This window comes from Terrabacter sp. Root85, from assembly GCF_001429185.1.
Taxonomy (GTDB): domain Bacteria; phylum Actinomycetota; class Actinomycetes; order Actinomycetales; family Dermatophilaceae; genus Terrabacter.
This window is the reverse complement of sequence record NZ_LMIW01000012.1, coordinates 57,504-171,429: the sequence shown is the minus strand read 5'-3', so window position 1 is coordinate 171,429 and position 113,926 is coordinate 57,504. Positions and strand designations below refer to the sequence as shown.

Sequence of the window (113,926 nt, the reverse complement as noted above, 5' to 3'; positions counted from 1 at the left end):
GATGCTCGAGCAGTCCCTTGACGGTGCCGGAGTGCACGACGTGGCCGCCGTGCTCACCGGCACCCGGGCCGATGTCGACGACCCAGTCGGCCGTGGCGATGGTGTCCTCGTCGTGCTCGACGACGATGAGCGTGTTGCCGAGGTCACGCAGGCGCGTCAGCGTCTCGATGAGGCGGTGGTTGTCGCGCTGGTGCAGGCCGATCGAGGGCTCGTCGAGGACGTAGAGCACCCCGACGAGGCCGGAGCCGATCTGGGTCGCGAGCCGGATGCGCTGGGCCTCGCCACCGGACAGGGTGCCGGCGGGGCGGTCGAGCGAGAGGTAGTCGAGGCCGACGTCGAGCAGGAAGCCGAGCCGCGCGTCGATCTCCTTGATGACGCGCTCGGCGATCTGCTTCTCGCGCGCCGTGAAGTCGACGGTGTCGAGGAAGCCGGCCGCCTCGTTGATGGCGAGCCCGCAGACCTCGGAGATGTTCTTGCCACCGACGAGCACGGCCAAGGACTCGGGCTTGAGGCGCGCGCCCTTGCAGACCGGGCACGGGACCTCGCGCATGAAGCCCTCGTAGCGGTCGCGGCTCCACTCGGAGTCGGTCTCGGAGTGGCGGCGCTTGATGAAGGGCACGACGCCCTCGAAGCCGGTCGTGTAGGAGCGGTCGCGGCCGTAGCGGTTCTTGTACTTGACGTGGACCTTGTAGTTCTGGCCGTGCAGCAGCGCCTCCTTGGCGCGGGCCGGCAGCGCCCGGAACGGCGCGTCCATCGAGAACTTCATGTCCTCGCCGAGCGCGCCCATGACGCGCTGGAAGTACTCGGCCGAGCCCGACCCCTGCGCCCAGGGGGCGATGGCGCCCTCGGCGAGCGACAGGTCGTCGTCGGGCACGACGAGCTCGGGGTCGACCTCGAGCTCGGTGCCGATGCCGGTGCACTCGGTGCAGGCGCCGAACGGCGAGTTGAAGGAGAACGAGCGCGGCTGGATCTCGTCCATGCCGAGCGGGTGGTTGTTGGGGCAGGCCATCTTCTCGGAGAAGCGGCGCTCGCGGTCCTTGTCCTTGGCGTCGCGGTCGACGAAGTCGATGATGACCACGCCGCCGGCGAGGCCGAGGGCCGTCTCGACGGAGTCGGTGAGGCGACGCTTCGAGCCGGCGTCGTCGCCCTTGGCGACGAGGCGGTCGACGACGACCTCGATCGTGTGCTTCTTCTGCTTCTCGAGGGCGGGGGGCTCGGCGAGGGACACGACCTCGCCGTCGACCCGGGCGCGCGAGAAGCCCTTCGTCTGGAGCTCGGCGAAGAGGTCGACGAACTCGCCCTTGCGGCCCTGCACGACGGGCGCGAGCACCTGGAAGCGGGTGCGGTCCTCGAGGGTCAGGAGCTGGTCGACGATCTGCTGCGGCGACTGCCGGGTGACGGGCTCACCGCAGACGGGGCAGTGCGGCCGGCCCGCGCGGGCGAAGAGCAGGCGCAGGTAGTCGTAGACCTCGGTGATGGTGCCCACGGTCGAGCGAGGGTTGCGGTTGGTCGACTTCTGGTCGATGGAGACCGCGGGCGAGAGCCCCTCGATGAAGTCGACGTCGGGCTTGTCCATCTGCCCGAGGAACTGCCGGGCGTACGCCGACAGCGACTCGACGTAGCGACGCTGCCCCTCCGCGAAGATCGTGTCGAACGCGAGGCTCGACTTGCCCGACCCCGAGAGCCCGGTGAAGACGATGAGGCTGTCGCGTGGGAGGTCGACGGACACGTCGCGCAGGTTGTGCTCGCGCGCGCCGCGGACGACGAGGGAATGGGCGTTGCCGGTGGGCGTAGCAGTCACGCGCAACATGCTAGGTGGGGTGACCGACAGTCCCCCCATCGGCGGCTCAAGGCTGGACATGACTCGGACGTACCCACCCCGCCACACGCCCGGGCGACGGGAGCGCCGGACCCGGCAGGACGGCATACTCGCAGTCATGAGTGAGCCCGTGCCCACCCCGATCGAGGACTACGCCGTGCTCGGCGACCTCGGCACCGCCGCCCTCGTGAGCCGCAAGGGCTCCGTCGACTGGCTGTGCCTCCCCCGTTTCGACTCGCGCGCCTGCTTCTCGGCGCTGCTCGGCACGCCGGACCACGGTCGCTGGCTCATCACGCCGGTCGACCCGGACGCGGTCACGACCCGCCGCTACGTCGGCAACTCGTTCGTCCTCGAGACGATCCACGAGACACCCACCGGCCGGGTCCGCGTCACCGACGTCATGCCGCTCGGCGACGGTCGCTCCGACCTCCTGCGCCGCATCGAGGGCGTCGAGGGCACGGTCCGGATGGTCCACGAGTGGACGGTGCGCTTCAACTACGGCCGCACCCGCCCGTGGGTGATGCGCCACACCGAGGACCGCGAGGACCACACCGACGAGATCATCACGGCCATCGCCGGCCCCGACATGCTCGTCCTGCGCGGCGCGCGGCTCCCCCACGCCCAGGACGGCCACCACGTCGACGAGTTCGACGTCGTAGCCGGGCAGACGTTCACCTTCTCGACGACGTGGTTCCGCAGCCACGAGGAGATTCCGCCGCCGCTGCGGGTCCGCGCCCGGATCGACGAGACGATCGCGCTGAGCGAGGAGTACGCCTCCCGCAGCGACTACGCCGGCCCCTACGAGGACGCGGTCACGCGCTCGCTGCTCGTGCTGCGCGGCCTGACCCACCAGTCGACCGGTGGGATCGTCGCCGCCGCCACGACGTCGCTGCCGGAGGAGTTCGGGGGCGAGCGCAACTGGGACTACCGCTTCTGCTGGCTGCGCGACGCCGCGCTGACGCTCGAGGCCCTCCTCGGCTGCGGCTACGTCGAGGAGACCGAGCTGTGGCGGGCGTGGTTGCTGCGCGCCGTCGCCGGTGACCCCGAGGACATGCAGATCATGTACCGCGTCGACGGCGGCCGTGACCTCCCCGAGCGGGTGCTCGAGCACCTGCCCGGGTATGCCGGGTCGCGCCCCGTGCGCGTCGGCAACGCGGCCGTCGAGCAGCGCCAGACCGACGTGCTCGGCGAGGTGATGATCTCGCTCGACCACGCGCGGTCGAAGGGACTCGAGGAGAACGACGACTCCTGGCACCTGCAGCGGGCGCTCGTCAACCACCTCGCCCAGCACTGGGAGGAGGCCGACAACGGCCTCTGGGAGATCCGGGGCCCGCTGCGGCACTTCACCCACTCGCGCGTCATGGTGTGGGCCGCCTTCGACCGTGCGATCCGCGCCGTCGAGCAGCACGGCGTCGAGGGGCCCGTCGAGCACTGGCGCGAGCTGCGCGACCAGGTGCGCGAGGAGGTCATGACGAAGGGCTTCGACACCGAGCGCAACACCTTCGTCCAGCACTACGACACCACCGAGGTCGACGCGTCCCTGCTCACGCTCTCGTCGATCGGCTTCGTCGACGGTGACGACCCGCGGATGCTCGGCACCATCGCTGCCGTCGAGTCCGACCTGCTGCGCGAGGGACTCGTCATGCGCTACCGCACCGACACGGGGGTCGACGGTCTCGCGGGCGACGAGCACCCCTTCCTGGCGTGCTCCTTCTGGCTCGTGACCGCCTACGCGAAGGCGGGTATGACGACGGAGGCCACCGAGCTGATGGACCGGCTCGTGGGCCTGACCAACGACGTCGGACTGCTCTCCGAGGAGTACGACCCGATCGCGAAGCGCATGGTGGGCAACTTCCCGCAGGCGTTCTCGCACCTGACGCTCGTCGGCGCCGCCCTCGCCCTCGCCAGGGCCTCGGGCGCGGCGTCCGACTCGGAGACGGAGAAGCAACCCGGGAGGGCCACGGCATGAGGCACGCCGACGTGACACCCGCGCTCGTCGCGGCCGAGACCGACAGGGTCGCCTCGACGGCGGCCTCCTTCCGCAACGACGCGGTGCTCGCGCCGTCGCTCTGCGCGGGCTGGTCGCGCGGCCACGTGCTCGCGCACCTCGCTCGCAACGCCGACGCCCTCGCGCGCGTGTGCGACGTCGCGCTGACCGGCACCGCCGACACGATGTACGACGACGTCGAGTCGCGTGACACCGACATCGAGCGCGGCGCCCGACGGTCGGCGCACGACCACGCGACGGACATCCGCGACACGGCGGCCCGCCTCGCCGAGCGGCTCGAGGCCCTCCGCCCCGAGCACGCCGGGGTCCGCGTCGAGCGCACCCCGGGCGGCTTCCCGATCCCGGTCGGGATGGTCCCGTTCATGCGGCTGCGCGAGGTCGTCTACCACCACGTCGACCTCGACGCCGGCTACACCTTCGCGAGCGCCCCGCCAGAGGTCGTGTCGCTCTTCCTGCGCGACGCCGCCAACCGCCTCGCGCACGACGACGCTCCCCCGTCGCTGCACGTCGTGACGGCCGCGGGCGACGAGCACGTCGTCGGTGACGGTGCGACGCGGGTGACCGGGTCAGCCGCCGACGTGCTGCTGTGGCTCGCCCGCGGACACACCGACGGCGTGACCTTCGACGGCCCCGTCCCGACCCTGCCCTTCGGAGGCTGACGATGACGCACACGCCCCATGACGCCTACTCCGGTCACGTCACCGCGGGCGGGCCGGCCGGCGTCCGGGAGCTGCCCGACCTCACGATCCGCAAGCTCGAGGTCGGCGGCTTCGGCAACAACGCCTACCTGCTGACCTGTCGCGCCACCGGGGCGCAGCTGCTCGTCGACGCGGCGGCGGAGCCCGAGCGACTGCTCGAGCTCGTGTCCACCGGAGGCGGTGGCCTCGACACCGTCGTCACGACGCACCAGCACCACGACCACGTCGGTGCGCTCGCCGAGGTCGTCGCGGCGACGGGCGCCCGCACCGTCGCCGGCGCCGAGGACGCCGACGCGCTGCCCGTGCCGGTCGACGAGCGCGTCGGCCAGGCCGACAGCGTGTCCGTCGGCGACGTGACCCTCGACGTCGTCCACCTGCGGGGACACACGCCGGGGTCGATCGCGCTCGCCTACGCCGACCCCGCGCCGGGCGGGCACACCCACCTCTTCACCGGCGACAGCCTCTTCCCCGGCGGCATCGGCAACACGAAGAACCCCGGGCAGAGCTTCGACTCGCTCATCGAGGACGTCACGACCCGCGTCTTCGACGTCTACGACGACGACACGTGGTTCTACCCCGGCCACGGCGACGACTCCACCCTCGGCGCGGAGCGGCCGCACCTGGGCGAGTGGCGCGCCCGCGGCTGGTGACCGCCTGACGTGGCGGGACGGCATACGCCATCGGTGACCACACGCTGACGACGCGATGGCGTATGCCGTCCCGCCGGCCCGGTGGTCAGGGCGCGGGAGCGTGGGCGGCGTGGACCGGGAGGCGCACGCGCATGCGGGTGTCGCCCGGCCGTGACTCGATCTCGATCGCCCCGCCGTGGCGATCGACGACGATGCGGTGGGCGATGTCGAGGCCGAGGCCGGTCCCGCGGCCGACGTCCTTGGTCGTGTAGAACGCCTCGAACGCGCGCTGCTGCACCTCCGGGCTCATCCCCGCGCCGGTGTCCGCGACCTCGACGACGACGGACTCCGCGTCGAGGCGCGTCGTGACGGTGAGGGTGCCGACGCCGTCCATGGCGTCGACGGCGTTGTCGACGAGGTTGGTCCAGACCTGGTTGAGCTCGCCCGGCATCCCGTCGACGAGCGGCACGTCAGCGCCCCAGTCGCGCACCACCGTGATGCCCGGACGGAGCCGAGGACCCATGACGAGCAGGGTGCTCTCGAGCCCCTCTCGGACGTCGACCCGCTGGTGCGAGGCGCGGTCCATCTGCGAGTAGGACTTGATGCCGGCGACGAGCTCGGACACGCGGCGGGTCGACTCGCGCACCTCGCCGAGGAGCGATGAGACGTCGATGGTGCGGGCCACCCAGCCGAGACAGGCGCCGAGCCCGTGGGACGGTGCCGCGGCGGCGGCCCGCTCGACCCAGCCGACGTCGGCGCCGGCGGAGACGAGGGACGCGGCGAGCTCCCACGGCCGCTCGACCCCGGCCCGGTCGAGCCACTCCCCCAGGTCCTCCTCGCGGTCGGCCGTCTCGAGCGGGTCGGGCAACGTCGTCGGCGGCACGAGCTCGCGGCGCAGCGCGTCGAGCTCACCGAACTGGGTCGCGGTCAGGCCGGCCGTCGCCATCTGGCGCAGGGCATCGAGCAGACCGTCGCAGGCGTGCTCCAGCTCGGCGGACGACCGGGCCGCGGCAGCCGCGGGGTTGTTGATCTCGTGGGCCAGCCCGGCCGCGAGCGTCCCGAGCGTGACGAGCCCGCTGCGCTGGCGGGCCGTCGCCTCGATCGACCGCGCCGTGCCGTAGAGGCCGGCGACGAGGTGCGCGGCGAAGGGGAACCACACGTTCGCGAGCTCGTGGAGGCGCTCGGCCGGGACCCGCAACAGCCGCCCGGGCGCGACGCCACGGGCCGTCGCGAGGTAGACCCCGTGCTCGTCCCAGGCCCGGAACCCACCGGCCCAGCGACCCGGTACGTCCATGCGGCCGACGACGACGTCCTCTCGCCCGATGTGACGCGAGAGGTCGAGCGTCCCGTCCACGACGACCCACCAGAAGTCGGCCCGGTCACCCTCCAGCCAGACCACCTCGCCGGGGACGATCGGCACCTCGGCGCCGCCGTCGAGCAGCTGCAGCAGCTGGTCGTCGTCCAGTCCGTCGAAGAGCGGCACCGTGCGGAGGTCGGAGAGCTCGAGCATCGCGGGTCCCGTCTGCCGGTCAGATCGTGGCGAGGTAGCGGTGGACGAAGTAGACCGACATCGAGCCCTCGCCGACGGCGGACGCGACGCGCTTCATCGAGTCCGAGCGCACGTCGCCCGCCGCGAAGACCCCAGGCAGGCTCGTCTCCAGGGCGAACGGTGGGCGGGACAACGGCCAGCCGTGCGCCTGCTGCCCGGTGACGAGGTCGTGGCCGGTGACGACGAAGCCGTGCTCGTCACGTGCGACGTCGGCGCCGAGCCAGTCGGTGCGCGGCGAAGCGCCGATGTAGACGAAGAGCCAGGCGGCCTCGACCTCCGTCGTGGCGCCGGTGTGCCGGTCCGAGAGGGTCAGCCGCTCCAGGTGGCCGTCGCCGTCCGCGCCGACGACCTCGGTGCGACACAGGACGCGGATGCGCTCGTCGGCGCGGATCCGCGTGACGAGGTACTGCGACATGCTCGCCTCGAGCGACTCGCCGCGGACGACGAGTGTGACGCGCCTGGCGTGGCGGGCGAGGTTGAGCACCGCCTGGCCGGCCGAGTTGGCGGCGCCGACGACGTAGACCTCGTCCCCCGCACACGCCGCCGCCTGGCCGGCGTTGGACCCGTAGTGCACGCCACGTCCCGAGAGGGCGTCGATGCCACGGGCGTCGAGGCGTCGGTAGGACACGCCGGTCGCGAGGACGACGCTGCGCGCCTCGATGTCGTCGGCTCCGTCGAGGCGGACGGCACGGACCGGTCCGCGCTGCTCGAGCGCCATGACGTCCCGGGCGAGCACCATCTCGGCGCCGAAGCGGCGGGCCTGGGTGATCGCCCGCTGCGCGAGGTCGGCACCGGAGAGGCCACGCGGGAAGCCGAGGTAGTTCTCGATCGCCGCGCTCTGCCCGGCCTGCCCGCCGGGGGCGTCGTGCTCGACGACCACGGTGCTCAGGCCCTCGGACGCGGCGTAGACCGCGGCGGCGAGCCCTGCCGGTCCGCCGCCGACGATGCAGAGGTCGTAGAGGGCGCGCTCGGCCTGGGTGCGCAGCCCCAGGGCCGACGCGACGGCGACCGTTGTCGGGGCGCGGAGGGTGTCGCCGTCGGGGACGAGGACGAGCGGGAGGTCCTCCGGCCCGGCGCCCGCGAGGTCGCGCAGGTGAGCCCCCTCCTCGTCGCGCTCCACGTCGAGCCAGACGTACGGCACGTGGTTGTTGGCGAGGAACGTCTTGACGAGGTGGCTCGCCTCGGACCACCGGTGGCCCACGACGCGGACGTCGAACCCGCGCTCCGGGTGGGCGTTGTGCCAGTCGGAGAGCAGGTCGTCGACGACGGGGTAGAGCCGGTCCTCGGGCGGGTCCCACGGCTTGAGGAGGTAGTGGTCGAGCCCGATGTCGTTGATGGCCGAGATCGCGACGTCCGTGTCGGCGTACGCCGTGAGCAGCAGGAGCTTGGCGTCCGGGACGTCGACCCGCACCCGGGCCAGCAGCTCGATGCCCGTCATCCCGGGCATCCGCTGGTCGGACGCGACGAGCGCGAGGGGCTGGCCGCGCAGGACGAGGCGGGCCACGAGGTCGAGCGCCTCGGCCCCGGAGGAGGCGCGCAGGATGCGGTGCTCGGCGCCGTAGCGGGCCCGCAGGTCCCTGGCGATCGCGGCCGAGACCGGCGCGTCGTCGTCCACGGTGATGATCGCGGGTCTCGCCACGCGCTCAGCGTACGAGCGGGATCCGGCGCGCGGGGGCGAGTTGGGGCGGTTCACCCCGTCGAGGTGAGCGGGACGAGACGGGCGGACCGGCGCAGGGTGTCACGAACGGGGCACACGCGAACCGGTGTCCAGTGGCCTCGGGCGGCACCCGGGTCGCGGCCACGGGCCGTCCGGCTACTGGGCGTCCTCGAGGTCCGACGTCGCGTCGGGGTCGAACTCCGCGATGAGCGACTCGAGCTCGGACCGGAGGAAGTCGAGGTCCGGCGGGACGTTGGTCAGCAGAAGGTGGCGCCGCGGGTTGCCCGCGACGGAGAGGCCGACGCCGAGGCGCGAGCGGCCGTGGCGTTCGCGCCAGGCTCGCTCCAGGCGGGGGCCACCGATCCAGTCGACGGGGGCGTGGAGCCAGCCCTGGACGTCGACGAGGTCGCCGTCGGGGCCGTGACGGCGGTTCTTCGGGGGATCGAATCCCTCCAGGGTGATTCGCTCTTCCATACTCCTGACGGTACGGCTCCGGGAGCCCGCGGACCAGTACCTCACCGAGGTCCACACCGATTCGTGAGGGAAGAGACAGGGAGGTATCAGGCAGCGGACCGCCGGCCACTGACCGGCAACCGTGCGAAGGAGTCACCCATGTCCGTCACCACCCCTGTCGTCAGCCAGGAGTCCGAGCGCTACGTCGCGCTCGCCGCCACCCACGCCAGCCTGCTGCTCAGCGTCGACGCGCTCCCGCGCTCGATCTCGGGCGCGGAGGTCGAGTCGGCAGCGACCCCGGTGCACGACCTGTCGGGAGACGTTCTCTTCTGGCGGGCCCGTCTCGGGGGCAGGAAGGCTCGTGGCTACCTCGACGTCGCGGCGAGCCCCGCGATGGGCGCCGTCCTCGTCGCCGCCTCGCCCGATGCCGTCTGGGAGCCCGAGCGCCTCGTCGAACAGGCCCTCGAGGTGCTCGCCAAGCAGAACGACGGCACGCAGGTGGAGGTCGACGAGGTGCGCTTCGTGGACTACAGCCACCCGAAGCTCGCCCTCCAGCTCCGGCGCGAGGGGCGCGAGGTCGCGATGCTCGAGCTGCACACGTGGGAGGTCGTGCCGTCGGCGAGCAAGCGCGAGCGCGGCGCGCCGCCGGCCGACTTCGAGCGCTGGTCCTTCCTCGGCAGCCTCACCGCGAAGGCTCGCGAGTCCCGGGCCGCGCGCTACGACACCGCGGTCGGCGAGCTGTCGCGGCTCGTCGAGCGCCTCGACCGGGACCGCTTCACGATCTCCGTCGTCGACACCGTCGACATCCTGCTGCGCACGCGGCGCCGGGACCTGCACTACACCACGCGCAACAGCGACCACCAGGTCTGCTACGAGCTGCGGGGCCAGCAGACCAACGTGTGGTGCGTCGCCGCGAGCGTGCAGATGCTGCTCGACTTCTACCGCTACGAGTACGACCAGGTGCGGGTCGCCGCCGAGCTCGGTCTCGGCACGCCGTCGAGCCCGACGGGTCTGCCCTACGCGAACGACGCACTCGTCGTCACGGTCCTCGAGCGGCTCAGCAGCAACGCCCTCGACGCGACGATGTTCACGACGAACCCGTTCTCGCGTTTCGTCAACGAGATCAACGCCAACCGGCCGCTCGTCAGCTTCGTGCCGGGCCACTCGCGCACCGTCGTCGGCTACTCCGAGACGGGGTGGCTGCTGCTGACGGCCACGGACCGTGGGCTCACCGTCTTCGACCCGTGGCCGCCGAGCTCCGGCGTCGTCACGCGGTGGGAGAACTTCGACGTGACGACCTACCGCCGCACCTTCACCGCGCAGGTCACACTGGCCTGATGGAGCGCGACGCCGACCGGCCGGGCGAGACACCCGACGACGGGTCGAGTCTCGCCGAGCGCGCCCGGGGGGCGACCCAGCAGCTCGTCGCGGACGCGAGCCGGGTCGGTCCACTCGTGCACCGTCGGGGCGTCATCGGCCGCCCGGTGCCGGTCCGGGCACCGGCTCCGCCAGGCGCGTCGGCCGACCCCGTGGCCGAGGTCGGGCGCTGGTTCGTGCCCGTCACCACCGGCGAGCGCCTCGTCGGTTTCGCGCTCGTCGACGTCGCGACGTCTCCGCCACGCACGGACGGCGCCGACGTCCGCGAGCCCGCTGCACGCGTACGCCGGTGGTCGACGTTCCAGCGTCACGAGGGCGACCTCGAGTCGTGCCCGCCGGCGCTCCTCTGGACCGACCCGACGACCATCACAGCCACGGCGATGGCTGCCACCGGTGCCGGCGAGGGCGCCCGCACGGCCGAGCCGGTCCTCACGTGGGAGCGGACACCGGAGCACCTCGTGTGGGAGGTGACCGTCGACGGTCGGCCCGTTCACGTCGCGGGGTCCAGCGCCTGGCCGGCGTGAGCGAGGCCGGGAGCCGGGTGCGAGGATGACGGGCGTGAGCTCGTCCGTCGCCGTCCACGCCGTCACCGCCACCCATCTCGTCCGCGTCCCCGTGACGACGGTCTGGTCCAGCCCGGGGAGCCCGCGCCCCGTCGACGCGCCCGTCGTCGCCGACGAGCCCGATGCCGCGGCGTGGCTCGCCGCGCTCGACGCACGCCCCGCCGACGACGAGTCCGGCGACGGAAGGCTCGGCCTGCACGGCCGGGTCGAGTCGCAGCTGCTGGCCGGGGAGCCCGTCGTCGTGACCGAGACCACCGAGTCGGGCACGTGGTCCCACGTCGTGGCACCGTGGCAGCTCTCCCCCAAGGACGACCGCGGCTACCCGGGGTGGGTGCCCTCGGCGCACCTGACGCCGGCGGCCGAGACCCTCGTGGAGGGGCCGACGCCCGTCATCGACGCCTCCGCCGGGGCGGACCGTGACGACACGCACCCGTCCGTCGCCGAGGCCCGCCGCCACCTCGGGCTGCCCTACCTGTGGTCCGGTGTGTCCCCCCTCGGCTTCGACTGCTCTGGACTCGTGCTGCACACGTGGCGCCTCCTCGGGGTCGTCGTGGCCCGCGACGCGTACGCCCAGGCGGAGCTCGCGACGCCGGTCGAGGTCGACGCCGTGCAGGCGGGCGACCTCTACTTCTTCGCCCGGCCGGGCAGGCGGATCCACCACGTGGGCATCGTCGTGCGACCCGGGCGGATGGTCCACGCCTCGGAGACCGGAGGCGTGCTCGTCGAGGAGGACCTGCCCGCCGACCGCCTCGCCACCCTCGTCGCCGCCGGGCGCCTGCCGATGCCGTGAGCGTCGACCACCGCAGCGCTCCCCTGCTCGTCCTCGGCGGTGTCGTCTCCGTCCAGTTCGGTGGCGCCTTCGCCGCCACGCTCGTCCCCCGCATCGGGGCACCCGGCTCGGTGCTGCTTCGCCTCTTCTTCGCGATGGTCATCCTGTATGCCGTCGCGCGGCCTGCGTGGCGCGGTCGCAGCCGGTCCGACTGGGGCACCGTCGTGCTCTTCGGGCTGGCGCTCGCGGCGATGAACACCTCGTTCTACGCCTCCCTGGCCCACCTTCCCATCGGCGTGGCCGTGACGATCGAGTTCCTCGGCCCGCTGGGCCTCGCGGCCGCGCTGAGCCGTCGGCCGCGGGACGTCCTGGCGGTCGCCGCGGCAGCCCTCGGCGTCGTGCTCGTCTCCGGCGTGCTGCACACGTCGTGGGACCGGCTCGACCTCGTGGGCGTCGGTTTCGCGGCGCTCGCGGGCGTCTTCTGGGCGGCCTACATCGTCCTCAGCCAGCGCACCGGGAAGGCCTTCGGGGGGCTCGACGGGCTCGCCCTCGCCCTCATCGTGTCGACGGTCGCGGTCGCGCCGCTCGGGCTGACGTCGGTCGACCGCTGGACGCCGCGGGACGTCGCCCTCGGTCTCTGCATCGCCGTCCTGTCCTCCGTGCTGCCCTACTCCCTCGAGCTCGTCGCCCTGCGCCATCTCGCGCAACGGGTGTTCGGCATCCTGCTCAGCCTCGAGCCCGTCGTCGCAGCCCTCGCGGGGTTCGTCGTCCTCGACCAGGTGCTCGACCGAGGGCAGGTGGCCGGTATGGCGCTCGTCGTCCTCGCCAGCGTCATCGTCCTCGGCGCCCAGTCGCGTCCCGAGTCACCGGACGCCGCGATGGGCCCGGGCTGATGCGCCACGGCGCCTTCCGCTTGACCTCAAGTCCACGTGAGGTCCTACCGTCGCCGGATGACCTCGAGCACGATGCGCCCTGACACCGACGCGGCCGTCCCCGACGCAGGCGGCGGCATCCTGGCCCCCGCGCTGCGGGCCACGACCATCGGCGTCATCGCCCTCGTCTCCCTGCACGCCTTCGAGGCACTCGCCCTGACGACCGTCATGCCGACGATCGCCCGCGAGCTCGACGGCGCGTCCCTGTATGCCATGGCCTTCACGGCCACGCTCGCATCGGGGATCGTCAGCATCGTGTGGTCCGGCAACCTCGCCGACCGTCGCGGACCCCGGCCGCCCCTGCTCATCGGGCTGGTGCTCTTCGCCGCCGGTCTCGTCGTCGCGGGTCTGGCTCCGTCGATGGGACTGCTCGTGGCCGCCCGTGTCGTGCAGGGCCTCGGGGCAGGCATGACGAGCACCGCGCTCTACGTCCTCGTGACCCGGGTCTACCCGCAGCGGCTGCACACGGCGATCCTCGCCGGCTTCTCGGCCGCCTGGGTCGTGCCGTCGATCGCCGGCCCCTTCGTGGCCGGCCTCATCACCCAGACGATCGGCTGGCGCTGGGTCTTCGGGCTGGCCCTCGTCGTCCTCGTCGTGGCAGCCGTGCTGCTCGGCCGCATCATCACGGGACTGCGGCAGGACGTCGTCGACGTGCCGTGGCGGTGGCGGTCGATCGCCGCGTCGGTCGTGCTCGCCGTCGCCGTGCTCGGTCTCAACGCGGTCGCCGACCGGATCGACCCGTGGGGCATCACCCTGGCCGTGATCGCCCTCGTCGTCGTGGGCCTCACCCTGCTGCCGCTCACGCCGCGCGGGACGTTGCGGGCCGCCCGGGGGCTGCCGACCGATGTCGCGCTGCGTGCCCTCGCCTTCGCCGCGTTCAGCGGCGCCGAGGTCTACCTGCCGCGCCTGCTGACCGAACGCGACGGCCTCAGCCCCAGCCTCGCCGGCGTCGCCCTCACCGTCACGGGTGTCACGTGGTTCGCCGGGTCGTGGGTCCAGGGCCGGTGGGACCGCCATTTCGAGATCGGTCGCACGGCAGCCGTCTCCCTCGCCGCGATCGCCCTCGCCCTCCTCGCCCTCGCTGGTGCCGTGGCGCTCGACGCGCCGACGTGGGTCGTCATCGCGCTCTTCCCCGTCGTCGGCCTCGGGATCGGGACCCTCTACCCACGCGTGACGGCCCAGGCTCTCTCGCGCGCCGGGTCCACCGAGCAGGGTTTCGTCAGCTCGGCCCTGCAGATCGGCGACTCGTCGGGGGCCGCGACGGCGATCGCCCTCTCGGCCATCGTCTTCGCCGGGGCCGGCTCGGCCGTCCCCGGGGCGTATGCCGCCGTCTTCGCCGTCATGGCCGTCCCCGCCCTGCTCGGCTGGGTCGTCGCCCACCGCGTCCGCTGACGACTCCGGGCTGTCGGGGCTGTCGGAGCGGTCGGAGCGGTCGGACGGCTGTCGTCCTTGGCGGCCTCGGCCGACTCTGGAACCGGCGCCTCCCCCCTGTCACACGTGCGGACGGCGACAGGGGGGACGCGCCGCAGGTCAGAGGATGTAGCCGCTGGAGGCACTCCAGATGGCGTGGGTGCGGCAGTTGGAGTCGGCGTACTCCTTGGACGTCGACTCGAAGACGGAGTAGAGACGGTTGACCGAGGAGCCCGCCGACTGCGGCGCCCAGACGATCCCTTCCATCATCGGCAGCGTGTTGTGGCTCGTGCGCGCACCCGTCGACCGCACCTGCGTCGTGACCTTGCTCAGGTTGTCCCGACCCCACGAGCGGCTGAAGACGAATCGGCTGCTCGTGACCTGCACGCCCTGGACGATGGTCGGGGTGGAGTAGGACGCGTTGGGGGTCAGCGTCACGACGCCCGCGGCGGACGTCGGGTAGCGACGCATGACGTTGTTGTAGAAGTCGCCGACGAAGAGAGAGCCACCGTCGTAGTCGACGTACGACGCCCGCGTCAGGCTGTTCAAGGTGTATCGCGCGGCGTAGCCGACGGCCTTGCGCGTGCCGGCGGGCACGGCACGGATGCGGTCGATCGGGATGCGGTAGATCCGCGCACCGCCGACGCTGTCGGCGACGTAGAGGTTGCCGCGCCCGATCGTGAGACCGCCTGCATGTCCCGTCTTGGGAACGCCGCTCAGCTCGATGGTCTTGGCCCACGCGGACGTCGAGCGCTTGTAGACGACGACGCGCGGCACCTCGGCGGCGTCACGGTGGTACATCGAGACGTACAGGTAGTCGCCGGCGGAGTCGTACGTCATCCCCTGCGGCACCCAGTTGGTGTCCTTGTAGGCGCCGAGCGTGTGGCCCGACCAGTTGTCGAACGCGTTGAGCTGCGGGTCGGCGCAGCTGCTGACCTTGGCGAAGCCGACCGGGTCGGCAGCCGTGGCCGGCGATGCGGCGACGACGCCGAGCGTCGATGCGAGCGTCAGCGCGAGCCCAGCGGCGGCGGTGCGCAGTCGTGTCCTCATGAGGTTCCCCTGTCGTCGTCGGAGGACCTCTTCCCCCGATGCTCGGACCCTACCCGCGGCCAACGCCCACGGGCGGGAACGTCAGGAGGCAATCCCGGGAGCGGTGGTCACGGACGGTGGTCCGCGTGCTGGACCTCCTCCGGCGGCAGGCTGCGTCCGGCCCGCTCGGCTGCCGAGGAACGCAGGAGCCGCGTCGATCTCGACATCGTCGGGCTCGGCGCGACGATCGCGACAGCGCGCCTCGGTACCGTCGCATCATGCCCATCAAGCTCGAGAACGTCGGCATCGCGGTGGACGACCTGGAGGCGGCGATCGCCTTCTTCACCGACCTCGGACTGACGGTGGTCGGTCGGGACACGGTCAGCGGCGAGTGGACCGACACCGCCGTGGGACTCGATGGCAACCACGCCAGGATCGCCATGCTCCAGACGCCGGACGGGCATGGTCGCCTCGAGCTCTTCGAGTACATCCACCCCATCGCCATCGCGACGACGCCCACCCTGCCCAACGAGATCGGGATGCACCGGGTCGCCTTCTCGGTCGACGACATCGACGAGGCTCTCGCGATTGCTGCACGGCACGGGTGCCATCCGCTGCGCGGCGTGGCGACCTACGAGGACGTCTACACGCTGACCTACGTCCGCGGACCCAGCGGCATCATCGTCATGCTGGCCCAGGAGCTCAAGGGCACGTGATGCCAGCGTCCTTCCCGTCGACGCAGGGGCGCTGCCAATGCCCGACGGAGGAGGCGTCCGGGCGCCCCGACGTGACGCGCCCGCCGGCCGGGTGGTCGACGGCGCGTCGTGACGGCATACGTCAGCGCTGGTCGTGCCTGGCGCGGGGAGTGGTCATGCCTTCCTCGGCCGGGCGCCCGGCGGAGGCGTCCCGGGCCACGTCGGGAGCCTCGGTGTCGCCCTCCGCGACCCCGTCGACGGCGGCAGTGCCGTTCGCGGCCTCGAGCTTCGCGTCCCGGCTGGACTTCCAGAGGCTCGCGACGGTGGTGACGCCGAGGATCAGGACGATCGCACCGAGCGAGACGATGATCGGGATGTCGGGGACGCTCTCGATCGGCTGGCCGCCGTTGATGAACGGCAAATTGTTCTCGTGCATCGCGTGCATGACGAGCTTGACGCCGATGAAGGCGAGCAGGACCGCGAGGCCGATGCTGAGGTAGACGAGCTTCTTGAGCAGGCCGCCGATGAGGAAGTAGAGCTGACGCAGTCCCATCAGGGCGAAGATGTTGGCCGTCAGGACGAGGTACGGCTCGTTGGTCAGGCCGTAGATCGCCGGGATCGAGTCGAGTGCGAAGAGCAGGTCGGTCGTACCCAGGGCCAGGATGACGATGAGCATCGGGGTGATGAGGCGCTTGCCGTTCTCGATCACCGTCAGGCTCGTGCCGTGCCACTCCTTGGTCGCCGGGAAGCGCTTCTCGACCCAGAGCAGGAAGCGGTTCTCGTGGTACTCGTCGTCGTCGCTCTCCCCGCCGGTCGCGAGCTTGATCGCCGTGTAGACGAGGAAGGCGCCGAAGATGTAGAAGACCCACGCGTACGCGTTGATGACGACGGCGCCGAGCCCGATGAAGATGCCGCGCAGGATGATCGCGATGACGATTCCGACCATGAGCGCCGACTGCTGGAGCTTCTTCGGCACCTTGAAGCTGCCCATGATGAGCAGGAAGACGAAGAGGTTGTCGACGGACAACGAGTACTCGGTGAGCCAACCGGCGTAGAACTCCCCGGCGTACTGCCCGCCCCACTCGAACCAGATGAAGAGTCCGAAGAGCACGGCGAGGGCGACGAAGAAGGCCAGGTGCCTGCCGGCCTCGGCCATCGACGGGACGTGGGGTCGTCGTGCGATGACGAAGACGTCGACGGCGAGGAACACGGTCATCAGACCGATGGTGAGGAACCAACCCCACACGGGAACGTTCATGGGCACAACCTTCCGGTCACCAGAGCAGTAACCGGAGGTCTCTCCCGCCCGGCGTGGTGCCGGACCGACGGGACCGGGAGCGGCGGTGAGACCCACTCCGTGATGACGAGCCCGTCGTGTCGGGGATACTCCCCTCCGTGAACGCCTGAGTCTTTCACTCCGAGCGGCGCTCCTCAAATCGGTCCGCCCCGTGAGCACGACGGGTGGCGGGTCGCATGGCGCTCAGCCGACCGTCCCGGGGCGCCTGCCGCGCGGCAGGCCCGAGACGACGATCTCGTAGGAGGTCTCGATCGCCTCGAGGAGCTCGTCGGGGTCGATCGCCCCCGTCGTGCGCAGGGTGTTCCATCCGTGCCGGCCGATGTAGGCCATGACCGAGGCGTCGTCGGGGTAGCGGAGCAGCCACTCGTCGGCCTCGGTGCGGCTGCGGGCGCTCTTGACCCCGATCGAGTCGTCGCCGAGGAAGACGAAGATCTTGTCGCCGACCTTGGCGACGGTGTCGCCGTCCCACGGCGAGTCCTCCCACGCCCCGGGCAGCGCGAGGGCGGCCGCGCGGAGCCGTGCCGCCACGCCGGGACCCTGGGTCACCACGGGGCCGTCACCGAGCCGTCACCGAGCCATCACGGGACATCACCGCGTCGCGGCACTCATCTGCCGCAGCTCCTTCTTGAGGTCGCCGATCTCGTCGCGCAGGCGCGCGGCGAGCTCGAAGTGCAGCTCGGTCGCCGCCTGGTGCATCTGGGTCGTGAGCTCCTGGATGAGCCCGGCGAGGTCGGCCGCCGCCATGTCGGCCGGGCGGTTGGTCGTGCCACCGGCGGACACCCCGACGTCGGCGGCCATGGCGCCACGACCGGCGCCGCTCTTGCCGCGGGACTGCATGCGCCCGGAGCCGAGCAGCTCCTGCGTGTCGGCGTCCTCACGCTCGAGCAGGTCGGTGATGTCGGCGATCTTCTTGCGCAGCGGCGTCGGGTCGATGCCGTGCTCGGTGTTGTAGGCGATCTGCTTCTCGCGGCGCCGGTTGGTCTCGTCGAGGGCCTGCTCCATCGACGGAGTGATCTTGTCGGCATACATGTGCACCTGGCCGGACACGTTTCGGGCCGCGCGTCCGATCGTCTGGATGAGGGACCGGGCCGAGCGGAGGAAGCCCTCCTTGTCCGCGTCGAGGATCGAGACGAGCGAGACCTCGGGCAGGTCGAGGCCCTCGCGGAGCAGGTTGATGCCGACGAGGACGTCGAAGACGCCGCTGCGCAGCTCGCGGAGCAGCTCGACCCGCCGCAGCGTGTCGATGTCGCTGTGGAGGTAGCGGACCCGGATGCCCTTGTCGAGGAGGTAGTCGGTGAGGTCCTCGGCCATCTTCTTCGTCAGGGTCGTGACGAGGACGCGCTCGTTGCGCTTGGTGCGCTCCTGGATCTCGTGCATGAGGTCGTCGATCTGGCCCTTGGTCGGCTTGAGCACGACCTGGGGGTCGATGAGACCGGTGGGTCGGATGATCTGCTCGACCGGCGGTCCGGACTTGGCCAGCTCGTACTCCCCCGGTGTCGCCGAGAGGTAGACCGTCTGCCCGATGCGCTCGAGGAACTCCTCCCACTTCAGCGGCCGGTTGTCCATGGCGCTCGGGAGACGGAAGCCGTGCTCGACGAGCATCCGCTTGCGGGACATGTCGCCTTCGTACATCGCGCCGATCTGCGGCACCGTCTGGTGCGACTCGTCGAGGACGAGGAGGAAGTCCTCCGGGAAGTAGTCGATGAGGCAGTTCGGGGCCGAGCCGGACGTGCGGCCGTCGATGTGGCGGCTGTAGTTCTCGATGCCGTTGCAGAAGCCGACCTGCCGCATCATCTCGAGGTCGTAGGTCGTGCGCATGCGCAGGCGCTGGGCCTCGAGGAGCTTGCCCTGCTTCTCGAAGAGGGCCAGCTGGTCCTCGAGCTCGAGCTCGATGCCGCGGATCGCCCGCTCCATCCGCTCGGGGCCGGCGACGTAGTGCGACGCCGGGAAGACGTACATCTCCTGCTCCTCGTTGACGACCTCGCCGGTCACGGGGTGCAGGGTGTAGATGCGCTCGATCTCGTCGCCGAAGAACTCGATGCGGATCGCGAGCTCCTCGTAGACGGGGATGATCTCGACGGTGTCGCCCCTGACGCGGAAGGTGCCGCGGGTGAAGGCGAGGTCGTTGCGGGTGTACTGCATCTCGACGAAGCGCCGGAGCAGGTCGTCGCGCACGACCTCCTGGCCGACCTTGAGCCGGGCCATCCGGTCGACGTACTCCTGGGGCGTGCCGAGGCCGTAGATGCACGACACCGAGGCGACGACGATGACGTCACGCCGGGTCAGCAGCGAGTTGGTCGCCGAGTGCCGCAGCCGCTCGACCTCGTCGTTGACCGAGCTGTCCTTCTCGATGTAGGTGTCCGTCTGCGGGATGTACGCCTCGGGCTGGTAGTAGTCGTAATAGCTGACGAAGTACTCGACGGCGTTGTTGGGCAGCAGCTCGCGGAACTCGTTGGCCAGCTGCGCGGCGAGCGTCTTGTTGGGCGCCATGACGAGGGTCGGCCGCTGGACCTGCTCGATGAGCCAGGCCGTCGTCGCCGACTTGCCGGTGCCGGTGGCACCGAGCAGCACGGTGTCGGTGTCGCCGGCCCGGACGCGCTTCGCGAGCTCGGCGATCGCCGTGGGCTGGTCACCGCTCGGGGTGTACTCGGAGATCACCTCGAAGGGTGCCACCGTGCGCTGGAGGTCGGTCGTGGGACGCATGGCTCAACCGTACGTCGCACGACCGACAGCGCCCACTCGCCTACTCCTCCCAGACGTAGGCGGGGCGGAGCTCGACGGTGTCGCCCGGCCCCGCGAAGTTCACGGCGAGCTCCTCCGCGCGCTCCCGGGACGCCACGTCGAGCAGGAAGAAGCCCGCGAGGTGCTCCTTGCTCTCGGCGTACGGCCCGTCCGTCGAGACGGTCCCACTCTCCGACCAGCGGTAGATCCGTGCCGAGGCGGGGGCGCCGAGCGCCTCACCGCCCTTGAGCTCTCCGCTCTTCGACAGCTCCTCGAGCATCGCGTCGAAGGCCGCACCACCGGCGTCGCGCTCCTCCTGCGGGCGGGCGAGCGCCTCGGGCATGAAGGCACCCGTCGGGTGGCCCCAGGGCTGCGGGTTGGAGTGGATGAGGATGACGTACTTCATGGGATGTCCCTTCGGTTCGCGGGCGGCCAGTCTGCCGCCTCGGGAGGGACGTCGGAGCGGACACGCCGGTCTCGACATCACGGGACGCGGTGGGTCCACCCCGGGGTCGCGAACTTCTCGTCGACGAGACGCTGGGCCTCGGCGAGCTCGGCGTCGGTGTAGTCGGAGACCGTCGTCCGGTAGCGCCGGGCGAACGACGCCGCGAACGACTCGAGGATCGCGTCCCGCGTCATCCCGGTCTGCGAGCGCATCGGGTCGACGCGCTTGTTGGCCGACTTCGTGCCCTTGTCGCTCATCTTCTCGCGGCCGATCCGCAGCACCTCGAGCATCTTGTCCGCGTCGATGTCGTAGGCCATCGTCACGTGGTGCAGGACCGCGCCCGACGCGAAGCGCTTCTGCGCGGCGCCGCCGATCTTGCCGTGGTCGCTCGCGATGTCGTTGAGCGGCACGAAGTGGGCCGTCACGCCGACGTCGGCGAGTGCCTCGATGACCCACTCGTCGAGGAAGGAGTAGGACCGCTCGAAGCTCAGTCCCTCGACGAGGGAGGTGGGCACGACGAGCGAGTACGTGATGGTGTTGCCGGGCTCCATGAACATGGCGCCGCCCCCGGAGACGCGCCGCACGACGTCGATGCCGTGGCGTTCGGCCCCGTCGGGGTCGACCTCGTTGCGGACCGACTGGAACGAGCCGATGACGACGAGTGGGCTGTCCCAGTCCCAGAAGCGCAGCGTCGGCGGCCGCTCCCCCGCCGCGACCTCGCGGGCGATGACCTCGTCGAGCGCGACGTGCAGCGCTGGGTCGAGCACGCGCGCCGGGATGACGTCGAAGGCGTGGTCGTCCCACCCCGTCGCCTTGCCGAGGGCACGGCGGATCGCGATGCCGATCGACTCGGCCGTGAAGCCGATGAGCGACACGTCGGCGGCGAGGGCGCCCGTGACGGCGCCGGCCAGCTGCTCGACACCGGCGTCCACGGACATGCCCGTCAGCGCTGCGTTGATGTCGCCGAGCGCCTCGTCGGGCTCGAGGAAGAAGTCGCCGGACACGCTCACCCGGGCGAGTCTGCCGTCCACCTCCTCGAGGTCGACCGCCACGAGCTTTCCACCGGGGACCTTGTACTCACCACGCATGTCACGCTCAACACCGAGCGCCCCCTGCGTATGCCGGGTGCTCCCTACCGCGGCTGCCAGCCGGTGCGCTCGGCCCAGTCCGTCGCGCGCTGCCACGCGCCCTCGAACCACGCCTCCTTGGCCACGACGTAGTCCGAGGTGGCCTCGTGCAGGCCGAGCAGCCGGTGCTTCTCCGTGGCATACGCGTCCCGCTCGGCGGGCTCGTGGCGCAGCCAGTCGCGGAACAGGAGCGCGAATCGCCAGCCCACGGAGCCGTGCTCGCGCACGTGGACGTGGACGTGGCTGCCCGGGTCGCAGCCGCCGAGGAAACGCTTGGTCCATGCGGCCGGGTCGGACCCGACCGGGTGGGGCGTGTCGCTGTGGATGCCGTGGGAGAAGACGTAGCCGGCGTCCCGGAGCGCCCGCAGCACATCGTCCCGGTCGGCGTCGGAGAGGTGGCGTAGCCCGACCTGGACGTCGATGACGTCCTTGGCGAGGAGTCCCTGCACGGACGTGGAGCCGATGTGCGACACCTCGGTGGCGACGCCGGTGGGCGCGAGCGCCGCGGCGAGACGGGCGACGACCCGCTCGGCGCGTGGCTCCCAGTCCGCGCGGGGGTCGACGACGCACTCGCGCGCGAGGTCCGGCCGGCGTGACCGGGTGCCGGTCACGAGGTTGCCCTCGTAGGGCACGAGCCGCTCGTGCCAGAGGGCGTCCACGGCGCGCGCGAGGTCGTCGGGCGTGCCGGAGTTGTCGAGCACGACGTCGGCGACCGCACGGCGCTGGGCGTCGGTCGCCTGGGCGGCGATGCGGTGCCGGGCGTCCGTCTCGTCCAGGCCACGCTCTCCGACGAGCCGGCGCACCCGCGTCTCGACGTCGGTCTCGACGACGACGGTGAGGTGCTCGTGCACCCAGAGCCCGCGCTCGACGAGGAGGGGCATGTCGTAGACGGAGACGGTGTCGTCAGGAGCGGCGGCCCGACGTTCTGCGACGCGGGCCGCGATCGCGGGTCCGGTGATGGCGTCGAGCGCGTCGAGGGCCTCGCGGTCGGGGAAGACGATCGCGGCCAGGGCAGCCCGGTCGAGGCTCCCGTCGTCACGGACGACCGCGTCCCCGAAGCGCGCCCAGATCCGTTGCAGGGTGGGCTCCCCCGGCTCGACGACCTCGCGGGCGACCGCGTCCGCGTCGATGACGTGGGCGCCCAGCTCGGCCAGCCGTCGCGACACCGTGGACTTGCCCGACCCGATCCCTCCGGTGACTCCGACGCGCAGCACGGGCGACCTCAGGCGAGGCGGGCGGGGAAGCCGCCCTTGGCGACCGGACCCCATCGGGTGGGCGTGACACGAAGCAGGGACTTGCCCTGGTCGCGCATCGCCTGGCGGTACTCGTCCCAGTCGGGGTGCTCGCCCGAGATGGCGCGGAAGTAGTCGACGAGGGGCTCGACGGAGTCCGGCAGGTCGATGACCTCGCAGTCGCCGTCGACCTGCACCCACTCGCCGCCGAAGTCGTCGGACAGGACGAGGACGCTGACCTGCGGTCGGCGTCGGGCGTTCGTCGTCTTGGCGCGCTCGGGGTAGGTCGAGATGACGATGCGTCCCTGCTCGTCGACGCCGCCCGTGACCGGCGAGGCCTGCGGTCGCCCGTCGGCGCGTTGCGTCATGAGCACCATCGAGTGGCGCGGACGGACGAAGTCGAGCATCGCGTCGCGGTCGACCTCGGTGTTGCTCGCGATCTGGCGGGGCATCGTCAGTCCTCCTGCTCGGCGCTGCTGGCGCGGTCGAAGATCGCGACGACCGCCTCGGCCAGCCAGGCGGCATACATCGCGTGGGTCCACCCGCAGCGTCGCACGAAACGGTCGTAGATCTCCGGCGAGGTCACGGTCCAGACGATGTCGATGAAACGCTCGCGGTCGAGCTGCGGCGGCAGCCCGTGGGCCGCCTCGAGGGCGTTGAGGGCGTTCGTGTTGCCGGCCCGACGCTCGCGGTCGATCGTCGCGACGAAGTCCTGCAAGCCCGTGTCGCCGCCGGCGCCCTGGGCCAGGAGCACGCCGAGAAGCGGTCCGACCCGCTCGTAGATCGTCGCGCACAACGCGGCGTAGGCCCGGACGAAGCCCTCGCGGTCGGGGGCCGTCGACATGGCGCGGAACTCCGGCCGGTCCTGCATCGCGACGGGCGCGTCGTCACCGACGAGGAGCACGTCGTAGACCGCCTTGACGACGGCCGCCTTGCCGCCGATGGCGTTGTAGACGGTCTGCGCGCTGACCCCGGCGTTCGCGGCGAGCGCGCTCACCGACATGGCGTGGTAGCCGTCGCGCAGGAGCATCTCGCCCGCGGCCTCGATGATCCGGCGCCGGGTGGCCAGGGCTGCTTCCGCACGCGAGCTGTTGTCGTACGCCCGGTCTGTTGACATCGGAGCCCTTCGAACGCATCATGAGTTCGCTGGAACGGCGTTCTAGCGAATGGGTGGGGTCCAGGGGTCCCCACCCAGCTGCTGCACCGGACGGTGACAGCGTCGACATCGGCGCCTGTCGACCGCACGAGTGTGCCACGGGCGCCACGGCTCCCGCCCCGGAGGGGCACCGGAGGGGGAGCGAGGGGCCGGACCACGGGGTCCGGCCCCTCGCTACGGCACGTGGCCGGGCCGCGTCGGCCCACCCGGTCAGGCAGGCGTCGGCGCCAGCACGGAGACGGCGCGGTCGGGGTAGTCCGACACGAGGCCGTCGACTCCCGCCTCGACGAGCTCGACCATCCGCGCCGGCTCGTTGACCGTCCACGGCAGCACGGCGAGTCCGGCGGCGTGCGCGCGCTGGACGAAGTCCGCGTCGACGAGCACGTGCTCGGGCGAGATGACGCCCGCCCCGACGGCGGCGGCACCGGCACACACGTCGTCGTGCGACTCCCCCACGCTGACGCTGCCCGTCCACGGGCTGCCCGGGACCCACGTCACCGAGGCCTCGACGAGGGCTGAGCGGATGACGTCGGGCGCGAGCTCTGCCGAGAGCTCGAGCACGGCCCAGTCGAACGAGTGCATGAAGCACTGCCGTTCGAGGCCGGCCTCGTGGACGCTCGCCAGGACCCCCTCGAGGAGTCGACGCCGTCCGGCGGACTCCCCCGGGTCGAGCGGGTTGACCTTGAGCTCGATGGTCCACCACACGTCGGGCGCGCGCTCGATCCCGTGGGCGAGCACCTCGTCCAACGTCGAGATGCGGGCGCCCGGCGACGGTCGCTGCTCCGGGAAGCCGGCGAGCGTCTGGCTGCCGACGTCCACCGTGCGCAGCTGCTCGAGGGTCAGCTCGGCGACCCGGGCGCCGACGAGGTCCGGACCGGTCGGCCGGCACTTGGGCGGCAGCAGCACCGGGTCGTGCCAGACGACGACCTCGCCGTCGGCGGTGAGCCGGACATCGAGCTCGACGCCGGTCACCCCGGCGTCGTAGGCAGCGGCGAAGCTGGCCAGCGTGTTCTCGACGACGAGCCCCTTGGCGCCGCGATGCCCCTCGACGTCGAAGCGGCCCGAGGCCCAGGGACCGGGGCCAGACGCCATGCTCAGGCCTCGATCCGCTCGCCGGAGGCAGCATCGAAGAGGTGGACCTCGCCACGGTTGGGCTCGACGTGCACGGTGTCACCGACCGTCAGGTGGGTGCGCTTGTCGAGGCGGACGGTGACGCGGTCGGCGCCCTCGTCGGCGCCGACCGGGCGGCCGTAGACGAACGACTCCGAGCCCAGCGACTCGACGAGCTCGACGGTGAGCCCGAGGGCGGACGGGTCGGCCCCGTCCCGGCTTCCGCCGGCGGGCGTCTCCACGACGTGCCACGACTCCGGGCGCAGCCCGACGACGACCTTCTCCCCCGCGCGACCGGCGACCGCACGGTCCAGGGGCACCGGGACGCCGTGGACCCGCGCCACGCCCTCGCGCACCTCGGACTCGACGAGCGTGATGGCCGGCGAGCCGATGAAGGCCGCGACGAAGGTGTTGACCGGGTGGTCGTAGAGCCGCTCCGGCGTGTCGACCTGCTGGAGCTTCCCGTCGCGCAGCACCGCGACCCGATGGCCCATCGTCATCGCCTCGACCTGGTCGTGGGTGACGTAGACCGTCGTGATGCCGAGCCTTCGCTGCAGACCCGCGATCTGCGAGCGGGTGGAGACGCGCAGCTTGGCGTCGAGGTTGGACAGCGGCTCGTCCATGCAGAAGACCTTGGGGTTGCGCACGATCGCGCGTCCCATGGCGACGCGCTGGCGCTGACCGCCCGACATCTGGCCGGGCTTGCGGTCGAGGAGCGGCTCGAGCTCGAGGATCTTCGCGGCCTCGGCGACCCGCTGCCTCGTCTCGGCCTTGCTCACCTTCGCGTTGTCGAGGGCGAAGGCCATGTTCTGCGCGGCCGACATGTTCGGGTAGAGCGCGTAGCTCTGGAAGACCATGGCGATGTCCCGGTCACGCGGGCGCACCCCCTTCTGGTCGTGACCGTCGACGAGGATGCGCCCGCCGTCGACCGGCTCGAGACCCGCGAGCATCCGCAGGGTCGTCGACTTGCCGCAGCCCGAGGGGCCGACGAGGACGAGGAACTCACCGTCGGCGATGTCGAGCGTGATGCCGTCGACCGCCGGGGCGGCGTCGTCCTTGGAGAACCGACGAGTCGCCTCGTCGAAGTACACGGTTGCCATCGGTGGCCTCTCGGGTCGTTCTGGTTCGGGGTCCGGAGCCGGGGACGTGGGAGGGCGCGAGCGTGCTCGCCACCTCCCACGTCACTCCGGATCCGTCCGGCAGGTCCGTGCGGGGCCTGCCGGACGGCATACGACCGGGGTGGTGCGGCAGCGCGTCAGGCGCCGAGCTTGCTCTTGATCTGCGAGTCGAAGACCTGCTGGCTCTCGGCGTCGAGGCCCTTGAAGACCGTCGCGACGTCCTGGCCCTGGACGATCTGGTCGAGGCCCTTGCCGATCCGGGCGCCACCGCCGGGCAGCAGCACGCGGACGTTGTCCTGCGACCGCGTCTTGGGCAGCTGCTCGATCGCCGTCTTGGCGTTGGGGTTCTTCTCGAGGAACGCCTTCTCCTCCGGCAGGTCCACGGCCGACTTGCGCACGGGCATGTAGCCGGTGGCCTGCGTGAAGGTGACGGTGTTCTGGGCGTTGGTGAGGAACTCGATGAACTTCAGCGCGTTCTTCTTGCGGTCGTCGGAGATGTTGGCCGGGATGCCGACGCCTGCACCGCCCGTCGGGCAGTTGCCGTCACCGGGCAGGAACGCCGTGCCCACCGAGAACTTCGCGTCCTTGGACACGCCGCCGAGCGAACCGGTCGACATCATGCTGCAGCCGACGATGCCGGCCGTGAAGTCGGGAGCGGGGTCCTTGGACAGCTTGAGGTAGCCGTCCTTGGCGAGGTTCTGCAGGTAGGTGCCGGCCTTGACCGTGTTGGGGTCCGAGAAGGTCGGCGTCCACTCCTTCGAGTAGGCACCGCCGTAGCCCCACACGATGTTCTGGAAGACCCAGTCGAGGTAGTTCGAGCCGTCGGGCAGCTCCATGACGATCTTGTCCGAGCCGGCGGCCGCCTTGAGCTTCGGTGCCCACGTGAGGAACTCGTCCCAGTCCTTCGGGCCGCGGTCCTCGAGACCGGCCGCCTTCCAGAGGTCCTTGTTGTAGTAGAAGAGCGGGGTCGACCGGGAGAACGGCAGCGCGTAGTGCTTGTCGTCGAGGTTGTAGTCGTTGTAGAGCGCGTCGACGTAGTCGCTCGTCTCGATCTTGGCCGTCGAGAGCAGCTCGTCGAGCGGGCTCAGCTGCTTGTTGAGCGCGAAGTTGAACCACGTGACGTCCGAGACGACGACGACGTCGGGCAGCGAGCCGCCGGCGAGCGAGGCGTTGAACTTCTGCGCGACCTCCTCGTAGTTCTTGCCGGCGTCGACGAGCTTGACCTTGAGGCCCGAGTTGGCCGCCTCGAAGGCCTTGATGATCTCCTGCTCGACCGGCTTGCTGTTGCCCGGGTGGTTGCTCCAGAACTCGATGGTGTTGCTCGAGCCGCCACCGCCGCCCGTCGTCGGGGACGTGCCGGTGCCCGCGCAGGCCGCGAGACCGGCGACGCCGGCCGCGCCGGCGAGGCCGAGGAAGCCTCGACGTGAGAACTCGTTCATGGATGGTGCCTTTCCCTGTGGTGGTGGGTGGGGTCGTGGGGATGGATCGGTATGCGGCAGAGCCGGGTTCAGCTCTTCACGGCCCCCGCCGTGAGGCCCTTGATCATCTGTCGCTGGAGGAAGAGGAAGAGGACGAGGATCGGCAGCATGGCCAGGACGGTGCCCGCCATGACCGGCCCCCAGTTCGTGACGCCGTCGTTGTTCTGGAGGAACGTCAGGCCGACCGGCAACGGCGCCGTCGTCTCGTCGTCGGACATGAGGAACGGCCAGAGGTACTCGTTCCACTCGTTGACCACGGTGATGAGCGCGAAGGCCACGAGGGTCGGCCACGACATCGGCATGACGACGCGCCACAGCAGCTTCATCGGTCCCGCGCCGTCGAGGCGCGCGGCCTCGATGATCTCGCCGGGCAGGCTGAGGAACTGGTTGCGCATGAGGAAGGTGCCGAAGGCGACGCCCGCGAGCGGGATGATGATGCCCTGGAAGGTGTTGCGCCAGCCGAGCTGCGCCACGAGGGCGTAGTTGCTGATCACGGTGATCTGGTTGGGCACCATGAGTGCTGCGATGACGACGAGGAAGACGACCGAGCGTCCCGGGAAGCGCAGCAGCGACAGGGCGTACGCGCTGATGACGCCGAGCACGATCTTGGCGACCGAGGTCGCCGACGTGATGATGACCGAGTTGCGGACGTAGTCGAAGAACGGGATGCGGGTCGTCAGCTCGCTGTAGTTCTGGCCCGTCACCGGGTCCGGCCACCACTGGGCCGGCCGGACGTAGATGTCACCGCGCTCCTTGAACGAGGTGAGCAGGATCCAGAAGAGCGGGACGGCGATGACGAGGACGACGAGGACCATGCCGGCGTAGCCCGCTGCGGTCCACATCGGTCCGCGGTGGTGCGCCGAGGCCTCGACCTGGTGCGACGTGCGTCGCCGCCGTCGCTGCCCGCCGGTCGGCGGGACCTGCTCGTCGTCGCGGGTCCCGACGATGGTGGACGTGCTCATGCCTGCTTCCCCCTGTCCATGAAGCGCACCTGGACCACCGTGACGGCGAGCAGGATGACGAACATGACGGTGGCGACGGTGGCGCCGTAGCCGGCGCGCTGGTTGACGAACGTCTCCTGGTAGACCTGGTAGACGAGGGTGGTCGTGCCGTTGCCCTGCGGGCCGCCCCGGGTCATGACGTTGATGATGTCGAAGACCTGGACCGAGCTGAGCAGCACCGTGATCGACAGGAAGAACGTCGTCGGGCGCAGCTGGGGCATGAGGACGCGTCGGAAACGGGTCCACGCAGTGGCGCCGTCGATCTCGGCCGCCTCGTCGAGGTCGGCGCGCCGCCCCTGCAGGGCGGCGAGGTAGATGACGAAGGTGTAGCCGAGGTTCTTCCAGATGTAGGTGACGGTCACCATGAAGAGCGCCCAGCCGGGCTGCTGGTAGAAGTCGGGCGAGGCGACACCGATCCGCGCGAGCAGGTCGCGGACGAGGCCGAACTGCGGGTCGAAGACGAACTGGAAGGCGATGCCGATCGCGGCGCCCGAGATGACGAACGGCGCGAAGACGACCGAGCGGACGATGTTGCGCCCCTTGAGCTTCTGGTCGAGCAGCAGGGCGAGGCCGAGCCCGACCGCCATGGAGATGCCGACGGTGGCGACGGTGAAGACGAGGGTGTTGCGCAGGATGATCTTCGTGTCGTCACGCCCGAACCACTCGATGTAGTTCGACAGGCCCACGGGGTTGGCGATGGGCGAGGAGATGTTCCAGTCGGTGAACGACAGCCTGATGTTGTCGAGCAGCGGGCGGTACGTGAAGACGATGAGCAGCACGAGGTTGGGCAGCAGCAGGAGCGCCGCGAGCGACCACTCCCAGGCCCGCCCGCTCGACCGTCGCGGGGGTGGACCCACCTCGGGCGGGGGTCCCCCGGACCCGGGCGTGGCGCTCTGGGGTTGGGTCACCGATGACTGCACCCGGCAAACCTAGCCGCGCAGGTGCACCGATTGCGGCTTTGGTGCGTCAGGCATTCAACGCGTGTCTGAACTCCTGTCGCGACGGGTGCTCGCGTCGCACGACCGGGGCCACGTCCGCGAAGAACCGCTCGACGCTGCGCCGGGTCACGCTCTCCGGCAGGCCCGGCACGTCGAGCGAGACACCGGAGAGCTCATGGCCGAAGGCCTCCCGGTAGCGCCCGATCTTGTCGACGACCTCGGCCGGCGAGCCGATCAACGCGGAGCTGTCGCGGGCGTACTCCTCCAGCGTCGAGAAGGGCAGGCGGTTGTGCACGGCACCCGGCGAGCGCCGGAACGCCTCGAACGCCGGCTCGTAGAGGCGCAGCGCCTCCTGTGTCGTGTCGGCGACGAGGAGCCCGAGGAATCCGGCACCGACGACCGCGTCGGCCGGGTCGTGGCCGTGCACCTCCCACCGCTCGCGGTAGTGCCGCACGAGGGCGGCGTAGGTCTCCAAGGGGTGGAAGCCGTTGGCGGAGAAGAGCGGGTCGCCCCAGCGCGCGGCGAGCTCGGTCGACTCGGTCGAGCTCGCCGAGCCGTGCCAGACGGGGATGGGCTGCTGGAGCGGCCGCGGCTGGGTCGTCGCGTCGACGAGTGGGGGACGGAAGCGTCCCGACCACGTGACCCGGTCCTCGCGCCACAGCCGTCGCAACAGCTCGTACTTCTCGGCGTTGCGCTCCCACTGGCCGTCGAGGTCGTAGCCGAAGAGGGCGTTCTGGTCGGGGTCGTTGCCCTTGCCGATGACGACGTCGAGCCGCCCACCGCTCAGGTGGTCGAGCGTCGCGTAGTCCTCGGCGACGCGGACGGGGTCGAGGAGCGAGAGCACCGTCACGGTCGTCATGAGTCGGATGCGGGACGTCCGCGCCGCGACGTGCGCGAGGACGACGGGCGGCGAGGACGAGACGAAGCGCTGGGCGTGCCGCTCCCCCACCCCGAACGCGTCGAAGCCGAGCTCCTCGGCCCACTCGGCCTGGCGCGCGACGTGCTCGAAGGCCTCCGTCTGGGAGCGGGCGACCCCGGTGACGGGGTCGGAGCTCGTGTCGAGCAACGTGTACGTGCAGAACCTCATGCCGGCCGCTTCTCACCCGCTGTGACGGGCACGGCGATCCGGTTGCCCGTGACCGGCCCCGGACACGTGCCGTACGCCGTGAAGGCGAAGGGGAGGTTGACGGCCCGGTTGAAGTCGACGACGACGTTGCCGTCGGGGTCCGGGGACGACGTCGTGACGGTGCGCCAGGGCGCCGAGAGCGAGCCGTTCGTCGTGTCGTGGAAGAGGAGTCCGAGGCCCTCTCCGGCGCCGACCGCGCTGAGCCGGTGGCGCACGCCGTCGATGTCGACGTCGACGGTGCCGACGACCGTGGAGTGCTGGACGAGGTCGTCACGGGCGGTGCGCACCTCCACCCGTGCCGGGGGGTCGGCGGCCGTGAACCGTCCGGGGCGCACCCAGTCCGGATCGTGCTCCCACGTCGGCACACCGGCGAAGTCCCGGCGCGTCGTGGCCCGCGGATCCCGGGTGCGCACCGCGAGCCGCCCGCCCCTCCGGAGCAGCTCGACGACGCGCTCGCCGTGCTGCACCCAGAGCCGCGACCCTGCCTCCTCGACGTCCGTCGTGGCCCGCCCGGCGACGGGCTCGCCGTCGACGCGCAGCCCCTCGCTCGCGGTCGCCTCGACGTGGGCAGCGGAGGCGTCCGTCCACCAGAGGCCGGGGAGACCGGGCAGGCTCGTCGGCCGGTCCGGCAGCCACGCGAAGCCGGTCAGCGAGAGCCAGCCGTGCTCTTGGGCGAGGTCGCCCTCGCGAGCGGCGCGCCACGCGAGCCACTCGTCCCGGGCGCTCACGCGACGGCCTCGTGGTCGGCAGGCGTCGTCGCGGCGGTCGCTGCCTCCCGACGCGCGACCTCCTCGCGCACGAGCGGGATGACGTGCCGCCCGACGTCCACGGCATCGTCGTAGAGGTGGTAGCCGCGGGCGGAGAAGATCCGCGCGCCGAGGTCGTAGTAGTCGAGCAGCGCCGCGGCAACGGTCTCGGGCGTGCCGACGAGGGCCGTGGAGTTGCCGCCGCCAGCGGTCGCGGCAGACGTCGCGGTCCAGAGGGCGCGGTCGTGGCGCTCCCCCGCCTCCGCGGCCGCGAGCAGCCGCTGCGCGCCGGCGTTCTCGGGCCGGGACCCGCTGCGGCGCAGTCGGCCCCGCGAGACGGAGGCTCCTTCGGCCTGGAGCGCGTGGATGTCGCCGAGCGTGCGCTCGGCCTTCTCCCAGGCCAGCTCGTCCGTGGCACCGAGGATCGGTCGGAATGCGACCTGGATCGTCGGGAGCGCGCGCCCGGCGGCAGCGGCAGCGGCGCGGATCGTCTCGATCTGCTCCGCCGTCCCGGCGAGCGGCTCGCCCCAGAGGGCGAAGACGTCCGCCTCCTGCGCACCGACGGCGTATGCCGCCGGGCTCGACCCGCCGAACGAGATCCGTGGGCGCGGGGTCTGGAGCGGCTTGATGTCCGCGAGGAAGTTCTCGAACCGGTAGTGCTCGCCGTCGAAGTCGAACGGCTCGTCGCTCGTCCACGCCTGCTTGAGGATCCGGATGAACTCCCGGGTGCGGGCGTAGCGGGCGTCCTTGTCGAGGTGGTCACCCTCGGCGGACTGGTCCGCCGTGCTGCCGCCGGTGATGACGTGGACCTCGAACCGACCGTTGCTGATGTGGTCGAGCGTGGCGAAGGTCTTGGCCGTCAGGGTCGGGTAGGCAGTGTTGGGTCGGTGCGCGACGACGAGGTTGAGCCGCTCGGTGTGGGCCGCGACGTGCGCGGCGACCTGGGCGGGGTCGGGAGATCCGGAGTGGTAGGCGAAGAGGACGCGGTCCCACCCGTTGTCCTCGTGGGCTCGGGCGAGCTTGACGGCATACGGAAGGTCGAGGGCGCCGGCGCTGCGGGCTCTCGTCTCCGTGCCGTCGTGGTTGGCGGCGATGCCGAGGAACTCAACTGGCATGGCGGTGGTCCTTGTCTCTCGTGGTGGGAACGGGATGCGGGGTGAGTCGGAGGCGGGCGGTGGCTCGGTCGCTCACGGCGACGGTGAGCAGGTCCCGGGCGACGGCGTCGTTCTGGCGGAAGCCGGGGCCGTTGAAGCGGGGCCGGGAGAAGCCTCCGGCGCCGGCGGAGCCCGAGACGGCGGGCCCGAGGAGGTACCGGCGTGGGTGCACGGTGCCGTCGGCGCGGACGGCGCGCGCCCGGGCGTCGGCGACGAGCTGCCCCGCGCCGAGGGCTGTTCCGTCGGCGGCCGTGACGGGTCGCGAGCGCAGCTCGCCCCCGGCCAGCAGGCCTGCGACGAGGGGGTCGGTCACGAGGGCGCTGTCGGGGCGGGGCAGCCGTGCGTCCACGGCGGCCCGCGCCCGCACCACGCGCTCTCCGGACCTCCCGACGAAGGCACCCTCCTCGATCGTGAGCTCGAGGTCGGGGCCGAGGAAGCGGACGACGCCGGCCCGGTGCAGCGCGAGCAGCTCGGCGAGGCGGCGAGGCGGCGGACCGCTCGCGAGGAACGAGAAGAGCCCGTGGAAGTGGCCCTCGACGTGGCGCACCCGGTCCTCGTCGAGGAGGCGACCCGACACGACGAGCTCCGCCAGGGCGGCATACACCCCGAGCAGCGTGTCGAAGACGGCGCGGTCGCTCGATCGCGACGCGTCGGCGCGCCGGACGACGTCGCGGCGGATGTGCTCGGCGACGACGCGCTCGACGTCGGCGGCCCGCGTGGCCTGGTCGATGACAGCACGGAGGGGGCGGTCGATCCGCTCGATGTCGAAGACGTCCTCGGGGTCTGCGAGGTGCGTCAGGGCGACGGCCGTGAGCTCACCGCTGGTGACGTCGGCCGTGACCAGGGCGCGCTCGAGCCCGTCGAAGGTGCCCCGTGTGCGCTCGGGATGGGCCTCGAAGAGCCGGCGGTAGTGCGCCACCGCGAGCTCGAGCACGACGAGGGGCCAGACCTGGGTGCGGTAGTCGAGGGCCGCCGTGCCCGCACCGAGGGCCGTGAGGCGCTCACGGGTCAGGTGTCGCAAGGGCGCCGGTCCGGAGGCGGCCGCTCGCACCTCGTAGCCGAGCTTGCCGTGGTACGGCACGCCACGACGGGACCCGACGTGCAGGACCGGCTCCCGTCCGCTCGGGTGGTAGGTCAGCTGCGTGCCCTCGCCGGTGAAGGTGCCGCCGCGGCCCTCGCCGAGGAGGACGACGAGGTCGATGAAGGCCAGACCCATGCCGCGGACGACGACGGGCTCGCCCGGGCGCAGGCCCTCGAGCTCGAGGTCGGCCGTGTGACCCGGCGGGACGTAGGTGAGCCCCCGTGACGCGGCGTCGTCGAGCAGCCGCTGCTCGTCCGGTGCGGGCGCCTGGTCGAGATAGCCCTGGGCGAGCACGACGATGTCGCCCTCGAGCACCGCACCACGAGCGAGGGTGACCTGCTGGTGTCCACCCTCGGCGCCGGTCCCGTGCAGCTCGACAGCCCGGTCCGCATGGGCGTGGACGGTGACGTGCTCCGGCAGGGTCGAGACGACTCGTCGCCATGCCCACTCGAGGTAGTCGGCCTGGACGACGCGCGGCGCGAAGTCACGCGCCGACAGGGCCCCGGCGGCTGCGCTCGCGTCGGGGCCGGCCGCCCACTCGGCGAGGGACGGCCCGGGCACGACCGGGCCCTCGCACGTGACGGACGCGTCGGTGAAGACCGTGACGTCCTGCGCCTCGGAGTTCATCCAGAGCAGGGGCGACTGCGCCGACCGCCAGATGCGGCCGCCGCCGGGCGGGTGCGGGTCGACGACGTGCACCTGCACCCGCTCCCTCGGGCTGCCCACCACGCGGGCATTGGCGCCGATGCGCTCGACGAGGCCGAGCGCCCGTGGTCCGGCGCCCACGACGACGATCCGTCGGTCGGTCACGCCGCGCCCCAGTCCCGGTAGGAGCGCAGACCCGCGGCCGCCCCGGCCGCCCCGGCCGCCCCGTCGGGCGCGGTCGGCGCGGCGCTGCCGACGCTCGCCGGGCCCGGTCCGCCTGCGGCTGAGGCGGATCGGACGGTGCCGGCCGGCAGCTCCTTGTCGAAGGCGTGCGGGCCGATCGACTCCGGGTCGGCGTGCAGGTCAAAGGCCGGCAGGTAGCCGGCAGCGAGGTAGAGGGCACGGGCCTCCGGCTGGCGCGGACCCGTGGTGAGGTGGATCCTCCGGTAGCCCAGACCCGCCGCGGCCTTCTCGAGCTCGAGAAGGACGCGGCGGGCGAGCCCCTGCCGCCGGAACTGGGAGTTGGTCCAGACCCGCTTCACCTCGGCCGTGGTGTCGTCGTAGCGGCGGATCGCACCGCCGGCGATCGTCTGCCCGCCACGCAGGATGACGACGAAGGCCCCGTGGGGTCCCTCGAAGTCGCTGACCGGGACCTCCGTCAGCTGCGTGTGCGGCGTCGAGAGGCCGTAGCGCGTGCCGTACTCGACGACGAGGTCCTCGAGCAGCGGGGCCGCGACGTCGTCGTGAGGGGACACCCGCAGCACGACGTCGTCGTCGAGGGCGGGCACCTCGTCGCGTCGGTGACGTGCGACGTGCGACAGGAACGACTCCGTCACCTGGTGCAGGGCTCGGGAGGCGGCCTCCGAGAGCAGCACGCCCCCGTCGGCGGGAAAGACCTGCACGTCGGAGGCGAGCACGAACCAGCCCTGGGTGACGTGCTCGGCGCCGAGCGAGACGAGGACCGGCCGAAGCGCGTAGTCGACCGCGAGCACGTGGGCCGCGCTGCCGCCGGTGGCGACGGGGAGCACCGACTTGCCGCGCAACGCGTACTGCGGGAGCACGTCGAGCAGCGTCTTGAGCAGCCCGGTGTAGGCCGCCTTGTAGACGGGGGTCGTGACGACGACCGCGTCGGCCGCCTCGATCTGCGCCACGACGGCGGCGATCTGCGGATCAGCCACGTCGGCGCGCAGCAGCGCCTCGGCGGGCAGGTCACGGATGACGACACGCTGGACGTCGTGGCCGCGGACCGTGAGACGGCGTTCGATGTGGCCGAGGACGGCATCCGTGCGGGACGCCGCGGACGGGCTCGAGGCGAGGGTGACGATGGTGGCCATGTCAGTCCCTCACTGGTCCGAGGTCTCGGTCGGCTTGGGCAGCCCTGCCGGGTTGACCTCGGAGGCCGGCACCGCCTCGGCGGTGAGGCCCCAGCGGGCGAGGACCTTGCCGTAGCTGCCGTCCGCGATGGCTGCGTTGATGGCGTCCGAGATGGGCGTGGCCAGGCCGTTGCCCTTCTTCGTCAGGACCCCGACCTTCCCGGGGATCGGGAAGCTCGACGACACGGTGCCGACGATCTGCGTCTTGCCGGCCGTGACGACGTGGTACGTCGCGGTGGGGTTCGGGCCGAGGTAGAGGTCGATGCGTCCGGAGTCGAGGGCGAGGTAGTACTCCGTCGTGCCCTGGTAGTAGACGAGCTCAGCGGGGGGCCGTCCGGCCTTCTCGTTCTCCTCGTTCCAGCGCAGCAGGATCGCCTCCTGCAGGGTGCCCGACCCGACGGCCACCTTCTGGCCCGAGACGTCGGCAGGCCCCCGCACCGGCGTCGAGCCCTTCCTGGCCTCGAACGCGTGCAGCCCGAGACGGTACGTCGCGAAGTCGTACTTCTCCTTGCGCTCCTCCGAGACGCCGACGTTGGAGATCGCGACCTGGTACTTGCCCGAGTCGATGCCGATGAAGAGGTTCTCCCAGCTCGTCGTCTGCACGTCGGGCTTGAGGCCGAGGATGTCCGCGACGAGGTGGGCCACGTCGACCTCCACCCCGATCGGGGTCTTGTTGTCGTCGGCCGTGAACGCCAGAGGAGGTATGCCGCCGCCCGCGCCGCCGCTGCCGATGACCAGGGTGCCCCTGGCCCTGACGTCGGCCGGCAGGGTCGCCGCGATCTGCGGGTGCAGGGTGCCCTCCGGGCGCTTCGCGCCGGCCGAGGTGTCGAAGGAGACCGGGAGGACCTTCGAGTCGCCGAGAGCCTTGGGGTCCACCTGCGTCGTCCCGGTGCTGACCGGGTCGGCGCAGGCTCCGAGCACACCGACCGTCGACAGGACGGCGGCCGCGACGACAAGCGCACGGCGACGAGCAGGCGCGTGGGTCTTGCTGTGGTGCATGGTGATTCGTCTCCTGGCTGGGTTGGGGGCTCAGTCGGTCTTGGGCAGGCCGGGCGGGTTGATCTCGGACTTCTCGAGGCCCTCGGTGCTCAGGTTCCAGCGCTTGAGGACCCTCGCGTAGCTGCCGTCGGCGATCGCCGAGTTGATGGCGGCGGCGTAGGGCGCGGCGAGACCCGAGCCCTTCTTCGTCAGCACGGCGATGAGTCCCTGGAGGGAGTCACCGGCACCCGAGAAATGGCCGATGGCCTCGGTCTGGCCGGCCGTGGCGACGTGGTAGGCGACGCTCGGGTTCGGGCCGAAGTACGCGTCGATCCGGTGCGACGACAGGGCCAGGTAGTAGTCCGTCTGCGACTGGAAGTACTTCACCTCGGCGGGCGCGAGGCCCGCCTTGACGTTGGCCTCGTTCCAGTCGAGCAGGATCTTCTCCTGGTTGGTGCCGGACCCGACGGCGATGGTCTTGCCGGCGATGTCCCTGCCGCTCGTCACCTTCCACGTGCCGCCCTTCGGCGCCTCGAAGGCGAGGTCGTCCTTGCGGTACGTCGCGAAGTCGTACTTCTCCTTGCGCTCCTCCGTGACCGTGACGTTGGTCAGGGCGACGTCGTAGCGCCCCGAGTCGATCCCGAGGAAGACGTTCTCCCAGCTCGTCGCCGGCGTCTCGACCTCGAGGCCGAGCTTGTCGGCGAAGAGGTGCGCGAGGTCGACCTCGACGCCGATGACGGTCTTGTCGTCGTCGGCGGTGAAGACGAGCGGGGGCGTGCCGCCACCCGCCCCGGCGTTGGCGGCCGTGATCGTGCCCCGCTCTCGGATGGCGGCGGGCAGCAGGGCCGCGGCCTTCTCGTCCGTGGTGGCGGTGATGCGCTTCTGGTCCGGCGAGGTGTTGACGGCCGGGCCCGCCGGCGCGATCGAGCCGGCCGCCGCGCCCGAGCTGGCCTCGGCGGCTCCGGAGCAGGCGCTGAGCGCGACCGCGGCGGCGACGGCGACGGCGACGACCGTGACGGCATACGTCGTCGGGCGGTGGACGGGGTGGGGACGTGCGGGCATGAGGACTCCTCTCGGCACCCGGGGGGGTGCGAGTCATGGGTGGCCGGTACGGCCCGGGGGGGTTGGGGGTGGGGTGGTGGCGTGGGGTCAGAGGACGCGGTCGAGGAAGGCTCGCGTGCGTTCGTGGACAGGGTGGTCGATGACCTGCTCGGGCGGTCCCTGCTCGACGACGCGGCCGCCGTCGAGGAAGACGACGGTGTCGGCGACCTCGCGGGCGAAGCCGACCTCGTGCGTGACGACGACGAGAGTGGCCCCGTCGCGGGCGAGCTCCTTGATGACGGCGAGGACCTCGCCGACGAGCTCCGGGTCGAGAGCCGACGTCGGCTCGTCGAAGAGGATGACGTCGGGCTGCAGCGCGAGGGCTCGGGCGATGGCGACCCGCTGCTGCTGACCACCGGAGAGCTGACGCGGGTAGGCAGCCGCCTTGTCCGCCAGACCGACTCGCTCCAGCAGCGCCCTGGCCTCGACCTCGACCTCGGAGCGCTTGCGGCGCTGCGCCGACACCGGCGCCTCGACGACGTTCTCGAGGACGGTGAGGTGCGGGAAGAGGTTGAACTGCTGGAAGACGAAGCCGATGCGGCTGCGCTGGCGCAGGATGTCGCGCTCGGGCAGCTCGTGGAGGCGGTCACCCACCTGCCGGTAGCCGATGAGCGTCCCGTTGACGCGCACCTGACCCCGGTCGATCTTCTCCAGGTGGTTGATGGTGCGCAGCAGCGTGGACTTGCCCGACCCCGACGGTCCGAGGACGACCGTGACGGTGCCCTCCGCCAGCTCGAGGTCGACGTCGTCGAGCACCCGGTGGGCCCCGAACGACTTCGTGACGCCGCGGAGGTCGACGGCGGCGGTCATCGGGCGACCTCCTCGGGACGACGCGCTGCCTGGGTCGCGATGCCGGCCCACCGGGCCCGGAGCCGCTGGAGCGGTGTGGGCGGCAGCGACCGGGCGCTGCCTCGGGCGAAGTGCCGCTCGACGTAGTACTGCCCGATCGACAGGAGCGTCGTGAGGATGATGTACCAGACCGTCGCCACGAGGAGCAGCGGCACGACCCGGGAGTTGCGGCCGTAGATCACCTGCACCTGGTAGAAGAGCTCCGGGATCGCGAGCACGGAGACGATCGAGGTGCCCTTGAAGAGGCTGATCACCTCGTTGGCGGCGTTGGGCAGGATCGAGCGCATCGCCTGCGGCAGGACGATCCTCGCGAACTGGCGGCGCCGCGGGATGCCGAGCGCCGAGGCCGCCTCGCGTTGCCCCTCGTCGACGGAGATGATGCCGCCGCGGATGATCTCGGCCGCGTAGGCCGCCTGGTGCAGGGCGAGCCCGAGCACCGCGGCGCCGAGGGCCCCGAAGAGGTCGTTGGTCTCGACGCTGCCGAAGGACGGCCCGAACGGCAGCCCGACGCTGATCGTCTGGTAGAGGTAGGCGATGTTGAACCAGAAGAGCAGCTGGACGATGAGCGGGATCGACCGGAACGCCCAGATGTAGGCCCACGCGACGGTCCGCAGGAACGCGTTGGACGACAGTCGCATGGCCGCGAGGACGAGCCCCAGGGCGAAGCCGGCCACGGTCCCGAGGACGGTGAGCTGGATCGTCGTGCCGAGAGCCCGGATGACGGTCTCGGTGGCGAAGTAGCGACCGAAGGTCACCCAGTCCCAGCCGGGGTTGGTGACGAGGCCGTTGACGAACATCGCCAGGAGCAGGCCGACGCCGGCGACGCCGACCCACGTCCACGGGTTGCGGCGCGGGACGACGGTGAGGACCGGCCCGCCTCCGGACGGCGGGACCGAGTGGGTTGCCGGCGCCGGGGCGGCCGAGGGGGCGGACGTCGACGCTCCCGCCGTGGGCTCGGCCGGCGAAGGCGGCGAAGGCGGCGAAGGCGGCGAGGACGACGATGACGATGTGGTGGTCGGCGGCGCTGAGCGCCGGACCGTGGAGAGGGATGGCACGTGAGGCTCCTGGAGGGATGGCTCGGGCACCCGTCACCGGACGGGTGGCAGGGAGCGGCGGCGGCCGCGGGGGTGCGTGCTGGCGTCCGGGCCCCACGGGGTCACCGTTGGGCCGGGCGCCGACCGGCCGGCCGAGGTCTCGGCGGCCAGGACGTCGTCAGGGACGACAGAGCGCGCTGGACACGCGGAGCAGGTCGACGTGGCGGCGGAGCACGAGGTGGGTGCTCGTCGTGCGCGCCATGTCGGCTCCTCGGTCCTGGACCCGACCACTTCGAGTCCGCGCTTGCCGTCGCCTGCTGGCGACGGCCTGGTCCTCACCCGGAGCACCCCGCCGCGGTGGAGGGTTGCTGTCCAGCGAGCCGGGGCTTGGCACTGGAACTCTTGACCTGTCGATGACACTACGAAGCCCGCCGACGCCCCGTCAATCGCCGATATGGGCGCATTCTCCCCTGCTTGGGGCTTCTACCCCGCACCGCCTGTCGAGCGAATTGCCATGTGCCACAACATCATTCGTGTGATCACCGCGATGCTTCGGCCATTCAATTCCTAGTAATTCAGTCGGAAATGAACCTGAAGCCTTCTTGCATCCTGAGACAGCGGACACGAAAGAGCCCCGGACCCACAGGGTCCGGGGCTCTTTCAGAGCGTGTCGCTCCAGGCAGTGACTGGCGTCAGTTGCCCGTCAGCTTCTCACGAAGCGCAGCAAGCGCCTCGTCCGAAGCCAGCGTGCCCTCGACCGGGGCCGGGGCGTTGCGCGGGGCGCGCTCGCTGCGGTCGGCGTCGCCGGCCTCGGCGACGTCACCGGTCGCGGACGAGTACGACGTCGCGGAGCCGGCGTTGGCCGCAGCCTCGGCGTCGGCCTTCGTCGCGGCGTCGACCTGGGCCTTGTGGGCCTCCCAGCGAGCGTGGGCGTCGGCGTACTGACGCTCCCACTTCTCGCGCTGGGCGTCGAAGCCCTCGAGCCACTCGTTCGTCTCCGGGTCGAAGCCCTCGGGGTACTTGTAGTTGCCCTGCTCGTCGTACTCGGCGGCCATGCCGTAGAGGGTCGGGTCGAACTCCGACGCCGCGACGGCCTGGTCGTTGGCCTGCTTGAGCGACAGCGAGATGCGACGACGCTCGAGGTCGATGTCGATGACCTTGACGAAGATCTCGTCGCCGACGTTGACGACCTGCTCCGGCAGCTCCACGTGGCGCTCGGCCAGCTCGGAGATGTGGACGAGGCCCTCGATGCCGTCCTCGACGCGCACGAACGCACCGAAGGGGACGAGCTTGGTGACCTTGCCGGGGACGACCTGGCCGATGGCGTGCGTGCGAGCGAAGTGCTGCCACGGGTCCTCCTGCGTCGCCTTCAGCGACAGGGAGACACGCTCACGGTCCATGTCGACGTCGAGCACCTCGACGGTGACCTCGGTGCCGACCTCGACGACCTCGGACGGGTGGTCGATGTGCTTCCACGACAGCTCCGAGACGTGGACGAGACCGTCGACGCCGCCGAGGTCCACGAACGCACCGAAGTTGACGATGGAGGACACGACGCCCGAACGGACCTGGCCCTTCTGGAGCTCCTTGAGGAACGTCGTGCGCACCTCGGACTGCGTCTGCTCGAGCCAGGCACGGCGCGACAGGACCACGTTGTTGCGGTTCTTGTCGAGCTCGATGATCTTGGCCTCGATCTCCTTGCCGACGTACGGCTGGAGGTCGCGGACACGACGCATCTCGACGAGCGAGGCGGGCAGGAAGCCGCGGAGGCCGATGTCGAGGATGAGACCACCCTTGACGACCTCGATGACGGTGCCGGTGACGACGCCGTCCTCCTCCTTGACCTTCTCGATCGTGCCCCAGGCGCGCTCGTACTGCGCACGCTTCTTGGACAGGATCAGACGGCCTTCCTTGTCCTCCTTCTGGAGGACGAGGGCCTCGACCTCGTCACCGACCTTGACGATCTCGCCCGGGTCGACGTCGTGCTTGATGGACAGCTCGCGCGAGGGGATGACGCCCTCGGTCTTGTAGCCGATGTCGAGCAGGACCTCGTCCCGGTCGACCTTGACGATGCGACCCTCGACGATGTCGCCGTCGTTGAAGTCCTTGATGGTGGCGTCGATAGCCGCAAGGATGTCTTCCTGAGAGCCGATGTCGTTGATGGCGATCTCAGGCGCGGTCTTCTCGACCGTGTTGGCAGTCATGTAGTAGGAACTCCGATTGTGGACAGTTAGATTGGGGACCTCGGGGCGGTGGACCTGACGGCCCGCGCCTCGATGCCTTGTGGACAGGTGCAACATTGATCGTGCGCACACGGATGTGCTCGGCAATCCTATCCGCGCTGTCACCAGCCGGTCAAAAGAGAGCACGTATGCCGTGAGCACGCCCACCGAGGCCACCCGCCGTCCCGCTCCCCCGGACGAGACGGCCGCCGCGAACCGCACGTGGTGGGACGGCGAGGCGGCGTCGTACTACGTCGAGCACGGGTCGTTCCTCGGCGACACGGACTTCGTCTGGGGGCCGGAGCGGTTGCGCGAGGAGGAGGCGCGGCTCCTCGGCGACCCGGCCGGCCAGGTCGTGCTCGAGATCGGCGCCGGCTCGGGGCAGTGCTCCCGCTGGCTCGCGGCCCACGGCGCGACCGTCGTGGCCACCGACCTGTCGGCCGGCATGGTCGCCACCGGCGTGGCCGTCAACGCAGCGCTCGGCGACAGCCCCGACGCGGCCACCCGCGTGCCGTTCGCCCAGTGCGACGGACGCGCCCTCCCCTTCGCCGACGCGTCCTTCGACACCGTCTTCACGGCATACGGCGTCGTGCCCTTCGTCGCGGACTCCGACGTCGTCATGGGGGAGGCCGCCCGCGTGCTGCGCCCCGGTGGGCGCTTCGTCTTCTCGACGACCCACCCGGTGCGGTGGGCCTTTCCCGACGACCCGGGGCCGGCCGGGCTGACGGCGCGCCACTCCTACTTCGACCGCACGCCCTACGTCGAGCAGGACGACGAGGGCCACGCGACCTACGTCGAGCACCACCGCACGGTGGGCGACCGGGTACGGGAGATCACGGCGGCCGGGCTCGTCCTCGTCGACCTCGTCGAGCCCGCGTGGCCGGAGGGGCACGACGAGCCGTGGGGCGGATGGTCTCCCCTGCGCGGACGCGTCATCCCCGGCACGGCGATCTTCGTCTGCCGCAAGCCCGACTGACGACGGCCACCCGCGACGACCGCGCACCGGATGCACCGGATGCACGACGGCGGCCACGGACCCCGAAGGGATCCGTGGCCGCCGTCGTCGCTCTGCGGTCAGAGGAAGCGGCGCCTCAGGAGAACCGCGCCTCCGGCAAGACCGAACACACCGGCCGCCGCTGCGGCCCGACCCAGGTTCGCTGAGCCCTGCCCGTCGACACCGGCGAGCTCGTACGAGTACGCCGTGGCGCCCATGGCGCCTGTGGGCGCGCCGTAGGCCATCCCCTCGGCCTTGGCGCGCTGGGCACCGACCTCGATGAGGGCGTACTTCTCGCCGTAGTCGGCGGCCGTGGCCTTGCCGGCAGCGACGAGCTTCTTCGTGCCCTCGTCGGAGAGACGCTGCGCGCCGTCCTTGAGCTGGGGCGCACCGGCCGCCGCGTCGGTCAGACCGGCCGCGAGCTGGCTCGTTCCGTCCGCCGCGTCGGCGAGACCGTCGGAGAGCTGGCCGGCACCGTCACTGAGCTTGCCCGCACCGTCGTCGAGCTGCCCCGCGCCGTCCGCGAGCTTGCCGACGCCGGCATCGAGCTGGCCCGCACCCGTGGCGACCTGGCTCGATCCGTCGGCGAGCTTCGAGGCGCCCGCACCGAGGTCCTTGGCGCCCTTGGCCACCTGGGACGTGCCACCGTGCACCTGGTCGGCACCGACCGTGAGCTGGTCGATGGCATCGAGCAGGTCGAGCCCACCGAGACCGAGGAGGTCCACGCCGTACTGGAGGTCGTTGACACCACCACGCAGCGTCTTGTTCTTGGCCGTGTCGGTCGGGCTGCCGATGCCGCCCTGGACCTTGGTGACAACCCCGTCGACGAGCGTCGACACGCCGGCGTCGACGAGGTCGACGCCCTCGAGCAGGCCCGGCACCTTGGGGTCACAGATCCCCTTGAGCGTCGTGTTGCTCAGGCCGCACTCGACCTTCGCGAGCCCGAGGGCCGCGTCGCTCAGCTTGCCCTTGAGCAGACCCAGACCACCCGACACCTGTCCCAGGCCCGTGGACACCTGACCGAGGCCACCGGAGACCTGATCCAGACCGTCCGACACCGCGCCGAGCCCGCCGGACGCGGCCGTCGTCTTCGTCCGAAGGTCTCCGATTCCTGCCTGCACCTGGCCGAGGATCCCCTTGCACACCGCGCCACAGTCGGTGGTCTTGGCCAGCGCCACTCCACCGTCCAGCTGGTCGATGCCGCCGCCCGGCTTCAAGGCGTCCTGGAGGCCGGCTCGGACCTGGTCGACCCCGCCCTTGGACTGGTCGACCCCACCCTTGGACTGGTCGACCCCACCCTTGGACTGGTCGACCCCGCCCTTGAGCTGGTCGAGGCTCCCACCGGCCTTGGTGGCCTCAGCCACGCCACCGCGGATCTGGTCGACGCCGTCGATGAGGGTTCCGGTCTTGCCCTTGTCACCCAGCCCGGCGCGCAGCTTCGCGATGCCCGCGTGCAGCGGCTTCGCCTGCTCCGGCAGCGCACCGACGCCGTCGTAGAGCTGGGTGAGACCGGCATCGACCTGGTCGAGACCGTCAGCGACCTGCGCGAGACCGTCGAGCAGGGCCGGCGCGTTCTCGCCGACGAGGTGCAGACCACCGGCCACCTGACCGGCTCCGTCGTCGACCTGAGCGGCGCCACCGCTCAGCTTCTGCGCGCCAGCGTCCAGCTGCTGGTTGCCGTCCGCGACCTGGGTCGCCCCGTCGGCCAGCTTGGCCGAGCCTGCCTTCGCGTCGCCCGCTCCCGAGCGCAGCTTGGACGTGCCGTCCTTGAGCTGGCCTGCGCCTGTGGCGAGCTCGCGCGAGCCGGGCAGCGCCTGTGCGCCCATCCCCGCGTCGAGCTTCTTGGCACCATCGCGCAGCTGGATCAGCCCCGCGAGGAGCGTGCCCGCGCCATCACGGAGCTTGAGGAGGTTCGTGTCGATCTCGGTCGCACCGGCCGTCAGGGTGGCACCGGTCGTGGCACCGCCCTTGTAGCTCTCGGCGCCGCCCTTGAAGGAGGGGCTGTCGAGCGGGCTGACCGGGAGGGCCGAGACGGAGGCCTTGGGCAGCGTCCCGTCGACGATGTCGGCGGCGTAGCCGAACGTCGCGGTCGGGGTCCCGATGGGTCCGAACAAGGTCATCGTGAAGGTCAGCTTGGTGCCACCGCGGCCGTCACCGGCGAGGTTGGCCTCCTTCGAGCTGACGTTCGTGAAGGTGCCCGGCAGCGTCGTGGTGAGCGAGCCCACCATGGGGATGACGACGTCTTCCGTGGCCGACGCCTGCTTGCCCGTCCCGTCGTCGAAGGTGACGACCTGGGAGGAGCCCGTGACGTTCTTGACCGTGTAGCGCACCTCGAGACGGCCGCTGCGGCCGAGGAGGTCACCGGGCTCGACGGGCTGGCCGTCCAGGGTGTACGTGGCCTGGACCTCGAGCGGCAGCTTCTTCGTGAAGTCGCTGACGGTGCGCAACTGCTGCTCGCCGTCGACGTCGTAGCTGCCGACCATGACGCCGTCCTTGACGTCGAACCCGCTGAAGCCGTCGAGGTTGCGCAGGCCCTGGGTCTCGATGGGGTTCTGCAGGTCGACGGTGCCGCGGCCCTTCATGGCCACCTGTTCGTAGACACGGGCGACGTCCACCTTGCCCGTCGCGTCGAGGTAGGCCTGCACCGTCTCGGTGTTGGAGACCTGGACCGAGCCGTCCCCGGCGGCAGCCGCAGGCGACGCTGCCAGCAGCAGCAGGGTGGGCATGGTCGCCAGGCCGGCGACGATGGTGGCGAGGGTCCGCTTGCTCACTGTGCTGCTCCCGTCACAAGGTCATCGAGGTCTGTGGTGCTGGAGGAGTCGTCGCGCTGGTCGCGCTGGTTCCGCTCCGTACGCCTCGCATCGACGGCCGGACGCGGCCGCGCAGACGCGTGCGGTTCCGACTGTGCTGCAAGCAGGTTCGTGGCGAGATAGCCGAGGCCCACGGCGAGGAGCACCGTGGTGGCAGCCGCGGGCGACTCGGTGAGGAACTGCGAGGGTGCGTTGGTGTAGACCGACTCGTAGGCGCCGACGATCGAGGCAGCCCCGAGCAGCCCGCTCCACAGCGGGAGACGGCCACCGCTCACAGCGGCGACGACGGCGATGAGCGCCACGACGACGAAGGCCGCGACGGCGCGCCCCGCGGACGAGTCCGGGAGGACGGCGGCACGCAGCGCGAAGCCGAGCCAGGCCAGGAGGAAGCCGGCGAGGAAACCCGCCACCTTGCCCCAGGCTGGACGGTGCGGGACGAGCCCGAGAACACCGCCGAGAGCTGCGCCGAGAAGGGCGACGTGCTCGAGGTCGAGACCGAGCAGGTTGCTCAGTCCGATGATGACCGCCGCAAAAACGGCGAGACACAGACCTGTGACCAGGCTTCTGACCATGTCCACCTCACAGTAAAAGCACCCGTCTCCGATGACGGGTGCAAGTTACCGAGCAGTATGCAGGCGCGGCGGGGTCCGTGGTGTGTCAAGTGGTGGACACCACGTCCCCGTTGCCAGAACGTGACCTAACGGACACCGCCACGTGGGTACACGTCCCCGAATCCCGTCGGACGACGCCGGCTCGGGCCCGCGCGGTCAGTGGGCCGCGTCGTGCCAGGAGTGACCGACGCCGACGTTGACGTCGAGCGGCACGTCGAGCTCGGCGGCGTGCCCCATCTCGTGACGCACGAGCTTCTCGACGTCGTCACGCTCGACCGCGGCGATCTCGAGGACGAGCTCGTCGTGCACCTGGAGCAGCACCCGCGACGTCGCGCCCGCGTCGGTGAGCGCACGGTCGACCCCGATCATGGCGACCTTCATGATGTCGGCGGCCGAGCCCTGGATCGGGGCGTTGAGGGCCATCCGCTCGGCCATCTCGCGGCGCTGGCGGTTGTCGGACGTCAGGTCGGGCAGGTAGCGCCGGCGGCCGAACATCGTCGCGGTGTAGCCGGTCCCGCGCGCCTCGGCGACGACCTCCTTGAGGTAGTCGCTGACGCCGCCGAACCGCTCGAAGTAGCCGTCCATGAGGCCGCGGGCCTCCTCGGTGCTGATGGTCAGCTGCTTGGACAGCCCGAAGGCCGACAGGCCGTAGGCGAGGCCGTAGGACATGGCCTTGACCTTGGAGCGCATGGCCGACGTGACGTCGTCGGGCTCGACCCCGAACACCTTGGAGCCGACGAAGTTGTGGAGGTCCTCGCCGGTGCGGAAGGCCTCGATGAGGCCCTCGTCGCCGGAGAGGTGAGCCATGACGCGCATCTCGATCTGGGAGTAGTCGGCCGACATGAGCGCCTCGTAGCCCTCACCGACGACGAAGAGCTCGCGGATGCGCCGCCCCTCCTCGGTGCGGATCGGGACGTTCTGGAGGTTGGGCTCGGTCGAGCTGAGCCGGCCCGTGGCGGCGATGGTCTGCAGGTAGGTCGTGTGGATGCGCCCGTCGTCGGCCACCGACTTCTGCAGGCCCTCGACCGTGACCCGCAGGCGAGCGGCGTCTCGGTGGCGCAGCAGCGCCTCGAGGAACGGGTGCTCGGTCTTGGCGTAGAGGTCGGACAGCGCGTCGGCGTCGGTCGTCCATCCGGTCTTCGTCTTCTTCGTCTTGGGCAGGTTGAGCTGGCCGAAGAGGACCTCCTGCAGCTGCTTCGGCGACCCGAGGTTGACGTCACGGCGCTCGATGGCGTCCCACGCGTCCTCCTGCGCCTGGGTGACCTTGGCGGCGAAGTCGCCCTCGAGGGACTCGAGCCCGGCCACGTCGACGGCGATGCCGGTGCGCTCCATGCCGGCGAGCACCCCGACGAGCGGGATCTCCACCTCGGCGAGCAGCTGCTCGCCCCCGGTGGCGGCAACCTGCTCGTCGAGGACCTCGGCGAGGTCGCGCACGGCGGTCGCGCGCACCATCTCCTTCTGGGCGGCCACCTCGTCGGCGTCGCCGCCGAAGTCGAGCATGCCCTGGCCGTCGGTCGGCGCGGCACCGCTCAGCTCACGATGCAGGTTGCGCAGCACGAGGTCGTCGAGGTGGTAGGTGCGCTGGTCGGGCTTGACGAGGTATGCCGCGAGCTGGGTGTCGCTCGTCAGCCCGCCGAGCGTCCAGCCGCGGGCGCCGAGCGCCTCGATCGGCCCCTTGGCGTCGTGCATGGCCTTGGGTCGGGCCGCGTCCTCGAGCCAGTCGCCGAGGGCGGCCTCGCCCTCAGGGGTCAGGGTCTGCAGGTCGATCCATGCGGCGCTGCCGTCGGGCGCGGCCACCGCGACGCCGCTCGCGTCTCCGGTCCCCCGGGCCCACGTGCCGGCCACGGAGAGCCCCGCGCGCTGGTCGGACGCGAGGTGCGCGGCCACCCAGGCCGGCACGGCCTCGGGCGCGACGACCTCACCGTCGACCTCGAAACCCTCCTCGGCCTCGGGGGCCGCGGCCTCGACGGTGGCGAAGAGGCGGTCGCGCAGCACGCGGAACTCGAGCCCGTCGAAGACCGTGTGCACCTCCTCGCGGCTCCACTGGGAGCGCTGGAGGTCCTCGACCTCGACCCCGACGGGGCTGTCCTTGACGAGCTGGTTGAGCCGGCGGTTGCGCAGGACCTGGTCGAGGTGGTCGCGCAGCGACTGCCCCGCCTTGCCCGGGATCTTGTCGATGCTCGCGACGATGCCGTCGAGGTCGCCGTACTGGGTGATCCACTTGGCCGCGGTCTTGGGGCCGACACCGGGCACGCCCGGGAGGTTGTCGGAGGTCTCGCCGACCATGGCGGCGAGGTCGCTGTAGCGGGTCGGGGGGACGCCGTACTTCTCCTCGACCTGGGTCGGGCCCATCCGCGACACCTCGGACACGCCGCGGATCGGGTAGAGGATCGTCACCTTGTCGGAGACGAGCTGGAAGGTGTCGCGGTCGCCCGAGCAGATGAGGACGTCGATGTCCTGGGCCTCGGCCTGCGTCGCGAACGTCGCGATGATGTCGTCGGCCTCGTAGCCGTCGAGCTCGACGTAGCGGATGCGGAGCGCGTCGAGGATCTCCTTCACGAGCGGGATCTGGCCCTGGAACTCGTCGGGCGTGCGCGCACGGCCCGCCTTGTACTCGGCGTACTCGTCGGTGCGGAACGACTGGCGGGCCTTGTCGAAGGCCACGACGACGTGCGTCGGCTCCTCGTCGCGCAGCATGTTGATGAGCATCGAGGTGAAGCCGTAGACGGCGTTCGTGTGCTGCCCCGTGCTCGTCGAGAAGTTCTCGGCGGGGAGCGCGAAGAACGCGCGGTAGGCCAGCGAGTGTCCGTCGAGGAGGAGAAGTCGGCTCACACGGCAACCCTAGTGGCGGCCACCGACGGGGTGAGCCGGGGCACCGGGTGCGCGGGAGGGCGGCATACGATCCCGGCATGACTGACTCTTCGACGCAGGCGCCCGGCCAGACCCTCGACGACATGCGGTCGATGGCCGAGGGGACCCTCATCGAGCGGATGAACATCGAGATGACCGAGGTCTCCCCCGAGCGCCTCGTCGCGACGATGCCCGTCGCCGGCAACACCCAGCCGTACGGGCTGCTCCACGGGGGCGCCAGCGTCGTGCTCGCCGAGACCCTCGGTTCCATCGGCGCACAGATCCACGCCGGCCCGGGCCGCGTGGCCGTCGGGCTCGACATCAACGCGACGCACCACCGGGCCGCGCGCTCGGGCATCGTGACGGGGACGGCGACGCTGCTGAGCGCCGGCCGCACCCTCGTCAGCTACGACGTCGTCGTCACCGACGACAAGGGCAAGCGCGTCTGCACGTCACGCATCACCTGCCTGCTGCGCGACGCGGCGCCGGGGGCCTGAGGCCCGGCGCGCCCGCCCGGGGGAAGGGCTCAGCCGGCGATCTTCGGGTCGTGCCGCGGCGCCCGCGCGCGCAGGTCACGACGGCGCTGGAGCAGGTCGAGCGAGACCCGCTGGGGCCGCGGCTCCCCGGCCAGCTTGCGCTGCATCGTCGCGGACGTCGCGACGCGTCGCACGGTCTCGGGCGCGAACCCGAGCCGGGCGAAGAAGCGGTTGGCCTCGCGGTCCCCCGCAGGCACCGAGCTGGCCAGGTGCTCGCAGCCCTGGCGGTCGGCGTAGCGGCCCGCGGCCGTGAGCAGCGACCGTCCGACGCCCTGACGGCGGAAGTCGGGGTGGACGAAGAGCATGTCGATCGAGACGCACGGAGAGTCGACGAGGAGGCTCCGCGTCGAGTCGGCGAGGACGACGTAGCCGGCGGGGCGTCCGTCGACGGACGCGATGAACGTGCAGATGTCATTGCGCTGCAAGGCATTTCGCAGGGTTCCGTCGAGCGCCAGCCGCTGGGCCGCTTCCGGGGTGGTGCCACCCTCGATCCGGTGCGTGATCCACAGCTCGATGAACTGCGAGTGCAGGCCCTCGTCGACCCGCTGCACCGAGACCAGTGCTCGACCCATCATCCCTCCCGTTCCTGCCCCGAGGTCACCCGGCAGACACTACGACCAACGAGGTCGCGGCGGAAGAGCAACACGAAGGTCCACAGCAAGCGGACGGGGCGCCACGACCGTGGTCGTGACGCCCCGCCTTCGGATTCCGTGGCCGGCGCTCCCTCCGCGGAACGCCGTGCCGACCGTCGCCGGGAGGCTCCCCTAGACGTCGCCGCCGAGGTAGGCAGCCTTGACGGCCGGGTCGTCCGCGAGGTCCTTGCCCGTACCCTCACGGACGATCTCGCCCGTCTCGAGGATGTAGGCGCGGTGCGACCGCTTGAGCGCCTGCGCGGCGTTCTGCTCGACGAGCAGCACCGTGGTGCCCTGGCTGTTGATCTCCGTCACGATGTCAAAGATCTGCTTGATCAGCTTCGGCGCGAGCCCCATCGACGGCTCGTCGAGGAGCAGCAGCTTCGGCTTGGCCATGAGCGCCCGGCCCATGGCCAGCATCTGCTGCTCGCCGCCCGACATCGAGCCGGCAGCCTGGTTGCTGCGCTCCTTGAGACGCGGGAAGAGCTCGAAGACGCGCTCGAGGTCGTCCTTGACGGCCTTGCTCTTGCGGTCCGGACGGGCGTAGGTGCCCATCTCGAGGTTCTCCATGACGGTCATGCCGACGAAGCACCCACGGCCCTCGGGCGACTGCGAGATGCCGAGGACCGGCCGCTCGTGCGACGGCATGTGCGTGATGTCCTTGCCGTCGAAGACGACCGAGCCGGCGCGCACCGGGCGCAGCCCGGAGACCGTCTTCATCGTCGTCGTCTTGCCGGCGCCGTTGGCCCCGATGAGGGTGACGATCTCACCCTCCTCGACCGTGAAGCTGATGTCGCGGATGGCCTCGATGCGTCCGTAGTTGACGCACAGGCCGTTGACCTCAAGAAGCATCTTCCTCATCAACTCCCAGGTAGGCGGCGATGACCGCCGGGTTGTCGCGGATCTCCGCGGGCGAGCCCTCGGCGATCTTGCGGCCGAACTCGAGCACGACGATCCGGTCGGTCACGCCCATGACGAGCTTCATGTCGTGCTCGATGAGCAGGACCGTGTAGCCCTGGTCGCGGATCGTGCGGATCAGCTCCATGAGCTTGGCCTTCTCGGCCGGGTTGAAGCCGGCCGCCGGCTCGTCGAGGCACAGCAGCTGCGGGCTCGTGGCCAGGGCACGCGCGATCTCGAGGCGACGCTGGTCGCCGTACGGGAGGTTGCGGGCCAGCTCGTCGGCCTTGCCGTCGAGCCCCATGAACGTCAGCAGCTCGAGGGCGCGGGCGTAGCCCTGCCCCTCCTCCCTGCGGTGCTTCGGCAGCCGGAACATCGCCGAGACGACACCGGTCGAGTGGTGCGCGTCGACCCCGACGAGGACGTTCTCGAGCGCCGTCATGTTGGCGAAGAGACGGATGTTCTGGAACGTGCGCGCGATGCCCAGCTTGGTGATCTGGTACTTCTTGCGCTTGCCCAGCGGCTTGCCGAGGTAGCGGACCCCACCCGAGGTGGGCTGGTAGACGCCGGTCATGACGTTGAAGCACGTCGTCTTGCCGGCACCGTTGGGACCGATGAGACCGAGGATCTCGCCCTTGTTGATGTGGAAGCTCACCTCGTTGAGGGCCACGACGCCGCCGAAGCGGAGGGTGACCTCGTCGACCTCGAGCAGTCGCTCACCCTCGGACACGACGGGGACGCCGATGTCCTCGGGGGCGATGTCGACGTCGGGGTTGATCTCCGTGACCTCGTCGGCCGGGTCGGCGAGCGTGCGCCCGCCCGTCGGTTCGGCTCGACCAGAGCTCGTGCCGGCACTCGTGCCGGCGGGGCCGGCCGGGCCGGCGGGGCCGGGGGTGCCCGCGGGTGCGGTCGGGTCGTCGCCTGTGGTGGGCTGAGTGGGATCAGACACTGGCTTCTCCTTCCTCGAGGACGGCCTGTCTGTCGTCCGCCCGCTTGGCACGGACCGTGCGCCGCGGGGGCAGCAGACCCTGCGGGCGGAAGATCGCGAGCAGCATGAGCGCGAGACCGAAGACGAGCACGCGGAAGTCCGCGAACTCACGGAAGCGCTCCGGGAAGTAGCTCACCACGATCGCACCGACGATGACACCCCAGCGGTTGCCGGCGCCACCGACGACGACCGCCGCCAGGAACAGGATCGAGAGCAACAGCTGGAAGCTGTCGGGCGAGATGAAGCCCGCCTTGGTCGCGAAGAGCGCACCCGAGAGGCCACCGATGGCGGCGCCGAGCGCGAAGGCGAGCAGCTTGAACCGGAAGGTCGGCACGCCCATCAGCTCGGCGGCGTCCTCGTCCTCACGCGTGGCCTCCCAGGCTCGACCCACCCGGCTGCTCTTGACGAGGATGTCGAAGAGCAGGACGAGCGAGATGACACCGAGGGCGAGCCAGTAGTAGGGCACGAAGTCGTTGATCCCGAACTTGAGGAAGGTCGAGGTCGTGTCGAGGTCGACGACCGGGGCTCCGCTGCTCCAGTCGATGCTCGGGACCTCGAACAGCTCGAAGCCGGGCGGCTTGGGGATGTCGGAGATGCCCTGTGCCCCGCCGAGCCACTGGGAGTTGACCAGGGTGAGGCGGACGATCTCACCGAAGCCGAGCGTCACGATGGCGAGGTAGTCGCCACGCACGCGCAGGGTCGGGGCACCGAGGATGATGCCCGAGATCATGGCGATGACGATCGCGATGGGCACGACGACGACCCACGACATGTGGGCGTGCTCCGAGGTCAGGACGCCGATCGTGTAGGCGCCGATCGCATAGAAGCCGACGTAGCCGAGGTCGAGGAGTCCGGCGTAGCCGACGACGATGTTGAGGCCGAGGGCGACGAGGACGTACGTCGCGACGGTGAAGAGCACACCACCGAAGTCGGAGCCCTCCGTCGTGATGAACGGGATGTTGAGCAGCGGGAGGAGGAACAGGAAGATCGCGAAGAGCACCCAGAGGAGGATCTTGACGGCCTTCGGCAGGTTGGTGACCCGCTCCCGGAAGCCCGGTGAGGTCGGCTTGCGTGCCGCGGGGGTCGACGTCGTGGTGCTCATGCGCGCGCCTTTCCGAGGGACTCACCGAGCAGGCCGGTGGGTCGGAAGAGCAGGATGAGGATGAGGAGCACGAAGGCCACCACGTCCTTCCACTGCGAGCCGACGACGGCGGAGCCGTAGTTCTCGGCCAGTCCGAGGATGAACCCGCCGAGCAGGGCACCGCGCAGGTTGCCGATGCCGCCGAGGACGGCCGCGGTGAACGCCTTGACGCCGAGGATGAAGCCGGCGTCGTACCGGGTGATGCCGATCTTCAGCATGTAGAAGACGGCAGCCGCTCCGGCCATGACGCCACCGACGAGGAACGTCACCTGGATGACGCGGTCGCGGTTGACACCCATGAGGGCGGCCGACTCGGGGTCCATCGCGACGGCACGGATGCCGCGGCCGAGGCGCGAGCGCTTCACGAACTGGTCGAGGACGACCATGATGGCGATCGCTCCGACGATGACGAAGACGTCGACGTTCGTGACGTGGTAGCCACCGACCGTGAAGATCGGCTGCGGCGCGATGATCGTCGGCATGCCCGCGTTGTTGCGCGAGTTGCGGACGTAGTCACGCAGGTTGTCGTCGAGGCCGACCCAGCCGGTGATGCGGCTGCGCAGGCCCATGATCTCGGCCAGGACGAACGAGGCGCCGATCGCCGAGATGAGCGCGATGAGGGGTGGCGCGTTGCGTTTGCGGAGCGGCCGGTAGGCCACCCGTTCGAGCAGCACGGCGATGAACCCTGACATCGCCATGGCCGCGACGAACATCATCGCGACCCAGAAGATGACCTGCCCGACGCCGGCGCCGGGCCGACCACCGAGGAGCATGACCACCCACAGCGCCGCGAAGGTGCCGTACATGAACACCTCGGAGTGGGCGAAGTTGATGAGGCGAAGGACGCCGTAGACGAGCGTGTAGCCGAGCGCGACGAGGGCGTAGACCGCGCCGATCGTCAGGCCCGTGATGGTGTAGGCGAAGAAGTTGTCGATGAGGTTCTGCATCCAAGACCTCCTGGGCCGGGTGCGGTGGGCGGGATCAGGGCTCGAGCGCCAACCGAACGAGGGGCGGTCGGAGCGTACTGCTCCGACCGCCCCCCTTCGTTGACGAACGCGTTACTTGATCTCGCCGACGGAGACGATCTTGCCGCCCTCGACCTTGTAGGCGAAGACCTTGATGTCGGCCGACTCGCCCTTGGCGTCGAACTTCAGCTGCTTCGTGACGCCCTTCTTGTCGTAGGCCTTCACGAAGTCGACCATGCTCGCGCGGTCCTTGCCGGCGGCGATGCCGTCGAGCAGGATCGTGGCGGAGTCGTAGCCCTCACCGGAGTAGGTGTTGGGGTCCTCGTTGTACTTCGCCTTGTAGGCGGCCTGGAACTCCGGCGCCACGTCGGCAGGGACGCAGGGGCAGGTGATGACGGTGCCCTCGGCTGCGTCCTTGGCGTTGTCGATGAAGGACTGGTCCTTGACACCGTCGGCCACGACGAACGTGCCCTTCCAGCCGGCGTCGCGCAGCTGCTTGATGAGCGGCGCGGCCTCGGGCGAGTAGCCACCGAAGAAGAGCGCGTCGGCGCCCGAGCTCGTCACCTTCGTGACGGAGGCGCTGAAGTCGGTCTGCTTCTGCTGGATGGTGTCGTTGCCGACGACCTGCGAGCCGAGGTCCTGGCGGACGATGTCGGCCAGGCCCTTGCCGTACTCGGACGCGTCGTCGATGACGAAGGTCTTCGTCGACTTGACGGTGTCCTTGATGTACTTGGCGGCCGCGGGGCCCTGGGTCGCGTCGTTGCCGAGGGCGCGGAAGAAGGTCTTCCAGCCGTTCTCGGCGAGCTTCGGGTTGGTCGCGGACGGCGTGATCGTCACGAGGCCTGCCTCGTTGAACGCCGGGTCGGCGGCCTTGGACTCACCGGAGAAGGCGGGGCCGACGATGCCGACGACCTTCTTGTCGTCGATGGCCTTCTTGGCCAGAGCGGGAGCCTGCGTCGGGTCACCCTGCGAGTCGTAGTTCTCGAGCGTGACCTTGCAGTCGCCGTGCTTCTTGTTGTAGTCGTCGAGGGCGAGGTTCACGCCGTTCTGGATGTAGATGCCCAGGTTGGCGTTCGGGCCGGTGAGAGCACCGAACATGCCGATCTTGTAGTTGCCGCAGGCTGCAGCACCACCGCTGGCGGCAGGTGTAGCAGTGTCGCCACCCTTGGTGCCACAGGCGCCGAGGGCAAGCGCTGCGACCGCGAGCGGCACAGCGAACTTGAGGGTAGAACGCACGGGTGTCCTCCTGATGTCACACATCCCTCGGTCGAGGGCTGTCTGGAGACTAAGCCCCACCCTGCGCCGGGGTCACGGGAAACTCGCGATGAGTGACCGTGTCGTGACCTGTGCGGACCGGGACGCCGGACGATGTGCGGTCGAGCGTGCGTCAGGACGCCGGAAAGCCGTTGATGACGGCCTCGGCGACCTCCTTCATCCCGAGTCGGCGGTCCATCGCGGTCTTCTGGATCCAGCGGAACGCGTCGGACTCGCTCAGCTTGAGCTGGCTCATCAGCACGCCCTTGGCGCGGTCGACGAGCTTGCGCGTCTCGAGCCGCTCGCCGAGGTCGGCGATCTCGGCCTCGAGGGCCTTGAGCTCCTGCCAGCGCGACGTCGCGATGTCGATGGCGGGCCGCAGGTCGTCGGCGGTGAACGGCTTGACGATGTAGGCCATGACCCCGGCGTCGCGGGCCCGCTCGACGAGCTCGGTCTGCGAGAACGCGGTGAGCATGATGACGGGGCACAGCTTGGCCTCGTGCAGCTGCTCGGCGGCCGAGAGCCCGTCGAGGACGGGCATCTTGACGTCCATGATGACGAGGTCGGGCCTGACCTCCTTGGCGAGCTCGACGGCCTGCTCGCCGTTGCTTGCCTGGCCGACGACGTCGTAGCCCTGCTCCCCCAGCATCTCGACGAGGTCGAGACGGATGAGCGCCTCGTCCTCGGCGACGAGGATGCGGGTGGCGCCGCTGACCGGCGTGGCGCTGCCGCCGTCCTCGGGTGCCGGCGTCGCCTCGGGGGCGGCCGGAGCCGCGGAGGCTTCGGCGGCGGTGGCGGGGGTCGGCCTGGGGGTCGTGCTCTCGTCGGTGCTCACGGGCAAAGCGTAGCCGGGGCCACGTTTCCGGCGCGTTTCGGGACCGTCAACCACGCGTCGCGGTCAGGCCCGGGGCCGGACGTGGGGGCCGGACGTGGGGGCCGGACGTGGGGCCGGACGTGGGGCCACGGGCGACCAACGGTGCCGAGGGCGGGACTCGAACCCGCACGGCCTTGCGGCCAGAGCATTTTGAGTGCCCCGTGTCTGCCATTCCACCACCCCGGCCGGAGTGCCGCGCCAGCATACCCGTGACGACGCGGGAGCCGCGGCCGGTGGCCGCCCGGCCCTCCCCGGGACGCACGGATGCCGCCGGGCCGGCCCGGCGGCATCCGTGGTCTTGCTGTCGTGCGGGTCGGACGAGCTCAGCTCGTGACCTCCTCCGGCCGGTAGGCCGGGGCCGCCCGGTTGACGGCGTCGCCGACGCGGTGGACGCGCAGCGCGTTCGTCGAGCCGGGGATGCCGGGGGGCGAGCCGGCGACGATGACGACGCGGTCACCCTCGGCGATGCGGCCCTCGGGGATGAGCTTGAGGTCGACCTGCATGGCGAACTGGTCGGTGTGGTGCATGCGCGGCACGAGGTAGGTCTCGATGCCCCAGACGAGCGCGAGGCGCGAGCGGACGCGCGGCTCGGAGGTGAAGGCCAGCATGGGCAGACGCGGTCGGATGCGGGCCATCCGCGTCGCCGAGCCACCGGTCTCGGTGAAGGTGATGAGGAACTTCGCCCCGACGACCTCGCCGATCTCGGCCGCCGCCTTGGTGACCGCACCCCCGACCGTCTTGGGGTTGGTCTTCATCCGGGCGATCTTGTCGTAGCCGTGGACCTCGGTGGACTCGATGATGCGCGCCATGGTGCGCACCGAGTCGATCGGCCAGGCGCCGACGGACGTCTCGCCGGAGAGCATGAGCGCGTCGGCGCCGTCGAGCACCGCGTTGGCCGCGTCGGAGGCCTCGGCGCGGGTCGGGCGGGGGTTCTCGATCATCGACTCGAGGACCTGCGTGGCGACGATGACCGGCTTGGCCTCGCGACGGGCCAGCTCGATGGCGCGCTTCTGCACGAGCGGCACGTCCTCGAGGGGCATCTCGACGCCGAGGTCGCCGCGGGCGACCATGATGCCGTCGAACGCCGCGACGATGCCCTCGAGGTTGTCGACGGCCTGCGGCTTCTCGATCTTGGCGATGACCGGGATGCGCTCACCGAACTCGTCCATGATCGCGTGCACGTCGACGATGTCGTCGGCCGAGCGCACGAACGACAGCGCGATCATGTCGACGCCGAGACGCATCGCGAAGCGGAGGTCCTCGCGGTCCTTGTCGGACAGGGCGGGGACGCTGACGGCCACGCCGGGCAGGTTGATGCCCTTGTTGTTGCTGACCTGGCCGCCGATGACGGTCTCGGTGAGCACGTCGGTGTCGGTGACCTCGATCGCGCGCAGCATGACCTTGCCGTCGTCGATGAGCAGGACGTCACCCGGAGTCACGTCACCGGGGAGGCCGTCGTAGGTGGTACCGACGATGCTGTCGTCGCCGTCGACCTCGCGGGTGGTGATGGTGAAGCGCTGGCCGGGGCTCAGCGTCACCGGACCGCCGGAGAAGCGCCCGGTGCGGATCTTGGGGCCCTGGAGGTCGACGAGGATGCCGACGGCACGTCCCGACGCGTCGCTCGCGGCGCGGCAGTCGCGGTAGACCTGCTCGTGCACGGAGTGGTCACCGTGGGAGAGGTTGAGTCGGGCGACGTCCATGCCGGCGTCGACGAGGGCGCGGAGCTGGGTGGGCGATGAGGTCTTGGGTCCGATCGTGCAGACGATCTTGGCGCGACGCATGCTTCAACCTTATGGGTGCTGTGACGTGGGTCACCACGTGGGTTCGTCCTGTGGGACGCCCCGCGGCGTCGTCGGCGCGGGCTCCGTTGTGGCTCAGGGTGATCATGAGCGTATGCCGTGTCGCCGAGGTGGCGACACGGCATACGTCCGGGTGTGGCGGGGTGGCCGGATGTCGGCCGGCGCGGTCACACCGTGACGGGGCGGTCGCTCGGGCCGATCGGACGCGGCAGCGAGCTCGAACCGGTGAGCCACGCGTCGACGCCGGCGGCGGCGGCGCGCCCCTCGGCGATGGCCCAGACGATGAGCGACTGGCCGCGGCCGGCATCGCCGGCGACGAAGACGCCGGGGACCGAGCTCATGAAGTTCTTGTCCCGCTGCACGTTGCTGCGCTCGTCGAGCGCGACACCGAGCTGCTCGACGACGCCCGGACCCTGCGGGCCCAGGAAGCCCATCGCGAACAGGACCAGCTGGGCCGGGATCTCGCGCTCGGTGCCGGGCTTGGACGTCGGGCGGCCGTCGACGAACTCGACCTCGGTCAGGCGCAGCGCCGCGACGTTGCCGTCGTCGTCGCCGACGAACTCCGTCGTGCTTACGGCGTAGAGGCGCTCGCCGCCCTCCTCGTGGGCGCTCGCGACGCGGTAGAGCATCGGGTAGGTCGGCCACGGCTGGGTGCCGGGGCGGTCCTCCCCCGGCTGCGGCATGATCTCGAGGCTCGTGACGGACGCCGCGCCCTGTCGATGGGCGGTGCCGATGCAGTCGGCACCGGTGTCACCGCCGCCGATGACGATGACGTGCTTGTCGGTGGCCAGGATCTGGCCCTCAACCTGCTCGCCGAGCGCAGCCCGGTTGCCTTGCGGGAGGTAGTCCATCGCCTGGTGGATGCCGCCGAGCCGGCGACCCGGGACGTCGAGGTCGCGCGGGACCGTGGCCCCGAGCGCGAGCACGACGGCGTCGTATCGGTCGCGCAGCTGGCGACCCGTGATGTCGACCCCGACGTCCATCCCGTTGCGGAAGCGGGTGCCCTCGGCCGTCATCTGGTCCAGACGCCGGTCGAGGACCGACTTCTCCATCTTGAACTCGGGGATGCCGTAGCGCAGCAGACCGCCGGGCTTGTCGGCGCGCTCGAAGACGGCGACGGTGTGGCCCGCGCGCGTCAGCTGCTGGGCGGCCGCCAGACCGGCCGGGCCCGACCCGACGACGGCGACCGTCTTGCCGGACAGGCGCTCGGGCGGGAGCGGCTTGACGAGGCCCTCGTCGAAGGCGCGCTCGATCGTCGTGACCTCGACCTGCTTGATCGTCACGGCCGGCTGGTTGATGCCGAGCACGCACGCCGTCTCGCACGGCGCCGGGCAGAGACGGCCGGTGAACTCCGGGAAGTTGTTCGTCGCGTGGAGCCGCTCGATGGCGTCGGACCAGTCCCCGCGCCAGGCGAAGTTGTTCCACTCGGGGATGAGGTTGCCGAGGGGGCAGCCGGAGTGGCAGAACGGGATGCCGCAGTCCATGCAGCGGCCGGCCTGGCGCTGGAGCTGGCCGAGCTCCTGCTCCTCGTAGACCTCCTTCCAGTCCCGAATGCGCACGGGGACGGGACGGCGGGCCGGGAGCTCGCGCTCGCGGGTGGTGAGAAAGCCTTGGGGGTCAGCCACGGGAAGCCTCCATGATCCGGTTCCACACTTCGGGTCCGTCGAGGTCGAGGCCCTGCGCCTCGGCCTCGGTCCGGACGTCGAGGACACGCTGGTAGTCGCGCGGGAGCACGAGCGTGAAGCGCTCGCGCGCCGCCGCCCAGTCGTCGAGCAGCGCTCGCGCGACCGGCGACTCGGTCCACCTGACGTGGCCCTCGAGCAGCTCTCGGAGCGGCCCCTCGTCGTCGGGCCGCAGTGGCATGAGGTCGACCATCTCGCGGTTGACGAGGTCGGCGTCGAGGTCGAGGACGTAGGCGAGGCCACCGGACATGCCGGCCGCGAAGTTGCGACCGGTCCGGCCGAGCACGACGGCCGTGCCACCGGTCATGTACTCGCAGCCGTGGTCGCCGACACCCTCGACGACCGCATGGGCGCCGGAGTTGCGCACGCAGAAGCGCTCGCCGACGATGCCGCGCAGGAAGAGCTGCCCGGTCGTCGCGCCGTAGGCGATGACGTTGCCACCGATGACGTTCTCCTCGGCAACGAGGGTGGCCTCGCGGTGCGGCCGGACGGCCACGCGGCCGCCCGACAGTCCCTTGCCGACGTAGTCGTTGGCGTCGCCGAAGAGCTGCATCGTGACGCCCGCCGGCAGGAAGGCGCCGAAGGACTGCCCACCGGACCCGGTCATCGTCAGCTCGATCGTGTTGTCGGCGAGACCGTGCGGGTGCGCCTTGGTCACGTGGTGGCCGAGCATCGTGCCGACGGTGCGGTTGACGTTGCGCACCGCGATCTCGGTGCGCACCGCCTCGCCGGACTCGATGGCCGACAGGGCGCGGCTCAGCAGCTCGTTGTCGAGCGCCTTGTCGAGCCCGTGGTCCTGCGTGGCCGACTGGTGGAGCGTGCCACCGGTCGGGTTGTCGGCGACGGCGAGGATGGGGCTGAGGTCGAGGCCGGACGCCTTCCAGTGCGCGATGGCCTTGTCGAGGTCGAGGCTGCCGACCTGGCCGACGGCCTCCTCGATCGAGCGGAAGCCGAGCGAGGCCAGGTGCTCACGCACCTCCTCCGCGATGTACTCGAAGAAGGTCTCGACGAACTCCGGCTTGCCGGAGAAGCGCGAGCGCAGCTCGGGGTTCTGGGTCGCGATGCCGACCGGACAGGTGTCGAGGTGGCAGACGCGCATCATGATGCAGCCCGAGACGACGAGCGGAGCGGTGGCGAAGCCGAACTCCTCGGCACCGAGCAGCGCAGCCACGACGACGTCGCGACCGGTCTTGAGCTGCCCGTCGACCTGGACGACGATGCGGTCGCGCAGGCCGTTGAGCACGAGGGTCTGCTGGGCCTCGGCGAGGCCGAGCTCCCACGGCGCGCCCGCGTGCTTGAGCGAGGTGAGCGGCGAGGCGCCCGTGCCGCCGTCGTGGCCGGAGATGAGCACGACGTCGGCGTGCGCCTTGGACACGCCCGCCGCGACCGTGCCGACACCGATCTCGGAGACGAGCTTGACGTGGATGCGCGCCGCCGGGTTGGCGTTCTTGAGGTCGTGGATCAGCTGCGCCAGGTCCTCGATCGAGTAGATGTCGTGGTGCGGGGGCGGCGAGATGAGCCCGACGCCGGGCGTCGAGTGCCGCGTCTTGGCCACCCACGGGTAGACCTTGTGCCCGGGCAGCTGCCCGCCCTCGCCGGGCTTGGCGCCCTGCGCCATCTTGATCTGGATGTCGTCGGAGTGGGTGAGGTAGAGGCTCGTGACGCCGAAGCGTCCGGACGCCACCTGCTTGACGGCCGAGCGGCGCTCGGGGTCGAGCAGCCGGTCGATGTCCTCGCCGCCCTCGCCGGTGTTGGAGCGCCCGCCGAGGTGGTTCATCGCGATCGCGAGGGTCTCGTGCGCCTCCTTGGAGATCGAGCCGTAGCTCATCGCCCCCGTGTTGAAGCGCCTGACGATCTCGCTGACCGGTTCGACCTCCTCGATCGGCACGGGCAGCCGGCCCGTGACCCCGGTCGGCCGGAAGCCCATGAGACCGCGCAGCGTCATGAGCCGGGACGTCTGGTCGTCGATGCGCCCCGTGTACTGCTTGAAGATGTCGTAGCGGCGCTGGCGCGTCGAGTGCTGGAGGCGGAAGACCGTCTCGGGGTCGAAGAGGTGCGGCTCGCCCTCGCGGCGCCACTGGTACTCGCCGCCCACCTCGAGGGTGCGGTGCGGCTGGTGGACGCCGTCCGGCGGGTAGGCCCGGGCATGGCGCTCGGCCGCCTCGCGGGCGATGACGTCGAGGCCGACGCCGCCGAGCTGGCTGACGGTGCCCGTGAAGTAGCGGTCGACGAGCGGCTGGGCCAGGCCGATGGCCTCGAAGACCTGGGCGCCGCGGTAGGAGGCGACGGTCGAGATGCCCATCTTGGACATGACCTTGAGGACACCCTTGCCGAGCGCCTTGATGAGGTTGGCGACGGCCTTCTCGGCCGTGACGCCCTCGATCTCGCCCGCCCGGACGAGGTCCTCGACGGTCTCCATGGCCAGGTAGGGGTTGACGGCGGCGGCACCGAAGCCGATGAGCAGGGCCACGTGGTGGACCTCGCGCACGTCGCCGGCCTCGACGAGCAGACCCACCTGGGTGCGGGTCTTCTCGCGGATGAGGTGGTGGTGGACGGCAGCCGTGAGCAGCAGCGACGGGATGGGCGCGAGGTCACGGCCCGAGTCGCGGTCGGAGAGCACGACGAAGCGGGCTCCGCGGCGGATCGCCTGCGAGACCTCGGCGAAGATCTCCTCGAGGCGGTCGCGCATGGCGGCCGCTCCCCCGGTGACGTCGTAGAGGCCGCGGACGACGTGCGTGGCGTAGCCGGGCAGGTCGCCGTCGGCGTTGATGTGCACGATCTTGGCGAGCTCGTCGTTGTCGATGACGGGGAAGTCGAGGACGAGCTGCCGGGCGTGGCTCGGGGACGCCGACAGCGCATTGCCCTCCGGGCCCATGTACGTGCCGAGCGAGGTGACGAGCTCCTCGCGGATCGCGTCGAGCGGGGGGTTGGTGACCTGCGCGAAGAGCTGGGTGAAGTAGTCGAAGAGCAGGCGTGGCCGCGACGACAGGACGGCGATGGGCGTGTCGGTGCCCATCGAGCCGAGCGCCTCGCCACCCGACCGGGCCATCGGCGTCAGCAGGATGCGCAGCTCCTCGGCGGTGTAGCCGAAGGTCTGCTGGCGCCGGGCGACCGAGGCGGCCGTGTGCACGATGTGCTCGCGCTCGGGAAGGTCCTCGAGGCGGATGAGACCGGCGTGGAGCCACTCGGCGTACGGCTTGGCGGCCGCGAGCTGGCTCTTGATCTCCTCGTCGCTGACGATGCGGCCGTGCTCGGTGTCGACGAGGAACATCTTCCCGGGCTGCAGCCGGCCCCGCTGGACGATGGTCCGCGGGTCGAGCTCGAGCACCCCGGACTCCGACGCGAGGACGACGAGGCCGTCGTCGGTGACGGTGTAGCGGCCCGGACGCAGGCCGTTGCGGTCGAGAACCGCCCCGACGAGCGTGCCGTCGCTGAAGCAGACGTTGGCCGGGCCGTCCCACGGCTCCATGAAGGTCGAGTGGAACTCGTAGAAGGCCTTGCGGGCGGGGTCCATCGTGGCGTGGTTCTCCCACGCCTCGGGGATCATCATGAGCACGGCGTGCGGGAGCGAACGGCCACCGAGGTGGAGCAGCTCGAGCACCTCGTCGAAGCTCGCCGAGTCGGACGCCTCCGGCGTGCAGACCGGGAAGATCCGCTCGAGGTCGCCCGGGATGATGTCGGACGTCAGCAGGCTCTCGCGTGCGTGCATCCAGTTGCGGTTGCCCTTGACGGTGTTGATCTCGCCGTTGTGGGCGATGAACCGGTACGGGTGCGCGAGGGGCCACGACGGGAACGTGTTGGTCGAGAAACGCGAGTGCACGAGGGCGAGCTCGCTCGCGAAACGCGGGTCCGACAGGTCGGGGAAGAACGGCTCGAGCTGGCCGGTCGTCAGCATGCCCTTGTAGACGATGGTGCGGGAGCTGAGCGAGGCGAAGTAGACGTCGACCTCGTGCTCGGCGCGCTTGCGCAGGCAGAACGCGAGGCGGTCGAGTCCGAGGGCCACCTGGCGGCCGATCGAGCTGCTGACGAAGAGCTGCTCGAAGAACGGCATGCAGTCGCGCGCGACGGTGCCGACGAGGTCGGCCTCGACGGGGACCTCGCGCCAGCCGAGCACCTTGAGGTTCTCGGCGACCGCGATCTCCTCGATGCGGGCCTTGGCGGCGGCCCGCTCGATGGGGTTGGGGGGCAGGAAGGCGATGCCGGCGGCATACGCCCCGCTGTTGGGGAGCGTGAAGGGGACGTTCGCCCGGAAGAACTCGTCGGGGATCTGCGTCAGGATGCCCGCGCCGTCACCGACGAGCGGGTCGGCGCCCGTGGCACCACGGTGGTCGAGGTTGCGCAGTGCCGTGAGGGCGTGGTCGACGATGTCGTGACCGGCCGTCCCCCGCATCGTCGCGATGAGGGCGACACCGCAGGCGTCGTGCTCGAACTCGCGTCGGTAGAGACCGGAGTTCTCCGGGTGTGCACTGAAGAGGGCACGGGTGCGGGTGTGCGGCGGCATCTTCACCGTCCTTCTGCTGGGTCCCAGGCGGGCGACCGCGACGGGGCCACGCGACATGACTGAGGGCATGTGGACGGCACTGGCCACAGGCGTTGCTGACGACGATATCGGAGGGACCGCTCGTCCTACCTGTTGATACGGCGGATTCCGAATCGTGAGACGCCGTGCTCACGGCCACGGTCGGGACGTGATGCAGACCGCATCAGGACTGCGCCGGACGGTCCACCTTCGCGTCGCTGCCCACGGTGTCGTTCGGCCGGTCCGAGCCGGTCTGCACCGAAGGATCTTCGGGGTCGTCGGCGCCCGGCTCGTCGGTCGGCTCCTCCGCCGACTCGCGACCCGCCGCGTCGTCCTTCTCGTCGGGGTGGTCCCCCGCCCCCTCAAGGGTCGGGTCGTCCGGCGACACCGGGACCGGGGGCTGCTCCATCCGGGCGAAGCGCCGCCACAGGTAGACGCCGAGCAGGAACACGAGGATCGAGACCCACGTGTTGACGCGCTGACCGAGGATGAGGTTGGCCGAGTCGGTGCGCATGTTCTCGATGACGATGCGGCCGATCGGGTAGCCCATGACGTAGGCGGCGAAGACCTGGCCCGCCTTGAGCCGGCGATGCCGGCCGAGCCAGATGAGGAAGGCCGCGAGCAGCAGGCACCAGAGGGCCTCGTAGAGGAACGTCGGGTGGAAGTAGCCCTTGACGACGGGGTTGCCCTGAGCGTCGACGACGGCCCGGCCGAGGGAGGTGTCCCACTCGTAGATGCGCAGCCGCCACGGCAGGTCGGTCGGCGCGCCGTAGATCTCGTTGTTGAACCAGTTGCCGAAGCGGCCCATGGCCTGGGCGATCGCGAGCCCGGGAGCGGCGGCGTCGACGAAGTCGCGGAAGGCGACGCCGTTCTTGCGGCAGCCGATCCACGCGCCGACGGCGCCGAGCGCCACGGCGCCCCAGATGCCGAGGCCGCCCTCGTAGATGGCGAACGCCTTCCACGGCTGGCCGTTCTCGCCGAAGTACGGCTGCGGCGTCGTGATGAGGTGGTAGATGCGTCCGCCGACGATGCCGAACGGCACCGCCCAGGCGGAGATGTCGATGGCGACGCCCTTGCGGTGCCCACGGGCCTCGAGCCGCTTCTGCGTCAGCCAGACGGCGACGACGATGCCCGCGAGGATGCACAAGGCATAGCCGCGGATCGGCAGCGGGCCCAGGTGCCAGACCCCGACGCTCGGCGACGGGATGTCGGTGGGCAGGACGGCGCCCAGCGCGGCCGGGACCCCGGCGAGCAGGCTCATGACCGGCCCCGGCGGACGCCGTCGGCGAGCTCGCGGGCGAGGGCGCCGAGCGCCTCGAGGCCCTGCTCGTCGGAGTCGGCCTCGGTGAGGCAGCGCACGAGCGCCGAGCCGACGATGACGCCGTCGGCGTAGCGGCCCACCTGGGCCGCCTGGTCGCCGGTCGAGACACCGAGCCCGACGCAGACGGGCAGGTCGGTGTGCTCGCGGGTGCGTGAGACGAGGGCGTCGGCGGCCTCGCCGACGCTGGCGCGCGCACCGGTGACGCCCATCACTGCGGTCGCGTAGACGAAGCCACGGCACTGGGAGGTCACGGCCTCGAGGCGCTCGGGGGTCGAGCTCGGGGCCACGAGGAAGACCTTGTCGAGGTCGTGGGCGTCGGCAGCGGCGATCCAGTCGCCGGCCTCGTCGGGGATGAGGTCAGGGGTGATGAGCCCGGCTCCCCCGGCGGCGGCGAGGTCGGCGGCGAAGCGCTCGACGCCGTAGCGCAGGACGGGGTTCCAGTACGTCATGACGAGCGCACCCGCGCCGGCGGCCGAGACCTCATGCGCCGCCGTGAAGATGTCGGTCAGGTGCACGCCGGCCGCGAGGGCCCGCACGGCGGCATCCTGGATGACGGGCCCGTCCATGACCGGGTCGCTGTAGGGCACCCCGATCTCGATGATGTCGACGCCGGACTCGACGAGGACCTTCATGGCGGAGATCGACCCCTCGACCGAGGGGAAGCCGACGGGGAGGTAGCCGATGAGGGCCGCGCGGTTGTCGGCACGGCACTTCTCGATGATCGTGGCGACGCTCACTGCTGCTCCCCCATGCCCTTGGCGCCGTCGTCCTCCGGCAGACGCGGCGAGCCGTCGTCGCCGATGAGGCCGAACCACTCGGCCGCCGTGTGGACGTCCTTGTCGCCGCGCCCCGAGAGGTTGACGAGCAGGACGGCGTCGGGTCCGAGCTCGCGGCCGACCTTCATCGCACCGGCGAGCGCGTGCGCGCTCTCGATGGCGGGCAGGATGCCCTCGGTGCGCGAGAGCAGCGAGAAGGCCTCCATGGCCTCGACGTCGCTGATCGGGCGGTACTCCGCGCGCCCCGACTCGAGCAGGTGGGCGTGCTCGGGTCCGACGCTGGGGTAGTCGAGACCCGCCGAGACGCTGTGCGACTCGACGGTCTGGCCGTCCTCGTCCTGCATGACGTAGGTGAAGGCGCCGTGGAGCACGCCGGGGATGCCGGCCGAGAAGCGCGCCGCGTGCTTGCCGGACTCGACGCCCTCGCCGCCCGCCTCGAACCCGATGAGCCGGACCGAGCGGTCGTCGATGAAGCGGTGGAAGATCCCCATCGCGTTGGAGCCGCCGCCGACGCAGGCGAGGACGGCGTCGGGCAGCCGACCGACGAGGTCGAGCACCTGCTGGCGCGCCTCGACACCGATGACGCGGTGGAAGTCGCGGACCATCTCGGGGAAGGGGTGCGGCCCGGTGACGGTGCCGAGGACGTAGTGCGTGGTCTCGACGTTGGCGACCCAGTCGCGGAACGCCTCGTTGACGGCGTCCTTGAGCGTCTTGCTGCCGTTGTCGACCGCGACGACCTCGGCGCCGAGCAGGCGCATCCGCGCGACGTTGAGCGCCTGGCGCTCGGTGTCCTTGCGGCCCATGTAGACGACGCACTCGAGACCGAGCAGGGCAGCGGCCGTGGCCGTCGCGACGCCGTGCTGGCCCGCACCGGTCTCGGCGATGACGCGCGTCTTGCCCATGCGCTTGGTCAGCAGGGCCTGGCCGAGGACGTTGTTGATCTTGTGCGAACCGGTGTGGTTGAGGTCCTCGCGCTTGAGGATGACGCGGGCGCCGCCGCAGTGCTCGGCGAAACGCGGCACCTCGGTGATGATGCTCGGCCGCCCCGTGTAGGTGCGCTGGAGACGCTCGAGCTCGCCGACGAACTCCGGGTCGACGACGGCCTTGCGCCAGACCTCCTCGAGCTGCTCGAGGGCGGGGATGAGCGCCTCGGGGACGTAGCGTCCGCCGAAACCCCCGAAGCGGCCGTATGCCGGCACGTTGGATGTCGTGGTCATGCTCACTCTCCTGCCGCGCCGGGTCGGGCCGAGGCCCGGACCGCGGTCGCGGCGTCGATGAAGCCGCGGATCGCGGCCTCGGGGGCGCCGTCCTTGACGAGGGCCTCGCCGACGAGCACGGCACCGGCTCCCGCCCGCACGTACGCGGCGACGTCGGCCGGCCCGCTGACCCCGGACTCGGCCACGCCGACGACGCCCTCGGGGACGCGCGGCAGCAGGTCGGTCACGGTGCGGGGGTCGACCTCGAGGGTCTTGAGGTTGCGGGCGTTGACGCCGACGAGGACAGGGTCGAGCGCAAGGGCCCGGTCGAGCTCGGCGGCGTCGTGGACCTCGACGAGCGCGGTCATGCCGAGCTCGCGGGCCTGCTCGTGCAGGTCGCGCATGAGGGCGTCGTCGAGAGCCGCGACGATGAGCAGGATGAGGTCCGCGCCGTGGGCCCGGGCCTCGGTCACCTGGTAGGCGTCGACCATGAAGTCCTTGCGCAGCAAAGGAGTCCGGACCGCCGCGCGCACCTCGTCGAGGTCAGCGAGGCTGCCGGAGAACCGGCGCTCCTCGGTGAGCACGCTGATGGCGCTCGCTCCCCCGGCGGCATACGACCGCGCCAGCAGGCCGGGCTCGGGGATGTCCGCGAGCGCGCCCTTGCTCGGGCTCGACCGCTTGACCTCGGCGATGACGGCGACGCCTTCTGCGGAGCGGATGCCCGGCATCGGGTCGAGCGCCGGGGGCACCGACGCGAGCCGCGCCTCCAGGTCAGCCGGCGACAGCGCGGCGCGACGGCGTCCGAGATCCTCGCGGACGCCGCTGATGATCCCGTCGAGAACCGTCGGCACTGCTCTCAGCTCTTGCCGATGGTCTCGGCGCCCGTCTCGTCGGGGGCGTCGACGATCGAGCCCGCCTGCGCGTGGTGCCCCTTGTTGCCGTAGCCGGCCATGGACATCGTCTTGCCCGCGGCGACACCGGCCACGATGACGACGGCACCGATGATGCCGAGGACGAGGCTGGGGATGACGACCGCGACCGACGCGATGGCCGTGCCGAGCAGGATGACTCCGACCCCGGTCCAGGCTGCGGTGCTGTGACCGTGGTCCTCGTGCTGCTCTTCCATGGCGTCCTCTCTGGTCCGATCGGCGCCACTCGCGTGCGGGCCGACGACGTTCATTCTGTCAGGTCTCGTCAGGGGCGTCGCGCAGGGTCGGGTCCCGGCCCTCGGACAGCTCGTCCCACGTCGTGCGGACCTCTCCACGCGGCCCGCTCGCGGGCTTGTCGCCGCGCTCGTAGCGACCCGAGAGGCCGGCCCACCTGCGGCTCGACACGGCTGCCGAGGCGGACCCGAGGGCCAGCAGGACCGCCGCTGCGACGGCCAGCCAGACCCACACGGTGCTCGCTCCGGTGGCGGCCGGAGCCGTCGTCCGGGCGAGCTCGCGGGCGACAGCGTCGGCGACGGTGTCGACCGGGCGCAGCGCGACGAGGACCGTCATGGCCAGGGCACCGAGCGAGGCCAGCACGAGGACGATCGCGGCGACGGCCCGGATGATGCGGCCACCCGTCATGAGGCCGAGCAGGGCCACCACGCAGACGGTCGTGAGACCGACGACCCCGGGTGCCGCGGTGCCGCCGGTCACGTCGGTGACCGCCTGGCTGAGGACGTCCTTGGACTCACCGCTCGCCCACGTCCGCGTCGTGAGGCCGAGCAGCAGGGCCGCGGGGACGAGGACGACGAGGGCCGCGCGCTTCTTGTCGAGGGCGCCGGGCCGGGTGCCGGACGGTGCTACGGACGTCATGGGCGGTGGTCTCCCAGCGGTCGCAGGCCCGCGGCGGCCGCCACGGCGCGCAGGGCGGCAGCGGCCTTGTTGACCGTCTCCTCGTACTCGAGGTGCGGCACGGAGTCGGCGACGATCCCCGCGCCGGCCTGGACGTGCGCGCGGCCGTCCTTGATGAGCGCCGTGCGGATGGCGATGGCCATGTCGAGGTCGCCGGCGAAGTCGAGGTAGCCGACGACGCCGCCGTAGAGACCGCGCCGCAGCCCCTCGTAGGCGTCGATGAGGGCCATGGCCCGCGGCTTGGGGGCCCCGCTCAGCGTGCCGGCGGGGAACGTGGCGACGAGCGCGTCGTAGGCGCTCTGGTCGTCGCGGAGGTCACCCACGACCGTCGACTCGATGTGCATGATGTGGCTGTAGCGCCGGATCGACATGAAGTCGACGGTGTCGACGGTGCCGGCGCGGCAGATGCGCTGGAGGTCGTTGCGGGCGAGGTCGACGAGCATGAGGTGCTCGGCCCGCTCCTTCGCGTCGCCGAGCAGCTCCTCGGCGAGGTGCGCGTCGTGGTCGGGACTCTTGCCCCGCGGGCGCGACCCGGCGATGGGGTGGGTGATCGCCTGGCGTCCCGTCACCTTGATGAGCGCCTCGGGGCTCGAGCCGACGATGTCGTAGGCCGTGCCGTCGGGATGAGGGAGCCGCAGGAGGTACATGTACGGGCTGGGGTTGCTGACCCGCAGCGCGCGGTAGACGTCGAGGGCGTCGGCCCGGCAGGGCACCGTGAAGCGCTGGGAGACGACGATCTGGAAGGCCTCGCCGGCCCGGATCGCCTCCTTGGCCTCCTCGACCATCTCCTCGTACTCGGCCTGCGTGTGGCTGCTCGTCGGGTGGCTCGGGGTGGGCTCGATGGTGGCCACGGTGCTCGGCGCGGGGGCCGCGAGCTCGTCGGTCATCCGGTCGAGACGGCTCACGGCATCGGCCCACGCGTCCTCGATGCGCTCGTCGGTCGCGTCGTGGTTGACGGCGTTGGCAATGAGCAGCAGGGAGCCGTCGCTGTGGTCGAAGACCGCGAGGTCGGTGGCGAGCATCATCGCGACCTCGGGCAGGTCGAGCTCGTCGCGGCCGCCGTCGGGGACCTTCTCCCAGCGGCGGACGGCGTCGTACGTGATGGCCCCGACGAGTCCCCCGGTCAGGGGCGGCAGACCCGGCGTGCGAGGCGTCGCGAGGGCGGCGACCGTGTCGCGGACCGCCGCGGTCGGGTCGCCGTCGGTGGGCAGCCCGACCGGCGGCTCGCCGATCCAGTGGACCCGGCCGTCCTTCTCGGTCAACGTCGCCGCGCTGCGCGCCCCGACGATCGAGTAGCGCGACCAGACGCCGCCGTGCTCGGCGGACTCGAGCAGGAAGGTGCCCGGGGCGTTCTTGGCGAGCTTGCGGTAGACGCCGACGGGCGTCTCCGCGTCGGCGAGCACCCGGCGTACGACCGGGATGACGCGACGGTGCTCGAGCGCCAGCTCGGTGAAGACCTCGAGGCTCGGCCACGTGCGTCCCCACGCGAGGTCGGCGTGTGGCGCGGGCGCGGCGGCGAGCGAGGTGTTCGAGTCGGGCACCGAGCCATTCTGGCCCACGCGGTCGTATGCCGTGTCCCCGCCTCACCCGTCGAACACGCCCCGCCGCTCCCCACGCCACTCGAGTGGGCGCGCAAGCACGGTCGAGTCAGCGCCCGGTCACAGGAACGTGGGGCGGAACGCTCAGTCGAGTGGGACGGAGGGCTCACTCGACGGGTGTCAGGTGGTGGTGGTGGGCTCGGGCTCGCCGACGGTGGCAGGGAGCACGCGCGCGTCGAAGCACGTGCGGTCCCCGGTGTGGCAGGCCGCGCCGACCTGGTCGACCGTGACGAGCAGGGCGTCGCCGTCGCAGTCGAGGCGGACACCCTTGACCCACTGGACGTGGCCGCTCGTGTCCCCCTTGCGCCAGTACTCCTGCCGGCTACGTGACCAGAAGGTCACCCGGCCCTCCCCCAGGGTGCGGCGCAGCGCCTCGTCGTCCATCCAGCCGACCATGAGCACGTCGCCCGTGTCGTGCTGCTGCACGACGGCGGCCACGAGGCCGTGCTCGTCACGCTTGAGCAGACTGGCGATCTGCGGGTCGAGCGTGGTGGGGTCGGAAATCGGGTCGAGGGCGTCGGTCACCTGCCCATTGTGCCGGGCCGGTCCCCCGGGCCGCCGGTCCGGTCCGGACCTACGATCGGCGGGTGGACCCCGACCGTGCGTCCCGGACCCTGCTCGTGCTCCCGAGTCCCCTGCTCCCGGCCTCGGTCCACGACGGCCTGCGCGACGCCCTCGGCCGCCGCGGACTGTCGGCGTCCGTCGCCCCAGGACTCCTCGACACCGGGCAGGGCGCGCTCGACCTCGTCGCGCGCTGGGCGAGCCTCGTCGGACCGGGCACGGTCCTCGTCGCCCACAGCAACGCCGGCTACCTCGCACCACTCGTGCGCGCAACCGGCGGGACGCCCGGTCCGATCGTGTTCATGGACGCTGCCCTACCGCCGGCCGCCGGGTCGTGCGCCCTCGCTCCGGCCCCGTTCCGCGAGTGGCTGGGCGAGCTCGCCGATGCCGAGGGACAACTCCCGCCGTGGACCCGGTGGTGGCCGCGGACCGACCTCGACGAGGTCCTGCCGGCGGACCTCTTCGACGCCGTGGACGCGGTCTGCCCGCGCCTGCCCCTCGACTACTTCGACACAGTCGTCGCGGCGCCGCCCGGTTGGGTCGACGGCCCCAACGCCTACCTCGCCTTCGGCGTCACCTACGGGGACGAGCGCGCCTTCGCCGAGCGTCACGGCTGGCCCGTCGCAGACCTCGAGGGGTTGCACCTGGCCTTCGTCACCGAGCCCGACGTCGTGGCTACGTCGATCGCCTCGCTCGTCGGGCGGATCGGCCCGTAGCAGCCGGTCAGACCGCCTGCTGCTGGGCGACCCACGACTCGTGGAGCTTCGAGTAGACACCGCCGAGGCGGACGAGCTCCGTGTGGTGGCCACGCTCGACGATGCGGCCGGCGTCGACGACGATCACTTCGTCGGCCGCCTGGGCCGTCGAGAGCCGGTGCGCGATCGCGATGGACGTGCGGCCGCGGGTCAGCGAGTCGAGGGCGCGTTGGATCCGCACCTCGGTGCTCGGGTCGACGGCCGACGTCGCCTCGTCGAGGACGAGCAGGTCGGGGTCGGCGAGGTAGGCCCGGGCCAGCGCGACGAGCTGACGCTCGCCGGCCGACAACGACTCGCCGCGCTGGCCCACGTCGGTCGCCAGACCGAGCGGAAGGGTCGAGACCCACGGGTCGAGGCCGAGCTCGGTGAAGGTGAGGCGCACCTCCTGCTCGCTGGCCCCTGGACGGCCGAAGCGGATGTTGTCGAGCAGCGTGCCGTCGAAGAGGAATCCCTCCTGGGGGACGAGCACGACGCGGGACCGCAGCGACGAGAAGCGGATCGTGCGCAGGTCGACGCCGTCGAGGAGCACCTGCCCGCTGCTCGAGTCCATGAGCCGGGTGAGCAGCTTGGCGAGGGTCGACTTGCCCGACCCGGTCTCGCCGACGATCGCGACGCGGCTGCGCGGCGCGATCGTCAGGTCGATGTCGTGGAGCACGGGCGCGCCACCGGGGTAGGCGAAGCCGACCTCGTTGAACTGCACGGTGATCGGTCCGCGCGGCAAGGTGACGCCGGAGTCGCCCGGGTCGGAGACGTCGGCGGGGGTGTCGATGATGCCGATGACCCGGCGCCATCCGGCGACGGCGTTCTGCATCTCGTTGAGGATCTCGGTGGCCTGCTGGACCGGCTGCGTGAAGAGGTTGACGAGGAAGAGGAAGGCGAGCAGCTCTCCCAGCGTCAGGCTGCCGCGGGCGGCGAGCACGGTGCCGACGACGAGGACGACTGCCGTGGTGAGTCCGGAGACGAGCTGCCCCGACGTGAACGCCACGACCGAGCGGGCCTGGGCGCCGATGGCCGCCTTGCGGTGCGCCTCGACCGCGGCATCGATGCGCTCGGCGGTGCGGTCCTCGACGCCGTAGGCGCGGATGGCCTGCGCCCCGACAACGGCCTCGGAGATGGCTCCGAGCATGTCGCCGACGCGTTCGCGCACCTTCGTGTAGGCCCGGCCGACGATGCCCTGGAACTTGCGGATGATGACGAAGAGCGGCACGAAGCACAGCCACACGACGAGGCCGAGGAGCGGGCTGTAGACGACCATGAGCACCGTCGCGAGCGAGATCTGCGCGATGTTGATCATGAGCATGAGCCCGCCGAACTGCACGAACATCGAGATCGTGTCGACGTCGGACGTGACGCGGGAGACGAGCGACCCGCGCCGCTCGGTGTTCTGGGTGAGCATCGCCAGGTCGTGGATGTGCCGGAAGGCCCTGAGACGCAACGACGCCAGGCCGTTCTCGGACGACCGGAACAGGCGGATATTGACGAAGTAGGCGGAGACCGCCGTCACGGCGACGCCGACGAGGGCGACGCCGATGTAGACGGCCACGACCTGGGTGTCGGGACCGCCCTCGGCGAGGAGGCCGTTGTCGGTGATGCGCTGGACGACGAACGGCACGAGCACCCGGCCGAGGGTCGAGAGCACGGCGAGGAGCACCGTCACCCAGATGCCCTTGCGCAGCTCGGGTGAGAGCTCGACACCGCGACGCAGAGTCTGCCACGTCGTCATCTCCTTGCCCGTCGCGACACCGTGGTGCTCGACGAGGACCTGCGACCGCATGCTCATCGGGAGACCTCCTCGGCCGCGTCGGCGCCGAGCCCGGGCTCGTCGCGCTCCTCGGCGGACGCGATGGCCTCGCGCTCCGCGGCCTCGCGGGCGTATGCCGTGACGAGCCGCTCGTAGCCGACGCACCGGCCGAGGAGCTGCTCGTGGGAGCCATGGTCGACGACCCGACCGCCCTCGAGGTAGACGATCTCGTCGGCGAGCAGGATCGTGGCCATGCGGTAGGCGACGACGAGGACGGTGGTGCCCGAGCTCGCCTCTCGGAGCCTGGCGAGGATGGCCTGCTCGACGCTCGGGTCGACGGCCGACGTGGCGTCGTCGAGGATGAGCAGCTGCGGCTCACGGATCACGGCACGGGCCAGGGCGATGCGCTGGCGCTGTCCGCCGGAGAGGCTCGCGCCGCGCTCGCCGACGTGGGTCTCGAGACCGTCGGGCAGACGCTCGACGAAGCCGGCGCCCTGCGCCACGTGCAGCGCGCGCCAGACGCTCTCGTCGTCGTGCTCGACACCGAGGGTGATGTTGCCGCGGACGGTGTCGTCGAACATGAAGGTCTGCTGCGCGACGAGCGCAGCGACGTCGCTGATGCCGCCACGGCGCACCTCGCGCAGGTCGACGTCGTCGACGAGCACCGCCCCCGAGTCGGGGTCGACGAGCCGCATGACGAGGTTGGTCAGCGTCGACTTGCCGCTGCCCGTGGGCCCGACGATCGCGACCGTCGCTCCGGGCGCGACGTCGAGGGTGACGTCGACGACCGCCGGGTTGCGGTCGGCCTCGCCCGTCTCGGTCTCGGTCTCGATCTCATAGGCGTACGCGAGTCGCTCGGCCTGCAGGTGGCTCGCGCTGCCCCGGGGCAGCGCACGGTCACCGAAGGTCATGCTGCCCGTCGCGTCCAGGACGGCCGAGACGCGCTTCCACCCGACGACGGCGCGCGGCAGCTCGGCGAGGACCCACCCGAGGGCTCGCACGGGGAAGGCGAGGATCGAGAAGAGGTAGGCGATCTGGACGACCTGGCCGGCCGTGAGCTGGCCGCTGCTGACCCGGAGGGTGCCGACGAAGAGCACTGCGAGCGTCCCGATCGTGGGGATGGCCTCGATGGCGGGGTCGAAGCGGCCACGCGTGCGGCCGACCTCGATGTTGGCGTCGCGCAGCTCGTGGGTGACGACGCGGAAGCGCTCGGCCTCGTGGTCCTCTCGGCCGAGTGACTTGACGATGAGCGCCGCCTCGAAGCTCTCGTGGGCCACTTCGGAGACGTCGGCGCGCAGCTGCTGCGCTCGGGTGACCCGCGGCGACATGGCTCGCTGGAAGGCGACGTTGGCCAGGAAGAGCATCGGGAAGACGGTGAGCCCCACGAGCGCGAGCCAGGGGTCGACGATGACCATCTGGACGATGCCGAAGACGAGCATGACGACGACACCGAGGGCCATCGGCAGCGGCGCGAAGATGTTCCACGTCGCCTCGACGTCGGCGTTCGCGTTGGAGAGCAGCTGACCGGACGGGTGCTTGTGGTGCCAGCTGAGCGGGAGCCGGAGGTACTGGCGCGTGACCTGGCCGCGGTACATCGCGCCGAGGTTGTACATCGCGACGCCGCCGGCGATGCGGCGGCCGATGACACCGATGATCGTCGTGAGCACAACCGCGGCCATGACTCCGCCGATGAACCACAGCTGGGACGCGGTGACGTATCCGGCCTCGATGGCGGGCGAGATGGCGTGCTGGACGACGAAGCCGATGGCCGCCGCCGTCAGGCTCGTCATGACGCCGTAGACGACGCTGCCGACCACGGCGAGGGAGAACCAGCGCGGCTGGCCCTTGATGCCCCGGCCGATGACGGCGAGACCCTCCCGAAGGGTCGAGGTGGGCGGGACGTTCACGGTGTGCTGCTCCCCTGGTGACGTGCTCTGTGGTCGACCCCTCAGCCTCTCACGCGTCACCGACACATCTGACATCCGACCGTCTGGTCCAGAGCCACTCCGCGCCTGCGCCCGCGTCCGCCGGCTCGTCGGCCCGCTCGAAACCGAGACGCGCGAGGACCCGGTGGCTGGCGACGTTGGCGGGCTCGGTGTGAGCGACCACGGTGAGGCCGGCGGCCTCGAGCGAGCGCACCATCCCGGACAGGACGTCGGTCATGAGACCCCCTCCCCGGGCCTGCTCGACGAGCCCGTAGCCGATCTCGACCACGCCTTCGTCAGGAGGCCCGAAGCAGCCGATCGAGCCGACGGCCAGCCCGTCGGACCTCCGGACGATGTGGCGCGGGGTCCACGCGTCGGGGCCGGAGGGCATCATCCCGACGGCGTCGAGGTCGTCCTCGCGCGGGTAGCCCTCGGCCCACCCCTCGCGCGTCTCCCCCGCCCGCATCGCCGCGGCCTCCTCGGACGTCACCGGCACGAGCCTCGCCTCCCGTGTCTCGATCGGTCCCGGGCCGATCGGCTGCGCCGGGGCGCCGGTCCGGACCCAGTGCCGCAGGACGCCCTCCCGCTCGTCCTCCAGGACGCCGCCGGACGACGTGATGGTCCGCGCGGAGGCCGTGTTGGTCGCGTCGCACGTCACGAGGACGGGGTCGATCCCGCGGGACGCGGCGAGGCGGAGCGCGAGACCCAGCGCGGCGCGGGCGATCCCCTGGCGTCGGACAGCCGGCGACACGGCATACCCGATGTGTCCGCCCTCGGCGACGAGGGACGGGGTGAGCGCGTGGCGCACGGCGATCGTGCCGACGACACGACCGTCGCGGACGACCCACCGGTTCGACGACGGCACCCGGCCCTGCGGGAGGGCCTCGTCGGACCGCTCCATCCGGCCGAGCCAGTCGACCCACTCCTCGAAGGCGTCGCGGTCGCTCAGGAGCTCGCGGTCGCCCGAGCGGTAGCTCGAGCCGTGGATGGTCGTGTCGGCGAAGTCGTCGACCATCTCCCACCACGAGTCGGACAGGTCGACGGTGGGGCGCACGAGCTCGATCACCGTCCGACCCTAGGCACAGACCTCCGCCCGGGCCACCGAGATTCGGTCGTGGCCGACGCCCTGAGAGGATGGCGTCATGACGCGCCACGCCCAGTCCGAACGCCTCCTGCTCTGCGACGAGCTCAACCGGCTCGGACCCGACCAGCCGACGATGTGCGAGGGGTGGGAGACGCGTGACCTGGCAGCCCACCTGCTGGTCCGCGAGCACCGGCCCGACCTGACGGCCGGGCGCTTCGTCCCGTTCCTCGCGGGTCACCTCGAGAAGGAGCAGGGCAGGATCGCGCACGGCGACTACACGGCGCTCGTCGACCGCGTCCGCCGGGGGGCCCCGGTGTGGAACCCCATGGCGCACCCCAAGGTCGACGAGGTGACCAACCTCATCGAGTTCTTCGTCCACCACGAGGACGCCCGCCGCGCCCAGCCCGGCTGGGAGCCGCGCGAGCTGTCGCCCCAGCTGTCGGGCAAGCTCTGGTCGGCGCTCAAGCGCTCGTCACGCCTGATGTTCCGGAAGGCGCCGACGGGGATCGTGCTCATCGCCGAGGGTCAGGGCCGCTACGCCGCCAGGCTGCCCGACGAGCACGGCACCGTCGTGCTCCGCGGGACGCCCGCCGAGCTCGTGCTCTACGCCTACGGCCGCAAGAGCGTGGCGCGCGTCGAGTTCGAGGGCGACGCGGACGACATCGCCGCGCTCCAGAAGACCGCCCTCGGCATCAGCTGACCCGCCGGCACCGGCCGGACGGCATTCAGCGGACCGTCACACCGGCTGCGCGCAGGGCGTCCTTGACGTCGCCGACGGTGAGCTCGCGGAAGTGGAAGACGCTCGCGGCGAGCACGGCGTCCGCGCCAGCGGCGACCGCGGGTGCGAAGTGCTCGACGCGTCCGGCGCCCCCGCTCGCGATGACGGGCACCGACACGGCCGCGCGCACGCGCCGGATCAGCTCGAGGTCGAAGCCGTCCTTCGTGCCGTCCGCGTCCATCGAGTTGAGCAGGATCTCGCCCGCCCCGAGCTCCGCGGCCCGCGCGCACCATTCGACGGCGTCGAGGTCGACCGGCGTGCGGCCCCCGTGGGTCGTCATGACGAAGTCGTCGGTGGGCCGGCCGCCGTCGCCGAGTCGCCGGCGGACGTCGGCCGACAGGACGAGCACCTGTGCGCCGAACCGGGCCGCGATCTCGGAGATCAGCTCGGGTCGGGCGAGGGCGGCGGTGTTGACCCCGACCTTGTCGGCGCCGGCGCGCAGCAGGCGGTCGACGTCGTCGACGGTGCGCACGCCACCCCCGACGGTGAGTGGGATGAAGACCTGCTCGGCCGTCCGGCGCACGACGTCGTAGGTGGTCTCCCGGTCACCGCTGCTCGCCGTGACGTCGAGGAAGGTCAGCTCGTCGACGCCCTGGTCGTCGTAGAGCTTCGCGAGCTCGACGGGGTCGCCGGCGTCACGGAGGTTCTCGAAGTTGACGCCCTTGACGACGCGCCCGGCGTCGACGTCCAGACAGGCGATGACTCTCGTGGCGACCGGCATGCGACAAATCTAGGGCAGCCCGGGTGACGGTCACGGGTCGGTAGGGTCACGCCCATGTGGGACGAGGTGACGCGGCCGCCGCGCGAGGATCACGTCGCCGCCGTCGTGTCCCTCGCGCTCGTGGCGGAGCCCCGCTGCGGTGACGTGGTCGTCATCGCCCTCGACGGGCCCAGCGGCGCCGGCAAGACGACGCTGGCCCGCGGGATCGAGCTCGCGCTGGCGCCGAGGGGTCCCGTCGCCGTCGTCCACATGGACCACCTCTACCCCGGCTGGGACGGGCTGGCCCAGGCACCCGGGCTGCTCGCGGCGCAGGTGCTCGAGCCGATGGCGCGCGGCGAGCGGGCGACCTACCGGCTGTGGAGCTGGGTCCGCGAGCAGTGGTCGGGCACGCGCGACGTGCCACCGTGCACTTTCCTCGTCGTCGAGGGGTGCGGGTCCAGCGTGGAGCCCGCGGGGTCGTATGCCGCCGTGTCCGTCTTCGTGGACGCCGACACCGCGTTGCGGATGCGCCGCGGGATCGACCGCGACGGTGAGGTCTACCGACCCCAGTGGCAGCGCTGGGCCGACCAGGAGTCGGCGCTCTTCAGCGCCGACGCGACGAGGGAGCGCGCGGACCTCGTCCTCGACACATCTAGTCTCTGATGGTGCTTCGACGAGACCGACCGCTCCGCCCCCTGCCGCCCGTCTGGGTCATGGCCCTCGCGCTCGTCGCCGTCGCCGCGAACCTCCGGATCGCGATCACGAGCGTCCCTCCGCTGCTCGACGCGATCTCCGCCGACCTCGGCCTCAGCCACGCCGCGGCCGGGGCACTCACGACCCTGCCGGTCCTCTGCATGGGGCTCTTCGCGCCCGTCGCGAGCCGGATCGCCCACCGCACCGGGGCGGCCGCTGCGGTGCTCGGAGCGGTCATCAGCATCCTCGTCGGCACGGCCAGCCGCTTCGCCGGCGACCACGTCGTCGTGCTCTACGCGGGGACCTTCCTCTGCGGCGTCGGGATCGCCGTCGCCGGCACACTGCTGCCGAGACTCGTCAAGACCTTCTTCCCACCCGAGCGGACCGGTCTCGTCACGGGCCTCTACATGCTCGCGATGATGGGTGGGGCGGCCCTCAGCTCGGCGCTCGCCGTGCCGCTCGCCGACCGACTCGGCAGCTGGCAGGCCTCGCTGGGTTCGTGGTCGGTCATCGCCCTCGTCGGTGCCCTCGCGTGGGCGCCGTTCACCCTGCGCGCCAACCCGCACCACACGCCGGACGAGGAAGGCCCGGGCCGGCTGCCGTGGCGGCACCACACGGCCTGGCTGGTCGCCGGCTACCTCACCCTGCAGTCGTGGTGCTTCTACTCGGCCGTCACGTGGCTCGCCCCGACGTACGTCGAGCACGGATGGTCACGGGGGTCTGCCGGCTACCTCGCCGCGGTCTTCAGCGGGGCCCAGATCGTCTCTGGCCTGCTCGGCCCCGTGGTCAGCGACCGCACCCGGGACATGCGCCGTCTCTTGTGGCTGGCCGCGGTGCTCGGGATCGCCGGCTCCGTCGGGATCTGGGTCGCACCACTCTCGGCGCCGTGGGTGTGGGCGGTCGTCACCGGGCTCGGCCAGGGCGCCGCCTTCTCCCTCGCGCTCGTGCTCCTCGTGCGCTACGCCCGCACCCCCGAGGCGAGCGGGCGCCTGACCGGCATGGCGTTCCTCATCTCCTACGGCCTCGCCTCGATCGGACCCCTGGCGATGGGGCTCGTGCGCGACGTCACCGGGAGCCTGTCGCTCGTCTGGGGCATCCTCGCCGCGATCGGGGTCGTCCAGCTCTTCGTCGTCCAGCGGCTGCGGCCCGACCTGCGCCGCGTGGAGTGAGCGCCACGTGAGGGTCGGGTGACGCCGGGACCGAACCGGTCGTTCGCCTCCCGACCCCCACATCTGGGGCTCGTGGTGCGCTTGGGACGAGCCAATTAGGGCGAAACGGCGTACAAAGGACGATTTGCCTGTGCAGAATGCTCGCCGGACGTGCTGACTGCAAGGAGACGGACGAATGCTGCCCCGCCACACCCCGCTGCCCGAGCGAGACCGCGACGTCGACCGCAGGACGACCGGGCGCCTGCTCTCCGGCCTCGTCGTGACGGCCCTCCTCGCCGGAGTGCCGGGACTCGCGACCGCGCCAACGGCAGCCGCGGCCTCCGTCACCGCCGTCGCGGCACCGTCCCTCGCCGCCGCCCCCACGGCGATCAGCCTGTCCGTCGTGGCGGGCCCGACCCGAGGCGGCACGACCGTCGAGCTGTCGGGCACCGGCGTGGGCGCGACGACGACGGCCTGGTTCGGCTCGACCGCCGTCACCCGCATCACGAAGGTCTCGAGCACCCGCGTCCGGGTCGTCACTCCCGCCCACCCCTTCGGCGTGGTCAACGTCCGCGTCGCCACCCCGGCCGGCACGTCGCCCATCTCGTCACGCGCGACCTTCGCCTTCGACGCCGTCCCGTCCGTGTCCTCCCTGTCGTCCCGCTCCGCCACGACGCGCGGCGGCACCACCGTGACGCTGACCGGCACCGGGCTCTACCGCACGAGCGCCGTGCTCTTCGGCACCACCCCCGCGGGGGGCCTCACCCGCCTGTCGGCGACGCAGGTCCGCGTCACGGTCCCGGCACACGCGGCGGGCGCCGTCGACGTCCGCGCCACGACGCCGGGCGGCACCTCCCCGGTGGCCTCCGGCGCCCGCTTCACCTACACCGCTCCCCCCGTCGTCACCCCGCCGATGGTGACGGGCCTCTCCGTCTCCGCCGGTCCGCTGCGCGGGGGCACGGTCGTGACCCTGACGGGCACCCGGTTCACGGGCGCGACCGCGGTGACCTTCGGCGCGACGACGGCCCGCTTCACGGTGCTGTCCGCGACCCAGCTCCGCGTCACCTCACCGGCCCGCCCCGCCGGCCTCGTCAACGTGCACGTCCGGACCGCCGCCGGCATCTCGTACGGCTACTCCGCGAACAGCTTTGCCTACGAAACGGTTCCGACCCTGACTGGGATCTCCTCCGCCTCGGGCCCCACGGCTGGTGGGGTCACCGTGACCCTGACGGGCACCGGTCTCAGCCGGGCCACGAGCGTCGCGTTCGGCTCCACGGCCACGACGAAGGTCGTGCCGGTCTCGGCGACCGCGCTCCGGGTCACGACGCCGGCGCGTCCCGTGGGGACCGTGGACGTACGCGTGACCACCCCGGGCGGCACCTCGGCCGTGACCTCACGAGCCCGTTACGGCTACCAGGCACCGCCGGCCGTCGCGTCGCTGTCGACCACCGCCGGACCGGTCCGTGGTGGCACCGTCGTCACGCTCACCGGGACCCGGTTCACGGGCGTGACCCGCGTCGACTTCGGCGGTACGCCCGCACGCTTCACCTTCGTGTCGGCCACAAGCATCCGGGCCACGACACCCGCCCACGCGGCCGGGGTGGTCGCCGTCACCGTGACGACCCCGTACGGCACGTCGCCCGAGCACACGTCGAGCACCTTCGCGTTCGACCCGGTCCCGGCCATCACCTCCCTGTCCCCCCAGACGGGTCCTCCGTCCGGGGGCACCGTCGTGACGCTGACCGGCACGGGTCTGAGCCGGGCGACCGCCGTCCGCTTCGGCTCGGTCGCGGCGACCAACCTCGTCCGCGTCTCAGCGACGACGCTGCGCGCCACGACGCCGCGCCACGCCTCCGGACCCGTCGACGTCCAGGTCACCACCCCGGGGGGCACCTCTGCCACCGGGGTCGGCGCCCGCTTCGCCTACGGCTCGCCTCCGGTCGTCGGCGCGCTGTCCGCCACGGCGGGCCCGCTCCGCGGCGGCACGGTCGTGACGATCACCGGCGCCCACCTGTCCGACGCCACCGCGGTCCGCTTCGGCGCCGTCGCCGCCACCGGTCTCGTGCGCGTCTCGGACACCAGCCTCCGGGTCACCGCCCCGGCGCAGCCCGAGGGGACGGTGTCCGTACGCGTCACCAATCCCAACGGCACGAGCCCCGAGTCCGCGGGCGGGCGGTTCACCTACGTCGGCGTGCCCGCCGTGTCCGCCCTGTCCGTCCCGGCGGGGCCGCTGCGCGGCGGCACCGTCGTCACCGTCACGGGCACCCGCCTCGGCCTCGCGACGGGCGTGGACTTCGGCGGCGTGGCCGGCACCGGGCTCGTCCGGGTGTCCGACACGACGCTGCGGGTCACGGCACCCGCCCAGGCCGTCGGCACGGTCGACGTCCGCGTCACGACTCCCGGCGGCGTGTCGCCGGCCGCCGCTGCCGCTCGGTTCACCTACCAGGCCGTGCCGACCGTCACGGCGGTCTCCCCCTCCCTGGCACCCACGAAGGGCGGCGGCACGGTCGTCCTCACCGGGACGGCCTACGACCGCGTCTCGTCCGTGACGTTCGGCGGCGTCGCCGCCACCGCGGTGACGCGCCTCTCGGCGACCCAGCTGCGGGTCACCCTGCCGGTCCACGCCGAGGCTGACGTGGACGTGCGCGTCACGACTCCCGGTGGCACCTCGCCCGTCGTTCCCGCGGGCCGCTTCAGCTTCCAGGACCCGCCCGTCGTCGCCTCGGTCTCGCCGGCCTCAGGTCCGCTGGCCGGTGGCACGGTCGTCACCCTGCGCGGCACGTCGTTCACCGACGTGCGCGACGTCCTCTTCAACGGTGTCGCGGCGACCTCGTTCACCCGGGTCTCGGTCACCCAGCTGACCGCGGCGGTCCCGGCCCGCATCGCCACTGGCCCGATCCCGATCCGCGTCACGACGCGCGCCGGCACCGTCGTGCGCACCGACGGCTTCACCTACGTCGCCGGCGCGACGCTGCGGTCCGGCCAGTGGCTCTCGTCCGGCACTGCGCTGCGGTCAGCCACGGGGGCGTACCTCGCAACGATGCAGGCGGACGGCAACCTCGTCATCAGCACCTCGTCAGGTGTCCGACGGTGGACGAGCGGCACGACCGGCGCAGGCAACCGCCTCGCGGTCCGAGCCGACGGCAACGTCGTCATGCTCCGCACCAACGGCACGGTCGCGTGGTCGAGCGGGACCACCGGCTGGACGGGCGGCCTGCTCACGCTGACCAACGACGGCCTGCTCCAGGTACGCCAGGGCACGACGACCGTGTGGGACCACCGTGGCTACCGCTACGACCGGATGCTGCCCGGCCAGGTGCTGCGCTCCGGCGAGTCGATCCTGTCGACGAGCAAGGCGTGGCTGCTGACGATGCGCACCGACGGCAACCTCGTGCTGACCTCCGCCGCCGGAGTGCGCCAGTGGGCGGCCTTCACGACGGGTGCCGGGAGCACGGCCACGATGCAGACCGACGGCAACTTCGTCGTGCGCAACTCGCGCGGGGTGACGCTGTGGTCGACCCGGACGAGCGGGAGCGGGTCGGTGGTGCGCGTGCTCGGCAACGCCAACGTCGCCATCTACCGCTCCACCACCGTCACCTGGGCCATCACCGGCGGCCCGGCACCCACCGGCTGGAAGTGCTACTCCCGTGCGACCCAGGACTGCATCGAGCGGTTCGGCTACTACGGCCAGCGCGCGTGGAACTACCCCGTCGACCCGTGGGGCAACAACTGCACGAACTTCTCCGCGTACCGCCTCTCGCGTGACGGGGTCAAGAACCCCGGCAACCTCGGCAACGCGACGAACTGGGACACGAACGCCCGGGCCAAGGGCTTCGCCGTCGACCAGAAGCCCCGCGTCGGCGACATCGCCCAGTGGAACTCCAACCACGTCGCGTACGTGGACTGGGTCAGTGCCGACGGCGACACCGTCGCGATCTCCGAGAGCGGCTACGGCGGAACGGTCCTCGGCGCGACGTACACGTCGATGAGCGGTCGGCGCATCCTCGAGCGAGGCGGCTACTCCTGGCCTTCGAACTTCATCCACTTCCGCTGACAGAGAGCCCTCGGGACCCCTGCGGTCCCGAGGCCTTGTCGCGTTGCCCGCGGGATGGGAGCCTGCGACGGTGACACGGACCATCTACGACGCCGTCGGCGGGATGCCCGCGCTCGTCGCCCTCGCTCACGCCTGGCACGAGCGCGTCCTCGTCGACCCCGTCGTGTCGCACGCCTTCTCGCACGGCTTCCACCCCGACCACACCATGCGGCTCGCGGCGTACTGGGCCGAGGCGCTCGGCGGCCCGCCCACCTACTCGGGCTCCGTGGCGAGCGAGTCGACGGTCGTGCGGCTGCACTCCGGCAACGGTCCGCACCAGGAGATGGACGAGCGGGCGCTCGAGTGCTTCGAGCGAGCCGTCGAGGACGCCGGACTCTCCGACGACCCGGACGTGCGCGACGCGCTCGTCGCGTACTTCAGCTGGGCGGTGGGCTACATGAGCACCTACCACGGATCGGCCGACGACGTGCCCGACGGCCTGACCGTGCCGCAGTGGTCGTGGGACGGCCTGGTGGACGGCACCGACTCCCGGGCGACGGCCTCGTCGGCTCAGCCCCAGTAGTCGTCGATCGCCGCGGGTCCCTCGTCGCCGCCGGCAGACGTACGCCGCTCGGTGACCGTGAGACGTCCCCGGTAGAAGAGCATCGGCCGGCCCGACTCACCGTCCTCGAGGTCGAGGACCCGGCCGACGACGACGTCGTGGTCCCCGGCGACGTGCACCTGCTCGACCGAGCAGTGCACGCGCATCAGCACGCCCGGGAGGCTCGGGCCACCATGGTGCGACGGCTCCCAGTCCAGGGAGTCGAACCGGGCGCCGCCGGCCGAGCCGAAGCGCGCGATGAGGTCGCGCTGCTCGTGCCCGAGCACGTTGACGGTGAAGCGCCCGTCGTCGCGCATGCGCGGCCACGACCGGCCGCGGTGGTCGGCGCAGAAGAGCACGAGCGGCGGGTGCAGGGAGACCGACGCGAACGACTGGCAGGCGAAGCCGACGGGCTCACCGCCCTCGGCGAACCCGGTCACGATCGTCACGCCCGTGGCGAAATGGCCGAGTGCGTGGCGCATCCGCTCCGGCGTCGGCTCACCCGTCTGCCCAGCCGTCATGCCGGATCCTGCCGCGGCCCGGGCTCACGCGCCTCGCCGAACGCCTGGACGAGCGCCGCGAGACGAGAGGCCTCCCGGCCGGCGAGCGGACCGTCGGCCTTCTGGATCGCCATGACCGCGACGGTGTCGCCGTCCTCGAGGTCGAGGGTGACCCAGGGCTCTCCCCCGCCGAACTGGATGCCGACGACCTCGGGCCACTCGAGCGTGCGGGTGAGCACGAGGTTGCGCACGACGAGCCCGGCGCGGCTCGGCACCGCGCGGATCGACGCGTACCGCCAGGCGAGGAAGGCGATCGCGACACCGAGTCCGAAGAACATGAGGCGGTCGCCGAGCCCCCACCGGCCGTCGACCTGCGCCGGCATGACGACGGCGATGATGCCGAAGACGGCGAGCGAGGACCAGACCACGCCGAGGGCGACGCCCCGTCCCCGCTTGGGCCGGAAGGGCGCCCACGCGGCGGAGTCGGCGGCGGGGTCGTGCTCCGGCCGGGAGGAGGGCTGCTGCGTCATCGGTTCACGTCCGTCGTCCCCGTCGTGCGTCACAGCCGGCAGGCGGCGATGTCGGTCACGAGGATCGCCCGCGCGCCCAGGTCGTAGAGCTCGTCCATGAGTCGGTTGCGCCCGATGCGAGGCACCATGGCACGCACGGCGACCCACGCCTCGTCCTGCATCGGCGAGACCGTGGGCGACTCGAGGCCCGGGGTCAGCCGGCAGGCCCGGTCGACGAGGTCCTTCGGGCAGTCGTAGTCGAGCATGACGTACGTGCGGGCCGTGATGACGCCGGCGATGCGCCGCTGGAGCACCTCGATGGCCTGGTCCTCGCCGGGGCGGTCGCCGCGGATGAGGACGGCCTCGGACTGCAGGATCGGCTCGCCGAACACCTCGAGGCCCTGCTGGCGCAGGGTCGTCCCGGTCTCGACGACGTCGGCGATGCAGTCGGCGACCCCGAGGGTGATGGCCGTCTCGACCGCACCGTCGAGGCGCACGACCTCCGCGGCGAGCCCACGAGCGGCGAGGTCGGAACGCACCAGACCGGCATACGACGTGGCGACGCGCTTGCCCGCGATGTCGTCGACGGTGGCCACGTGGCCGGGCTTGCCGGCATACCGGAAGGTCGAGGCGCCGAAGCCGAGCGACATGACCTCGACGGCGCTCGAGCCCGAGTCGAGCAGCAGGTCACGACCGGTGACGCCTGCGTCGACCGTGCCGGACCCGACGTAGACCGCGATGTCGCGGGGGCGCAGGTAGAAGAACTCGACGTCGTTCTCGGCGTCGGCGACGACGAGCTCCTTGGTGTCACGGCGTACGCGGTAGCCCGCCTCGCGCAGCAGCTCGACGGTCGCGTCGGAGAGAGAGCCCTTGTTGGGCACGGCGATTCGCAGCATGGAGTGAACAGTCCTCAGAGGTGGGAGTAGACGTCGTCGAGCGAGATGCCCTTGGCGAGCATGAGGACCTGCAGGTGGTAGAGGAGCTGGCTGATCTCCTCGGCGGCCTCGTCGTTCGACTGGTACTCGGCGGCCATCCACACCTCGGCCGCCTCCTCGACGATCTTCTTGCCGATCGCGTGGACGCCGGCGTCGAGCTGCGCGACGGTGCCCGAACCCTCGGGTCGCGTCTGCGCCTTCTCGGCCAGCTCGGCATACAGCTGCTCAAAGCTCTTCACGGTGCCCCAGCCTACGGGCCGTGCAACCGTGTCCCGGACGGTGCTCACGTCGTGGCGACGCCGTGGAGGGCGACGACGGTCGCGACGGCCGCCGACGCGGCCTCGTGGCCCTTGTCCTCGGCGGATCCGGGGAGCCCGGCGCGGTCGAGCGCCTGGGCCTCGTCGTCGCACGTGAGCACGCCGAAGCCGATCGGCGTGCCCGTGCGCACCGAGACGTCGGTGATGCCGACGGTCGCGGCCTGGCAGACGTAGTCGAAGTGTGGCGTGCCGCCGCGGATGACGACCCCCAGCGCGACGAGCGCGTCGTAGCGGTCGGCGAGGGTCGCGCACGCGACCGGCAGCTCGAACGTCCCGGGGACGCGCACGACGTCGACGTGCGTGACCCCGGCATCCGCGAGGCCACGACGCGCGCCGTCGAGGAGGCCGTCCATGACCACGTCGTGCCAGCTCGCCGCGACGACGGCGACCCGCAGCCCGGTGCCGTCGGTGCTGATGGTGGGGGCGCCGTCCTTCATGCCGTCTCCTTGCCGTGCCGGTCGGTGGGGACCGGGATGTCGTGGCCCATGCGCTCACGCTTGGTCGTGAGGTACTGCTCGTTGTCTGCGCCCATCGGTCCGTGGAGCCGCTCGACCGCGACGACGTCGAGCCCGAGGTGGCGCAGTGCCGCGACCTTGTTGGGGTTGTTCGTCAGGAGGACGACCTGCGTCGCACCGAGGTCGTGCAGGATCGCCGCACCGGCGGCGTACTCCCGCGCGTCGACCGGAAGGCCGAGAGCCGTTTGGGCATCGACGGTGTCGGCGCCGCCGTCCTGCTGGGAGTACGCGCGGAGCTTGTCGACGAGCCCGACCCCCCGGCCCTCGTGACCGCCGAGGTACACGACGACGCCGCCGTCGCGCCCGACGCGCGCCAGCGATGCCTGCAGCTGGGGTCCGCAGTCGCAGCGCAGCGACCCGAACGCGTCGCCGGTCAGGCACTCGGAGTGCAGGCGCGTGACGACGGGCCCGCTGCGGCCGCGGCCCTGCAGCCCGCGCGGGCTGACGAGGGCGACGTGCTCGTCGCCCGTCAGGGTGTCGCGGTAGCCGTGGGCGGTGAACGTGCCGTGCACCGTCGGGATGCGGGTGGTCGCGAGGCGCTCGACCCGGTCGAGGCGCTGCCGGTGGTCGATGAGCTGCTCGATGGTGATGACGGGCAGGCCGAACTCGCGGCCGAGCCCGACGACGGCGTCGAAGCGCATCATCGTCCCGTCGTCGTGGACGAGCTCACCGATGACCCCGACCGGCGAGAGGCCCGCGAGCCGGGTCAGGTCGACCGCCGCCTCGGTGTGACCGGGGCGGGTCAGGACGCCACCGTGGCGGGCGCGCAGCGGCAGGATGTGCCCGGGTCGGATGAGGTCGGCGGGCACCGAGTCGACGTCGGCGAGCACCCGGACGGTGTGCAGGCGGTCGGCCGCGCTGATGCCCGTGGTGACCCCTGACGCCGCATCGACGGACACGGTGTAGGCGGTCCGCAGCGGGTCGCGGTTCTCGGCGACCATGAGCGGCAGCTCGAGCCGGTCGGCGATCTCGTCGGGCATCGGCGCGCAGAGGTAGCCGGACGAGTGGCGGATGGTCCATGCCATCCAGTCCTCGGTGGCGGTCTCCGCCGCGAGGACCAGGTCGCCCTCGTTCTCGCGGTCCTCGTCGTCGAGGACGAGGACGGGCCGGCCGGCCTGGAGGGCCTCGAGGGCCTCCTCGACGGTGGAGAGGGTGGTCATGACTCGACCTCCTGTCGGTCGGTCTGTCGGTGGCTGAGCAGTCGCTCGACGTACTTCGCGATGACGTCGACCTCGAGGTTGACGACGTCGCCGACCCCCTTGTGCCCGAGCGTCGTCAGGTCGAGCGTCGTGGGGATGAGCGAGACGCCGAACGCGTCGTCGCCGACGTGGGCGACGGTGAGCGAGACCCCGTCCACCGTGATCGAGCCCTTCTCGACCACGTATGCCGCGAGGCCCGGTGGGAGCGTGAAGTCGACCGTCTCCCAACGGTCCCCGGGCGTTCGCGCCGTGATGGTGGCAGTCCCGTCGACATGGCCCTGCACGACGTGACCACCGAAGCGACCGTCGGCCGGCATCGCGCGCTCGAGGTTGACGCGGTCACCGGGGGCCAGGGCCCCGAGACTGCTGCGGTCGAGGGTCTCGGCCATGACGTCGACCGTGAAGCCCGCGGCGTCGTGCTCGGTCACGGTGAGGCAGACGCCGTTGACGGAGATGGAGGCGCCGTGGGTGGCGTCGCTGACGACGAGGGGGCCGTGGATGCGCAGCACGGCCGAGTCGGCGCCGTGCTCGATGGCGGCCACGGTTCCGAGCTCCTCGACGATTCCGGTGAACATGACTGTCTCCTCAGGGTTCTGCGTGCACTCGCGGGTGGGCGCCGGCGTGGATGCGGACGTCTCCCCCGACGACCGTCACGTCGACGAGATCGAGGCGTCGGACGTCCGCGATGGAGGTGATGCCGAGGTCGGCCACGGCAGCGCGGCCCGAGCCGAGCAGCGCCGGGGCGACGTAGGCGTAGACGTCGTCGACGAGACCGGCGCGGAGGAACGCCGCGGCGAGCGTGGGGCCGCCCTCGAGCCAGACGTCACGGATTCCGCTGTGCCACAACCGGCCCAGTGCCTCGCTGGGGTCGCGAGTGGTCAGGTGCAGCACCTCCCCCGGAGCGTCGTGGAGGCGCGCTCCGGCCGGAAGTGGACGCTCTCCCATGACGACGCGAAGGGGCTGGCGCGGCGCCAGCCCGCCACCCGGCATACGCACGGTGAGACGGGGGTCGTCGGCGAGCACGGTGCCCGTGCCGACGAGGACGGCGTCGCGGGTCGCACGCAGCGCGTGGACGTCGGCGCGAGCCGCCTCTCCCGTGATCCACTGGCTGCTCCCGTCGGCGGCCGCGCTCCTGCCGTCGAGGGTCGTGGCGAGCTTCCACGTGACGAGCGGTCGGCCGAGGGCCACGCTGCGCGCCCAGCGGTCGTTGAGCGTGGCCGCCTCGTCGGCGAGCACACCTCCGGTCACGTGGATGCCGGCGGCGTGCAGCACCTCGGCGCCTCCCGCGGCGTCCGGGTTCGGGTCCGACTGAGCGAAGACGACCCGCGCAACACCCGCCTCGACGAGGGCCTCCGCGCAGGGACCGGTGCGGCCCGTGTGCGAGCACGGCTCGAGCGTCACGTAGGCGGTCGCCCCCCGGGCCGCGGAGCCTGCGGAACTCAGGGCCTCGATCTCGGCGTGCGGCGTGCCGGCCCCGTGGTGGTGGCCCTCGCCGACGACCAGGGCGCCGTCGGCCGCGACGATGACACAGCCGACCCGCGGGTTGGGGTCGGGCCACGGCCCGGATGCGGCGAGCCGGAGGGCTCGTCGCATCCATGCCGGGGCGGCCGTGTCACCCATGGGTCAGCTCGACGTCCCGGTCAGCTGCGGCTCGACGTCGCGTTCGGCGACCCGTGACACCTTGACCCACTGGGTGAAGCCGTAGATGACGAAGAGGCCGTAGAAGGTGTACAGCACACCGGTCGGCACGTAGTCGGTCGCGAAGGCGAACGGCACGCCGACGAGGTCGACAGCGATCCAGGCCAGCCAGAACTCGTTCCAGCCGCGCGCCATGGCGTACGTCGCGACGATCGAGCCGACGAAGATCCAGGCGTCGCACCAGTAGAACCACCACTCGGGCGTGAAGAACGGGTTCGGCGAGAGGTTCCACAGCCAGACGAAGGCCTGGTGCACGACGACCGTGCCGACGAGCCAGAAGACGACGACGGCGACGCGCTCGCGGCTCGTGGCCCAGCGAGGCGTGATCGCCACACCGCTCGAGTCGTCGGCGTGGTTGAGCCTGCGGACCTGCGACCAGCGCCACCAGCCGTAGATGCTCGTGATGATGAAGAAGACCTGCCGGCCGGCCTGACCGAAGAGCGGGATGCGCTCGTCGGCCCCGAAGACGGCACCGAGGTAGACGAAGAACAGCATGATGTTCGCGAGGATCCCCACCGGCCAGGCCAGGACCCACCGGCGCATGCCGAGGTAGGCGGACGCGAGCCCGATGAGGACACCGATGAGCTCGAGCCAGTGCAGCTGGTACTGGCCGATCGGGATGGTGGCGTCGATGGCCTGTTGGAAGACGTTCTTCGTCTCGTCGGCCAGAGCAAGAGCCTGCATGTGGTGTTCGTCCTTGGTCGTTCGTCGTGGCACGGACGAACTCCGGGGTGACTCCACACGCCCACGCGGTCCGGACCCGGACGGACGATGCCGACGGCCCAGGCCACGACGGCCTGTTTCGTGCTGCCTCCCATCCGGACTTTCACCGTCGGTCCCGGAATTTCACCAGGTCAACCGGCCGCTGGATGCGGTCGGGTCGCGGACTTTAACCGCCGGCTCGGAATTACACCGACCCCGGAGCACGTAGAGCCAGTATGCACCCGCTTCCGTCGGCCGCGCACGCCGCGACCGCGTGATGGCCGCCACGGCAGCCGCGCCTGCCGTCCGTGACGGCGGCGCCCATGCGGTCAGGAGCACGGCCGCGCGACGGAGAATCGCTCCCGGACACCGTGTCGAAATCGCCCGTCCCCGTTCGTGTAGTAGGCATGACGCGGACAACAGGGTCCGCCGGACAGAAGGAGCCAGTCGTGGCCGAGTACCTCCTCTACTTCAACCAGCAGTGGGTGGGCGACCACTCCGAGGACTGGTTCCGCGGTCGCGGACCTCTCGCGATGGCGACCGTCGACGAGATGAAGGCTGCCGGCGTGTACGTCTTCGCCGGGGGTCTCGAGGAGGAGGATGGTCCCGTCTACCACGCCGATCCCTCCAGCGGCAGCGTGATGATCACCGACGGTCCCTACGTCGAGACGAAGGAGTTCCTCGGTGGCTTCGCCATCGTGGACGTGCCCGACGACGAGACCGCCAAGATGTGGGCCGGGAAGATCGCCGAGGCCTGCGGTTGGCCCCACGAGGTCCGCCGCTTCAAGCCGCAGCCGAAGGTCGACTGACCGCGGCGGGTCGCCGCGGCCGTCGGGTCAGTGCCGGTGCGTGAGAGCCAGCGCGCGCAGCTCGTCGACAGCGGCCGCGGCGTCCTCGGCGCCGTAGACCGCTGAGCCGGCGACGAACACGTCGGCTCCCGCCTCGGCGCACTGCTCGATCGTGTCGGCGCTGACGCCACCGTCGACCTGGATCCAGATCTCGCCGCCGTGGCGGCGCACCGCCTCGCGCACCTGGCGCACCTTGGGCATCTGGTCGGCCATGAAGGACTGCCCGCCGAAGCCGGGCTCGACCGTCATGACGAGCACCATGTCGAGGTCGGGCAGCAGGTCCTCGTAGGGCGCGAATGCCGTCCCGGGCTTGAGCGCCATCGACGCTCGAGCACCCGCGGCGCGCAGCGTCCGCGCCAGCGCGCGAGGGTCGCGTGCCGCCTCGACGTGGAAGGTCACCGACTGGCACCCCGCCTCGGCGTAGGCCGGCGCCCACCGGTCGGGGTCCTCGATCATGAGGTGCGCATCGATCGGGATCGGGCTCACCGCGAGCAGCGCCTCGACGACGGGCAGCCCGAGAGTGAGGTTCGGCACGAAGTGGGCGTCCATGACGTCGACGTGCGCCCAGTCGGCGTTCGAGATGCGCCCGAGCTCCGCCTCGAGGTTGGCGAAGTCGGCGGACAGGATGCTCGGTGAGATCTGCACGCGCACAGCCTAGGGGCGGGTGGCGGGCGTCAGGCACCGCCCTTGGTCCACACCGAGACGTGCGACTCCGACTCCGCCGTGAAAGGAGTGCGGTCCCAGTCCGCCCAGCGGTGCGTCAGGGTCAGGCTCGCGATGCGCGCCATGAGGTCGAGCTCCGACGGCCACACGTAGCGGTGCGCCGAGGCGGCATACCTCGCCAGCTCCCGACCCTGTGCGTCCTGTTGCCCCTCCCGGACGTAGTGGTGCGAGACCGACAGCTGCGACACGACGTCGACGGTGTCGAAGCCGACGTGGCGACTCCCGACGTGGAAGGGTACGGCGGTCTGGCCCGGCGGCATCCGACGCAGCTGCGGCACGAAGACCTCGACGACGAAGCACCCTCGAGGTGCAAGCTGTTCGGCGACGGTGCGGAAGCACTCGACCTGCTCGTCCTGGGTCAGCAGGTTCGTGATGGTGTTGTAGACGAGGTACGCGAGGCGGTAGCCGCTGCCCACCCGGGTGGTCGCCATGTCACCGATCGTCACCGCCAGCCGGTCACCACCCGGCTTGCGTCGCAGCTGCGCCACCATGGCCTCCGAGACGTCGATGCCGTGCACCTCGACGCCGCGCTCCGCGAGCGGCAGCGCGACCCGTCCCGTGCCGATCGCGAGCTCGAGGGCCGGCCCCTCCCCGGCGAGCTCGTGGAGCACGTCGACCGTGGGACCGAGGACGGCCGGCGCGAACATGTGGGCCGATCCCGCGTCGTACGTCGGTGCGACCTTCTCGTCGAAGGAGCTGGGCTCGAGGTCGTCGGTCGCGTATGCCGCCACGGCCCCACCATGCCCATCGCCAGGTCCGCGCGCGAGCGCTTTTCGGGCCTACCGCTTGCGCAGCAGGGCGAAGAACATGGCGTCGGTGCCATGGACGTGCGGCCAGAGCTGGACGTAGGGCCCCTCGCCGAGACCCGGCAGCTCGCGTCCGGAGGCGTCGACGAAGAGCGGGCGTGCGTCGACGAGCTCGACGTCGTCGCGCCGCTTGAGGATGTCGGTGACGACGAAGCGCGTCTCGTTGAGGTGCGGGCTGCACGTCGCGTAGCCGACGAGGCCCCCGGTCGCGGTGGCCTCGATGCCGGACTCGAGCAGCTCGCGCTGCAGCCCGGCCAGGGCGGCCACGTCGCCGGGGCCACGCCGCCAGCGCGCCTCGGGTCGTCGTCGCAGGGCTCCGAGACCCGTGCACGGGGCGTCGATGAGGACGCGGCTGAAGCCGCCCGGTTCGAGCTCGCCGAGCTCCCGGCCGTCTCCGTGTCGCACCTTGAGGCTCGTGTCGAGCTCGCGCGCCTCGGCACGAGCCGCGGCCAGGGTCTGCCAGACGAGGTCGGCACGGTGCTCGCTGATCTCGTTGGCCACGAAGGGGATCCGTCGCTCGATGGCGAGGGCTGCGAGCAGTCCCGCCTTGCCGCCAGGGCCTGCGCAGAGGTCGAGCCACCGCTCGTGCTCGGCGGCCCCACCCTCGGTGTCGGCGGCAGCGAGGGCGAGGACGAGCAGCTGCGAGCCCTCGTCCTGGACCGCGGCCCGCCCGTCGCGTACGGCAGAGATGGCTCCCGGGTCCCCCTCCGGCAGCGTCGCACCGACGGGGCTGAGCCCGGAGCGCTCCGCGCCGGCGTCCTCGAGCTCGTCGAGCGAGGCGAGGCCGGGTCGCGCGACGAGCGACACCTTGGCGGCGGCGTTGTCGCTCTCGAGCAACGCCGTCAGCGACTCCTCGACGTCGTCCGGACCTGCGGCGCCGTGCCCGATCAGGGCGGCCCGGAGTGCCTTGGCGATCCACACGGGGTGCGACGTGCGCAGCGCCAGGCGCTCGACCGGGTCGACGACGTCGCGAGTGACCAGGTCGATCCACTCGTCCGGCTCGCGCTCGCTGATGCGCCGCATGACGGCGTTGACGAAGCCGGCCGCGCCGGCCCCGTTGACCTGCCGGGCCAGGGCCACGGTCTCGTCGACGGCCGCATGGCTGGGGACGCGCATGCCGAGCAGCTGGTGCGCACCGAGCCGCAGGGTGTCGAGCACGTTGGCATCGATCTTGTCGACGGGCCGACCCGCGGCGGACGCGATGATCGCGTCGTAGAGGCCGGAGAGTCGCGTGGCCCCGTAGACGAGCTCGGTGGCGAAGCCGGCGTCCCGCCCGCTGATCCGCTTGTCGCGCAACAGCTTCGGCAGCGTGAGGTTGGCGTAGGCGCCGTCGGCGACCTCACGCATCGCGGTGTAGGCGGCGAGCCGGGGCGCATCTGTGCGCCGGGCCCGCTCGGACGGTCGCTGCTCGGAACGGTGGCCGGCAGAGCGCTCGCGAGCCTGCGGCCGCTGGCGCTCTCCGCGGCGCCCGTCGCCCGGTCGACCGCCGCCCCGTCGCTCGTCACTCATCGCCGACCCCCTCCCCTGCCTCGATGCGCGTGCCTCGGGCCCAGTCTGCGGCCGCCATCGGCTTCTTGCCGTGCGCCTGCACCGTGCCCAGACGGATCGGGTCGCTGCCCGTGCCGACGAAGACGGCCTTCTTCGTCACGAGGAGCGTGCCGGCTCCGAGCGGGGCGGAGTCGGGGACCTCTCCGGCGTCGACCACGTTCACCGGCGAGACCTTGAGCCGCTCGCCGCGGAAGGTGGTCCACGCGCCCGGCGCGGGCGTGCAGCCGCGCACGAGCCGGTCGACAGCGGTCGCCGGACGCGTCCACACGATGCGGGCGTCCTCGACCTCGATCTTCGGTGCGAGCGAGACGCCCTCGGACGGCTGGGGGACGGCCACGAGGTCGCCCGACTCGAGGCCGTCCAGGGTCGCGACGAGCAGGCCGGCCCCGGCTCCCGACAGCCGACCCAGCAGGTCGCCGGCGGTGTCGGTGGGCCGGATCGTCTCGGTCATGACGCCGAGCACCGGCCCGGTGTCGAGACCGCGCTCGATGACGAACGTCGACGCACCGGTCACCTCGTCGCCGGCCATGATCGCGTGCTGGACCGGTGCCGCGCCACGCCAGGCGGGCAGGAGCGAGAAGTGCAGGTTGATCCAGCCGAGACGCGGGATCGCGAGCGCGACGGGTGGGATGAGGTTGCCGTAGGCCACGACCGGGCACGCGTCGGGTGCGAGAGCCGTGAGGGCGTCGAGGAAGTCGGGGTCCTTGACGCGCGTCGGGGTGAGCACCGGGATCCCGAGCTCCTCGGCCCGGCGACGGACGGGCGAGGCCTCGAGCCGCCGACCACGGCCCGAGGGTGCGTCGGGGCGGGTGACGACGCCGACGAGCTCGTGGCTCGAGGACGCGATGGCATCGAGGCTCGGCACCGCCGCCTCGGGGGTGCCTGCGAAGACGACTCTCATCTCACATCGCCCGGCCGAAGGTCGAGTGCGGGCTGATCCGTACCTCGGGCGGGTCCTCGGCGAACCACTCCGCCGCACGGATGGCCCGCATCGCCTCACGGCGCGCCTCGGGGTCGAGCCGGTCGAGGAAGAGGATGCCGTCGAGGTGGTCGGTCTCGTGCTGGACGCAGCGGGCGAGCAGCTGCGTGCCCTCGAGCACGACGGGTTCGCCCCACATGTTCTGCCCCTTGGCCACGACCGACAGGGCCCGCTTGGTGTCGAACGCCAGGCCGGGGATCGAGAGGCACCCCTCGGGACCGTCCTGCTCGTCGTCGGAGAGGTCGAGGACGGGGTTGACGAGGTGGCCGAGCACGCCGTCGACCCAGTAGGTGAAGACGCGGAGGCCGACTCCGATCTGGGGGGCCGCGAGGCCGGCGCCGGGGGCGTCGAGCATCGTGTCCTCGAGGTCCTTGACGAGCACGCGCAGCTGCTTGTCGAAGTCGGTGACCTCGGCGGCGGCGGTCCGCAGGACCGGGTCACCGAAGAGTCGGATGTCCTTGATCGACACAGGTCTCCAGGGGTCGGGAAGGCGTGGGGCGCCGCCAGTCTAGGACCGCGACGGCTCGTCGGCCGCCGCACCGGTGGCGTCACGGGTCGCGTCACGGGTCGCGTCACCGGTCGCGTCACCGGTCGCGTCACCGGTCGCCACGCCCGCGGCGGGTCCGACCGCGGCTGGGTCCTCGCTGCTGCGGCCCAGCTCGCGCACCGAACGGGACAGCAGGGCAGAGAGGGAGACGACGACGTAGACGCCGGCGCTGACGAGCATCAGCACCTCGGTGTCGACGGTCGTCGCCAGCCAGCCGTAGAGGAACGTCCCGATGGGGATGGCGACGAACGACCCGAGGGCGTCGTAGCTCGAGACCCGCGACAGCACCTGGACGGGGACGTGCTCGTGCAGGGCCGTGCTCCACCCGACGCCGAAGACCTCCACCGCGGCCCCGGCGAGGAAGAACCCGATGGCGACGGGCACGATCGCCGGCGCGGCGCCCAGGAGCACCATGGGGACGGCGAGCACGCAGATGGCGAGCATCCCGGCGCGCAACGGTCGCCGCAGCTGCAGCCGCAGCATGACGAGGGTCATCAGGACGGTGCCGACGGCCTCGGCGCTGAGCACGATGCCCCACCCTGCTTCGCCGATCGAGGCCGTCGACTTGGCGATGAGCGGACCGAGCACCCCGATGACGCCGGCGTGGATGGCGTTCGTCAGCCCGAATGCGAGGACGATGACCCAGAGCCACTCGCGGCGGGTGAACTCGCTCCACCCCTCGCGCAGCTCGCGCACCATCGAGTGGTGCGGCCCACCCGCCTCCTGGGACCGGCGGGGCAGACCGACGCGCGTCAGGCAGACGATGGCGACGGCATACGTCAGCGCGTCTGCGGCCAGGGCCCACCCGGGTCCGACGCCGACGACGAGCAGGCCGGCGATCGCCGGTCCGATGATGGACAGGCCGCTGCGGCTGAAGGACAGCAGGGCGTTGGCCTGCTGGAGCCGGGAGCGGTCGACGACGAGCGGGACCATGCCCATCATCGCGGGCATGGTGAACGCCGACACGGCGCCGTTGACGCCCTCGATGACGGTCACCTGGGTCAGGGTCGCGTCGCCGCTGATGATGAGGTACGCCGCGAGCGCCTGGGTCAGGCACGTGAGGACGTGCGAGACCTGGAGCACGACGATGCGCGAGAAGCGGTCGGCGACGACTCCACCCACGAGGAGGAAGACGACCATCGTCAGGGTGCGCACCCCGAGCACCTGCGCGAGGGCCGCCGCCGACTGGTCGATGTGGAGGACGGCGAACGCGAGGGCGACGGGCACCATGACGTTGCCGGCCGTCGAGACCGTGCGCGCCGTGAAGTACCACGCGAACCTGCTGTCGGACAGGGCACCCATCGACTCGCGGACCTTCATGAGCTCTCGCTCCCGTCCCGGAGCCGGAACGCAGCCACGGACAGGGCGGCCCGGACGGTGCCCTCGGTGCGCGGCGGGCGCGCCGACGCGTGCAGCAGGGCGCTCGCCTCGTCGACGAGCGTCGTGACCTGCTCCCAGACCTCCGGCTCGACCCAGAGGTCGGCGTCAGTGAAACGGCTCGGCGCGCCGGGAGCGAGCTCGAGGTAGCGCCGCGGGATCATCTCGGCGAACACGCGCACATAGGCGAGCCGGTCCTCGTCACGAGTGCCCGGCGGACGCACGACCGGCGCGTCCCACGCGTGGCGGTACTTCTTGGCCTTGCCGCCGCGCACCGTCTCCTCCGCGGCGACCTCGAGCAGGCCTGCGGCGTGCAGCAGGCGCAGGTGGTAGCTGGCGTTGGCCTGGGTGACGTCGAGCTCGCGCGCGACCTCGGCGGCACTCAGCTCGGCGCCGGTCAGCAGCGAGAGCATCTGCAGCCGCAGCGGGTGGGCCGTGGCGCGCAGGTCGCTGATCCGCTCTTCCTCCAAAGACATGTTTGGGAGTATGCCGTCCGGCCGGGCCAACCGTCAAGCATTCCTTTGGAGGTCGTCCCTGACGATGGGTCGGGAAACCTCAGCCCTGACCGTAGGCGAGGTGCACGACGCCGCTGTCGTAGGCCTCGGTCTCGAGCAGGCGCAGTCCCGAGACGGCCTCGTCGGTGAAGAGCCGCTCCCCCGCGCCGAGGACGACGGGGAAGACGAAGAGGTGCAGGCCGTCGACGAGCCCGTCCCGCAGCATGGCCCGGACGAGCGTGCCGCTGCCGCTGACGTAGAGCGAGCCGTCGACCTCGTCGCGGAGCGAGCGGAGGGCGTCCGCGTCGTACGGGCCGATGACGCGGGAGTTGTTCCAGTCGGGGTCGCGCAGCGTCGAGGAGACGACGTTCTTGCGGGCACCGTTGAAGAAGGCCGCACCGGGGTCGTCGTCGTCGCTGCGCGCCGACCAGGCCGGGGCGAACATCTCGTACGTCCGCCGCCCGAGGAGCAGCTCGGAGCCCGGGCCGGTGAGCCGCGCGATGGCCTCGCCCATCCTCGGGTCGAAGGGGAACTCGGCCGTCCAGCTCGGGCTCTCGTACACCCCGTCGAGCGAGATGAACTCGTGGACCTCGATGCGTCCCATGTGGTGCCTCCTGTCAGTCGGTGCTGTTCGGTCGTGCTGTTCGGTGGTGGTCAGTCGTTCGGCTGGTCGTCGCGCTCGACGTCGAAGGTGAAGCCCTGGGCCCGCAGCCGCTCGACGAGGACCTCGCCGAGGGCCGTGGCGGGCGTGCAGACACCGGCCCGGCGCGGCAGGCCCTCGTCCAGCGCCAGGGCGAGCGCGGTCTGTCCGAGCATGACCGCCGTACCGCCGTAGCCCGGGTCGTAGTCGGCGCCGACCCGCGTGCGGTAGCGCGCACCCGTCGTCGTCGTGGAGCGGATCTCGAGGCGGAAGCGTCCGGCGGCCTGCGCCTCGGGGCTCGGGCCCTCGCCCGGCTTGGGCAGGAAGCGGTCGATGACGGCCCGCGTCGGACGGAACGCCATACCGGCCACGACGCCGCCGAGTCCGACCGCCATCCCGCCGGCCAGGACCGGCGACATCGGGCCCGAGCCGAAGTCGGTCGCCTCGCGGTAGCGCAGGTCGCGACCGTAGGACCAGTCGGTCAGCGTGTTCGACAGTCGCACGATCCGGGTGTTGAACGCCGCCATGACGAACGGCCCGGTCCATCGTCCCGTCGACGGGTCGCGGTCGACGGGCACGAGCCGGCGCAGCCGATCGAGGACACCGCTGGACGCCCGGCGACCCGAGGACGGCTCCTCGGCGCGTCGGGGGCTCAACGCGTACGAGTCGCCGAGCACGCGGCGGGCGCCGGCGTCCGCCCGGGCCGTGATGGCCTGCTGTCGGGCGGAGTCGATGGTGCCGCCGGAGAAGCCACCCTTGAGCGACCGGACGAGCAGCGTCGTCTCGGCGAGCGTGCCCTCGCCGTCCGCGGCCACGCGCTGGGCCGTCGTCAGGACGCCGAGGTCGGAGGGGATGGAGTCGAAGCCGCACGCGTGCACGACGGCGGCGCCGGTCTCGCGGGCCCGGGCGTCCAGCTCGTCGAGGGACCACCGCACGAAGAGCACCTCACCCGTGAGGTCGGCGTAGTGCGTCCCCGACTCGGCGCAGGCCCGCGCCACCTCCTTGCCGTACGTCGCGTACGGGCCGACCGTCGTGGCGAGCACGCGCGTGCGCCCGGCGAGGGAGCGGAGCGCGGGAGCGTCCGTCGCGTCCACGGCCACGAGCTCCCAGGCGGCCGCGGCCCGCCCGAGCTCGACGCGCAGCGCCTCGAGCTTGGGACGCGACCTGCCCGCCAGAGCGATCCGGACGTCAGGCCCCGCGTGGGCGGCGAGGTGGGCGGCGGTCAGTGCCCCGACGAAGCCGGTGGCGCCGTAGAGGACGATGTCGAGCTCGCGTTCGGGCATGCCGTCACTCTGTCACGGCGGCGTGCCCGAGACGCCTCGGAGACGCGACGGCAGGTCAGAACGTGTCGAGCGGGTCGACCCGCACGGCCACGACGTCCGTTTCCTTGCGAGCCGAACGGAAGGCCTTGAGCGCCAGCAGGGCCCGGGTCAGCGACTCGGTCTCGGAGGCCGGCACGCGGACGAGCACGTGGTGGTCGGCGACGGCACGTTCGAGCTCCCCGTCGGCCGGGGCACGGCGGGGAGGTGCACCCGCGTGCGAGAGCCGGACCGGGCCGAGCACCTGGGCGACGTCGGGCAGGTCGGCCTGTCCGAGCGCCTCCTCGAGCGGGCGCCGGCCACCGGTCAGCTGGGCCACGCGCACGGCCGGCGGAAGGCCGAGCTCACGCCGCTCCGCCAGCTCGCGGGCCGCGAGCCAGGCGGGGTCCCACCGCACGAGCGCCTCGACGGCCGGCAGCGCCACGGCCTCCGGGGCGCCGCTCAGCACCACGGCACGCCCCTCGCGGGCCAGTGCCGCCGCGGCCATCCACCGCCGCACTGCCTCGAGCGGCGCGTCGAGCACGGGCAGGTCCAGGCTCGCCCACGCATCGAGCAGCAGCACGGCGGTGTAGCCGCCGTCGGCGACCGGCTCGGCCCCCGGCGTCGCGATGACGAGGGACGGCTCGCGCCCGACGACGGCGAGCACCTCGCCGGAGCCCGACGTGTGGACCGGGAAACCCGGGAAGGCGCGCCCGATCTCCTCCGCCGTGCGCCGGGCGCCCGTGATCGAGGAACGCAGCCGACGCGAGCCGCAGTGGCCGCACTCGAAGCCGTGGCCGCTCAGCGCCAGGCCGCACCACCGGCAGGCCGGGGCCGTCCCGGAGGCTCCGAGCGCCACCGGCCCCTGGCAGCGCACGCACCGCACCGGAGTGCGGCACTCGGCGCAGCTGAGCGACGGCAGGTAGCCGCGGCGCGGCACCTGGACGAGGACCGGTCCGTCGACGAGGGCGTCCTTGGCGACGCGCCACGCGCGTGAGGGGATGTGGGCCCGGGAAGCCGGGCCGTCGCGCTCCTCGTCGACCCCCTCACCGGCGATGGTGACGCGTGGTGCGGCCGCGCGCACGGTCGCGGCATCGGCCTCGACCGGCACGAGCGCGCCCGCCTCGACGGCCACCTGGACGCGCAGGCTCCGCCCGAACCCTCCGGTGAGCAGGGCGGCGCCGGTCGCGGACGCCCTCAGCCCGAGCACGACGCCCACGTGGTGGTAGGGCGCCCGCGGCTCGGCGAGCAGGTCGTCGCCGTCGTCCCACCACGCGACGAGGCCGAGGTCGTGGACGGGGGCGAAGGCGGCCGCGCGCGTGCCGATGACGACCCGGACGTGGCCGCGGAGCACCTTGAGCCAAGCGGTGTAGCGCGCCTGCGGACCCTGGTCCGAGGTGAGCCGCACGTGGCGCCCCTTGCCGAGCACGGCGGTCAGGGCGGCGTCGAGCCGGTCGACGTCCCGGTGGTCGGGCACGACGACGAGCGCGCCCCGGCCCGCGGCCAGTGCCGTGGCCACGGCGACGGCGAGCGCCGCCGGCCAGTCCGCGTCTCCTGCGCGTCCCGGCAGGGCGGTCCACGCCGCGGCGGGACCCTCCCCGGAGGCGACCCGACGCAGCCACGCCGGCCCGGCCGGGTAGGCCGCCCACGCACCGGGGTCGGGTGCTGCGAGCTCGTCCTGGGGCGGGCACTCCATCGGGAGGTTGCGCTCGGCCGTGGCGTGGCGCTTGGGCACCGCGAGGCGGAGGACGTCGCTCAGGGTGCCGGCATACCGGTCGGCGACGGCGCGGCAGAGGGCGAGGACCTCGGGGGTCAGCACCGGCTCGGCGCTGACGACCCGGCGCAGCGGCGTCAGCCGGCCGTCGTGCAGGGGCTGGTCCCGCCGCTCGACGACGAAGCCGTCGAGCTCGCGACCCGAGAAGCGCACCCGCACGCGCGCGCCGGGCACGGCGTCGGCATCGAGCTCCTCGGGTACGGCGTACTCGAAGACGCGGTCGAGGTGCGCCAGCGGGGTCTCCACGACGACGGCAGCGACCGGCCGTCCGGCCGGTCGCTGCTTGGTCTCGTCGTCGCCCACGGGGGCGAATCTAGCCTCAGCCGGAGACGGCCGTGCGCAGGGCCTCGATGCGGTCGGTGCGCTCCCACGTGAACGGGTTCTCGACGCCGTCGGCCTTGGTGCGACCGAAGTGGCCGTAGGCGGCCGTCGGGCGGTAGATCGGGCGCAGCAGGTCGAGCGCGTCGACGATGGCGGCCGGGCGCAGGTCGAAGACGTCGCCGATGGCCTGCTGGATCTTGTCGACCGGGACGGTCTCGGTGCCGAAGGTCTCGATGTAGAGGCCGACCGGCTGCGCCTTGCCGATGGCGTAGGCGACCTGGACCTCGCAGCGACGGGCGAGGCCCGCGGCGACGACGTTCTTGGCGACCCAGCGCATGGCGTACGCCGCCGAGCGGTCGACCTTGCTCGGGTCCTTGCCCGAGAAGGCACCGCCGCCGTGGCGGGCCATGCCGCCGTAGGTGTCGACGATGATCTTGCGTCCGGTCAGGCCGGCGTCGCCCATCGGGCCACCGATCTCGAAGCGACCGGTCGGGTTGATCAGGGCCCGGTAGCTCGACACGTCGAGGTCGGTGCCGCTCTCGCGCAGCTCCGCGAGGACGGGCTCGATGACGTGGGCGCGGATGTCGGGCTCGAGCATGCCCTCGAGCGAGACGTCGGGGGCGTGCTGGGTCGAGAGCACGACGGTGTCGAGGGAGACGGCGCGGTCGCCCTCGTAGGCGATGGTGACCTGCGTCTTGCCATCGGGACGCAGGTAGGCGAGCTCGTCGCTCTTGCGCACCTGCGTCAGGCGCTCCGAGAGGCGGTGGGCCAGGTGGATCGGCAGCGGCATGAGCTCGGCCGTGTCGTCGCACGCGTAGCCGAACATCAGGCCCTGGTCGCCGGCGCCCTGCTTGTCGAGCAGGTCGTCGACGTCACCCGTGCGGTGCTCGTGCGCCGTGTCGACGCCCTGGGCGATGTCGGGCGACTGCGCACCGATGGAGATCGAGACGCCGCAGGTCCGCCCGTCGAAGCCCTTCTGCGAGCCGTCGTAGCCGACCTCGAGGATGGTCTCGCGCACGATCTTCGGGATCTCGACGTAGGCCGTCGTGGACACCTCGCCGGCGACGTGGACGAGCCCGGTCGTGACCATCGTCTCGACCGCGACGCGCGCCTGCGGGTCGTCGGTGAGCAGCGCGTCGAGGATCGAGTCGCTGATCTGGTCGCAGATCTTGTCCGGGTGTCCCTCGGTGACGGACTCGGACGTGAACAGACGTGCGGACACTTGCTCTCCCTCGGTCGGGTGCGGAGTTGGTGCGGGTGGTTCGGCGGCCCCGGTCCTGCGGATGGCAGGCCATGCTGGGGCGAGAGTCTAGTGCTCAGTCGAGCAGGGGCGAGATGGTGTCCCACAGCGCGGTGGCGACGGCGTCCTTGGAGGTCGGTCCGACCGTCGTCGCCTCGTCGCTGCCGCGCCGGAGCAGGTGCACCGTCGTGTCGTCCTTGCCGAAGGTCAGGTCGGCGCCGACCTCGTTGACGACCTGCAGGTCGCTGCCCTTCCGGGCGAACTTCGCCCGCGCGTGGTCCATGACGCTGCCGTGGGCATCGCCCGTCTCGGCGGCGAAGCTGACGATGAACGGCGTGCCCGTCCCACGGGCGTCGCGCTCCGCGACGAGCCCACGGACGATGTCGGGGTTCTCGACGAGCTCGACCCGCAGGCCGGCGTCGGGGTCGGAGGACTTCTTGATCTTGCTCTCGCTCACGAGCGCCGGGCGGAAGTCGGCCGGAGCCGCGGCCATGACGACGACGTCGGCATCCGACGCCGCCTCCTCGACCGCCCGCTGCAGCTCGAGCGTCGTCTCGACCCGCACGACGTCGATGCCCTCGGGCACCGGGACCGCGACGTTGGCGGCCACGAGGATGACCTTCGCCCCGCGCTCGGCGGCGGCGCGAGCGATGGCCACGCCCTGCTTGCCGGACGAGCGGTTGCCGAGGTAGCGCACCGGGTCGAGCGGCTCGCGCGTGCCACCGGCGGACACGACGACGCGGCGGCCCTCGAGGTCGCGCAGCGGCGCCCCGGCCACCGCGGTCCCGTCACCCGAGACGATCGCGAGGCATGCGGCATACAGCGCTTCGGGCTCGGGGAGGCGGCCGGCGCCGGAGTCCTTGCCCGTGAGGCGACCCACCGCTGGCTCGATGACGTGCGCTCCGCGCGAGCGCAGCGTGGCGACGTTGGCCTGCGTGGCCGGGTGCTCCCACATCTCCGTGTGCATGGCCGGCGCGAAGGCCACCGGGCACCGGGCGGTGAGCAGGGTGTTGGTCAGGAGGTCGTCGGCCAGGCCGTGTGCGGCCTTGGCGAGCAGGTCGGCCGTGGCCGGTGCGACGACGACGAGGTCGGCCGCCTGGCCGATGCGCACGTGCGGGACCTCGTGCACGGACGTCCACACCTCGGTGCTGACGGGCTTGCCCGAGAGGGCGGACCACGTCGGCGCCCCGACGAACTGGAGCGCCGCCGCAGTGGGCACGACCGTGACGTCGTGCCCGTGCTCGGTGAACAGCCGGAGCAGCGAGCACGCCTTGTAGGCGGCGATGCCGCCACTCACCCCGAGGACGACGCGCATCGGCTGCTCCGGACCCGTCGGGGTGCTCAGGCCTCGGTGGGCGTCGAGGTCAGCAGGCCCTCGTTGATCTCGCGCAGCGCGATCGACAGCGGCTTCTCGTGGACCTCGGTCTCGACGAGCGGGCCGACGTAGTCGAGCAGGCCCTCCTGCAGCTGGGAGTAGTAGGCGTTGATCTGACGGGCGCGCTTGGCGGAGTAGATGACGAGCGCGTACTTCGAGTCGGCGGCGGTCAGGAGGTCGTCGATCGGCGGGTTGGTGATGCCGATGGGAGCAGCCTGGGTACCGGACACAGTGATCTCGTTTCGTTGGTTTCAGCGGGCTTGAGGTGTGTGCCGCTACGTCGACGGCGGTGCGGTCGTATGCCGTCGGCTGGCACACATCACGTCGGGACTCACCGGTCGGTGCGTCCCGATCTCATCAATGATACGAGTTCTTCGCTGGCCCGACGAACATCGTCGTTGACGATGACCTCGTCGAACTCGCTCTGGGCCGCCATCTCGCCCCGTGCGGTGGACAGGCGCCGCTCGCGCTCGGCCTCGTCCTCGGTGCCGCGGCCGACGAGCCGGCGCACCAGCTCGTCCCAGCTCGGCGGTGCGAGGAAGACGAAGAGTGCCTCGGGCCACGTGTCGCGCACCTGGCGCGCGCCCTGCAGGTCGATCTCGAGCAGGGCGTCGCGGCCCTCGCGGATGACACGCTCGACCGGACCCCGCGGCGTGCCGTACTTGGCGGCGCCGTGGACGACGGCGTACTCGAGGAACTCCCCCGCCTCGACCAGACGGTCGAACTCGTGGTCGTCGACGAAGTGGTAGTGCACCCCGTCGACCTCGCCCGGTCGCGGTCGGCGGGTCGTCATCGAGACGGAGAACCAGACGCCCGGGAAGTGCGTGCGCACGTAGGCCGCGATGGTGCCCTTGCCGACCGCGGTGGGGCCGGCGAGCACCGTGAGCCGACCACGCCGGGGGGCTGCTGCGTCGTGCTGGGGCTCCGCGGGCGACGTCGGGTCAGCCGACATCACGGCTTCTCGAAGCGGTGGAGCAGGGCTGCGACCTGGTTGGCCCCGAGCCCACGCACGCGTCGCGACTCGGCGATGCCGACCTCGGCCATGATCGCCTTGGCGCGGACGCGGCCGACGCCGGGCATCGACTCGAGCAGCTCGGTGACCTTCATCTTGCCGATGACCGGGTCGGCCTTGCCGTCCTCGAGGACCTCGGAGAGCGAGCCGCTGGAGTACTTGAGCCGGTTCTTGACCGCTGCTCGCTCCCGACGTGCGGCTGCAGCCTTCTCGAGTGCTGCGGCCCGTTGCTCAGGGGTGAGCGGTGGAAGCGCCACGGTCTTCGGTCTCCTCGCTGCCTGCGGGGAGCGCCCTGCGCCCCCTGCCGTTCTTCACGTCTCGCGTGTTGTCTCCGCCGAACCTAGCGATCCGGCCGTGCGCGCCGCAACGCGGGGGCCGTGCCGGGACACCTCCCGCTGCCCTCCTGCCGCCCTGCCGCTGCCGTTCAGCCGACGTTCGGACGCCGCTCAGCTGCCGAGGTCGATCCCGCACGTCTCCTTGGCATGGGTCTCGATCCGCTTGGCCGAGCTCTCGAAGCCCTCCATGTGCTTCGTCAGCTCCGTGAGGTCGGGCTTGGCCACCGTGAACTTCGCGGCGAGGACCCGCAGCGAGGCCCAGTCGGTCCTGACCTCCTCGGGGGCACTCGCCTCGACCGTGGTGATGGTGGCGACGAAACGCGCCGCCGAGGCAGGGTCCTTGAGGGTCGCGCCCGCATCCTTCCAGTCCGCCTCGGCGGCCGTCAGGGCGTCGCAGTAGGAACCGGTCGACCCCGACGAGCAGGCCGCGACCGAGGTCGCCGTGAGGAGCAGCGCGAGGGCCACCGAAGGGCTCTTGCGCAGGGCGGTCGTTCGCATCACCACACCGTATGCCGTGTCGTCGGCGACGTCCTGCGACTACCCGAGGCAGCGCGCTGCCCGGGTCCGATGGTCAGGAGATGTCGAGGTTGCAGGTCGCCTTGGCGTGCGCCTCGATCTTCGTGCTCGAGGCATCCATCTTCGCGGTCGCCGCGGAGACGGCGCCCTTGTCGCCCGACGCCGCCGCGTCGACGAAGGCGATGAGGTCGCCCCAGGCCTGCTTGACCTCGTCCGGCGCGGCGGCCTCGATCTTCTGGAGCACCACCTTGCCCTGCTCCAGAGCGGCCTTGTCGCTGATCTTCGACGACATCGACTCGAGCTCCTTCTGCCCGGACTCGAGCGCCGCGCAGTAGGCGGAGTCGGCCGCTGCCGAGGCGCTCGTCGTGGTGCTCGACGCCGACGAGGACGCCGACGAGGACGCCGACGCGGTGCTGCCGGCTGTCGAGGACGGCTGGGTGCTGGAGCCGCACGCGGTGGCGAGCGGGATCGTCGCGGTGAGGGCGACGGTGGCGAGCAGTCGGCGTGCGCGTCGAGTGTGCGTCATGCCACAACGCATACCCGGCTGGGAACTTCCTGTGACACGGGTGGGAGCGTCAGTGCGCTCTCAGCGTCTCCGCGACCTGCGCCGTCCGGGACACGAGCCGGCTCGGCTCGGGGCCGGCACCGAGGATCTCGCGGCTCGACGACGCGAGCACCTGGCCACGGGCCGCACCGAAGGTCGTGGCGAGCGACTCGATCGTGCCGCCCTGGGCACCGAAGCCCGGGGCGAGCACCGGCGTCGCGGCACTCACGAGGTCGAGCCCGAGGTCGTGCACGGCACTGCCGACCGTGGCACCGATGACGAGTCCGATGCTGCCCAGCTCGCCGCGGCCTCGCGCCGCGGCGTTGTCACCCGCAGCGCCCTCGACGACGGACGCAGCGACGGACCGGCCGTCGCGCACCGCGTGCTGGACGGTCGCGCCTTCGGGGTTCGACGTCAGTGCGAGGACGAAGAGCCCGCGCCCCGTCTGCTCGGCGAGGTCGATCGCGGGGCGGAGCGACTCGTAGCCGAGGTACGGGCTCACGGTGAGCGCGTCCGGAGGGGCGACGGCGTCCGGGCCCAGGTAGGCCTCGGCGTAGGCACCCATGGTCGAGCCGATGTCGCCGCGCTTCGCGTCGAGGATCGTCAGCGTCCCGGCCTCGCTCAGGTCGGTCAGCACGCGCTCGAGCACGGCCAGGCCCCGACTGCCGAAGACCTCGAAGAAGGCGGACTGCGGCTTGACTGCGGCGACCCGGCCGGCGAACGCCTCGACGCAGGTCAGGGCGAAGCGCTCGAGGCCGGCGACGTCGTAGGACAGGCCCCACGACTCCACGAGCGCTCGATGGGGGTCGATGCCCACACAGAGCGGGCCGTGGGTCGCCATGGCGTCCTGGAGGCGGGCTCCGAAGGCCTGGGTCATCGTTCGGTCTCCGTTCACGGGTCGGGTGGCTCAGCGGCCGTGGGCCACGGCGACGGCGTCGGTGAAGCGCTCGAAGCCCTTGGCGTCGAGCAGCTCGCAGAGCTCGCGCAGGACACGGACCGGCGCCGACGGGTCGTTGAAGACGGCGGTGCCGACCTGGATCGCGCTCGCGCCGGCGGCGACGAGCTCGAGGGCGTCACGGCCGGTACGCACGCCCCCGACGCCGATGATCGGCACGGTGGGGATGCGGCCCTCGAACATCGCCTGACGCACCTGCCAGATGGCCCGCACCGCGACCGGTCGGATGCCGGGTCCCGACAGGCCGCCGGTGACCCCGCCGAGCTGCGGACGCATCCGGTCGGTGTCGATGACCATGCCGAGCAGGGTGTTGATCATCGTCAGGCCGTCGGCGCCGGCCTTGACGCAGGCGGCCGCGATGGCGGTGATGTCGGTGACGTCCGGGCTCAGCTTGGCGAACACCGGGATGTCGCGCGGGAGCTGCTCGCGCACCAGGGCGATGACCTTGGCCGAGGCGAGCGGGTCGCAGGCGAAGACGAGGCCGCGGTTGGCGACGTTGGGACACGAGATGTTCACCTCGACGCCGATGACGGCGTCGAAGGCCCGGCTGGCGCGCAGCGTGGCTGCGACGTGGGCGTACTCGGTGCTCGAGCTGCCGGCGATCGAGGGCAGCACGCGCGCGCCGACGGACTGGAGCCATGGCAGGTCCTCGTCGACGAACGCCTCGATGCCCGGGCCCTGCAGGCCGATCGAGTTGAGCATCCCCGATGGCGTCTCGGCCATGCGGGGGGTGCCACGGCCGGACCGCGGGTCGGCCATGACGGACTTGGTGACGAAGGCGCCGAGGTCGGCGACGTCGAAGAAGCGGTGCAGCTCCCTGCCGTTGGCCGCGCAGCCCGAGGCGGTCATGAGCGGGTTGGGCAGCCGGTGGCCGCCCCCGAGGTCGACGGAGAGGTCCACCATCAGTGGCCACCCACCTTCGGGGCGCCGACGGCATCGTCGGGGACGCGGGCATGGCCTCCGTCGAAGGCGTCCCAGCGGACGCGGTCGCCGCGGAAGACGGGCCCCTCGACGCACGAGCGCACCATCCGGGTGCGTCCGTCGGAGCCGACGACCGGCATGACGCACGTCATGCAGACGCCGACACCACAGGCCATGGACTCCTCGACGGCGACCTGTGCGACGGCGTCGTGCGCCTGGGCGACCCGGGTGATCGACTCGAGCATCCCCATCGGGCCGCAGCCGTAGACGACACCCGCCTTCGTGCGCTCGATGATCTCGGGCAGCGGGTCGCTGACCCAGCCCTGCTGACCGGCCGAGCCGTCGTCGGTCGTCACCGTGACGCCGTCGCAGCTGCGCCGGGCCTCGACGACGCCGAAGAGACGGTCCTCGCTCGCAGCACCCAGGACCATCTCGACGTGGCAGCCGCGCTCGCGCAGCTCGGCCGCGAGCCAGAAGAGCGGTGCGCTGCCGTAGCCGCCGCCGACGAGGACGCAGGCCACGGGGTCGGTCGGCAGCGGGAACGCCTTGCCGAGCGGGCCGACGACGTCGATCGTGTCGTGCGGCGCGCGGTCGACGATCCACCGGGTGCCGGTGCCGACGGCCGAGACGACGATCTCGACCGTGCCGCCGTAGGTGCCGCTCGGGCTGACCTTGTGGATCGAGAAGGACCGGCGCAACAGGGTGCCGGACGTCTCGCCGCCGACGGCGAGCGCGACGAACTGACCCGGGCGGGCCAGCTCGGCGACGCCGGGGGCGACGAGGGTGAGGTGCTGGTACGCGCCGACCCGCCGGGTCGCGATGACCTCCGCGACCTCCTGCGTCACCCGGGCGCGCAGCTGGCGCTCGCTCATGCGGTCGCTCCAGCCGTCGCCGTCGCCGTAGCCGTGGCCGATGCCGGCGCGGTGGACGGCGCCGCTGCCGTGCCGCGACCGTAGAGGTCGAGGTCGCGCGCGTGGTCCTGCAGCGACTTGACGCGGATCTCCTCCGTGAGCCCCGCCTCGATGCCGAGCACGGCGGCGGCGAGCGTCGCGATGGTCGTGATGATCGGCTTGTCGGCGCTCGTCGTGGCCGCGCGGATCGCGTAGCCGTCGGCACGGGCGTCCTGGCCCGACGGCGTGTTGACGACCATCTGCACGGTGCCCTCGCGGATGAGGTCGACGATCGACTTCTCCCCCGGGGCGTCACCGTCGCGCTCGGTGATCTTGCGGACCAGCGTCGCGGGGATGCCGTTGCGCTTGAGCACCGCGGCCGTGCCACTCGTCGCGAGGATGGTGAAGCCGAGGTCGACGAGGCGCTTGACCGGGAAGAGCATGGCGCGCTTGTCCCGGTTGGCCACCGACACGAAGATCGCCCCGGAGCGCGGCAGCGCCGACCCACCGCCCTGCTGGGCCTTGGAGAAGGCCGAGCCGAAATCGACGTCGATGCCCATGACCTCGCCCGTCGAGCGCATCTCCGGGCCGAGGAGCGAGTCGACCGCGACGCCCTCCTTGGTGCGGAAGCGCTTGAAGGGCAGCACCGCCTCCTTGCACGAGACGGGAGCGTGGTCGGGCATCCGTCCGCCGTCGCCGGTCGGGGGCAGCATGCCCTCCTCGCGCAGCTCCTTGATCGTGGCGCCGAGCATGACCCGGGCCGCGGCGCTCGCGATGGGCACGCCCGTCGCCTTGGCGACGAACGGCACCGTGCGCGACGCCCGGGGGTTGGCCTCGATGACGTAGAGGATGTCCTGGGCCAGCGCGAACTGGACGTTCATGAGGCCGCGGACGCCGATGCCCTCGGCGAGCTTGCGCGTCGCGACGCGCACGCGCTCGAGCTCACCGTCGCCGAGCGTGGCGGGCGGCAGCGTGCACGAGCTGTCGCCCGAGTGGATCCCGGCCTCCTCGACGTGCTCCATGATCCCGCCGAGGTACATGTCCTCGCCGTCGAAGAGCGCGTCCACGTCGATCTCGATCGCGTCGTCGAGGAAGCGGTCGATGAGGATCGGGTGGTCGGGCGAGGCCTCGGTCGCCTTCTCGACGTAGGTCACGAGGGAGTCGTCGTCGTAGACGATGACCATGCCGCGACCGCCGAGCACGTAGGACGGGCGCACGAGCACCGGGTAGCCGATCTCGCGCGCGACGACGAGGGCCTCGTCCGAGCTGTAGGCCGTGCCGTGCTTCGGGGCGATGAGGCCCGCCCGGGCCAGCACCTGGCCGAAGGCACCACGGTCCTCGGCGAGGTGGATCGCGCTCGGCGACGTGCCGACGATGGGCACCCCCTCGTCCTCGAGCGCCTGCGCGAGTCCGAGCGGCGTCTGACCGCCGAGCTGCACGATGACGCCTGCGATCGGCCCGGCCTGGCTCTCGGCGTGGATGACCTCGAGGACGTCCTCGAGCGTCAGCGGCTCGAAGTAGAGACGGCTGCTCGTGTCGTAGTCGGTCGAGACCGTCTCGGGGTTGCAGTTGACCATGACCGTGTCGAATCCCTTGTCGCGCAAGGAGAACGACGCGTGCACGCAGGAGTAGTCGAACTCGACACCCTGCCCGATGCGGTTCGGTCCCGAGCCGAGGATGATGACGGCCGGACGCTCGCGCTGCGCGACCTCGGTCTCCTCGTCGTACGAGCTGTAGTGGTAGGGCGTCGTCGCGGCGAACTCGGCCGCGCACGTGTCGACGGTCTTGTAGACCGGGCGCACCCCGAGGGCGTGGCGCACGCCGCGGACCACGGCCTCCGGCATACGCCGGACGGAGGCCACCTGGGCGTCGCTGAAACCGTGGCGCTTGACGAGGCGGAGCAGCTCCGGCGTCAGCTGGGGGGCGTCGGCGAGCATCGTCGCGACGTCGTTGATCAGCGCGATCTGGTCGAGGAACCACGGGTCGATGCCGGTGGCGTCGTGGACCTCCTCGACGCTGCACCCGCCGCGCAGCGCCTGCTGCACGAGCACGATGCGGCCGTCGGTCGGGATCCTGGCCTCCTCGAGCGCTCGCTCGGCGGCGGCCTTGGTGATCTCGCCGTCCCAGTGGAAGCTCGCTCCCTTCTTCTCGAGCGAGCGCAGGGCCTTCTGCAGCGCCTCGGTGAAGTTGCGCCCGATCGCCATCGCCTCGCCGACCGACTTCATCGTCGTCGTCAGCGTCGGGTCGGCCGCCGGGAACTTCTCGAAGGCGAAGCGCGGCACCTTGACGACGACGTAGTCGAGCGACGGCTCGAAGCTCGCCGGGGTCTCGCGGGTGATGTCGTTGGGCACCTCGTCGAGCGTGTAGCCGATGGCCATCTTCGCCGCGATCTTGGCGATCGGGAAGCCGGTCGCCTTGGAGGCCAGCGCGCTCGACCGCGAGACGCGCGGGTTCATCTCGATGACGATGATGCGTCCGTCGTCGGGGTTGACGGCGAACTGGATGTTGCAGCCGCCGGTGTCGACGCCGACCTCACGGATGACGGCGATGCCGATGTCGCGCAGCCGCTGGTACTCGCGGTCGGTGAGCGTCAGGGCCGGCGCGACGGTGATCGAGTCACCCGTGTGCACGCCCATCGGGTCGAGGTTCTCGATGGAGCAGACGACGACGACGTTGTCGGCGTGGTCACGCATGACCTCGAGCTCGTACTCCTTCCAGCCGAGGATCGACTCCTCGAGGAGCACCTCGGTCGTGGGGCTGTACTGGAGCCCGGCACCGCCGAGGAGGCGCAGGTCGGCCTCGTCGTAGGCGAAGCCCGACCCGAGGCCGCCCATCGTGAACGACGGACGCACGACGACCGGGTAGCCGAGCTCGTCCGCGGCCGCGAGCAGCTCGTCCATCGAGTGGCAGATGAGGGACTTGGCCGACTCGGCACCACACCGCTCGACGACGCCCTTGAACTTCTCGCGGTCCTCGCCGAGCTGGATCGCCTCGACGTTGGCCCCGATGAGCGGGCAGCCGTACTTCTCGAGAACTCCGTTCTCGTGCAACGAGATCGCGCAGTTGAGCGCCGTCTGCCCGCCGAGGGTGGCGAGGACGGCGTCGGGGCGCTCCTTGGCGATGATCGCCTCGACGACCTCGGGCGTGATCGGCTCGACGTAGGTGGCGTCGGCGAACTCGGGGTCGGTCATGATCGTCGCCGGGTTGCTGTTGACGAGGATGACGCGGATGCCCTCCTCGCGCAGCACGCGGCAGGCCTGGGTGCCGGAGTAGTCGAACTCGCAGGCCTGGCCGATGACGATCGGACCCGACCCGATGACGAGCACGCTCTGGATGTCGCTTCTCTTTGGCATGTTATTTGCTCCCTCCGGTCGCGGGTCCGGCGCTTGGTGTCGTCACGCCTTCCCTCCTCGGCTGGCTCGCTTCGCTCGCTTCGCTCGTCAGTCCAGGCGCGACGCGCGCCGGACCGTGTTCCATGAGCTCCACGAAGCGGTCGAAGAGGTAGGCGGCGTCGTGCGGGCCGGCCGCGGCCTCGGGGTGGTACTGCACGGAGTACGCGGGACGGTCGAGACACTCGAGCCCCTC

General features: G+C 71.6%; 104 protein-coding genes, 1 tRNA gene and 2 riboswitches (2 of these 107 only partly in view). Of the genes, 19 read left to right on the top strand and 86 right to left on the bottom strand.

What is annotated here, in order from left to right:
- On the bottom strand, positions 1-1,810 hold the 5' portion of the coding sequence (gene uvrA / locus ASE25_RS18630; protein WP_056826978.1) for an excinuclease ABC subunit UvrA. It extends 1,358 nt beyond the left edge of the window; only the first 1,810 of its 3,168 coding nucleotides appear in the window; the start codon lies at positions 1,808-1,810; its stop codon lies off the left edge, out of view.
- A gap of 127 nt (positions 1,811-1,937) precedes the next feature.
- On the opposite strand from uvrA, the gene ASE25_RS18625 reads away from it, so the two are divergent.
- From ASE25_RS18625 to ASE25_RS18615, 3 genes are read left to right on the top strand one after another with little or no spacing between them, the layout of a single operon-like run.
- Entirely contained in the window at positions 1,938-3,788 is a 1,851-nt protein-coding gene (locus ASE25_RS18625) for a glycoside hydrolase family 15 protein (RefSeq protein ID WP_056776710.1), read from the top strand.
- The gene (locus ASE25_RS18620) at positions 3,785-4,486 is read left to right on the top strand and encodes a maleylpyruvate isomerase family mycothiol-dependent enzyme (RefSeq protein WP_056776707.1); all 702 of its coding nucleotides are present in this window, start codon (positions 3,785-3,787) and stop codon (positions 4,484-4,486) included. Before ASE25_RS18625 ends, ASE25_RS18620 begins: the two co-directional genes overlap by 4 nt.
- Positions 4,487-4,488: 2 nt before the next feature.
- A complete protein-coding gene (locus ASE25_RS18615) occupies positions 4,489-5,175 on the top strand; it encodes an MBL fold metallo-hydrolase (RefSeq protein WP_056776704.1) in 687 nt (228 codons plus the stop codon).
- An 85-nt stretch (positions 5,176-5,260) separates the two neighbouring features.
- On the opposite strand, the gene ASE25_RS18610 is transcribed toward ASE25_RS18615, so the two are convergent.
- From ASE25_RS18610 to ASE25_RS18600, 3 genes are all read right to left on the bottom strand, one after another.
- The gene (locus ASE25_RS18610; RefSeq protein WP_056776701.1) at positions 5,261-6,664 is read right to left on the bottom strand and encodes an ATP-binding protein; all 1,404 of its coding nucleotides are present in this window, start codon (positions 6,662-6,664) and stop codon (positions 5,261-5,263) included.
- A 19-nt stretch (positions 6,665-6,683) separates the two neighbouring features.
- Positions 6,684-8,342, bottom strand: a complete 1,659-nt coding sequence (locus ASE25_RS18605) for an FAD-dependent oxidoreductase (protein WP_056777733.1) — start codon at positions 8,340-8,342, stop codon at positions 6,684-6,686.
- A 174-nt stretch (positions 8,343-8,516) separates the two neighbouring features.
- Positions 8,517-8,834, bottom strand: coding sequence for a hypothetical protein (locus ASE25_RS18600; RefSeq protein ID WP_056776698.1), 318 nt, complete (start codon positions 8,832-8,834; stop codon positions 8,517-8,519).
- Positions 8,835-8,972: 138 nt separating this feature from the next.
- On the opposite strand from ASE25_RS18600, the gene ASE25_RS18595 reads away from it, so the two are divergent.
- The 5 genes from ASE25_RS18595 to ASE25_RS18575 are packed head-to-tail and all read left to right on the top strand — an operon-like array spanning position 8,973 to position 13,846.
- Positions 8,973-10,151, top strand: coding sequence for a C39 family peptidase (locus ASE25_RS18595; RefSeq protein WP_056776695.1), 1,179 nt, complete (start codon positions 8,973-8,975; stop codon positions 10,149-10,151).
- Positions 10,151-10,714, top strand: a complete 564-nt coding sequence (locus tag ASE25_RS18590) for a hypothetical protein (RefSeq protein WP_056826976.1) — start codon at positions 10,151-10,153, stop codon at positions 10,712-10,714. The genes ASE25_RS18595 and ASE25_RS18590 overlap by 1 nt, the downstream gene beginning before the upstream one ends.
- Positions 10,715-10,748: 34 nt before the next feature.
- A complete protein-coding gene (locus tag ASE25_RS18585; RefSeq protein ID WP_056826975.1) occupies positions 10,749-11,543 on the top strand; it encodes a C40 family peptidase in 795 nt (264 codons plus the stop codon).
- Positions 11,540-12,415 carry a DMT family transporter gene (locus ASE25_RS18580; RefSeq protein WP_056826974.1) on the top strand — a complete coding sequence of 292 codons (876 nt, stop codon included), beginning with the start codon at positions 11,540-11,542 and terminating at the stop codon, positions 12,413-12,415. Before ASE25_RS18585 ends, ASE25_RS18580 begins: the two co-directional genes overlap by 4 nt.
- A gap of 57 nt (positions 12,416-12,472) precedes the next feature.
- Entirely contained in the window at positions 12,473-13,846 is a 1,374-nt protein-coding gene (locus ASE25_RS18575) for an MFS transporter (RefSeq protein WP_082622983.1), read from the top strand.
- Positions 13,847-13,984: 138 nt separating this feature from the next.
- On the opposite strand, the gene ASE25_RS18570 is transcribed toward ASE25_RS18575, so the two are convergent.
- Positions 13,985-14,914: a hypothetical protein gene (locus ASE25_RS18570; RefSeq protein WP_056826973.1), complete on the bottom strand. Its 930-nt coding sequence runs from the start codon at positions 14,912-14,914 to the stop codon at positions 13,985-13,987.
- Positions 14,915-15,171: 257 nt separating this feature from the next.
- Between ASE25_RS18570 and ASE25_RS18565 the strand changes: the two genes are divergently transcribed.
- Positions 15,172-15,609 carry a VOC family protein gene (locus tag ASE25_RS18565; RefSeq protein WP_056776679.1) on the top strand — a complete coding sequence of 146 codons (438 nt, stop codon included), beginning with the start codon at positions 15,172-15,174 and terminating at the stop codon, positions 15,607-15,609.
- 121 nt (positions 15,610-15,730) lie between these two features.
- On the opposite strand, the gene ASE25_RS18560 is transcribed toward ASE25_RS18565, so the two are convergent.
- The 22 genes from ASE25_RS18560 to ASE25_RS18455 all read right to left on the bottom strand — a co-directional run bounded on the left by ASE25_RS18560 (position 15,731) and on the right by ASE25_RS18455 (position 39,061).
- Positions 15,731-16,846, bottom strand: a complete 1,116-nt coding sequence (locus ASE25_RS18560) for a TerC family protein (protein WP_056826972.1) — start codon at positions 16,844-16,846, stop codon at positions 15,731-15,733.
- A 222-nt stretch (positions 16,847-17,068) separates the two neighbouring features.
- A complete protein-coding gene (locus ASE25_RS18555; RefSeq protein ID WP_056777727.1) occupies positions 17,069-17,413 on the bottom strand; it encodes an MmcQ/YjbR family DNA-binding protein in 345 nt (114 codons plus the stop codon).
- 60 nt (positions 17,414-17,473) lie between these two features.
- Positions 17,474-19,588, bottom strand: coding sequence for an excinuclease ABC subunit UvrB (uvrB, locus tag ASE25_RS18550; RefSeq protein ID WP_056826971.1), 2,115 nt, complete (start codon positions 19,586-19,588; stop codon positions 17,474-17,476).
- Between the two features lie 40 nt (positions 19,589-19,628).
- On the bottom strand, positions 19,629-20,012 hold the full coding sequence (locus tag ASE25_RS18545; protein ID WP_056776671.1) for a YciI family protein: 384 nt from the start codon (positions 20,010-20,012) through the stop codon (positions 19,629-19,631).
- Positions 20,013-20,089: 77 nt separating this feature from the next.
- The gene (locus tag ASE25_RS18540) at positions 20,090-21,139 is read right to left on the bottom strand and encodes a biotin/lipoate A/B protein ligase family protein (protein ID WP_056826970.1); all 1,050 of its coding nucleotides are present in this window, start codon (positions 21,137-21,139) and stop codon (positions 20,090-20,092) included.
- A 44-nt stretch (positions 21,140-21,183) separates the two neighbouring features.
- The gene (gene coaE, locus ASE25_RS18535; protein ID WP_056826969.1) at positions 21,184-22,392 is read right to left on the bottom strand and encodes a dephospho-CoA kinase; all 1,209 of its coding nucleotides are present in this window, start codon (positions 22,390-22,392) and stop codon (positions 21,184-21,186) included.
- 8 nt (positions 22,393-22,400) lie between these two features.
- A complete protein-coding gene (locus ASE25_RS18530) occupies positions 22,401-22,862 on the bottom strand; it encodes a PPOX class F420-dependent oxidoreductase (RefSeq protein WP_056776663.1) in 462 nt (153 codons plus the stop codon).
- A gap of 2 nt (positions 22,863-22,864) precedes the next feature.
- Positions 22,865-23,527 (bottom strand): TetR/AcrR family transcriptional regulator, encoded by a 663-nt coding sequence (locus tag ASE25_RS18525; RefSeq protein WP_082619829.1) that lies wholly within the window; start codon positions 23,525-23,527, stop codon positions 22,865-22,867.
- Positions 23,528-23,776: 249 nt separating this feature from the next.
- Entirely contained in the window at positions 23,777-24,658 is an 882-nt protein-coding gene (locus ASE25_RS18520) for a glycerophosphodiester phosphodiesterase family protein (protein WP_056826968.1), read from the bottom strand.
- Positions 24,659-24,660: 2 nt separating this feature from the next.
- A complete protein-coding gene (locus ASE25_RS18515; protein WP_056776657.1) occupies positions 24,661-25,776 on the bottom strand; it encodes an ABC transporter ATP-binding protein in 1,116 nt (371 codons plus the stop codon).
- Positions 25,777-25,931: 155 nt separating this feature from the next.
- A complete protein-coding gene (locus tag ASE25_RS18510) occupies positions 25,932-27,233 on the bottom strand; it encodes an ABC transporter substrate-binding protein (RefSeq protein ID WP_056776653.1) in 1,302 nt (433 codons plus the stop codon).
- A 68-nt stretch (positions 27,234-27,301) separates the two neighbouring features.
- Positions 27,302-28,234, bottom strand: a complete 933-nt coding sequence (locus ASE25_RS18505) for a carbohydrate ABC transporter permease (protein ID WP_056826967.1) — start codon at positions 28,232-28,234, stop codon at positions 27,302-27,304.
- Positions 28,231-29,181 carry a carbohydrate ABC transporter permease gene (locus ASE25_RS18500; protein WP_235508751.1) on the bottom strand — a complete coding sequence of 317 codons (951 nt, stop codon included), beginning with the start codon at positions 29,179-29,181 and terminating at the stop codon, positions 28,231-28,233. Before ASE25_RS18500 ends, ASE25_RS18505 begins: the two co-directional genes overlap by 4 nt.
- Positions 29,182-29,239: 58 nt before the next feature.
- Entirely contained in the window at positions 29,240-30,298 is a 1,059-nt protein-coding gene (locus ASE25_RS18495; protein WP_056826965.1) for an LLM class flavin-dependent oxidoreductase, read from the bottom strand.
- Positions 30,295-31,065, bottom strand: coding sequence for a DUF1684 domain-containing protein (locus ASE25_RS18490; protein ID WP_056826964.1), 771 nt, complete (start codon positions 31,063-31,065; stop codon positions 30,295-30,297). Before ASE25_RS18490 ends, ASE25_RS18495 begins: the two co-directional genes overlap by 4 nt.
- On the bottom strand, positions 31,062-32,198 hold the full coding sequence (locus ASE25_RS18485) for an LLM class flavin-dependent oxidoreductase (RefSeq protein ID WP_056826963.1): 1,137 nt from the start codon (positions 32,196-32,198) through the stop codon (positions 31,062-31,064). Before ASE25_RS18485 ends, ASE25_RS18490 begins: the two co-directional genes overlap by 4 nt.
- A complete protein-coding gene (locus ASE25_RS18480) occupies positions 32,188-34,128 on the bottom strand; it encodes an FAD/NAD(P)-binding domain-containing protein (RefSeq protein ID WP_056826962.1) in 1,941 nt (646 codons plus the stop codon). Before ASE25_RS18480 ends, ASE25_RS18485 begins: the two co-directional genes overlap by 11 nt.
- Positions 34,125-35,297, bottom strand: a complete 1,173-nt coding sequence (gene ssuE / locus ASE25_RS18475) for an NADPH-dependent FMN reductase (protein ID WP_056826961.1) — start codon at positions 35,295-35,297, stop codon at positions 34,125-34,127. The genes ASE25_RS18480 and ssuE overlap by 4 nt, the downstream gene beginning before the upstream one ends.
- Positions 35,298-35,306: 9 nt before the next feature.
- The gene (locus tag ASE25_RS18470; RefSeq protein WP_056826960.1) at positions 35,307-36,335 is read right to left on the bottom strand and encodes an ABC transporter substrate-binding protein; all 1,029 of its coding nucleotides are present in this window, start codon (positions 36,333-36,335) and stop codon (positions 35,307-35,309) included.
- A 30-nt stretch (positions 36,336-36,365) separates the two neighbouring features.
- On the bottom strand, positions 36,366-37,376 hold the full coding sequence (locus ASE25_RS18465; protein WP_056826959.1) for an ABC transporter substrate-binding protein: 1,011 nt from the start codon (positions 37,374-37,376) through the stop codon (positions 36,366-36,368).
- An 87-nt stretch (positions 37,377-37,463) separates the two neighbouring features.
- On the bottom strand, positions 37,464-38,225 hold the full coding sequence (locus ASE25_RS18460; protein WP_056826958.1) for an amino acid ABC transporter ATP-binding protein: 762 nt from the start codon (positions 38,223-38,225) through the stop codon (positions 37,464-37,466).
- The gene (locus tag ASE25_RS18455) at positions 38,222-39,061 is read right to left on the bottom strand and encodes an amino acid ABC transporter permease (RefSeq protein WP_255358423.1); all 840 of its coding nucleotides are present in this window, start codon (positions 39,059-39,061) and stop codon (positions 38,222-38,224) included. The genes ASE25_RS18460 and ASE25_RS18455 overlap by 4 nt, the downstream gene beginning before the upstream one ends.
- Between ASE25_RS18455 and ASE25_RS23680 the strand changes: the two genes are divergently transcribed.
- Positions 39,051-39,323 (top strand): hypothetical protein, encoded by a 273-nt coding sequence (locus tag ASE25_RS23680; protein WP_255358422.1) that lies wholly within the window; start codon positions 39,051-39,053, stop codon positions 39,321-39,323. The genes ASE25_RS18455 and ASE25_RS23680 overlap by 11 nt on opposite strands.
- Before the next feature lie 153 nt (positions 39,324-39,476).
- Here the strand turns inward: ASE25_RS23680 and ASE25_RS23835 are convergent, their stop codons facing one another.
- Both ASE25_RS23835 and rpsA read right to left on the bottom strand, forming a co-directional pair.
- Positions 39,477-39,560 (bottom strand): putative leader peptide, encoded by an 84-nt coding sequence (locus ASE25_RS23835; protein WP_369791901.1) that lies wholly within the window; start codon positions 39,558-39,560, stop codon positions 39,477-39,479.
- Positions 39,561-39,593: 33 nt separating this feature from the next.
- Positions 39,594-39,706, bottom strand: a riboswitch (SAM riboswitch).
- A gap of 284 nt (positions 39,707-39,990) precedes the next feature.
- On the bottom strand, positions 39,991-41,502 hold the full coding sequence (gene rpsA, locus ASE25_RS18450; protein WP_056776617.1) for a 30S ribosomal protein S1: 1,512 nt from the start codon (positions 41,500-41,502) through the stop codon (positions 39,991-39,993).
- A gap of 172 nt (positions 41,503-41,674) precedes the next feature.
- Between rpsA and ASE25_RS18445 the strand changes: the two genes are divergently transcribed.
- The gene (locus ASE25_RS18445; RefSeq protein ID WP_056826956.1) at positions 41,675-42,496 is read left to right on the top strand and encodes a class I SAM-dependent methyltransferase; all 822 of its coding nucleotides are present in this window, start codon (positions 41,675-41,677) and stop codon (positions 42,494-42,496) included.
- Positions 42,497-42,594: 98 nt separating this feature from the next.
- Here ASE25_RS18445 and ASE25_RS18440 read toward each other — a convergent pair whose 3' ends face one another.
- From ASE25_RS18440 to polA, 3 genes are all read right to left on the bottom strand, one after another.
- Complete coding sequence (locus ASE25_RS18440; protein WP_056826955.1) at positions 42,595-45,285, bottom strand: hypothetical protein; 2,691 nt, start codon at positions 45,283-45,285, stop codon at positions 42,595-42,597.
- A complete protein-coding gene (locus tag ASE25_RS18435; protein ID WP_056826954.1) occupies positions 45,282-45,896 on the bottom strand; it encodes a hypothetical protein in 615 nt (204 codons plus the stop codon). The genes ASE25_RS18440 and ASE25_RS18435 overlap by 4 nt, the downstream gene beginning before the upstream one ends.
- Positions 45,897-46,091: 195 nt before the next feature.
- Entirely contained in the window at positions 46,092-48,767 is a 2,676-nt protein-coding gene (polA, locus tag ASE25_RS18430) for a DNA polymerase I (protein ID WP_056826953.1), read from the bottom strand.
- 77 nt (positions 48,768-48,844) lie between these two features.
- On the opposite strand from polA, the gene ASE25_RS18425 reads away from it, so the two are divergent.
- On the top strand, positions 48,845-49,282 hold the full coding sequence (locus tag ASE25_RS18425) for a PaaI family thioesterase (RefSeq protein ID WP_056776602.1): 438 nt from the start codon (positions 48,845-48,847) through the stop codon (positions 49,280-49,282).
- 29 nt (positions 49,283-49,311) lie between these two features.
- On the opposite strand, the gene ASE25_RS18420 is transcribed toward ASE25_RS18425, so the two are convergent.
- From ASE25_RS18420 to hisI, 19 genes are all read right to left on the bottom strand, one after another.
- Positions 49,312-49,893, bottom strand: a complete 582-nt coding sequence (locus tag ASE25_RS18420; protein WP_235508750.1) for a GNAT family N-acetyltransferase — start codon at positions 49,891-49,893, stop codon at positions 49,312-49,314.
- A 192-nt stretch (positions 49,894-50,085) separates the two neighbouring features.
- Positions 50,086-50,805 (bottom strand): ABC transporter ATP-binding protein, encoded by a 720-nt coding sequence (locus ASE25_RS18415; protein ID WP_056757316.1) that lies wholly within the window; start codon positions 50,803-50,805, stop codon positions 50,086-50,088.
- Complete coding sequence (locus ASE25_RS18410; protein WP_235508753.1) at positions 50,795-51,610, bottom strand: ABC transporter ATP-binding protein; 816 nt, start codon at positions 51,608-51,610, stop codon at positions 50,795-50,797. Before ASE25_RS18410 ends, ASE25_RS18415 begins: the two co-directional genes overlap by 11 nt.
- Positions 51,611-51,791: 181 nt before the next feature.
- Positions 51,792-52,940 carry a branched-chain amino acid ABC transporter permease gene (locus tag ASE25_RS18405; RefSeq protein ID WP_056776597.1) on the bottom strand — a complete coding sequence of 383 codons (1,149 nt, stop codon included), beginning with the start codon at positions 52,938-52,940 and terminating at the stop codon, positions 51,792-51,794.
- Positions 52,937-53,926, bottom strand: coding sequence for a branched-chain amino acid ABC transporter permease (locus tag ASE25_RS18400; protein ID WP_056776594.1), 990 nt, complete (start codon positions 53,924-53,926; stop codon positions 52,937-52,939). The genes ASE25_RS18405 and ASE25_RS18400 overlap by 4 nt, the downstream gene beginning before the upstream one ends.
- Positions 53,927-54,037: 111 nt before the next feature.
- Positions 54,038-55,180 carry a branched-chain amino acid ABC transporter substrate-binding protein gene (locus ASE25_RS18395; protein ID WP_235508749.1) on the bottom strand — a complete coding sequence of 381 codons (1,143 nt, stop codon included), beginning with the start codon at positions 55,178-55,180 and terminating at the stop codon, positions 54,038-54,040.
- Positions 55,181-55,331: 151 nt separating this feature from the next.
- Positions 55,332-56,033: a response regulator gene (locus ASE25_RS18390; RefSeq protein ID WP_082619827.1), complete on the bottom strand. Its 702-nt coding sequence runs from the start codon at positions 56,031-56,033 to the stop codon at positions 55,332-55,334.
- Positions 56,034-56,175: 142 nt separating this feature from the next.
- Positions 56,176-56,258: transfer RNA gene (locus ASE25_RS18385), tRNA-Leu, on the bottom strand.
- A 137-nt stretch (positions 56,259-56,395) separates the two neighbouring features.
- Entirely contained in the window at positions 56,396-57,853 is a 1,458-nt protein-coding gene (gene pyk, locus ASE25_RS18380) for a pyruvate kinase (protein WP_056776589.1), read from the bottom strand.
- Between the two features lie 185 nt (positions 57,854-58,038).
- Positions 58,039-59,496: a glutamate synthase subunit beta gene (locus ASE25_RS18375; RefSeq protein ID WP_056826952.1), complete on the bottom strand. Its 1,458-nt coding sequence runs from the start codon at positions 59,494-59,496 to the stop codon at positions 58,039-58,041.
- Positions 59,489-64,054, bottom strand: a complete 4,566-nt coding sequence (gene gltB, locus ASE25_RS18370) for a glutamate synthase large subunit (RefSeq protein ID WP_056777720.1) — start codon at positions 64,052-64,054, stop codon at positions 59,489-59,491. Before gltB ends, ASE25_RS18375 begins: the two co-directional genes overlap by 8 nt.
- Positions 64,055-64,256: 202 nt before the next feature.
- Entirely contained in the window at positions 64,257-65,333 is a 1,077-nt protein-coding gene (gene lgt, locus ASE25_RS18365; RefSeq protein ID WP_056776584.1) for a prolipoprotein diacylglyceryl transferase, read from the bottom strand.
- On the bottom strand, positions 65,330-66,130 hold the full coding sequence (gene trpA / locus ASE25_RS18360) for a tryptophan synthase subunit alpha (RefSeq protein WP_056776581.1): 801 nt from the start codon (positions 66,128-66,130) through the stop codon (positions 65,330-65,332). Before trpA ends, lgt begins: the two co-directional genes overlap by 4 nt.
- Complete coding sequence (trpB, locus tag ASE25_RS18355) at positions 66,127-67,386, bottom strand: tryptophan synthase subunit beta (RefSeq protein WP_056776578.1); 1,260 nt, start codon at positions 67,384-67,386, stop codon at positions 66,127-66,129. Before trpB ends, trpA begins: the two co-directional genes overlap by 4 nt.
- 2 nt (positions 67,387-67,388) lie before the next feature.
- Positions 67,389-68,216 carry an indole-3-glycerol phosphate synthase TrpC gene (gene trpC / locus ASE25_RS18350; protein WP_056826951.1) on the bottom strand — a complete coding sequence of 276 codons (828 nt, stop codon included), beginning with the start codon at positions 68,214-68,216 and terminating at the stop codon, positions 67,389-67,391.
- A gap of 5 nt (positions 68,217-68,221) precedes the next feature.
- Positions 68,222-68,491 (bottom strand): HGxxPAAW family protein, encoded by a 270-nt coding sequence (locus ASE25_RS18345; RefSeq protein WP_235508748.1) that lies wholly within the window; start codon positions 68,489-68,491, stop codon positions 68,222-68,224.
- A 58-nt stretch (positions 68,492-68,549) separates the two neighbouring features.
- Positions 68,550-69,167 carry a Trp biosynthesis-associated membrane protein gene (locus ASE25_RS18340; RefSeq protein ID WP_056826950.1) on the bottom strand — a complete coding sequence of 206 codons (618 nt, stop codon included), beginning with the start codon at positions 69,165-69,167 and terminating at the stop codon, positions 68,550-68,552.
- Positions 69,164-70,747, bottom strand: a complete 1,584-nt coding sequence (locus ASE25_RS18335) for an anthranilate synthase component I (protein ID WP_056827040.1) — start codon at positions 70,745-70,747, stop codon at positions 69,164-69,166. The genes ASE25_RS18340 and ASE25_RS18335 overlap by 4 nt, the downstream gene beginning before the upstream one ends.
- A gap of 177 nt (positions 70,748-70,924) precedes the next feature.
- A complete protein-coding gene (gene hisI / locus ASE25_RS18330; RefSeq protein WP_056776569.1) occupies positions 70,925-71,329 on the bottom strand; it encodes a phosphoribosyl-AMP cyclohydrolase in 405 nt (134 codons plus the stop codon).
- A gap of 62 nt (positions 71,330-71,391) precedes the next feature.
- On the opposite strand from hisI, the gene ASE25_RS18325 reads away from it, so the two are divergent.
- Positions 71,392-72,081 (top strand): hypothetical protein, encoded by a 690-nt coding sequence (locus ASE25_RS18325; RefSeq protein WP_056776563.1) that lies wholly within the window; start codon positions 71,392-71,394, stop codon positions 72,079-72,081.
- A gap of 7 nt (positions 72,082-72,088) precedes the next feature.
- Here the strand turns inward: ASE25_RS18325 and ASE25_RS18320 are convergent, their stop codons facing one another.
- The 3 genes from ASE25_RS18320 to ASE25_RS18310 are packed head-to-tail and all read right to left on the bottom strand — an operon-like array spanning position 72,089 to position 76,852.
- Positions 72,089-73,900, bottom strand: coding sequence for an ABC transporter ATP-binding protein (locus ASE25_RS18320; RefSeq protein ID WP_056826949.1), 1,812 nt, complete (start codon positions 73,898-73,900; stop codon positions 72,089-72,091).
- On the bottom strand, positions 73,897-75,768 hold the full coding sequence (locus ASE25_RS18315; protein WP_056826948.1) for an ABC transporter ATP-binding protein: 1,872 nt from the start codon (positions 75,766-75,768) through the stop codon (positions 73,897-73,899). Before ASE25_RS18315 ends, ASE25_RS18320 begins: the two co-directional genes overlap by 4 nt.
- A gap of 49 nt (positions 75,769-75,817) precedes the next feature.
- Positions 75,818-76,852, bottom strand: coding sequence for a GNAT family N-acetyltransferase (locus ASE25_RS18310; protein WP_056826947.1), 1,035 nt, complete (start codon positions 76,850-76,852; stop codon positions 75,818-75,820).
- Between the two features lie 76 nt (positions 76,853-76,928).
- Between ASE25_RS18310 and ASE25_RS18305 the strand changes: the two genes are divergently transcribed.
- The gene (locus tag ASE25_RS18305) at positions 76,929-77,570 is read left to right on the top strand and encodes a TIGR03085 family metal-binding protein (protein ID WP_056826946.1); all 642 of its coding nucleotides are present in this window, start codon (positions 76,929-76,931) and stop codon (positions 77,568-77,570) included.
- Positions 77,571-77,595: 25 nt separating this feature from the next.
- Here ASE25_RS18305 and hisF read toward each other — a convergent pair whose 3' ends face one another.
- Entirely contained in the window at positions 77,596-78,369 is a 774-nt protein-coding gene (hisF, locus tag ASE25_RS18300; protein ID WP_056776551.1) for an imidazole glycerol phosphate synthase subunit HisF, read from the bottom strand.
- Positions 78,370-78,423: 54 nt separating this feature from the next.
- Between hisF and ASE25_RS18295 the strand changes: the two genes are divergently transcribed.
- The 4 genes from ASE25_RS18295 to ASE25_RS18280 all read left to right on the top strand — a co-directional run bounded on the left by ASE25_RS18295 (position 78,424) and on the right by ASE25_RS18280 (position 84,805).
- Entirely contained in the window at positions 78,424-79,011 is a 588-nt protein-coding gene (locus ASE25_RS18295; protein ID WP_056826945.1) for a uridine kinase, read from the top strand.
- 2 nt (positions 79,012-79,013) lie between these two features.
- A complete protein-coding gene (locus ASE25_RS18290) occupies positions 79,014-80,210 on the top strand; it encodes a CynX/NimT family MFS transporter (protein ID WP_235508747.1) in 1,197 nt (398 codons plus the stop codon).
- 175 nt (positions 80,211-80,385) lie between these two features.
- Positions 80,386-84,243: an IPT/TIG domain-containing protein gene (locus tag ASE25_RS18285; RefSeq protein WP_056826944.1), complete on the top strand. Its 3,858-nt coding sequence runs from the start codon at positions 80,386-80,388 to the stop codon at positions 84,241-84,243.
- Positions 84,244-84,313: 70 nt separating this feature from the next.
- Positions 84,314-84,805: a group II truncated hemoglobin gene (locus ASE25_RS18280; protein ID WP_082619826.1), complete on the top strand. Its 492-nt coding sequence runs from the start codon at positions 84,314-84,316 to the stop codon at positions 84,803-84,805.
- Here ASE25_RS18280 and ASE25_RS18275 read toward each other — a convergent pair.
- The 9 genes from ASE25_RS18275 to pnuC are packed head-to-tail and all read right to left on the bottom strand — an operon-like array spanning position 84,793 to position 91,180.
- A complete protein-coding gene (locus ASE25_RS18275; protein WP_056776542.1) occupies positions 84,793-85,344 on the bottom strand; it encodes a flavin reductase family protein in 552 nt (183 codons plus the stop codon). The two genes, ASE25_RS18280 and ASE25_RS18275, sit on opposite strands and share 13 nt — an antisense overlap.
- The gene (locus tag ASE25_RS18270; protein WP_056827038.1) at positions 85,341-85,853 is read right to left on the bottom strand and encodes a PH domain-containing protein; all 513 of its coding nucleotides are present in this window, start codon (positions 85,851-85,853) and stop codon (positions 85,341-85,343) included. The genes ASE25_RS18275 and ASE25_RS18270 overlap by 4 nt, the downstream gene beginning before the upstream one ends.
- Positions 85,854-85,882: 29 nt before the next feature.
- Positions 85,883-86,728 (bottom strand): ATP phosphoribosyltransferase, encoded by an 846-nt coding sequence (hisG, locus tag ASE25_RS18265; RefSeq protein WP_056776539.1) that lies wholly within the window; start codon positions 86,726-86,728, stop codon positions 85,883-85,885.
- A gap of 14 nt (positions 86,729-86,742) precedes the next feature.
- Positions 86,743-87,006 carry a phosphoribosyl-ATP diphosphatase gene (locus tag ASE25_RS18260; RefSeq protein WP_028785574.1) on the bottom strand — a complete coding sequence of 88 codons (264 nt, stop codon included), beginning with the start codon at positions 87,004-87,006 and terminating at the stop codon, positions 86,743-86,745.
- Between the two features lie 44 nt (positions 87,007-87,050).
- A complete protein-coding gene (ribH, locus tag ASE25_RS18255; RefSeq protein WP_056826943.1) occupies positions 87,051-87,521 on the bottom strand; it encodes a 6,7-dimethyl-8-ribityllumazine synthase in 471 nt (156 codons plus the stop codon).
- Complete coding sequence (gene ribB, locus ASE25_RS18250) at positions 87,518-88,759, bottom strand: 3,4-dihydroxy-2-butanone-4-phosphate synthase (protein WP_056826942.1); 1,242 nt, start codon at positions 88,757-88,759, stop codon at positions 87,518-87,520. Before ribB ends, ribH begins: the two co-directional genes overlap by 4 nt.
- Positions 88,756-89,373 (bottom strand): riboflavin synthase, encoded by a 618-nt coding sequence (locus tag ASE25_RS18245; RefSeq protein ID WP_056826941.1) that lies wholly within the window; start codon positions 89,371-89,373, stop codon positions 88,756-88,758. The genes ribB and ASE25_RS18245 overlap by 4 nt, the downstream gene beginning before the upstream one ends.
- 10 nt (positions 89,374-89,383) lie before the next feature.
- Entirely contained in the window at positions 89,384-90,418 is a 1,035-nt protein-coding gene (gene ribD / locus ASE25_RS18240; RefSeq protein WP_056826940.1) for a bifunctional diaminohydroxyphosphoribosylaminopyrimidine deaminase/5-amino-6-(5-phosphoribosylamino)uracil reductase RibD, read from the bottom strand.
- A 3-nt stretch (positions 90,419-90,421) separates the two neighbouring features.
- Positions 90,422-91,180, bottom strand: a complete 759-nt coding sequence (pnuC, locus tag ASE25_RS18235) for a nicotinamide riboside transporter PnuC (RefSeq protein WP_056776522.1) — start codon at positions 91,178-91,180, stop codon at positions 90,422-90,424.
- Between the two features lie 116 nt (positions 91,181-91,296).
- Positions 91,297-91,427: riboswitch (FMN riboswitch) on the bottom strand.
- 220 nt (positions 91,428-91,647) lie between these two features.
- Here pnuC and ASE25_RS18230 point away from each other — a divergent pair.
- Positions 91,648-92,007 carry a YciI family protein gene (locus ASE25_RS18230; protein ID WP_056776520.1) on the top strand — a complete coding sequence of 120 codons (360 nt, stop codon included), beginning with the start codon at positions 91,648-91,650 and terminating at the stop codon, positions 92,005-92,007.
- Positions 92,008-92,034: 27 nt separating this feature from the next.
- Here ASE25_RS18230 and rpe read toward each other — a convergent pair whose 3' ends face one another.
- The 22 genes from rpe to carA form a co-directional block, all read right to left on the bottom strand.
- Entirely contained in the window at positions 92,035-92,691 is a 657-nt protein-coding gene (rpe, locus tag ASE25_RS18225) for a ribulose-phosphate 3-epimerase (protein ID WP_056827037.1), read from the bottom strand.
- 29 nt (positions 92,692-92,720) lie between these two features.
- Complete coding sequence (locus tag ASE25_RS18220) at positions 92,721-93,500, bottom strand: class I SAM-dependent methyltransferase (RefSeq protein WP_056826939.1); 780 nt, start codon at positions 93,498-93,500, stop codon at positions 92,721-92,723.
- A 48-nt stretch (positions 93,501-93,548) separates the two neighbouring features.
- Entirely contained in the window at positions 93,549-95,084 is a 1,536-nt protein-coding gene (locus ASE25_RS18215; protein ID WP_056776517.1) for an RsmB/NOP family class I SAM-dependent RNA methyltransferase, read from the bottom strand.
- Entirely contained in the window at positions 95,077-96,024 is a 948-nt protein-coding gene (gene fmt, locus ASE25_RS18210) for a methionyl-tRNA formyltransferase (protein WP_056776515.1), read from the bottom strand. Before fmt ends, ASE25_RS18215 begins: the two co-directional genes overlap by 8 nt.
- Position 96,025: 1 nt before the next feature.
- Complete coding sequence (def, locus tag ASE25_RS18205) at positions 96,026-96,571, bottom strand: peptide deformylase (RefSeq protein WP_020144002.1); 546 nt, start codon at positions 96,569-96,571, stop codon at positions 96,026-96,028.
- Between the two features lie 39 nt (positions 96,572-96,610).
- Positions 96,611-97,969, bottom strand: a complete 1,359-nt coding sequence (locus tag ASE25_RS18200) for an MFS transporter (RefSeq protein ID WP_056776512.1) — start codon at positions 97,967-97,969, stop codon at positions 96,611-96,613.
- The gene (locus tag ASE25_RS18195) at positions 97,966-98,502 is read right to left on the bottom strand and encodes a transcriptional regulator (protein ID WP_056776507.1); all 537 of its coding nucleotides are present in this window, start codon (positions 98,500-98,502) and stop codon (positions 97,966-97,968) included. Before ASE25_RS18195 ends, ASE25_RS18200 begins: the two co-directional genes overlap by 4 nt.
- 79 nt (positions 98,503-98,581) lie before the next feature.
- The gene (locus tag ASE25_RS18190) at positions 98,582-99,124 is read right to left on the bottom strand and encodes a dihydrofolate reductase family protein (protein ID WP_056776505.1); all 543 of its coding nucleotides are present in this window, start codon (positions 99,122-99,124) and stop codon (positions 98,582-98,584) included.
- A gap of 50 nt (positions 99,125-99,174) precedes the next feature.
- Positions 99,175-100,443 (bottom strand): trans-acting enoyl reductase family protein, encoded by a 1,269-nt coding sequence (locus ASE25_RS18185; protein ID WP_056826938.1) that lies wholly within the window; start codon positions 100,441-100,443, stop codon positions 99,175-99,177.
- Positions 100,444-100,498: 55 nt separating this feature from the next.
- Positions 100,499-102,535 (bottom strand): primosomal protein N', encoded by a 2,037-nt coding sequence (locus ASE25_RS18180; protein WP_082622981.1) that lies wholly within the window; start codon positions 102,533-102,535, stop codon positions 100,499-100,501.
- Positions 102,536-102,551: 16 nt separating this feature from the next.
- The gene (metK, locus tag ASE25_RS18175) at positions 102,552-103,775 is read right to left on the bottom strand and encodes a methionine adenosyltransferase (protein WP_056776501.1); all 1,224 of its coding nucleotides are present in this window, start codon (positions 103,773-103,775) and stop codon (positions 102,552-102,554) included.
- A 94-nt stretch (positions 103,776-103,869) separates the two neighbouring features.
- Positions 103,870-105,108: a bifunctional phosphopantothenoylcysteine decarboxylase/phosphopantothenate--cysteine ligase CoaBC gene (gene coaBC, locus ASE25_RS18170; RefSeq protein ID WP_056776498.1), complete on the bottom strand. Its 1,239-nt coding sequence runs from the start codon at positions 105,106-105,108 to the stop codon at positions 103,870-103,872.
- Positions 105,109-105,134: 26 nt separating this feature from the next.
- The gene (gene rpoZ / locus ASE25_RS18165) at positions 105,135-105,398 is read right to left on the bottom strand and encodes a DNA-directed RNA polymerase subunit omega (protein ID WP_020143994.1); all 264 of its coding nucleotides are present in this window, start codon (positions 105,396-105,398) and stop codon (positions 105,135-105,137) included.
- A gap of 101 nt (positions 105,399-105,499) precedes the next feature.
- Entirely contained in the window at positions 105,500-106,120 is a 621-nt protein-coding gene (gene gmk, locus ASE25_RS18160; protein ID WP_056776495.1) for a guanylate kinase, read from the bottom strand.
- Positions 106,120-106,437, bottom strand: a complete 318-nt coding sequence (mihF, locus tag ASE25_RS18155; RefSeq protein WP_020143992.1) for an integration host factor, actinobacterial type — start codon at positions 106,435-106,437, stop codon at positions 106,120-106,122. The genes gmk and mihF overlap by 1 nt, the downstream gene beginning before the upstream one ends.
- Before the next feature lie 189 nt (positions 106,438-106,626).
- Positions 106,627-107,013: a hypothetical protein gene (locus tag ASE25_RS18150; RefSeq protein WP_157623498.1), complete on the bottom strand. Its 387-nt coding sequence runs from the start codon at positions 107,011-107,013 to the stop codon at positions 106,627-106,629.
- Between the two features lie 73 nt (positions 107,014-107,086).
- Entirely contained in the window at positions 107,087-107,557 is a 471-nt protein-coding gene (locus tag ASE25_RS18145) for a hypothetical protein (RefSeq protein WP_056826936.1), read from the bottom strand.
- 49 nt (positions 107,558-107,606) lie between these two features.
- The gene (gene pyrF / locus ASE25_RS18140) at positions 107,607-108,452 is read right to left on the bottom strand and encodes an orotidine-5'-phosphate decarboxylase (RefSeq protein ID WP_056826935.1); all 846 of its coding nucleotides are present in this window, start codon (positions 108,450-108,452) and stop codon (positions 107,607-107,609) included.
- 30 nt (positions 108,453-108,482) lie between these two features.
- Positions 108,483-109,433 (bottom strand): dihydroorotate dehydrogenase, encoded by a 951-nt coding sequence (locus ASE25_RS18135; RefSeq protein WP_056826934.1) that lies wholly within the window; start codon positions 109,431-109,433, stop codon positions 108,483-108,485.
- The gene (locus ASE25_RS18130; protein WP_056826933.1) at positions 109,433-110,323 is read right to left on the bottom strand and encodes a dihydroorotate dehydrogenase electron transfer subunit; all 891 of its coding nucleotides are present in this window, start codon (positions 110,321-110,323) and stop codon (positions 109,433-109,435) included. The genes ASE25_RS18135 and ASE25_RS18130 overlap by 1 nt, the downstream gene beginning before the upstream one ends.
- Positions 110,320-113,694, bottom strand: coding sequence for a carbamoyl-phosphate synthase large subunit (carB, locus tag ASE25_RS18125; protein ID WP_056776477.1), 3,375 nt, complete (start codon positions 113,692-113,694; stop codon positions 110,320-110,322). Before carB ends, ASE25_RS18130 begins: the two co-directional genes overlap by 4 nt.
- 1 nt (position 113,695) lies before the next feature.
- Positions 113,696-113,926 carry the 3' portion of a glutamine-hydrolyzing carbamoyl-phosphate synthase small subunit gene (carA, locus tag ASE25_RS18120; RefSeq protein ID WP_369793508.1) on the bottom strand. 1,056 nt of this gene lie beyond the right edge of the window, so the window shows 231 of its 1,287 coding nt (coding positions 1,057-1,287); its start codon lies beyond the right edge, outside the window; it ends in the stop codon at positions 113,696-113,698.

Bases quoted from the DNA above. Each gene is read 5' to 3' on its own strand.
- ASE25_RS18405 (WP_056776597.1), bottom strand. From the start codon at position 52,940: ATGAGCACCACGACGTCGACCCCCGCGGCACGCAAGCCGACCTCACCG.
- ASE25_RS18620 (WP_056776707.1), top strand. From the start codon at position 3,785: ATGAGGCACGCCGACGTGACACCCGCGCTCGTCGCGGCCGAGACCGAC.
- ASE25_RS18185 (WP_056826938.1), bottom strand. From the start codon at position 100,443: ATGCCCGAACGCGAGCTCGACATCGTCCTCTACGGCGCCACCGGCTTC.
- trpB (WP_056776578.1), bottom strand. From the start codon at position 67,386: ATGACCACGACATCCAACGTGCCGGCATACGGCCGCTTCGGGGGTTTC.
- lgt (WP_056776584.1), bottom strand. From the start codon at position 65,333: ATGAGCCTGCTCGCCGGGGTCCCGGCCGCGCTGGGCGCCGTCCTGCCC.
- ASE25_RS18400 (WP_056776594.1), bottom strand. From the start codon at position 53,926: ATGCAGAACCTCATCGACAACTTCTTCGCCTACACCATCACGGGCCTG.
- ASE25_RS18285 (WP_056826944.1), top strand. From the start codon at position 80,386: ATGCTGCCCCGCCACACCCCGCTGCCCGAGCGAGACCGCGACGTCGAC.
- ASE25_RS18485 (WP_056826963.1), bottom strand. From the start codon at position 32,198: ATGCCAGTTGAGTTCCTCGGCATCGCCGCCAACCACGACGGCACGGAG.
- ribB (WP_056826942.1), bottom strand. From the start codon at position 88,759: ATGACCACCCTCTCCACCGTCGAGGAGGCCCTCGAGGCCCTCCAGGCC.
- pnuC (WP_056776522.1), bottom strand. From the start codon at position 91,180: ATGCAGGCTCTTGCTCTGGCCGACGAGACGAAGAACGTCTTCCAACAG.
- ASE25_RS18275 (WP_056776542.1), bottom strand. From the start codon at position 85,344: ATGACGGCTGGGCAGACGGGTGAGCCGACGCCGGAGCGGATGCGCCAC.
- ASE25_RS18415 (WP_056757316.1), bottom strand. From the start codon at position 50,805: ATGCTTCTTGAGGTCAACGGCCTGTGCGTCAACTACGGACGCATCGAG.
- ASE25_RS18460 (WP_056826958.1), bottom strand. From the start codon at position 38,225: ATGACCGCCGCCGTCGACCTCCGCGGCGTCACGAAGTCGTTCGGGGCC.
- gmk (WP_056776495.1), bottom strand. From the start codon at position 106,120: ATGTCGGCTGACCCGACGTCGCCCGCGGAGCCCCAGCACGACGCAGCA.
- ASE25_RS18215 (WP_056776517.1), bottom strand. From the start codon at position 95,084: ATGAGTGACGAGCGACGGGGCGGCGGTCGACCGGGCGACGGGCGCCGC.
- ASE25_RS18295 (WP_056826945.1), top strand. From the start codon at position 78,424: ATGTGGGACGAGGTGACGCGGCCGCCGCGCGAGGATCACGTCGCCGCC.
- ASE25_RS18190 (WP_056776505.1), bottom strand. From the start codon at position 99,124: ATGGGACGCATCGAGGTCCACGAGTTCATCTCGCTCGACGGGGTGTAC.
- ASE25_RS18465 (WP_056826959.1), bottom strand. From the start codon at position 37,376: ATGCCCGCACGTCCCCACCCCGTCCACCGCCCGACGACGTATGCCGTC.
- ASE25_RS18510 (WP_056776653.1), bottom strand. From the start codon at position 27,233: ATGAACGAGTTCTCACGTCGAGGCTTCCTCGGCCTCGCCGGCGCGGCC.
- ASE25_RS18455 (WP_255358423.1), bottom strand. From the start codon at position 39,061: ATGTTCGTCAACGGCCTCGTCACCAACCCCGGCTGGGACTGGGTGACC.
- ASE25_RS23835 (WP_369791901.1), bottom strand. From the start codon at position 39,560: ATGGCGCGCACGACGAGCACCCACCTCGTGCTCCGCCGCCACGTCGAC.
- ASE25_RS18590 (WP_056826976.1), top strand. From the start codon at position 10,151: ATGGAGCGCGACGCCGACCGGCCGGGCGAGACACCCGACGACGGGTCG.
- pyk (WP_056776589.1), bottom strand. From the start codon at position 57,853: ATGCGTCGCGCCAAGATCGTCTGCACGATCGGACCCAAGACCTCATCG.
- pyrF (WP_056826935.1), bottom strand. From the start codon at position 108,452: ATGACCCAGGCCTTCGGAGCCCGCCTCCAGGACGCCATGGCGACCCAC.
- ASE25_RS18320 (WP_056826949.1), bottom strand. From the start codon at position 73,900: ATGAGCATGCGGTCGCAGGTCCTCGTCGAGCACCACGGTGTCGCGACG.
- ASE25_RS18515 (WP_056776657.1), bottom strand. From the start codon at position 25,776: ATGGCAACCGTGTACTTCGACGAGGCGACTCGTCGGTTCTCCAAGGAC.
- fmt (WP_056776515.1), bottom strand. From the start codon at position 96,024: ATGAGAGTCGTCTTCGCAGGCACCCCCGAGGCGGCGGTGCCGAGCCTC.
- ASE25_RS18130 (WP_056826933.1), bottom strand. From the start codon at position 110,323: ATGAGCGAGCGCCAGCTGCGCGCCCGGGTGACGCAGGAGGTCGCGGAG.
- ASE25_RS18610 (WP_056776701.1), bottom strand. From the start codon at position 6,664: ATGCTCGAGCTCTCCGACCTCCGCACGGTGCCGCTCTTCGACGGACTG.
- ASE25_RS18625 (WP_056776710.1), top strand. From the start codon at position 1,938: ATGAGTGAGCCCGTGCCCACCCCGATCGAGGACTACGCCGTGCTCGGC.
- carB (WP_056776477.1), bottom strand. From the start codon at position 113,694: ATGCCAAAGAGAAGCGACATCCAGAGCGTGCTCGTCATCGGGTCGGGT.
- ASE25_RS18530 (WP_056776663.1), bottom strand. From the start codon at position 22,862: ATGCCCCGCCAGATCGCGAGCAACACCGAGGTCGACCGCGACGCGATG.
- ASE25_RS18575 (WP_082622983.1), top strand. From the start codon at position 12,473: ATGACCTCGAGCACGATGCGCCCTGACACCGACGCGGCCGTCCCCGAC.
- ASE25_RS18245 (WP_056826941.1), bottom strand. From the start codon at position 89,373: ATGTTCACCGGAATCGTCGAGGAGCTCGGAACCGTGGCCGCCATCGAG.
- ASE25_RS18570 (WP_056826973.1), bottom strand. From the start codon at position 14,914: ATGAGGACACGACTGCGCACCGCCGCCGCTGGGCTCGCGCTGACGCTC.
- ASE25_RS18200 (WP_056776512.1), bottom strand. From the start codon at position 97,969: ATGAAGGTCCGCGAGTCGATGGGTGCCCTGTCCGACAGCAGGTTCGCG.
- ASE25_RS18520 (WP_056826968.1), bottom strand. From the start codon at position 24,658: ATGGCGTCTGGCCCCGGTCCCTGGGCCTCGGGCCGCTTCGACGTCGAG.
- ASE25_RS18340 (WP_056826950.1), bottom strand. From the start codon at position 69,167: ATGACGTCCGTAGCACCGTCCGGCACCCGGCCCGGCGCCCTCGACAAG.
- uvrB (WP_056826971.1), bottom strand. From the start codon at position 19,588: ATGCGTCCCACGACCGACCTCCAGCGCACGGTGGCACCCTTCGAGGTG.
- ASE25_RS18495 (WP_056826965.1), bottom strand. From the start codon at position 30,298: ATGAGGTTCTGCACGTACACGTTGCTCGACACGAGCTCCGACCCCGTC.
- ASE25_RS18600 (WP_056776698.1), bottom strand. From the start codon at position 8,834: ATGGAAGAGCGAATCACCCTGGAGGGATTCGATCCCCCGAAGAACCGC.
- ASE25_RS18615 (WP_056776704.1), top strand. From the start codon at position 4,489: ATGACGCACACGCCCCATGACGCCTACTCCGGTCACGTCACCGCGGGC.
- ASE25_RS18540 (WP_056826970.1), bottom strand. From the start codon at position 21,139: ATGCGTGGTGAGTACAAGGTCCCCGGTGGAAAGCTCGTGGCGGTCGAC.
- ASE25_RS18560 (WP_056826972.1), bottom strand. From the start codon at position 16,846: ATGAACGTTCCCGTGTGGGGTTGGTTCCTCACCATCGGTCTGATGACC.
- ssuE (WP_056826961.1), bottom strand. From the start codon at position 35,297: ATGGCCACCATCGTCACCCTCGCCTCGAGCCCGTCCGCGGCGTCCCGC.
- ASE25_RS18425 (WP_056776602.1), top strand. From the start codon at position 48,845: ATGACTGACTCTTCGACGCAGGCGCCCGGCCAGACCCTCGACGACATG.
- ASE25_RS18305 (WP_056826946.1), top strand. From the start codon at position 76,929: ATGACGCGCCACGCCCAGTCCGAACGCCTCCTGCTCTGCGACGAGCTC.
- ASE25_RS18195 (WP_056776507.1), bottom strand. From the start codon at position 98,502: ATGTCTTTGGAGGAAGAGCGGATCAGCGACCTGCGCGCCACGGCCCAC.
- ribD (WP_056826940.1), bottom strand. From the start codon at position 90,418: ATGGGTGACACGGCCGCCCCGGCATGGATGCGACGAGCCCTCCGGCTC.
- ASE25_RS18135 (WP_056826934.1), bottom strand. From the start codon at position 109,433: ATGGTGGACCTCTCCGTCGACCTCGGGGGCGGCCACCGGCTGCCCAAC.
- ASE25_RS18145 (WP_056826936.1), bottom strand. From the start codon at position 107,557: ATGACGCACACTCGACGCGCACGCCGACTGCTCGCCACCGTCGCCCTC.
- ASE25_RS18150 (WP_157623498.1), bottom strand. From the start codon at position 107,013: ATGCGAACGACCGCCCTGCGCAAGAGCCCTTCGGTGGCCCTCGCGCTG.
- hisG (WP_056776539.1), bottom strand. From the start codon at position 86,728: ATGCTGCGAATCGCCGTGCCCAACAAGGGCTCTCTCTCCGACGCGACC.
- ASE25_RS18420 (WP_235508750.1), bottom strand. From the start codon at position 49,893: ATGGGTCGAGCACTGGTCTCGGTGCAGCGGGTCGACGAGGGCCTGCAC.
- ASE25_RS18435 (WP_056826954.1), bottom strand. From the start codon at position 45,896: ATGGTCAGAAGCCTGGTCACAGGTCTGTGTCTCGCCGTTTTTGCGGCG.
- ribH (WP_056826943.1), bottom strand. From the start codon at position 87,521: ATGAAGGACGGCGCCCCCACCATCAGCACCGACGGCACCGGGCTGCGG.
- hisF (WP_056776551.1), bottom strand. From the start codon at position 78,369: ATGCCGGTCGCCACGAGAGTCATCGCCTGTCTGGACGTCGACGCCGGG.
- ASE25_RS18525 (WP_082619829.1), bottom strand. From the start codon at position 23,527: ATGTCAACAGACCGGGCGTACGACAACAGCTCGCGTGCGGAAGCAGCC.
- rpsA (WP_056776617.1), bottom strand. From the start codon at position 41,502: ATGACTGCCAACACGGTCGAGAAGACCGCGCCTGAGATCGCCATCAAC.
- ASE25_RS18345 (WP_235508748.1), bottom strand. From the start codon at position 68,491: ATGGAAGAGCAGCACGAGGACCACGGTCACAGCACCGCAGCCTGGACC.
- ASE25_RS18545 (WP_056776671.1), bottom strand. From the start codon at position 20,012: ATGAAGTACGTCATCCTCATCCACTCCAACCCGCAGCCCTGGGGCCAC.
- ASE25_RS18595 (WP_056776695.1), top strand. From the start codon at position 8,973: ATGTCCGTCACCACCCCTGTCGTCAGCCAGGAGTCCGAGCGCTACGTC.
- ASE25_RS18470 (WP_056826960.1), bottom strand. From the start codon at position 36,335: ATGCACCACAGCAAGACCCACGCGCCTGCTCGTCGCCGTGCGCTTGTC.
- gltB (WP_056777720.1), bottom strand. From the start codon at position 64,054: ATGCCGCCGCACACCCGCACCCGTGCCCTCTTCAGTGCACACCCGGAG.
- ASE25_RS18270 (WP_056827038.1), bottom strand. From the start codon at position 85,853: ATGACGCAGCAGCCCTCCTCCCGGCCGGAGCACGACCCCGCCGCCGAC.
- ASE25_RS18565 (WP_056776679.1), top strand. From the start codon at position 15,172: ATGCCCATCAAGCTCGAGAACGTCGGCATCGCGGTGGACGACCTGGAG.
- coaBC (WP_056776498.1), bottom strand. From the start codon at position 105,108: ATGCGCGTCGTCCTCGGGGTGAGTGGCGGCATCGCCGCCTACAAGGCG.
- ASE25_RS18505 (WP_056826967.1), bottom strand. From the start codon at position 28,234: ATGAGCACGTCCACCATCGTCGGGACCCGCGACGACGAGCAGGTCCCG.